A 115,343-nucleotide genomic window follows, 5' to 3' on the forward strand; every position below is an offset into this window, starting at 1 on the left:
GCGGGGCCGCTCGACACCGATCTTGCCCTGGCGGTAGAGAACCACCGCTTTGAACCGCTCAAGGCGTTGTCGTGGCGCAATGCCGATCTTCGCTTTGCCTCGATTCCAGCACTGCTCGCCAGCCTGGAGCGCCCCCCCAACCGGGCGGGACTGGTCCGGGCACGCATTGCTGACGATCATCTGGCGCTGACCGCGCTTGCCGCCACCGCCGATATCGCCAGTCTGGCCGTTTCGCCCCAGCGGGTTCGGCTGCTGTGGGAGGTTTGCCAGATCCCCGATTTCCGCAAGGTAATGGACGAGTCCCATCCTCGCTTGCTCGGCCGGATTTTCAGCCACCTCGCCGGACCGGCAGAGCGGCTGCCGACCGACTGGCTGGCGGAGAACATCGCCCGGCTTGACCGCACCGATGGCGAGATCGACACCATCGTTGCCCGCATCGCCGCGATTCGCACCTGGACGTTCGTTACCCACCGCGCCAACTGGGTCGATGATCCCAGCCACTGGCAGGGGCTGACCCGTGCGATTGAGGACCGGCTGTCCGACGCTCTGCACGACCGCCTGACCCATCGCTTCGTTGACCGCCGCACCGCCGTACTGATGCGCCGCCTGCGTCAGCCAGAGGCGATGGCTGCCGAAATCACAGGTCCGGGCGAGGTGCGGGTGGAAGGCCAGTATGTCGGTCGGCTCGTCGGCTTTGCCTTCGTTCCCGATCAGACCGAGGGAGCCGGCGCGGCCAGAACGGTTGCCGCCGCCGCCCAGCGTGCGCTGAAAACCGAAATCGTGACCCGGCTCGACCGCCTGCTCTCCGCCGATGAAGCGGCATTCTCCCTGACAGCGGAAGGGATCATGTGGGGCGATGCTCTGGTGGCGCGGCTGGAATCCGGTGCCGACCCGTTGCGGCCACAGGCCAATCCTCTGGTCTCCGACCTGATCGAACCGGCCGCGCGCGAGCGGTTGCGCCGCCGTCTGACCGATATTGTCCAGGGACTGGTCGCCCGCGACCTCGCCCCGCTGATCCAGGCTCGCGCGGCCGGTCTCGACGGCGCGGCGCGCGGTCTGGTGTACCAGCTCGCCGAAGGATTAGGGTCGCTCGCCTCGGTCACGGCCCGAGGACAGATCGCCGCGCTTGACGAGGCTGGACGAAAGGCTCTCGCCCGACTCGGCATCCGCCTGGGACGGGAAAGCGTATTCATGCCGACATTACTAAAGCCCAACGCGCAACGTGTCCGCGCCCTGCTGTGGGGGGTTGGCCAGGACCGTCCTCCCCCGCCCGTCCCAGGGCGACGGGTCGCATTGGCTTGTGACGCCAACATTCCCACCGCGTTCTACGAAGCGGTAGGCTATCCGGTGCGAGGCGGAATCGCCGTCCGGGCCGATAGCCTCGAACGCTTCGCCGCCGAAGCGCGGCGGCTCGGCCGCAATGGTTCTTTTGCGCTCGAAGCCTCCCTGACATCGGTGCTGAGACTCTCGCCTGATCTGGTTCTGAAGGTGTTGAGCGGACTCGGCTTTGAACCCGCAGGCACCGAGGGCGGGACGACATTGATGCGTCCGATCCGTCGCTCGAAACCACGGAACCAGAGGCCCCCCAGGCCCGCCCCGAATTCGCCTTTCGCGGTGCTGTTACAGCGACGGCCATGACACAGATCCCGCGATTGACCGACGCGATCCGCCCCCGAGGGAGCCAAGCCATGCTTCGCCTCCTCTGCCTTGTGTTCGCTGTCTTTCTCGGCCTCGGCCTTGCCGCCCAAGCCGCTGAACCGACCCTGACCGTCTCGGATGGCACGACGGAGCGACTCTATAGTCGCTCCGAGCTTCTGACCGATCCCAGAATACGAGAGGTGACAATCGCTCCAGACCCGATCTACAGCCGCTCCATGACCTATCGGGCGATCCCGGCGGCCCGCCTGCTGGAGGATCTGAGGCCGGGGGCCGACGACCATATACAGGTCCGTGCTACCGATGGCTTTTCGGTCAGTATTCCCGTCCGCTTACTGACCCAGGGCGGGTCCGGTGGAGCCGAAGCATTCCTGGCCATCGAGCTGCCCGAGGCACCATGGCCGGTTCTGCCCGCGAAGAACCAGACGGCTGGTGCCGGGCCGTTTTATCTGGTCTGGCTCCATGCCCCACGCGGCACGATCAGCAGCGAATACTGGTCCTATCGCGTTGCCGCCCTCACCGTCGTGGACAGCCCGACCAAGCGCTGGCCGGGTCTTGCTGTGGCGGCCAAGGTGCCGGAGAACGATCCAATCCGGCACGGCCTGGAACGCTTTGTCGCGGTTTGCATGGCCTGTCATCGCTTCAATGGCGAAGGAGAGTCCGATCTTGGTCCCGACCTCGGGCGGCCAATGAACCCGGTCCACTACTTCCAGCCCGCCGCCCTTCGCCAATTTCTGCGCGATCCGGGGACGATCCGGACTTGGTCCGAACGCAAGATGCCTGCCTTCGCCAAGGCTGACCTTTCCGATTCCGATATCGAGGCGATCATCGCCTGGCTGAGTTACAAGGCTGGGCGGCGATAAGGCGGCAGGAAAATTTGCCCGACAAAATCAACCGATATCGTGACGATCTGCCGTTACGTCATTCGGTAACGATTGGACTCTCCCCAGGCCCACCGCCGCGCCCTCCAGTCAAAAGTGAGTCGTGAACCCTGGACTGCTGATCAACATAAACCACCCGTCCATCCCCGGTGATTTCCCACAGAATATAAAGCGGCGACATTGATGCCCGGCACGGTGTCCACACGGCCTCGGCTCTAGCTCCGGCCCCGGCGGCGGCAAGGTCGAGAGCGGTCTGGGCGCTGACCGGCGGAAAGGGAGCCGTGCCCGGCAGGGTCGCGGTAACGCCCGGAGCACCGCTTTCGACTTCAATGGTGGCAACGGCGATGGCGTTACCACCGCTATTGTTGAACACGACCAGAAAATACCCGCCGTCGATCCGATCTAGACGGCGGGTACGAATCGCTTCGGCGGGAACAGCGGCTTCGACGCCCAGTTCTACGCCAGCTCGTTTGATAGCATCGGCGGCGGACAGATCGGCCATGGCTGCGATCACTCCGAATGCCACCCGCCCGACCAGAGAGCGAGACAGCGTGAAACCGGGAGGGGGGGTGGATTTGCCCCCCCTCCCGATCGTCACCCCATGATATCAGATCCCGCGCCCATCATCGTGCAGAGCGGCAAAGACCGGCCCATCGACCCGAACATAGACCTGACGGTTGCCCTGGGTCAGCATCTGGAACGGGAAGAACGGAGACAGGGATTCCCGACAAGGCTTCCACACCAGAGTCCGGTGTGGCGTCACGATTTCCGGCCGCAGCCGCAATATTCCGCCCTGATTGGGCAGCTGAATGGACAGGTTATGCGTCTGCTTGGTCAGGGCGCTCAGACTGGCTGAGGCAAGCGTCTTGCCTATGCCGGGATGGATCGATGCCTGCAAGTACTCGCCAGTGTGAGCATCGATGGCAACCACCGCTTTTCCCTGCGGGACAATGTAGTAGTAGCTATCCTGGTGGTCGAGACGCTGGACCAGAATGGGTTCCGAGGCAACCGCCCCTCCCTTGAGTTCAAAGGCATCCAACCATGCCGGATTCTTGGCAAGATTATAGTGGGCCACCCCCTCCCTTGCCTTCTGAACCGCTACCTCCGCTGAAATCAGCGGGCCGCCGGAAACGCGGAGAACATAAGGCAGTGCGGCACCCCGCCCGATCGGGGGCGGGCTGGGGTCACATATGGCGACGAACTTACCGACCCAATGCCCTCCCGGCACCCCGGTCATGTAGGTTGAACGCCAAGTGGCATAAGCGATGTGTTCATGGGCGATGCCGCGATTACCCCCGGTACCGCAATTGTCCGTGGTCGAATGAGGCGGCGGCGATCCAGGCCCGCCTGGAACCGGCGGCCACGGGTTATTCACGTAGAAGGCATTGATGGTAAATGCGTGATCCGTCGATGACGCCGGAAGAGCACTGATATCAGCACCATGGACGACGATCCAGTGCTGCCAGCCATAGACCAGCGCTGCCGGAGCCACCTTGTAGTGGTGAAGGGTCCAACAGATCATCCGTGAAATCGAGTCCTCGGTATCCAGGGCATCGAGGACGAAATACTTGCCATTCTGACGATTATTGAGAGTCCAGGTCAGACCATCAGGTCCAGTTGCCCAACCACCCTCGGCAATACTGTGACTGTGATTATCGTTGTAAAGCCCTACCTGATCCAGTAACGCCCCAGCATTTACGCTGGCCAGGATCATCTGCGCCGAAGCCGCACCGCAGAAATAGTCGGTATCCTGCTGATGGTAGGGGGTAGGAACATTGACTGTAACCATGCCGCACCTCCTTGATCTTCGCTGCGCATCGCAGAGACCATCACCTTTGACCCAGCCTATAGAGCGCAGCCCCTCGCAAAATATACACCTAGAGGCTTATATCCCTCTCGGATATATACATCAAACGGAAATATACTGGCATTCGGCATAGTTCTTTTGGATAAGACCACCCAAACAAGTCCACCAATGCTGTTGAGTTGTTGTTATCTCGACAAAATCTAATCACTCTGATCGTGGCGTTATTTTTCGGTGCAAATGGCCGGACAAGCTGGATCAAAGGGGGGCGTGCAGCGCAAAATGAAGGATTGGCCCCTTTCACTGGCAGCACCCATCTTCTTTCTTCTCGTGGCGGGCGAAGCCTTGGCGACGGCCGATGGCCCGGACCATTATCGTGTCCAGAGCATCGCCGAGGGGGAGGCATTGGAAATGCGCACCACCCCCAACCAAGACGCTCCCCGAGTAAATCGCATTCCCGCGAACGCCACGTGCCTGCGCAACCTTGGGTGCCAGGGCGGGATGAGCTTTGCCGAGTTCAGCACCCTCTCCGAAGACGAAAAACTCCGTCGGGGTGCGGAAAATCCCCGGTGGTGCAAAGTCGAATACCAAAAGACCATCGGCTGGGTCGAAGGGCGATTTCTGGCTGAAGCGGCATGCACAACAGCGGCTCCCCCTGACGAGGATCGCCGCATCGAGACGATACGGTTCACCGAGGGAACCTCATCGACGACTATCCGCAGGCGGATAAAAGGGCGAGAATATGTTGATTATTTACTGCGCGCCAAAGCCGGGCAAACACTAGAAGCATCACTAACCGCGTCGAACGGACAGAACTACTTCAACATCAATCCCCCAGGGACGGACGTTTCGATGTTCGTCGGCAGCATGTCCGGCGATCACGTCAAGCGGGTAATTCCAGATGATGGGGATTATACCGTTCGCGTTTATCTGATGCGGCCCGCCGCCCGGAGAAACGAATCGAGTGACTACACGCTGCGCCTCAGCCTAACCGGAAAGCCTTTCACGGCGCGCCCCGCCTCCAGCGATGCCCTGATTGATGGCACCCCCTTCCATGCTGCGGCAACACTCTCTTGTGCTCTGGGGGCACCCCCAAAGCGCCAGAACTGCGAGGCATTTGTGGTTCGTCGCGGTTTTGACGGAACGGCCACCGTGGAAATCCGCTGGACCGAGGGGCCGGTCGAGCGAACTCGCCGCATCCTGTTTGTCAAAGGCAAGCCGGTCAGCTCGGATGCGCCGGACCCGGTAAGCCATGTGCGGCGGGGAGATCTAACCATCACCCGAATCGGGACCGAGGAACACTTCGACATTCCCGATGCGTTTGTCGGCGGTGGCTGACACCTGCCTTTCCGTAACGAGGGAAGGGGCGCACGCCTGATCGGAACAGATCAATTATCGATAACGTCGAATTTACGACACCAAAACTCCCCCTTTGATTGACCCAATGTTTTTGCCAAGCTCGTTCAATTGCAAGTTACAAAAAATCTAATCGCCAAATCGGTAAAAAATATCATACAATCATGGCCTTAGCGTACATCAATCAAGTAAAATTCTACTTAAAAAAGAATCAATAAGGACAAAAACTACCAACCGCGACAAGAATAATAAAAAGTTTGATATAAAATAGAGTTAAATTTAATTAACTGTAAATAAATTGAAAATGTAAGCTTGCTTTTCACTCATCAGTAATTGAGGGATGTCAATGCATCTGAATGAAGACGCAGAGACCCTTGTCTTCTCGGGTGATTTGGCTCTCCCCCGAGCTGAGGAAATGCGAGACACCTTACTTGCCGCGCTCGATGGTGGGCGGTCGGTGGTAATCGACATTTCCCAAACAACCGAACTCGATCTCAGCACGATTCAACTGATCCTGGCTGCCCGCCTGAGTGCAGAGCGTCGGGGGGTATCGTTGCGGCTGAAAAGCCCGGCGGACGGTGCTCTGGCCGCAACCTTGCTGGCGGCTGGACTGACCGGAGGCCCGCTCTCCACGGACAGCCAGTTCTGGACGGAAGGCACCTAAGCGATGGCGAAGACAATCCTGTGCGTCGATGATTCTTCCAGCATGCGCCTGATGGTCAAGATGGCCTTGACCGGAGCGGGCTACGATGTGATCGAGGCCTGTGACGGCAAGGACGCCCTGGGAAAAGCCCAAGCGGGCGGCGTCAGCATGGTTCTGACCGATCTCAATATGCCAAACATGGACGGTCTCAGTCTGATCCGCGCGTTGCGGGCGCTCCCGACATACAAGGGAGTGCCGATTATCTTCCTGACCACCGAATCCGACGAATCCAAAAAGGCCGAGGCCAGGTCCGCCGGAGCCACCGCCTGGATCGTCAAACCGTTCCAGGAAAGCCAGTTGCTGGGCGTGGTTAAGAAGGTCATCGGATGATGGCCGCCGGCGCCGATCCCACCCAAGCTTTCCGCGAGGAGGCCTCGGATCTGCTGGCCGAGTTGGAAACGGCGCTGCTCTGCCTGGAAGAATCACCCGACGACCGCGACCTGCTCGACACCGCCTTTCGCGCCCTGCACACGATCAAGGGCTCGGGGGCGATGTTTGGGTTCGAGGCGGCGGCCGGCTTCACGCATCACCTGGAAAATGCGTTCGACATGGTTCGGCGGGGAGTGATCGCCCCCAATTCAGCCCTGATCGGCGTCGCCCTGGCCGCCCGCGACCACATCCGCACCCTGATCGAAGCGCCCGAGCAGGCCGATCTGGTGCTGGGCGAGCGGCTGCTGCACCAAGTCGCCGCACTGACCGGCGGAACCGATACCGCCACAACGGCCTCCCGCCGCGACGAGCCACCCCCGCCTCCCGTTACGGCGACATGGCGCTTTCGCTTCCGGCTTGCTCGGGACGCGATGGTGATGGGCACCAACCCCTTGCGCCTGCTCGACGAAATCCGCGATCTGGGCGAATGCACCATCACCGGACTGACCGAGGCGGTGCCGCCGCTGGAAGAGATCGATCCCTATGGCTGCTACCTCGCCTGGGATGTCGTCCTGACCACCGACCAGCCCGAATCCGCGATCGAGGACGTTTTCATCTTCGTCCGCGACAGTATGGAGCTGACAATCGAGCGGGTCGTCGATCTCGACCCGCGCCTGGGCGACATTCTGACTCGACGCGGCGACGTCGATGCCGAGACGATCGAGGACATCGCCGCCCGTCAACCCAAGCTGGGCGAGTTGCTGGTGCAGGACGGCGCACTGAGCGAAGAGCGGCTGCATTCGGCCTTGGCGGAACAGAAACATCTCCGCGCCGAGGGGGCGGCCAAGGCGGCCAACCCCGCCGCCGCCGCGTCGATCCGGGTCGCGGCGGAACGGCTTGACGACCTGATGGATCAGGTCGGCGAATTGGTGATCGCCCAGGCCCGGCTGAAACAGTTGATCGCCAGCAGCGACGATCTTCAGATCAAGGCGATCGCCGAGGAAATCGAACGGCTGGCCAACGGATTGCGCGAGACGACGATGGGGATCCGAATGCTGCCGATCGGGTCGCTGTTCGGGCGGTTCCGGCGGTTGGTGCGCGATCTGTCCCGCGACCTTAATAAGGACGTGATGCTCACCACTGACGGTGAGGAAACCGAACTGGACAAGACGGTAATCGAGCGCCTGAACGATCCCCTGGTCCATATCGTCCGCAACAGCCTCGATCACGGGCTGGAGACGGCCGAAGACAGAGTGCGCGCGGGCAAGTCGCCCCAGGGACGGCTTCATCTCTCGGCCCGCCATGCCGGAACCCAGGTGCGGATTTCGATCCGCGACGACGGCAAGGGTCTCGACCGCGCCCGCATCCGCGCCAAGGCGGAGGAGCAAGACCTGATCGCACCGGGCACCAAACTATCCGACGCCGACCTGTTCCAATTGATCTTCCACCCCGGTTTCTCGACGGCAAAAGCGGTGACCAGCCTGTCCGGGCGCGGCGTCGGAATGGATGTGGTCAAGCGCACCATCGATTCCCTGCGCGGCACCATCGAGATATCCAGCCCGCCCGGCCAGGGAACCGAGATCGCCCTCAGCCTGCCGCTGACGCTGGCGATTATCGACGGCCTGCTGGTCCGGGTCGGCAAGGGCCGCTTTGTCATGCCGCTCTCGGCGGTCGAGGAATGCGTCGAACTGCCCGCCGAGGACGACCGCCACACCGGCCGCAACTTCCTTAACATCCGTGATGAACTGGTGCCGTTCATCCGCCTGCGCGAGTTGTTCGGCACCCAGACCCCGCCCGATCCTTATCAGAAGGTAGTGATCATTTCGTCGGGCGAGCGGCGCATCGGGCTGGTGGTCGATCAGGTTCTGGGCGATCACCAGACCGTCATCAAATCGCTGTCGAAGCTGCACGCCGATGTCGCGAGCTTTTCAGGGGCCACCATCCTGGGCGACGGCACCGTCGCCTTGATCCTCGACACCGCGCACCTCGTCGCCAGCGGCCAGGGCCTGGACCAGCAGAGGAGCGCGTCATGACGGCGGCGGCACCCGGCACCAACAGCACCGATTTCGAAGCGCTGACCCTGGCGCTGGGCGGCGAGATCTTCGCGATCGATGCCAGCATCGTCCACGAGATCCTCGATCTGATCTCAGTCACCGAAGTGCCGGGCGCACGCGATTTCGTCGGCGGCCTGATCAATGTCCGGGGCAAGGTGGTGCCGCTGGCCGATCTGCGGCTGAAATTCGGCATGGAGCGCACGCCCCCCACCCTCGACACGCGGGTGGTCGTCGTCGAAATCAACATCGATGGCGAGACCACCGTGGTCGGGCTGCTCGCCGACAAGGTCTTCGAGGTCACCGAAATCGGTCGGGCCTCAATCGAAAACACTCCTGATATCGGCATGAAATGGCGCGCTGAGTTCATCAAGGGCATCGGCAAACGCGGCACCGATTTCATCGTCATTCCCGACATTGTCCGCCTGTTCACCACGGATTGACCGCGTCATCCGCGATGGGATCATCCAAGAGGGGTTTGGGTCATGCGAATCTCCGTCAAAGTCAAACTGGCCGCAGCATTCGGCGTGGTCATCCTGCTGTTGGTGGTCGCCGCAACTTCGGCTCTCAACGGGCTGTCCCAGTTAAACGAGACGATGGACGACCTCGTAAATGGGCCGGTGAAGCGCCTGTTGCTGGTCGAGCAGATGTCCCAAACAGGCGTTGAACTGATTCGGGCTGAAAAGAATCTACTCCTGGCTCAGAGCGAGGAAGATACGGTCGAATATTCGAACAAGATCGATGTATTAAGAGAAAATTTTCGCCGCTTAAGCGAATCATACTTAGCCTCGGCTTCTGAAGAAGGAAAACGACGTTTCATTTCGGTTCGGGAATCGATCGACAGATATTATTCGGTTCAGAACAAGATAAAGGACTTGTCCTGGACCCGCTCGAATGACAAAGCGGTCGAATATGCGAATAACGAGGCCAAGACAGCGATGGCGATGCTGATTGACTCGCTGGCTCCGCTTTATGAGCGCGCCGAGGGAACGGCCCAAGCCAGCCCCGAAGCGATTCGGATCGCTCATCAGGCGCGGCGTGTCGTCTCCGCTCTTCGTAACGCCCAGGCTGCTCTCTATCTGTCGCTGATCAATTCGAATGAACGGGAAAAAGAAGACCTCCTCTCGCGGACTCGGGAACAGAATGCCGAGGCGAAGCGGATTTTGGACGTCATGCGTCGCAGCGTCAGCGACGAGGACCGTCGTGTTCTCGATAGCGCGGTGGAACGGTTCAGCCGTTGGGACAGTATCTCGACCAAGGTCGCAGACCTCAGCGCGATCAATTCCGATGCAAAGGCCCTGGCCCTGTCCAATGGAGAGGCTCGCAAGGCAGCAATCGCCGTGGATGAGAACCTGAACGGGGTGACGAATCTGAATACCGATCAGGTGAATCTGGCGCAGAAGCAGGCTGAAACCACCTATGGATCGCTTCGAACCCAATTGCTGATTCTGGTCCTGGCCTCGGTCCTGATCGCTTTCGCGGCGGCAATTTACATCGCCGTCTCGATCTCGCGCGGCCTGACCAAAGCCGTTGGATTGGCCAATGCCGTTGCCGTCGGCGATCTTGGACAGACCATTGAGGTCAACACCAATGACGAGGTTAAGGATCTGGTCGTTGCGCTCAATCGTATGACGGCCAATCTGAGGGTCACGGCAGAGGTCGCCGACGAAATTGCCCAGGGTAATCTGGCCGTCACGATCCAGCGCCAGTCGGACAAAGACACCCTGGGGATCGCATTGAACGGCATGATCGTCAATCTGCGATCCACCGCCCAGGTCGCCGGAGAAATCGCCAAAGGTAATCTCTCGGTAGAAGCCAAGCGCCTGTCCGATAAGGATATTTTGGGCATCGCGCTGGAAACCATGCTGGAAAAGCTGCGCGCCGTCGTCTCCGATGCGATGACCGCCGCCGACAATGTTGCCGCCGGTAGCCAGGAACTGTCCTCGGCCTCGGAACAATTGTCGCAAGGCTCGACCGAGCAGGCTTCCGCCGCCGAGGAAGCCTCGGCCTCGATGGAAGAGATGGCCGCCAACATCAAACAGAACTCGGAAAACGCCACTCAGACCGAGAAGATCGCTCGCCAGTCGGCCAAGGATGCCCAGGTTTCCGGCGAAGCCGTGACCAAGACGGTTTTGGCAATGCAGACGATCGCCGAGAAGATTTCGATCGTCCAGGAAATTGCCCGCCAGACCGATCTGCTGGCGCTGAACGCGGCGGTTGAGGCGGCGCGAGCAGGCGAACACGGCAAGGGCTTTGCCGTCGTCGCCTCGGAAGTGCGCAAGCTGGCCGAGCGCAGCCAGGGGGCCGCTGCCGAAATCAGTTCGCTGTCGTCCGACTCGGTCAAGGTCGCCCGCGAGGCCGGGGACATGCTGTCGAAACTGGTCCCCGACATCAAGAAAACCGCTGAACTGGTTGAGGAAATCAGCGCCGCCTGCCGCGAGCAGGATATCGGTGCCGAGCAGATCAATCAGGCGATCCAGCAGCTTGACAAGGTGACTCAGCAAAACTCGGCGGCGTCCGAGGAAATGGCCGCCACCTCCGAGGAACTGGCCTCACAGGCCGAGCAGTTGCAGGACACCATTTCCTACTTCAGCATCGACGGGCAGGATTCGAATCGCGGGCGACAGACCCAAACCGCCCGTCAGCACGGCCAAATTCGCTCATCGGCCAAAGGGCGCACCTCCTCGACCCAGCCCAGGCCAAAATTCGCCGCACCCAATGGCGGCAAAGCGCGGGGAATAAAGCTAAATCTGGAAAGCGGCAATCCCACCGACGATCTGGATTCAGGATACGTCCAGTTCTGACGACGGCAGAGCCGGAGACACGCCCTAATATTCGGGGATGCGATATGACACAGACCGCCGTCACCCGTGCAGCGATGCAATATGTCACCATCGGCATCGAGCGTGAGATCTTCGCGGTCGAGGTCGATCAGGTGCGCGAGATCCTCGATCTGCGTCCGCTGTCGCGGGTTCCCAACGCGCCCTCTTTCCTGGCCGGAATGATCGATGTGCGTGGCCAGGGCGTCCCGGTCATCGATCTGCGCACCAAGCTTGGATTGCCCCCGGTGGACCCGACCGAACACACCCGGATTGTGGTTCTTGAAGTGTCGCTGGGGGATCGTCAGGTGACGCTTGGGATGATTTCCGACCGGGTGATCGAGGTCACCTCCCTCGCGGAACACAAACTGGAGCCGCCACCAGACGTCGGTGTGCGCTGGCGCTCCGATTATATCCGCGCCATCGGCCGTTCAGGGGGAGCTTTCGTGATTATTCTTGATCTATCGCGATTGTTCAGCAGCGAAGAGGTCGCGCTGGTTCGCGCTGAAGATCTTGATTTTTCCGACACACCCGACGACAGCCACGATTCTATTTCACGGCAAGGGTTTTGAAGCGCCAGCCCCAGGCGTTGACTTGGGCGAGACAGACCGCCGGGTTATGATGGCACATTGCGCAGTCGGGGAGGCTTTGCGGGTGCCAAGGATGGCCTTATGTCTTTAGCGCGTCTTCCTGTGGAATGGTGGAGACGCAATCGGTGGCGTATCGTCATGGGTGGTCTGGGGCTGTTAATCGGCATTCCCCTGACCCTGACGATGCTGTTCCGGGTTGTCCCGCCGCCAGTAACTCCCCTGATGCTGCTGCGTGTTGTTCAAGGGTATGGCATCGACAAGAACTGGCGGCCCCTCGACCAGATTTCGCCATACCTGCGACAGGCAGTGATCGCCTCGGAAGACGCGAAATTCTGTACCCATTGGGGCTTTGACTGGGACGCGATCGACAATGCCATCGACATGTACGAGGACGGCGGCAAGGTTCTGGGGGCCAGCACCATCTCGATGCAGACGGCAAAGAACGTCTTTCTGTGGCCCGGCCGCACGTTTGTCCGCAAAGGGATGGAAGCCTATCTGACGCTGTACCTGGAGGGGCTGTGGCCGAAGCGGCGCATCCTTGAGGTGTATCTCAACGTCGCCGAATTCGGGCCGGGCCTGTATGGAGCCGAAGCGGCGGCGATGCGATATTTCGGCAAACCCGCTGCCACCCTGTCCCCGCGTGAGGCGGCGTTGCTCGCCGCCGTCCTGCCCGCCCCGCTCAAGCGCTCGCCATCGCGGCCCTCTGCCGCCGTCAGCCGTCGCGCCGGTCTGATCGCCGCCCGCGCCGCCCAGGTCCGGTTAGGCCGCGACGGCGCATGTTAGCTGCTTCCGTGCAAACGCCGCAGCAGATCCTCGGCGAAGGTGGATAAGGTGTCGTCGCGCGCGCCCATCACGACGATGCGGTCACCGGGACGAGCCAGGGCAAGCAAAGCCTCACCGCATTCGGTCCGCTCGGGAAAGAACCGGGCCAGGCATCCCCGCGCAACGAGATCGGCGACGAGATCGCCGCTGGTAACGGCGCGCTCCGCCGTGCCGCCGAAATAGACCGGATCAGGCATCACCAGCACGTCGTCGGGGCGCAGATGGTCGGCGAAGCAAGAGACAAAGCCCTCCCGCATCAACTTCAGCGGCCCAAAGCCATGAGGCTGGAACAGGATCAGCAACCGTCCGGGAAAATCGTGCAGACTCGTCAGGGTGGCGGCGATCTTATCGGGATTGTGAGCGAAATCGTCGATGACCGTGATCCCGGCGGCACTGCCCACCACCTCCAGACGACGGCGAATCCCGGCAAAGCCCGACAGAGCCGCAACGGCCCGGTCGAGAGTAACACCACAAGCCCGCGCCGCCGCCAGCGCCGCCAGGGCGTTGGCGACATTATGCCGTCCGGGGACAAGCAGGCGAACCGGGACAGGCGAACCGCCCTGTTCGCGGATCGTAAATGCAATGCCGTCCGGGGCGGGCTGGATATCGGCAGCCAACAGATCGGCGGCGGGATCGCTGAGGGAATAGGTCAGACGCCGCGCGGGGGGAAGATCGGCGGCAAGGGCGGCGGTCTCGTCATTATCGAGATTAAGCACCGCGATCCGGGCTTTGTCGATAAAGCCCCGGAACAGACGGCGCAATTCGTCCATCGACTTGTGGTCAAGCGCGACATTGTTCAGAACCGCCACATCCGGCGTATAGCGGGCGATCGAGCCATCGCTTTCATCCACCTCGGCGACAAACAAATCGCTGTTGCCGACCAGAGAACTGGCAAAAGGCGTCTCGGGAGTGACGAAGTTACGCATCACCGCACCGTTGACGATCGTGGGGTTCAACCCCGCCTGCCGCAACAGCCAGCCGACCATGCCGGTGGTGGTCGATTTACCACTGGTTCCGGCGATACCGATCGATCGGGGGGCGGCGTTGAACAGATGGGCGAGAAGCTCGGCACGAGTCGTCAGGGTCGCACCGACGCGGCGGGCAGCCTGGACATCGGGCACGGTGTCTTCCACTGCGGCCGAGGTGACCAGAATGGTGTCGGCCCCGGTCACGCCGCTGCCGTCCTGAGGAAACAGGGCGATGCCGCGCGCGCGGAGGAAGTCGAACTTTGCGGCGCTTCGCCCCTGGTCGAGCGAACGATCCGATCCAGCGACGGCGGCGCCCTGCTGCTGGACGATCAAGGCCAGGGGAAGCATGCCGCTACCGCCAATGCCGCAGAAAAAATAGCGTCTATCTGGTTCCATCGTCGGAAGCTACAATCCGGCTACCGCTATTTGCAAGCCGTAACAAGGACATCGTCGTTGAGCGCAACCGGACGGATCAGAATCGGGATCGCCGCGCCAAGCAACCGGATTTCCCCGTCCCTGCCGGAAAATCTGGCGGCGGCGGCGGCTCGTCTCTGCCCGGATCGATTGCCTGAAATCTGGTTCCATCCGCAATGTTTCGCTTCTTGCGGTCACTTCGCAGGGACCGACGCGGATCGGGCCAAAGCGTTCCTCGACATCGCCAATGACGATCGGTTCGACGCTCTGTGGTTCGGGCGCGGCGGCTATGGCGCGTTCCGGCTGATCGAAACCGTGCTGCCGCGATTGCGGGCGGAGGCGGGGCGTAAGCTCTATCTGGGCTATAGCGATGCCGGGGCAATGCTGGGAGCTTTGTATGGGGCCGGAATCGGACGAATCGCCCACGGCCCGATGCCTGCGGATCTCAACCGCCGGGGCGGCGAAGCGGCGATCGGTCGCGCCCTCGCCTTCCTGACCGAGCAGGACAAAGCCGCACTGGACCCGTCGATGAGTCCGGGCATCCCACACGCGGCGTTCAACATCACCATTCTCTCGCACCTGATCGGCACACCGTACCTTCCCGACCTGACCGGCCATATTCTGATGTTGGAAGACGTGTCGGAACCGATGTACCGAATCGACCGGGCGTTGGGCCAGATCGTCAGCACGTCGTCAATCCGGCGGGTGGCGGGAATCAGACTCGGCCGCTGCGGCGACATCCCTGACAACGACCCGGATTTCGGCCAAAGCGAGGAGGACGTCGTGCGCTATTGGTGCGATCGCTCCGGCATCCCCTATTTAGGTCGCGCCGATATCGGTCACGACATCGAGAATAAGGTCGTGCCGTTCGGCTCATGGATTTCCGACCGAAGCTGAAATCCCTCCAATTCGCACGCGTCACGATCCGCCAGACCGGCTAGCAAAAGCAGGGAGACGCACCCCATACTGGTGAGGTCCGCCGACGGACATTCTTTCGAGGAAGAATTCGTCATCCTCCACCACGTGCGTTCATCGCATGCCCGTCATGAGCCTTTTTGGAAAAGACACGAGACGAATCTCGTGGCATTTAGACCCGAAAAGGGAAGAAATTTATTCGTCCGCTTCGGCGAGTGCGGATACCTTCCGAATTGGGCCTTGATCGCAATCACCCGAGACGGTTCGATACCATGCTGACACGCAGAGCCGTACTTTCCGGACTGATAGGCCTCGCGGCACTGCCGGCGACGGCAAAGACAAACGCTCTGCCCGCGACGGCAAAGACAAACGCCCTGGCCGATGCCGTCATCGACATCAGCTACATGACGGTCGTCAAAGATTTCACTTTGGCCCGGACGAAAAGCCACATCCGTGGCGTCATCCACAAAGCAAGCGAGGGCGGCGACTGGCGCGATCCCGCCTACGCCAAACGTCGCAAGCAGGCCGAAGCAGCGGGCTTGTTATGGGGAGCCTATCATTTCGGCACCCATCAGTTTTCAGGAAAAGACCAGGCGTTGATGTTTCTGGCCACCGCTCGTCCGGGGCCGACAACGCTCATGGCATTGGATCTTGAACTGAACGAGTTGAACCCCTCGAACAGCATGCATCTCCGCCAAGCCGAGGACTTCGTTCGCACCATCTTCGCGGCGACCGGACGTTACCCCCTGCTTTACACCAGTGCCGCCTGGGCAAGTTGCCGACCGATGGGCCGTTCCGAACGCAGCCTGGGCGGACCGATTACAACGCGATCGATTCTATCCAACTGTCCATTGTGGCTGAGTGATTACCGCATACAGCCCGAGGTTCCCAGCGCATGGAAAGGCAAAGGATGGCATCTCTGGCAATATGCTGGCGACACCAGCGACGGCGGACCACACAGCGCCAAGACGCGCGCGGTATCGGGCATTGAACGGTGCGATCGGAACCTGTTCCGTGGCAATACGGCTGAACTCGATCAATTCTGGCTGGCCCACGCCAACAGGGCGTCGAAACGAGGCTGAAGTGGAACCTCAGCCTCAGGACTGTGACGAGGCGGCTCCCTCCTTCGACTCAAACCGGCGGGCGTAGCGTCGCGCCAAAGCCGAGCAGGCCATCAGTTGGATCTGGTGGAACAGCATGATCGGCAGCACGATCATGCCGACCTGCGCCGCCGGGAACAGGACGTTGGCAATCGGCACCCCGCTTGCCAAACTCTTCTTCGAGCCACAGAACACGATCGTGATTTCATCAGCTTTGTTGAAACCGAGCCAACGGCTGAACAGCGTGGTCAGAACCAGCACCACGGCAAGCAGGACAAGATCGATCACGATCATCCCGATCAGCCCGTCCAGCGGCATCTGCTGCCACAGGCCGTGTACCACCGCTTCGCTGAAGGCGATATAGACCACCGACAGAATCGAACCTCGATCGACAAGACCGACCAGCAGCTTGTGCCGCGTCACCCAGCCGCCGATCCAGGGCCGCAAAAGCTGCCCGGCGATGAACGGGACCAGCAGTTGCAGCATGATCGCCTCGACCGAATCGAGCGAAATTCCGCCGCCATCCTGCGAGGTTATCAGCAACGCGACCAGGAACGGGGTAAGAAGTACCCCGATCAGGTTCGAGGCAGAAGCGCTGCAAATCGCTGCCGGGACATTGCCGCCCGCGATTGAGGTGAACGCAATCGAAGACTGCACTGTCGATGGCAGACAGGCGAGATACAGCACCCCGATGGCCAGCGGCTCCGGCAACAGCCAAGTGGGCGCGACCGCCTTGATTGCCAACCCTAAAACCGGAAACATCACGAACGTGCAGGCGAGAACCAGGAGGTGCAGCCTCCAGTGAGTCGCCCCGGCAAACACAGCCTCACGCGAGAGGCGGGCACCATGGAGAAAAAACAGCAGCGCGATCGCGAAATTCGAGAAATCGTGGAAATACGCGGCGAAAGTACCACGCCCAGGCAGAACCGACGCAAGAACGACGGTCCCGCACAGGATAAGGGTAAAGGAATCGAGGCGGAAGCGAGACAACACGATCGGGGGACTCCAAAATAACCCCGGAAATAAGACTCTATCGCCGCCCGGACACAACACAGACCCGTGTTGTCGGGCGGGAAAGCCCGAGCTTATACGCCCCCTCCACGAGGAGACCAGAGGGAACGCCGCATCAATTCTGCGACAATTGTTCGGTTACCCGCGCAGTCCAGGCCATTGCCATCGCCGAACCCAGGAAGATGCAATGGATCAGCACCTGTAAGGCGACATGTTGCCATTCCATTTGCGAGACGTTGATGAAGGATTTGAGCAGATGGATCGACGAAATCCCGATCAGCGCCATCGACAGCTTGATCTTCATCGTCGATGCGTTGACGTGTCCCAGCCATTCCGGGCGATCCGGGTGATTGTCCATGCCAAGGCGGGAAACAAACGTCTCATAACCACCAATGATCACCATGATCAGCAGGTTAGAGATCATCACAACGTCGATCAGACCGAGGACGATCAGCATCAACTCGGCTTCCTGAACCGTGTCGATCGTATAGACCAGATGCCACAGTTCTTTGAGAAACATATAGACGTAAAGGGCTTGGGCGACGATCAGACCGAAATAGAGTGGAGCCTGGAGCCAGCGACTGGAAAAAATCGTGATAGAAAGCAATTTTTCTGCTGGATTCAGTATCTTAATCTGCTGTTGATGAACAGGACTGTTAGGGGCGTGGCTCATGTGTCATCGATCAGTAAGAGGAGGGACTCCTCTAGTGTGACGGGGAATTGTGGCAATGTCATGTTCTTCGGCATAGCTCTGCGCCCGGACCGGCAGTTCCATTCCTGGCGCTTGACGCCCCCTCGATGGCGAGGTTGGATGGCGAACCAACATCCTCGCGACCGATCGACTTTTGCCCCCCACTCAACGGTTGCCATGTCCCATCATACCCCCCTGCCCCGAACCCAACGCCTTACGCTGACCGCCCCAGCCAGTCCGGCAATTCTGGAACGGGTCGCGGCGATCCGGGGAATAGGAACCGTCCAGCCGCTTGGCGACGGGCGGCAAGTCGCGCTGTCCTACGATCTTCAGATTGCAACGCTGGCAGAACTGGAACCACAGATGATCGCGGCCGGACTTGCTTTGTCCGACCGCGCCCTTCACCGCTGGAGCCGGGCCTGGGCCGCGTTCCAGGACGATAACATCCGTTCGCACTCGCGGCTGCGGCATCAATGCTGCTGCACGCCGCCCGATGATCGGACTTAAACCGTCCCCTCATCGGCAATCGGAGACTCATCCGGCATCTTGCGCAGATGTACGACCCGCTGGGGGAACGGGATCGAAATGCCCGCCGCCGCCAGATCGGCGGAGATCATGAAACGAATCTCCGAGGCGACCTTCGAACTATCGGCACCGCTGGCATAATCGATCCAGTAGCGCAGGATGAAATTGTTCGAATCCGGCCCAAAATTATCCAACAAAACACACGGAGACGGGTCTTCCAGCAAAGAGGGATGCTTGCGGGCTACCGACATCAGAACCTCGGCCACCTTTTCCGGCGGAGTCGAATAATCGGTTCCAACCGAAACCGAACGGCGAACCTTGGCGTTGCTATAGGTCCAGTTGGTGACGTTGCTTTCGATGAAGGTCGAGTTCGGCACCAGGATCTCGATCCCGTCCGAGGTCCGTACTGTCGAAGAACGGATGTTGATATGGGTCACCGTGCCGCTGACCGCGCCGACCTCGACGATATCGCCGACCCGGAGCGGCCGTTCGACCAGCAGAATAATCCCACTGATCAGGTTTTTCAGAATCACCTGAGTGCCGAAACCGACACTGATCGCCAACGCGCCGCCCAGGAATGCGAACACCGTCAGCGGGATGTTGGCAACGTACAGCGCGATGATGAACAGCATCGTAACGATGACGATGTGCAGCCACCGCACGATCGTGCTGGCATAGTTCTTGGGCAGACGGAACTGGCTTGATGCGATTGCGCCCAGCATGTTGAGAAGACGGCGACTGAGCACCGCCCCCAACACCACCAGCAGGATCACGCCCAGGCTTTTGCCGACGGTAACGCTGCGAACGGCGGTAATGCGGCGCCCATCGACTTCCATGCGGTCCTCGGCCGAGAACAGCTCGAAATCCCACACGGCGCGAGCGGCATAGATAATCGATGACCAGCCCTCGCGCGCGACCGAGGTCAGCGGCTTTTCCCCGTTACGGATCAGAAGGTCCTGACCCCAAGCACGGAAGGTATGCAACAGACTATCCACCAGCTTGAGCGCATCGCGCAAGATGACAGAGCGCTGGCGATAGGCATCACGCAGGGCGGCGTTGTCCTGGGCATCGGTCTTCGACTGAGCCACGACCCGCGGCGGGTTATCCTCTCCGCCAAACGGAGTGGTACGGGTGATTTCGTCGCGGAGGTAATGCTGCCAGTTTTCAAGCTTCTGTACCGTCAGGGTCAGGTTCGCCTCGGCTTCGCGTAGTTTGTCGCGGTCGTCCTTGCCGTTGAACAGATACCAGCGAAATTGCCATCCGGCCCGTTCCCAGCCACGCGCCTCGATCATCCGGCGCAGCGTGTCGTCGATCAGATCGTCGGTATCGATTTGCAAGCGGCGCAGCGACACCTCGCGTTCCAGCTTCTTCAGGCGCAAATCCATCGCGCTTCCCTTAACGGGTGTCGCGGGATTGGCTGTCTTGAATGCGCTCAACGCACGCTGGGCCTGATCGAACTGGCGGTGCGACTGTGTGCTGACGGCTTGCTGTCGGATCAACCGGATCTGCAACGGAGAGATCTGGCGGTCGAGATCGGCCAGCACCGCATTCAACTCTGCCTCGGTGAAATGCTCGTTGCGACGCATCTCGGCCAGTTGCAGTTCCTGCACCTGGGCCAGGGAACGCAGTTCGGCGATCTCGGCATGGTCGATGCTTTTAGCCGCCTTGGCCTCGCCCATGCTGGCGGCAGCGGAGCGGGAACGCAGCCGAGCCAAATCACGCAGCCAGATTTCGCGGGTCTTGTTCTGCTCCCCCTGGGCCGTTTCGATCCGCTCGCTCTGCTGGCGGACGAGAACTTCGCTGGCCTTCAGCCGCTTTTCCTCACTCGCGATCTGCTGGTCGCGGAATCCCTCGCGCTGAGTCGCCGCCTTCAACCGAGCGCGGGTATCTTCAAGCAAATCGCGCTGGTGATCCACCGCCAGGATCGACACCGGGGGCGGCGTCGGATTGGGGGTCCAGGCGCGGGTCTTTTCTTCCTGGTCCGCAACCCGACGCAGCGCCTCGGGCCGACGCGTAATGATGTCCAGATGGCGTTCCAGCACCGCCATCAGTTCGCCCAACAAATAATCGCGCTCGACCACCTCGGCAGGCAGCGCCGCCGCCGGAATAGCGGCCTTCGCGGTGCGGGCATATTCGGTTCCGGCCTCTTCCAACTCAGCCTCAAGCGACTCTGCCTCGGCTTGAGAATCGGCAACCGGATCCGGGGCCGCTGCCGCCGGAAGAGCGCTGTTTGCGCCGGTTAGCGAGGGCAGTCCCTGCGCCATCCCCTCGCCTCCGGTCAGCAACAGCAGGGTGACCAGAACGATCCGGCTCAGGTTATTCATCTTTTAGATATCCAAGTTCGCGACATTAAGTGTCTATTGGTAGCACACATACCCGAATCGTCAGCGCCGATCCAGGTTGCGCCGGGCACGAAGCGGCGTCAGTCGAGCGTCTGGCGATAGCGCCGAACCGCGATCACGCTGACCACCAGCAAGATCGCCGCCAGAGCACCGACTTCGGCCGCGATCTCGCCCGGCCCATTGCCCTTCAGCATAATGCCACGCACCACCCGCAGGAAATGGGTGAGCGGCAGGATTTCGCCCAGATACTGGGCCCAAACCGGCATGCCCCGGAATGGAAACATAAAACCCGACAGCAGAATGGAGGGCAGAAAGAAGAAAAAGCTGAGTTGCATCGCCTGAGTCTGGTTCTTCGCCACCGTCGAGAACGTGAAGCCGATGGCAAGGTTAGCGGCGATAAACACAATGCTGGTCAGGGTCAGCAACAACAGACTGCCGACAATCGGAACGGCGAAAACCAGCCGCGCCGTGACGACAATCACCGCCACCTGAATATAGCCGACCAGGACATAGGGCGCGATCTTGCCCAACATCACTTCGATCGGGCGCAGCGGCATCACCAGCAGGTTTTCCATCGTGCCGCGCTCGCGTTCACGGGTGACGGCCAGCGCCGTCATGATCACCAGCGTCATCGTCAGCACCACCCCCATCAGGCCGGGGACGACATTGTATTGGGTATCGGCTTCCTGGTTATAACGGCGGTGAATGCGCAACTCGAACGGCGGCGGCGTCGCTTTCAACCCGGTCAGAGAGCCGGTCAGATCGCGGTCGAGGGCGGTGCGGGCCAGCGTCTCAAGCGCTCCCAGCGCCCCCGAGGTCGCCGCCGGATCGGTGGCGTCGGCCTCGACCAGCAGCGCGGGGCGCTCGCCCCGAGCGACACGGCGGGAGAAATCGGCGGGAATGGTGACGACGAACTGAACCCGGCCCTCGGCCAGCAATTGTTCCGACTCGTCTTCGTTGGCGACGAAGTGGACCAGATCGAAATAGCGCGACACCTGCATCGTCGCGACCAGAGCGCGGCCGAACGGGCCGCGATCCGCATCGAGCACGGCCAACGGCAGATGGCGGGGATCGGAATTAATGGCAAAGCCGAACAGGATCAACTGAATCAGCGGAATTCCAACCATCATCGCGAAGGTCAGACGGTCGCGCCGCATCTGGATGAATTCCTTGAGGATCATCGCCCACAACCGATGAGCCGAAACACCAAACCGGCTCATCACCGCACCCCTCCGGCGAAATTATCGGTCGAGCTGCTCATCAGATGAATGAAGACATCCTCCAGGGTCGGGGCGTCCTCGCGCCAGACGAAATCGCTATCGCCCAGGAAAGGGGCGAGGCTGTGCCGCAGCAAAGCGGCATCGCCGCCGCCGACATGAAGAGCAGAACCGAACGGCGCCACCAGATCGAGGCCCGGCAATCCGGCCAGCGCTCGGGCCAGGTCGGCGATCCGCTTCATCCCGGTTCCCGATTCCTGGGCGGTGAAGGTGATCAGACCGGCATCGGCGATCACCTCGGCGACGGTTCCCCGCGCCAACAGATGGCCATAGGCGAGATAGGCAATCTCGTGGCAACGCTCGGCCTCATCCATGTAATGGGTCGAGACCAGCACCGTCAGCCCGTCGGCGGCCAGGGCGTGAATCTGCTCCCAGAAGTCGCGTCTGGCCTTGGGATCGACCCCGGCGGTCGGCTCGTCGAGCAGCAAAAGACGCGGCTCGTGCAGGATACAGGCGGCCAGGGCGAGGCGTTGCTTCCACCCGCCCGACAATTGCCCGGCCAATTGATGGCGGCGATCGGCCAGCCCCAGCCGCTCCAGCGTATCGGCGACCTTGCGCTTACGGTCGGGGAGATCGAACACGCGAGACACAAAATCGAGGTTCTCGACGATCGACAGATCTTCGTAGAACGAGAACTTCTGAGTCATATAGCCGATCTGACGCCGGATCTCGTGCGATTGGGTCAGGATATCCAGGCCAAGACAGGTTCCTCGCCCATGATCGGGGGTCAACAACCCACATAACAGTCGGATGGTCGTGGTCTTCCCCGAACCGTTGGGACCAAGAAACCCCATGATCTTGCCCGCCGGCACCGTCAGAGACAGCGCATCGACCACCATCCGCCCACCAAAGGATTTACTCAGCCCCTCGACGGCGATGGCAGGCGCGGCGGCGGTCATTTTACCGCACCGAGTGGCGGCAGGGTGATCGAGACTGGTTGCCCTGGCCGCAAACGGTCGGCCGCGGCAATTGGTCGCGCCTCGACCAGAAAGGCCAGCTTATCCTTGTTGTCACGCGAATAAAGAATCGGCGGGACATAGCTGGCCTCACGGGCAATGAAGCTGACTGCCGCGCTCTGGCCGGTCGGGCACCCCGCACAGGAGAAAGCCACTTCAGCCCCCAGGGCGATCCGCCCGACCTGATCGGGGTTGAGGTAAAATCGAACCAGGATGTTGCCGGGCGGCAGCAAGCTGACCACCGGCTGCCCTGCGGCGACGGTTTCGCCCGGACGGAACAGCACGTCTTCGACCCGCGCCGCCTGGGGGGCTTCGGCGCTACGTTGCGCCAGCCGGGATTCGGCCTGATCCAGCGCCGCCCGCGCGGCGTCAACCGCCGCTTCGGCGGCTCGAATTTCGCTGCTGCGTCCGCCCTCGCGGGCAAAGGCGAGTTGAGCCGACAATTCGACCACCCGCGCCCGGTCGCGTTCGTAAATGGCGCGGGCGTTATCCAGACTGGCCTGTGACGTTGTTTCGGAGCGGACCAGAGCCTCCTGCCGCCGCACCTGGATCTCGGCCAGACGCAGATCGGCCTCGGCTTGCGAGCGCTGCGCCTCGATTGCCCGCAATTCCAACAGACGCTTGCCGGTCAAAAGGTTGTCGCGCTGGTGCCGGGCCTGCTCCAGCTTGGCCCGCGCCTCGGCCACCGCCGCCTGTTCCGTCGTCCGGTCGAGCGAGAACAGCAAATCGCCTGCCTCGACCCAGCGGCCGCGTTCGACCGCGACATTCGCCACCTGGCCTGCTGTCGGCACCCCGACCCGCAGATAATCGCCCTCGGCATAACCCTGGACCGGAACGGTTTCCTCGCCGCAGGCCGCCAGCAGCATCAGACCGACGATCGGACCAAGCCGTTTCATCCCACGCCCTCCCGTACCCGAAGTCCGTCGAGGAGAATCCGCGCAGCCTCGTCTGCGATCAGATCGGGATCGAGCGACCGCCCCACCGCTGGGCCGATCGAGTGATTCCAGACCGCCAGCATCAGCAGTGGCGAGAACAGCACGATCACCGCCTCGACCCGGATCGGGGAAAAGTCTCCAGCGGCGACACCCCGGTCCAGAATGCCCCGCATGATGGCAAAGGCGCGCTCGACCACTTCGGTTACCCAAAACTGAGCCAGATCGGGAAAAGCGGTGGCCTCACTGATAATGATCTTTGGCATCCGCCCTATCGCGCTGGTGGTAAAGATCCGGGCAATCCGAGCCAGCAATCCGCGAAACATCTCAGCGGCCGAACCGTCGAAGCCTTTGGCCCACTCTTCCAACTCGCCAACATTGGGCAGCACGGTCTGGCGCACCATCGCCTTGAACAGCTCTTCCTTGCTGGGGAAATACAGATAGAGCGTCCCCTTCGAAATCCCGGCCCGCGCCGCGATCTCGTCTGGCCGCGCCGCGGCAAATCCCTTGGCGCTGAACACCTCCAGCGCGGCGTCGAGAATCTCGGCGGGGCGCGCATCCTTGCGGCGGCGGCGGCGCGAGACAAAACCGGGAGAAACGGGATGAGACGGGGCGGAAGCTTGGGTCATGATCCATAACTTACTGACTGGTTAGTCATTAATTTAGGTCTGTCCCCTTCCCCTGTCAAGATCACCCTCTTGCGGCTATAGTGCGCGACGCTCTCGGACCACCGGATGAGACCCCCATGTATACCGATCACGATCTTGATGCGGCCGTCGCGGCCGGAGCCATCAGCCCGGAAGCAGCGACGGATTTACGCAATTTCATCGCCCGCCGTGCCGCGGCTCCCGCTGCGGACGAAGAACATTTCCGCCTGCTGACCGGCTTCAACGATATCTTCGTCGCCATCGCCTTGCTGTTGATGCTGACGGCGGCCGGCTGGCTGGGCGGACAGGTCGGATCCAGCGGCGGCGGACTGTTCGTCGCGATCCTCAGTTGGGGGCTGGCCGAGTACTTCACCCGACGGCGACGGATGGCACTGCCCAGCATCCTTCTGCTGCTCGGTTTCGTTGGCGGCGTATTTCTCGCCGCCGCCGGACAGGTCACCTCGACCGATCTGCTGGTCGGAACCAACATGGGCTATCCGCTGGCCGGATGCGCCGCGCTGGCCGCCGGGGCCGCCTGGCTGCATTGGCGGCGTTTCATGGTGCCAATCACCGTCGCCGCTGGAGCGGGCGCGGCAATCCTGACCGTGGCCGCGCTGCTGCTGGCCCTCGTTCCACCACTGCGCCTGCATGGAGGGATGCCTCTGATGCTGGCGGGCGGATTGGTCGCCTTCGCCCTGGCGATGCGGTGGGATTCCAGCGACCGCACCCGCATGACACGGAGATCCGACGTCGCCTTCTGGCTGCATTTGGCCGCCGCGCCGCTGATCGTCCACCCCGCCTTCTCGATGCTGGGGGTAATCGACGGTGGCTCCAGCGAAGAGGTCGTCGCCATCATTGCCGTCGCGGTCTACCTCATCCTCGCCCTGGTCGCGCTGGCAGTCGATCGCCGCGCCCTGCTGGTTTCCGCGCTGGCCTATGTGTTCTATGCGATCAGCGCATTGTTCGAAGCCGCCGGAACGCCCGGCGCGACCGAGGCGCTGGCCGCTCTGGTGATCGGCTCGGCGCTGCTGCTGTTGTCGGCGTTCTGGCAACGGGCACGGCGTCCGGTGGTCAGCCTGCTACCCGAATCGGTGCAGGCGCGGCTGCCACCGCTCGCCCAGCCCGCCGCCGAAAGCGATATCCGACTCCGGCGTTGACAGCGGTGACGGGGGGAAATATGGATGAGCCTAGGGAATTGAAACACAGCCCCCGTCTCGCAACTCTACCTTTTCACCCCGCTTATTCGCGGGAGGGTCGTGCCGGGAGCTTGTAGAGGGGGATCGGTGTCCGTGCGAATACTTATCATCGCTGTCGCGTTCGTCCTCGTCGTCTTATCGACACTCGGCTTGGTGCCGGACGCCCTGCTCGCCCCCTACGGCGAGACGATTCGCGCCGTGCTGCCGAAAGCGATGTCACTCAGCGCGTCGGTTCTGTTTCTGGCGCTGCTGGCCGAGCGGGTTCGCATCGCCCCTGTCACCGTAGCATCGCGGGCCGAGCCGGAGCCTGTGCCCGAACCGGCCCAGCCGCTTCCCGCCGCGGCTCCTCTTCCCCCAGCGGCTCCGGCCATCAATGCCGAGGCCGAAGTCGTCAGCTTCCTAGCCCTGTTGCAGGACAAAGGGCGGCTGGTCGATTTCCTGATGGACGACGTTACCCCCTATAGCGATGCTCAGGTCGGTGCCGCTGCCCGTGTCCTGCACCAAGGCTGTCGCGCCGTGCTGACCGAGCATTTCAGCATCCGTCCGGTCAGGGATGAGGCCGAGGGTGCCCGCATCACCGTTCCGGCTGGGTTCGCCGCCGACGAATACCGTCTGGTCGGCCGCATCGGCGGCGAAGCGCCGTTCTCGGGGACGCTGATCCATCACGGTTGGCGGACCGAATCGGTTCGGCTGCCGCGTCTGGTCAGGGCGGACGAAGCCCGCCTGCCCGCGATTGCTCCGGCCGAAATCGAGCTTCGCTAGTTTTTCTTAACCGGCAACAGTAACGACGCGGCGGATTCAATGACCCAGCGATTTAGTTTCGGCATCGATCTCGGGACCAGCAACAGCGCGGTTGCGCGGGCCGGGGCCGAAGGCACGGACAGTGAAATCCTGGGGATCACCCAGGTTCTTGGCCCCAACCAAATCGGCGAGCGCCCGACCCTGCCATCGGCGCTGTACCTGCCCCACCCCGACGAATTCCCTGCCGGAGCCTTTCCGCTGCCCTGGCCGGATAACGAGGCCGGAACCGCCCTCGTCGGACAGTTCGCCCGAGATCACGGCGCGCTGGTCCCCGACCGGCTGGTGACCTCGGCAAAGTCCTGGCTGTCCAACCCACATATCGACCCCCGCCAGCCGGTTCTGCCCTGGCTGTCCGAAAGCGTCGGGGAAAAGCTGTCGCCATTCGAATGTTCGCGCCGTTATCTCGACCATCTGCGTCGTAGCGTCGCCCAGACCGTGCCGGAATCCGCTTTGTCCGATGGGCTGGTGGTTCTGACCGTCCCCGCCTCGTTCGACGAAGTGGCGCGGACGTTGACCGCCGAGGCTGCCGAGGCCGCCGGACTGGGCCGGGTCACCCTGCTGGAAGAACCGCTGGCTGCCTTCTACGCCTGGGCGGATCAGGCCGGGCGAGACTGGCGGGCGCAGATCGGCCCCGGCGACATCGTTCTGGTCTGCGACGTCGGTGGCGGCACCGCCGATTTCAGCCTGATCGCGGTATCGGAAACCAATGGCGAGCTTGACCTTGATCGCGTCAGCGTCGGCGAGCACATCCTGCTCGGCGGCGACAACATGGATCTGGCGCTGGCCTATACGCTCCGGGCCGGGCTGGAAGCCGAGGGCAAGCAGATCAGCGACGTGCAGTTCCTATCTCTGGTCCATTCGGCGTCCAGGGCCAAGGTGGCGATGCTGGAAGACGATTCGCTGACCGAAGTGCCGATCACGGTGCCGTCGCGCGGCTCCAGCCTGTTCGGCGGTTCGATCTCGACCCGGCTTGACCGGGCGACGCTTCAAGCGATTGTGCTGGATGGGTTCTTCGCCCGCACCGACATCGACGACATGCCGAAAGCGGCGCGGCGGGCCGGGTTGCAGGAATTCGGTCTGGCTTATGCCGCCGATCCGGTCGTCAGTAAGCATCTGGCCCGCTTCCTGGTGCGCAGCCTGGAAAACGTCCGGGCCAGCGACATGCTGTCGGCGCGGATCGGGCCGGAACGGTTGGGCGGACGTTTCCTTGCCCCGACCGCCGTACTGTTCAACGGTGGCGTGTTCAAAGCCGCACCGATCCGGGCGCGGGTGCTGGACCTGCTGCGCAGTTGGAGCGACGGCGCGACGGTGCGTGAATTGTCGGGGGCACAGCCCGACCTTGCCGTCGCCAAGGGCGCGGCGGTGTTCGGCCGCATCCGCCTGACCGGCAAGGGCATTCGGGTCAAGGCCGGGGCTGCAAGGTCTTATTATATCGGACTTGAGTCCTCGATGCCGGCGGTACCCGGCTTCTCGCCGCCACTAAAAGCGCTGTGCGTGGTGCCGCAGGGCATGGAGGAAGGCAGCGAAATCGTGATCGAAGGACGCGATCTGGCCCTGCTGACCGGACACCCGGCAGAATTCCGTTTCTTTGCCTCCGATGTCCGCAGCGGCGATACCGCCGGAACGGTTTTGCCCGATGCCGAACGCGAGTTGCAGGAGGTAAGTCTCCTCGAAATCGTCCTGCCCGAGGTCGAGGGCGTCCCTCCCGGCCAGCCCGTGCCGGTCCAGGTCAACGCACTCGTCACCGATGTCGGCACTCTTGAAGTGTGGATGAAGCACACCCGCTCCGACCGCCGCTGGAAAGTCGAGTTCCAGGTCAGAACCGAATAATCGGCGACCGTCCTTTTCCTCCAGATCGGTGTGTTCGTGTGATGGCCCAGCCTCGTTTCAGCATCGGCATCGATCTCGGTACCAGCAATTCCGCCCTGGCCTATGCGCCGTTCGACGGAGACGGCGGTACCGAGGTCTTGCCAATCCCGCAATGGGACAGCGAGACGACGCACACCGAGGCGGCGACACTGCCGTCTGCCCTTTATTGGCCGGAAGCCCCGCTTGACGGCGGCGCGGGCGGTTGGGTCGTCGGGCGGCTGGCCCGGCGCAAGGCGGGAGAGGTGCCTGGACGGGTTGTTCTGTCAGCCAAATCGTGGCTGTGCCACCACGCCGCCGACCGCTCGGCCCAATTCCTCCCCTGGGGTGGCGACGAGATGGCCGCCGCCGACAAGATTTCTCCGGTCGCGGCCTCGGCGCTGATCCTGCGCCACCTGTGGTCGGCCTGGGACGCTCGGTTCGCCGCACAGGGACCAGACTGGCACTTCGACGCCCAGGACATCACCATCACTGTTCCGGCCTCGTTCGACGCGGTGGCACAGCGTCTGACTCTCGACGCCGCCCGCGATGCCGGACTGCCCGAGCGCACCCGCCTGCTGGAAGAGCCTCAAGCGGCTTTCGCCTGGTGGCTGGAACAACGCCACGACGGCGGCGACATCTGGGCGGCGCTGCCCGATCCGCAGAACGAGCGGCACCACGTTCTGGTCGTCGATGTCGGCGGCGGCACCACCGATTTCAGCCTGTTCGAATTGCGGCGCGACGTCGGCGCCGATGCCCCGCGCATCGTCCGGGTCGCGGTCAGCGACCATATCCTGCTTGGCGGCGACAATATCGATCTCGCCCTCGCCCATCTGATGGAGCCACGCCTGACGCGGGGACTGGCTCCACTATCGGCCGCGCAATGGGAACATCTGGTCGCCTCCTGCCGCGCCCTCAAGGAACGGGTTTTGGCAGAGGACGGTGCCGCCGAGGAGGTCTTCACCGTCTCGGTACCGGGACGCGGATCGGGCCTGATCGGCGGCGCGTTGACCGCCGAACTGTCGCGCGCCGATCTCGATACCCTGCTGTTCGATGGCTTTTTCCCTGCATGCGGAGCGGACGAGCAGCCCAAGCGCGCGGCAACCGCGATCAAGGAATGGGGGCTGCCCTACGCCTTCGACGGAGCCATTACCCGCCACCTCGCCGATTTCCTGCATGACCGCCCCCGGATCGACGCGGTGCTGTTCAACGGCGGCTCGCTCCAGCCCCAACGGCTGCGCGCACAGCTGCGCGACCGTATCGCGGCGTGGCAGGACGGGATCGCGCCCCAAATTCTGGACAACGGACAACTCGACCTCGCGGTCGCACGTGGGGCCGCCTATTCCGGTTGGCTGCGCCATCGCCACACCGGAGCGATCGAAGCCGGAGCGGCCCGCGCCGTGTTCATCGAGGCCCACCGCGACGAGGACGGCGAGACCGCCCGTTCGCTGGTGTGCCTTCTGCCCCACGGTGCGACGGTCGAGCGTGATTTCGAGCCGCTGGGACTGGATCTCAGCCTCCGCCTCGATCGGATGGTCAGCTTTCGCGTCCACACCTCGACTCGCCACGATGCGGTTCGGCTGGGCGACATCGTGGCGCTCGATCCCGAACGCTTCCGTGCGCTGCCGCCGCTGGAAACAGTGCTGCGTGCCCCGGACGGAGCCACGGCCGAGGAAACCATCCCGGTCGGTCTGGTCGCTCGCGTCAATGAATTGGGACTGTTGCAGGTGTCGATCCGCAGCCGCACCCCCGGTCTCAATCAGTGCTGGCCGCTCGATTTCAACCTGCGCCAACAGGATCGGGCTGGAGCCGAAGCCGCCCCGATCCAGGCTGAGGCGAATGCACCGCAGGACCGGATCGAAGCCGCCGCTTCCCGGATCGAGGCCGCGCTGGGACGGCCGGTCGGCAAGGGCGAGAAGCTGACCGCGCCCCGGCTGCTGCAAAGTCTGGAACAGATCCTGGGGCTACCGCGCGGCGCATGGAACGCGGTGCTGCTGCGCGCCCTATGGCCCAGCCTGGAGCGCTGCCGCGACGGCCTCGGCTTGTCGGTCGAACATGAGGAAACGTGGCTGGCTGTCGCCGGGTTCCTGTTGCGTCCCGGCTTTGGCGTTGCCCAGGACGAAGCCCGGATCGATACATTGTGGCGGCTGCGCGAGGCGGGAGCGCGCTTTCCCGGCAAACGGGTCCGGGTGCAAGAGCACATCCTGTGGCGGCGACTAGCCGGGGGGCTTGATCGCGAGCGACAGGAAGTGCTGGCGAACGCCGAAATGGCGCGGATCGTTCAGACCAAATCCGCCGCGCCTGAACTGATCCGAATGGTCGGCGCGTTCGAACGACTCGGCCCCGACCTCAAGGCCGATCTGGTGCGCCGCTTCATCGACAGCGCGGCGGCGCTGGCAACAGAACACAAGCATTGCGCCCCCTATCTGGCGGCACTGGGATCGCTGTTAAACCGCACTCCGTTCCATTCCGGGCCGGAAGGAGTGATGCCGCCCGCCCTGGTCGAGCAGGCGTTCGACGCGTTACGCGGCTTCGATTGGGCCGACCCGGAATTGGTCGAGGCGCAAACTTTGTTCCTGCGCGCCGCCCGTGCCGTCGCCGACCGCACGATCGATCCTGGCGAATCGCTACGGTTCAAGATCGCCAACCGGCTGGAAAAATGCGGAGTCTCGCCTTCGCGGACGGCGCGGCTAAAGACCGTGGTGGCGGTCGAACGCGCCGATCTGATCGGCTATTTCAGCGACGACGTACCACCGGGCCTGATCCTGTCCACCTGACAGGCCTCGCCCGGCGAGAGGCAATATAACGGCGGGAGTGGGACTTTGGATGCTCCCCGTTCCTGGCTCCAGACCAGATCGACAGGCAGTCCAAAGTCCCGAACCCGTTATGATTTCCGCGACGGAGCCCGTGGCCGGGAGGCGGGACGCTCGGTCCGATCCGTCGTCCGGCTCGGGCGGGCTTCGCCCTCGGCCGGGCCGGAATCGCCCAACGGCTCGATACGAACATCGCCCCGTTCGATCCGGGTGACCGAGGCGAGGAACTTGTCCGCCGCCGCGACGTCGATCTCGAACCGGGTCTCGCGCTCGAAGATACGGATCGCACCGATCTCCTGCTTGGTGATCTTGCCCTGGCGACAGATCATCGGGATCAGCCAGCGCGGATCGGCGTTCTTCTGCCGACCGACATTCAGGCGGAACCAGACATGCTGACCCGGAGCGCTTTCGCGACGGGGACGACGAGGTTCGGACGGATCGCGCGGCGCCGGCGCACCTTCGCCCGGATCGAACACATCCTCGGCGGCGGGCAGATGCGAACGGTACATCCGCACCAGAGCCGCAGCGATGTCTTCGGGCGACCGCTCGGCCAGCAGAGCCTTGGCCATCGCCAGATCGTCCTCGCTCAGATCCTCGGTGACGAACGGGCTTTGCAGCAGCCGCTCCTGATCGAGCTTGCGGATATCCTCGGCCGAAGGCGCACCGCCCCAGATAGCGTGAACGCCCGCGGACTGAAGCAACTGTTCGGCCTTGCGGCGGCGCGACAGCAGCACCAGCAGAACGCTGATACCCTTGCGCCCGGCACGGCCGGTGCGGCCGCTACGATGCTGCATCGTCGCAGCGTTCTGCGGCAATTCGGCATGGATCACCAGCCCGATATTGGGCAGATCGATGCCGCGCGCCGCGACATCGGTGGCGACGCAGACCCTGGCTCGACCATCACGCAGCGCTTGTAGCGCCTGATTGCGCTCGTTCTGCCCCAGTTCGCCGGACAAAGCGACGGCGGCAAACCCACGTTCGAGCAGGATTGCCTGAAGGTGACGGACCGAATCGCGGGTGTTGCAAAACACCAACGTCGCCGGAGATTCGACAAAGCGCAGCAAATTGACGACCGCATGCTCGACTTCGTTGGGGGCGACGCGGACGGCACGGTATTCGATATCGGCATGGCCTTGCTGCCCGGCCGAAACGGCGATGCGCCAAGCATCGCGCTGGTATTGCTTGGCCAGGGCGACGATAGCCTTGGGCAACGTCGCCGAGAACAGCAAGGTACGGCGATCCTGCGGCGTCGCCTCAAGGATGAACTCAAGATCCTCGCGGAAGCCGAGATCAAGCATCTCGTCCGCTTCGTCGAGCACCACCGCCTTCAACCGGGTGATCCGCAGACCGCCCCGTTCCAGATGGTCGCGCAGGCGTCCCGGCGTTCCGACGACAATGTGCGCGCCCTTCGCCAGCATCCGCTGTTCGGCGCGGGGGTCCATGCCTCCGACGCAGGACACAACCCGCCCACCGGCATGCTGATACAGCCACGATAATTCGCGCTGGACCTGAAGCGCCAGTTCGCGAGTGGGAGCGACGATCAGGGCGATCGGTTCGTCCGCCGGTTCCAACGTCAGGGCATCGCCCAGCAAGGTGTCGGCGATGGCGAGACCATAGGCAACCGTCTTGCCCGATCCGGTCTGCGCCGAAACCAGCAAGTCGCGCCCCTTCGCACCGGGGTCGAGCACCGCCGTCTGGACGGCGGTCAATTCAGTGTAGTCGCGCTCGGTCAGAGCTTGGGTGAGCGGATGGCCCACAGGAAAAAAGACCATGTTTGGAGCGTTGCTTTCGTGCGTTGGGAGCATCAATGCCTGGCGCGGAACCGGCTCCACGAGGGTGCCGTGGGCCAGGAAGGAATCGGCGGCGACGAGCGATGCCGACCAAAGCGATTGGATAGCACGTTTCCCGCCGTCGTCACCCGAAATTCACTGTTCCCCGGATGGGGAGCGTCATTGTGTCAACTAAAACGCGATTACTTAGTGAACAGAACGCGTCTTTTCGGTCCAGCCGTTACGAGCGAAGCAACCTCGAACGACCTGATCACGCAGAGCGGCATTCGCATCCTCCTGCCGATAGGACGGGGGGGTAACCGTATCGTAGGTCGAGCAATTACGGCGACTCTTATCGCAATAATGCGACGTATGGGAACTGCCGGGATCGAGAACGTAGACGGGGATGACGGGAACCTTCCCAGCGCCTTCCAACATACAAGCCGCCTTGACCTGCTCCCATTCTCCAGGAGTTCCGTTGGGTTTATCCCAATACCGCTCGACGCACCCTGCAAGCAGAAGAGCAGATCCAACCGCTACAATAATGGGTTTTAACATCACCGATAACATCCCGCCCATATCCCTGGCACCAGCCTACACGACCCGATACGTCGTGAATACAGCTCACATCGCCCGTCCGTACCGGCGATACGGCGCGGCGATGGCCGTTCTTGCGGCTCAGACTGATTTCAGTAATAAGTATTTTCCCTCTGATCGGTCGTACCCATATCCGATCCAGCTCCGAGTGCCGTCGCGTTGCAGCGGCCTAGGCGGGCACCCTATTTCGAGCGGGATCGGTTCACCGAATGAATACGACGATGATCTCCACCCTATCGACCCTGGCTGGACTAGGGTCGGTCGCGGTCCTGGTCTTCCTGTTGGCGGGAGGATTGCTGAAGGCCTTCCCTCGCCTCGCCGACTCTGTGCTGGGCGGCGCGTCGGGCCGCACGGGCGAACTTGACGGATTGCGCGGCGCTCTCAGTCTGCTGGTGGTGCTCCATCACAGCCTGATCGTCCGTGATTATTGCGCCACCGGACGGTATGAACCGCCGGTCGGCAATTTCAATAATCTGGCGGGCGAAGCTGCCGTTGCTCTGTTCTTCGTCATCACCGCCTCGCTTTACTGGAAGCGATTGTTGACCGGGGCACGGATCGACTGGCCCCGGCTGCTGATCGGACGACTGCGCCGATTGGGACCGATGTATGCGGTGGCGGTGGCGGTCCTGGTCGCCATCGTAATGGCGGAAACCGGCTTCGTACTTAATGTCTCGCCTGCCGAACTGATCGTCGAAATCGGACAATGGCTCAGTTTCGATTTCCTGGCGCTGCCCGACATCAACGGCCGTCCCCAGACCTATTTTATCGAAGTGGTGGTTTGGACCCTGCGCTACGAATGGCAGTTCGTCCTGTGTCTGCCGCTGTTGGCCCTGTTCGCCCGCGGCCGTCGCCCCTGGGTTCTGTATGCCGCCGGTCTGGCCCTGGCGGCGTTCGGCTCCGCCGACAACCTGCTCTATGCCTATTTCGCAGCGGGTCTGATCGCCGCCGATCTCAACGCCCGCCAAACCCTGCCACCGCGCGTCTGGGCTGGACTCGGCATCGTGTCGCTGGCGGTTCTCCTCGCGTGCTATCACGATATCTATGGCTTGCCCCAGGTCGGCCTGATCACCCTGATCTTTCTTGGCGCTTCGTCTGGAATAGGCCCGTGGGCGATCCTGCGCGCCCGTCCGTTACGCTTCCTCGGTATGATCAGCTACAGCGTCTATCTGCTGCATCACATGGTGCTGCATCTGTTTGCCGAGCAAATTTTCGGAGTGGAACGGTTCGCCGCCCTGGACGGTTGGGCCTTTCAGGGAGCGGTACTGATGATCGGGACCACCGCGATCCTACTGTCCATCATCACCTATCTTACTGTCGAACGCCCCTGGTCTCATCCGGCACCAGCCCGCTCCTGACCACCGGATCCCGCCGCGCCCAGCGCAAAAACGATAGGCTTGCCATATTTCCGTATTCTGGCATAATGCCGCTCCCTTTCGAGGAAAAGAGCCAAAACGCCTTTTCCAAGAATGCGGGTGTAGCTCAATGGTAGAGCAGAAGCTTCCCAAGCTTACGACGAGGGTTCGATTCCCTTCACCCGCTCCAAGCACTTAGCCGAAAACGGCTCCCTTTCTTGGGACAAAATGGGACAGAGGCCGTAAGACGGCGGTGTCCCGAAAAATTGCCGAAAACCGAAATTTATCCTCCGGACGTGCCCTTCGAAGCGCGCCAGTATCCGACCTCGCCGAACGCGAGGCCCGTGAGACGACCCGTCACTGTATTCCTGGGAGGGTGGTTCCCTGGGCCAGGGATGGGGACAATGTTCATACCCCCTAAAACGGAAACAGCCACGGCACCAGCCCGACGCTGACCCCCATCACCAGGACGGTGAACGGCACCCCGACGCGGACGAAATCGCGGAAGGTATAGCGGCCCGGCCCCATCACCAGCGTGTTGACCGGCGAGGACACCGGGGTCATGAAGGCAGCCGAGGCAGCCAGGGCGACCACCATCGCGAAGGGATAGGGCGACGCCCCCAGGTCGCTTGCGGCGGCCAGGGCCACCGGGGCCATCAGAACGGCGGTCGCGGTATTGGAGATGAACAGCCCCAACCCGGCGGTCACGACGAACAGACCGGCCAGCACCGCGTGGGGGTTGGTCCGCCCGACGCTATCAAGCAACAATCCGGCGGCAAGTTCGACCCCTCCGGTCCGTTGTAACGCCAGCGCGAACGGCAACATGCCGACGATCAGCACCAGGCTTTGCCAATGGATCGAGCGATAAGCGGCATTGAAATCAATGCAGCGGAACAGCCCCAGCAGCAGACAGCCGAACAGCGCCGCCTGGACGTTGGGAACAACCCCGCCGACCATCAGAACGACGACAACCGCCAGAACCGCCAGGGCATAAGGCGTGCGCGCCGCCGCCGGCATCACCGCATCGACCTCGATCGGCAGCGGCAGCAGGAACAAATCCTGGCTTTCGCCCTGTAACCGGCGGATCGCCTTCCAGGGACCGATCAGCAGCAGGGTATCGCCCAACCCCAAATGACGGTCGAGCACACTGCCCTTATGCGGGGTCCCTCCCCGCTTCAGCCCAATGACATGCAGCCCATAGGTGGTGCGAAACCGGGCCTCGACCACGGTCTTGCCGATCAGTGTCGAGGTCTGCGGCACCATCACCTCGGCCATGCCGATGGTCTGGCGGCGATCGGCCAAGGACTGGTCGCCCAGCGGCAACCGCTCCAGGTGATATCGGCGGGCCACCGCGTCGATGTCGATCGTCGGCGCGAACAGGTCGAGATGAAGCACATCGCCGTCATTCAGAACCGTGGCGGCGGTGGCGGCAACAAACCGTTCGCCGATCCGACTCGACCGCTCGATGGCGACGATGTTGACCCCCGAGGTGGCGCGCATATCCAACCCCTCCAACCGCCGCCCGACCAGCGGTGATCCGGGTCTCACCCGCAATCGGTACTCCCGCTCGGCCAGATCGTATTGCGCGACCCAATCGGCCAGACGCGGACGCCCCGAGGGCACCGCCACCGGATGGCGCGCGGACAGCCAGCGGCGGGCGACCATCATGTAAAGGATGGCAAGCCCGAGAATCGGCAGGCCGAAGGGGGTGAAATCAAAAAAGCCGAACCCCTCGAACCCGTGGCGGATCAGTTCGGCGTGTACCACCAGATTCGGCGGCGTCGCCACCAAGGTGGTCATGCCGCTGACCAACGCCGCGACACTGAGCGGCATCATCAGCTGGCCGGGGGAGGTCCCGGCGCTCCGCGCCATCCGCAGCACCACCGGAATAAAGATCGCCACCACACCGGTCGAACTCATCACCGAGCCGATCCCGGCGACAATCACCATCAGCAACACAAGCAGCCGCGTCTCATCGCCTCTGGCGCGGCGGACCAGGGCATCCCCCAGCCGTTGGGCGACGCCGGTTCTCACCAGCCCTTCGCCGATCACGAACAAGGCGGCGATTAGGATCACGTTCGGGTCGGCAAACCCAGCCAGCGCCTCGGTCACGCTGATGATCCCGGTCAGGGGCAAGGCGACCATGATCATCACCGCCACCGCGTCCATGCGCGGGCGGTTGAGCGCGAACATCACAATCGCGGCGGCAAGAAAGGCAAGAACGATGGCAAGGTCGGTGGTCATGGCGGCGGGCGCGCTCCGGAGGGGGGGGACGGGGCTTCTCGTCTGGACGGATACCCGCCAGGATCATCCCCCCCTAATACAACAGACCGCCACCACCGCCCCCTATGACAAGAGGGATGCCCCATTGGTTAGGGCATCCCTTCCCCTCGCCCGCCGACACATCCAGCCCACACATGAACCAAGATGACTCGTCCGTTCAAAAGGGGGACCTCGGTGCGGCTGAGGAACGGGGGAATCATGGGACGATTTGGGACACTTCCTATGAAAAGCACCGCAATCCCACGCAAGCCGCGTGCGAGCACATATACCTGATATAATGCGATATTTTCATCTGGCGCAGCGAGCAAGCCACCCCAAAACAGCTTCCCAAGCTTACGACGAGGGTTCGATTCCCTTCACCCGCTCCAAGCTTTCTCGAGAATATCAGTGGTTCACCCCTCCTGGCGATCAGGCGGCATCGTCTTTTTTCGGATTCGCAGCGCTCCGATAACGCCAAAGAGGAAGAGATATCCCCCCTCTTTGGCGGTCAGATCAGTGCGTCATTCGACCCAGGAACTCGACTAGGGCTTCGATCGCCATTCCCGCGACAAAAGCAGCGGTCAGAGCAATAAACTGGTTGAGGGTTAGAACCCGCCACTTCGCCCGTTTTGGCGCGGCAACCGCAACCGAGGCCGCTTGCGACATCCGCTCGCCAGTGGTCCGGGGCCGCGCTTCGGCCAGTCCTGACGCGATGGCGGAACGGTTCAGAAGGTCAGCATGGATCGTCGCACGCCATTCGCGCAAACGCTCCAGCGCCGCGTCCCGGCTCGCCGCTTCGGGCAGATGAACCCAATGACGATTCTGCCGCACCAGCAGGGCAAGCATCTCGCGGGTCGCATCGACATAGCCCAGACCCGCAGGGCCGTCAGGGTCAAGCACGGTCACCGGCAACCCCAGTTGCGCCGCCTCGGCGACCTTGATCTGAGCGGGAATCTCGACACCCAGAACCTGATCGCCGAATTCGGCGCGGATGACACGGGTGACGTCAGCCCCGGTCGGATCGGCCTCGGTCATCGTCAGCAGGATACCGGCAACACCTAACTGATAATTGACCGTCTCACGAACGCGGCAGATCTCGTACCAAGTGTTAACCAACCCGTCATGGGCGAAAGGATCGGGATGGACCGGCATCAGCACCGCTGTCGCCGAAGCCAATGCGGTCGAGGTGGCGGCTGCCAACGAGGGGGGGCAATCGACGACAACGATATCGACGCCGGTTCCGGCCAGACGGGCTTCGAGCAATCCGCGCCGTCGTCCCGAAGGAGTCAGCAGATGGTCGTTGTCGCGTAAGCTCTGGGTCGCAGGCAACAGCCACAACCCCTCATAGACGGTATCGAGGGCGACATCGGCGACGTCAGCCCGTCCGGTAATGACTTCGAAAGCCCCTTCGGCGGGCAGAGGTGCGACACCGAAGCTGGCTGTGGCGTTGCCCTGAGTGTCGAGGTCAACCAACAGAACCCGATAGCCGAATGCGGTCAGGCTGACGGCCAGATTACAGGCGGTCGTGGTTTTCGCCACGCCACCCTTTTGATTGAAGACGGCGACCATCACCGGCGGAAGCGGTGGAGTGGAAGCAGCGGCAGGGGTGGATTCGGTCTCGTCCATCAGAAAAACAGTTCTTCGTCACAGGTTTCAGCCGGGGCGGGATTGCGCGGCCCAGGGTCGCGGCCGTCCAGAGCAGCGGCGAAGCGCCGCCGCCAGTCGGAGAGGGAAACACATTCACTCAATTGCCGACTCCAGGTTTCAAGCACGACATCAATCGGCGGCAAAGGCGGGTGGCGTTGCGTTTCTTCCACCAACTCGGCTTCGAGTCGCCGGAACGTCTCCAACACCGAGGCCACTTGCTCCAGACCCTGGCGGGAGCGATCGGCGGATTGTAGGCGCTGGATCACGGTAAAGGTCTCCGCCTGAAGCCGGTCTGGATCGGACGTGGCAACAGCATTCCTCATCTGTCCCAACACGGCGGCGGCACCATCGGTCGAATTCTCGAACTCCTCGCCGGTGGCGATCGCTTCTGCGGCAAGGAAAGAGAAAGCACGCTGCTGCAACTCGGAAAATGCCTGCCAACGAGCCAGCAGGCCGAGAAGCGCCGCCTTGTCCTCCACGGCATCCACGGATGTGTTCATCGACCGGCCCCCCTTACGCGCCGATACGCTGTCTCCACACTGTGGCCTAAGTGCGGCATTGCATCAATCATCGCCTTGAGCCCGGCATAGCCGCAAAATTTCCTCGGCGATGCGCGACAGCGGCAATTCACGCTGGGTTGCCCCAACCTCGCGGGCCGCCTTAGGCATACCATAGACGACACACGACGATTCGTCTTCGCCCAGAGTATCTGCGCCAGCCTCACGCATTGCCAGCAATCCGTCCGCCCCGTCGCGCCCCATCCCCGTCAGAATGACGCCAACCGCCTTGGCAGCGCAAGACTGCGCCACCGAATGGAATAGAGCATCGACGCTGGGCTTATGCCCAGTGACCAGAGGTCCGTCCTGCACGTGAGTCACCAGAGCCGCTCCCGAACGGCGTACCCGTAGATGGCGGTCGCCGGGAGCGATATAGACATGACCAGCCAGAATGCGTTCGGCATCGACGGCTTCCTTGACCCGAACCGCCGACAACCCGTTCAGACGCTCGGCGAAGCTGGCGGAAAAACGCGGTGGGATGTGCTGGGCGATTACCACCGGAGGCGCGTCGGCGGGCAAGGCGACGATGATATCCCGCAATGCCTCGACCCCGCCGGTCGAGGAGCCGATCGCGACCAGCCGATCGCTGGAACGGTAAATCTGGGTCACCGGCAACCGAGCCGACGACCGGGTCGAGGCATCGCGCGGCGGACGCAACTTGGCCATCGCGGCGGCCTTGATCTTCTCGATCAGTTCGGCCCGATAAGCGTTCAACCCGCCCGCCATGGCGTCGGCGGGCTTACAAAACACATCGACCGCCCCCAACTCCAGCGCCCGCAGGGTGACAGCGGCCCCCTGCCCGGTCAGCGACGATACCATCACCACCGGCATTGGCCGCAACGACATCACCCGTTCCAGAAACGCCAGCCCATCCATTCCCGGCATCTCGACATCGAGGGTCATCACGTCTGGATTCAGAGTCTTGATCTTTTCCCGTGCGACCAAAGGATCGGGCGCAGTGCCAACCACCTCAATTCCGGGATCGGACCCCAGGATCGACGACAGCATCTGTCGCATCAGGGCGGAATCATCGACGATAAGAACGCGGATACGGGCCATAGGACAATCTCACGTAAACAGTTCGACGTCACCTTCAACCGGTACGTCCTTGAGTCGCGAACGATAGGACATTTCGCGGGTAATGACCGCACGCTCGACGTCTTTTTTCAGGAACAGCCGGATAACCTTGCCAAGACGGGGGAAGAAGTGGATACGACGGGGATAGGGACCGCCGAGATCCTCGGCGGCAAGGCGCAATCCTTCCTCCCCAAGATAGCGGCGAACAAAAACGGCGTTACGGTCGCCGACCGAAGCGCCGCCGCCGACCATGCCGGGGATAACGTTCCCGGCGCCGAAGACCTTGATCTCCAGCGCTTCGCGTCGCGCCCCCCGGCGTAAAAGATCGTTGATCAATTCTTCCATCGCGTGGTTGCCATAGCGCATCGCCTTATCGATCGGAGCGTACTCTGCTCCGCTGTCGGGCAACATGAAATGGTTCATCCCGCCGATTTTCATCCGGGGATCCCAGATACAGGCCGCGACGCACGATCCGAGAACGGTCACGATCATCTCTTGCCCCGCCGTCGAGACGTAATGTTCGCCGGGCAGAACCTTGACCGCCATGATCTTGAACGTGGGATCGAACCAGCGTCGGCGTTCGGCATCTTCCGCCTGGCTGCCCCAAACCTGTTCCTTCTCTTTCATTTGCGCCTGTAAACGGTCTTGTCGGACATCTCGAAACGATCGGTCAGGCCGATCAGCGATTCGGCATGCCCAAGGTACAGCATACCACCGGGGACCAGAACATCCGCGTAACGGTTGAACAGACGATGCTGGGTCGGCTTGTCGAAATAGATCGCGACGTTGCGGCAAAAAACAACGTCGAACAAGCCTTTCATCGGCCACGGCTCATGCAAATTCAGGCGACGGAACCGAATCAGACGGCGCAGATCGTCACTCATCTGCACCCGGTCGTGATCGCCATGGACCCGGCGGACATACCGTTTGCGGTAGGTTTCGGGAATGGTGGCTCCCTCCTCCGCCGAATATTGCCCGGCGGCACCACGGGCCAACATGTTGGTGTCGATGTCGGTGGCAAGGATCAGCGCATCCCAACCTTCGATAGGGCGCAGGGTCTCGGCAACGATCATCGCGATGGTATAGGGCTCCTGCCCCGAGGAGCAGCCCGCCGACCAGATCCGCAGACGGGACCGGCGCGGCATTTCGCCCGCGCGGGGGATCAGTACGCGGGTCCGCAAATGCTCGAAATGATGCGGTTCGCGGAAGAACTGGGTGATGTTGGTGGTCAGCGCATTGACCAGATTCTCGATCTCGGCATGGCCATCCGGCCCCTCGATCAGATCGCAATACTCGGTAAAACTGCGCATCCCAAGCGCCCGCAATCGCTTTACAAGACGGCCAGAGACCATCTGACGCTTGTGGTCAGTGACGACAATTCCGGTTTCACGAGTCAGAAAGGAGGCGAGATAGCGGAATTCGCGGTCGCCTAACTCGAATTCACGTCGGGGCGCGGACGATTCACCCACGGTCATGTCCCCACCCCCGGCAAGGGTCCGGCTGCGGGGGCAACCGGACCCGGTGCGGGATCTTAGCGTCAGAACTCTGCCCAATCCTCATCCGCACCCGTCTTTGCGGACGAGGTAGCGGTGGGCTTCGGCGGTTCGGGACGAAGAGTATGAGCCTTAGCAACATGCGAAGACGCCAGTTTGCGAATCACCGGCTTGGCGGCCGCCTTAGCTGCGGACTTGACCGGAGCACGGCTGACGACGCGAGCGGAGGCGACCGCTTCGCCCGTGTTAAAGAAGCCCATCACCTCGCCCAGATGGCGCGACTGCTCTTCCAGGGAATGAGCAGCGGCAGTGCTCTCCTCGACCAGAGCCGCGTTCTGCTGGGTCATCTCGTCCATCTGAGTGACGGCCTCGTTGACCTGATCGATACCGCTGGCCTGTTCGGCGCTGGCCGCCGCGATTTCAGCAACGATATCGGCAACCCGCTTGACCGAGCCAAGGATTTCTTCCAGCGTCCGACCCGCGCCCTTGACCAGATCGGCACCGTTGCGGACCTGGGACGAGCTTTCAGCAATCAGCCCCTTGATCTCCTTCGAAGCCTGAGCCGAGCGCTGGGCGAGATTGCGAACCTCCTGGGCCACGACGGCAAAGCCCTTGCCCGCGTCACCGGCCCGAGCCGCCTCGACAGCGGCATTCAAAGCCAACAGATTGGTCTGGAACGCAATCTCGTCGATCATGCCAACGATGTCTTCGATCTTCTGCGAGCTGGATTCGATCCGGGTCATTGCCCCGATCGCATCGGTCACCACCTGACCGCCCGAGGCCGCGACTTCACGGGCACCGGCGGCGAGTTGGTTGGCCTGCTGGGCGTTGGCCGAGTTCTGGCGAACAGTCGCGGCCAGTTCTTCCATCGAGGCGGCAGTTTCTTCCAGCGCGCTGGCCTGCTGCTCCGAGCGTTCGGACAGATCCTGGCTTCCAGCGGCGACTTCCGAGGCGGCACTGGTGATCTGGACGGCAGCTTCATTGATGTTGCTGACGACCTCGAACAACTTGTCGGCGGTGCGATTGACATCAACCTTCAGTTGACCGAACACCCCGGCGTAATCGCCATTGATCCGCCGGGTCAGGTCACCGTCGGCGACGGCGGAAAGCACGCCCGCCACGTCCTTCAGCGCGGTTCCGGTCAAGGCGATCAGGTTGTTGACGCCTTCGCACAGATTGAGCAGGAAGCCATCTTTGCCCAAGAGATCGATACGGCGGTCGAGATCGCCCGAACTGGCGGCCTTGGCAACATCGGCCACCTCGACGACAATTGCGGCCTCGCGTTTGCGCTGGGCCTCTTCCTGAGCGCGCCGGGATTCCTCGGCGGCCTTTTGCTCGGCCTCCATCCGCAATTTGTCGATGGCGTTCTGCTTGAAGACCTCGACGGCTTTGGCCATCTGCCCGATTTCGTCGTGATTGTCCAACGCCGGAATCGTGACGGTATTGTCTCCGTTAGCCAGCCGGGTCATCGCGCCGGTCATTGCCTGAACCGGGACAGTGATGCCGCGTGCAATCACCCAGGCAAAGACGATACCGAGAAAAACCGCCAGACTCGACACGAGAAGAAGAAGGGTGATGGAGGTGGCGTTGGCCGCTTCGGTTTCTTGGGCGACCTTGATCAGACGCCGGTCTAGATCGGTCGATAATTCGTTGGCCAGGGCCGCGAAGTCGGCCGCAAGCTTGGGCATAGCGACATTGATAATGTTCTGGGCTCTGGTGCCATCGGCGACGGTGTCGTTGAAGGATTTCAGATATTGCGTAGTCAGATCGACGATGCCGCGGGTCTGCCGAACAACCTCAGGGTTCTTGGCCTTGGCAGAGAAGGCACTCAACATCTGAGACACTTTTTCGATCTGTCGGGTCGCGGTGTTGGCGCTCTCCGGGCTAGGATCGATCATATATTTAGCAGCGGCCAGACGAGATTGCGCCCATTCGGCACGCAGATCGGCCAGATCCGACGTCAATTCCGTTTCGTGAGCGGCGCGCAGAGTATCGATCAACCGGCCCAATTCGTCAAACCCGGCCGCGCCGTTACGACTCATCACGGCGACGTTCGCATCGCGCGTGATGGTGAATTCCTTCATCTTCTCGGTCGCGACTTGATAGTCCTGAGCCAGCCGGATCATTCGAGCCGTGGTTTCACGCCGCGTTTCGGTGACGAAAACACCCTGGGCGACCTTCAGAGCCTCGATCAGCGCGATGTTGCCATCGTGAACAGGGATGAAATCGCTCTCGTCCCCCGATTTCTCATAAGCTCGCACCAGCCGCCGTAAATTCGCGACGTCGGTCTCGATCTTCAGAATGCTCTGGGCCTGTCCGGCCAGGCGGGCATATTCGCGGCTTCGACCGACAGCTCCGTCCAAGCTCTGCCACCCGGTGACGCCCAGGACGCACAGCAGGGCCAGAACAAGGATGAAGCCTGCGAAGATACGGCTTCCGATCTTGAAGTTGGCCATCCAGGTGATCATCGCTCACTCCATTATCTGGTCGCATCGGGCGCGGCCGGTCGTGATTGGTCGGGCGGAGGATCAGGCCGCCGCGACGCCGTCGGTCAAATCCAAATCGTCGAACGCAAAAACATGGTCGAGATCGAGCAGGGCAACCATTCGCCCATCGACGGTAACCAAGCCGGTCAAAAAGCCGATATCCGAACGCTCGATCTGCGGCGGCGGCTGAATTTCATCGGCAGAGACGGCCAGGATGTCGGCAACGGCATCGACCAGGATACCCGCCACCCGGCTGCCCACCGCGACGACAATGATGACATGGCGGGGGCTGGTGGCGGTAACGCCTCGGCCAAAGCGGGCCCGCAGATCGAGAATCGGAACGATCGCGCCGCGCAGATTGATGACACCACGGATATAGGCCGGAGTGTTGGGCAATTCAGTGCTTGCCGTCCATCCCTTGATCTCGCGGATCGCCATGATATCGACGCCGTATTCCTCGTCGCCAATCGTGAACGAGATGAATTGTCTGATGCTGCTTTCCGACACGCTGCTCTCCGACACATCACCCTCCCCTTTGCGCCGTAGCGCTATTCCGCCGCCACGGTGGCGTCGTGGCTGAGACGCTCGCCCATGATTCGGAGCGCCCCAGCATCCAGGATCAGCGCCACTCGCCCATCGCCCAGGATGGTGGCGGCCGAGACACCCTCGACCGGATGAAAATTGGAATCCAGACTTTTGATGACGACCTGCTGCTGCCCGAGCAATTCGTCAACCAGCAGACCGATACGGTCGCCGCCCTCGGTCTCGACCACAACGGCCAGGGCACGGGTAGGATCGGTGATCGCGCCTTTGATCCCGAACAATTCGTACAGCCGGACCAGTCGGATATAATCGCCGCGCAACGTCAGCACATCGCCGACATTGACCAGGGTTCGGGTCTGCTGAGGCGTCGGGCGCAACGACTCGACGATGTTGGTGAGCGGCAGGACATAGCGCTCGCCGCCGACCGCGACCAACATTCCATCCATCACCGCAAGGGTCAACGGCAGAGACAGCACAAAGCGTGCGCCTAGGCCGGGGGTGTTCTGCACCACCACGCGCCCGCCGACATCCTGGATATTCTTGCGAACGACATCCATGCCGACACCACGGCCGGAAACGTCGGAAACCTGATCCGCAGTCGAGAAGCCTGGGGCAAAGATCAGCTGATCGATCTGCTCATCCGATAATTGGGCGGTGCGATCGATCAGTCCGCGCTCGACCGCCTTGTCGAACACCCGCTTGCGATTGATGCCACGCCCATCGTCTGAAATCTCGATGATAATTCGGCCCGAGCGGTGGGCGGCACCAAGATGGATCGTCCCCTCGGCCGGTTTTCCGGCGGCAAGGCGCTCTTCCGGCGGCTCCAGCCCGTGATCGAGCGAATTGCGAATCAGGTGAGTCAACGGATCGGATAATTGCTCGATCACCGTCTTATCAACTTCGGTGTTCTCGCCGCTCATCACCAGCCGGGCCTGCTTGCCCAGTTTCAGCGACAGATCGCGGACCAGACGGGGAGCGCGCGAGAACAGCGCCTTGACCGGCTGGGCGCGAATCGCCATCACGCTTTCCTGAAGCTCGCGGGTATGGTGCGATAGTTCCTGCAATCCCTGGATCAATTCGGGATGGGACTCGACGGAAAATCCCGTCGTCTGCTGGCCCAGCATCGCCTGAGTGATCACCAGTTCGCCGACCATGTTGACCAGACGGTCGATCCGGTCGAGATCGACCCGAATCGAGGCCGTGTGAATCCCGCTGCCGCCACTGCCGCCGACGCTGGCGCCGGTGGATGCATTGGTCCCGGATCGGATCGGGGCGGACAGGGGCGGATGCGGATCGGCACGGGCAACAGCCGGAGCGGGCAAAACCGGAACCGATGGAACCGCCGCGACGGGAGCAGGTGCGGGATCTGGAGCGGGTTCGGAAAGCGGCAGGAACAGCCCCCACCCCTCGCCTTCCCCATCGACATCAAGACCGATCTGCGTGATCAGCACGTCGGCGGTATCGCCGGCGACGAACTCGAACACCTCCTCGATCTCGGCCCGCTCCCGGTCGGTAATCAACGATATGGTCCAGGACAGGTATGTGTCGCGAGGATTGATCTCGGTCAAACCGGGAAGACGCGACAGGTCGGCGACAACCTCGATCTCGCCCAGTGCGGCCAGTTCGCGGAACAACAATTGCGGATCGTTGCCGGTCAGCAACAGACCCGCGGCAGGCAACAGGCGGATATTCCACAGAATAGGCGCGTTGACGACCGGAGCGGCACCAGACGGAACCGGCACGGCGGAGGGTGGTTCCGGTTCTTCGATTAGAATCCGTTCCAGTGCGGCGGTAACGTCGGCACCGTGATCGGCAGGCAAAGCCACCTCTTCCTGGGCGGCACGAACGAAATCGCCCAGCGTGTCGGTACCGCGAACAAGAAGATCGGCGACATGCGGCGTCAGGGCAACCCGGCCCGAGCGCAGCGCGTCCATCGAGGTCTCGAACACATGGGCGAAGCGGACCAGATCCTCGAAGGCGAAGGCTCCGGCACCGCCCTTGATCGAGTGGACACAGCGAAAGACGGCGTTGAGATCTTCAAGATCGCCCTCGCCCAGTTGCAGCCGCGCAATCGTCTCCTCGGCGGCGGCAAGAAGCTCGGCGCATTCCTCGAAATAGGTCGCCTTGAACCGCGACAGGTCGTAGGGCTGATCCTCGCTCACGCACGCCTCTCCCGTTCGAGCCGCTAGGGGCAGACTTTCGCCACGATCTGTAACAACTTTTCAGGACTGAACGGCTTAACGATCCACCCAGTAGCACCGGCGGAACGACCGGCATCCTTTTTCGCCTGCTCGCTTTCGGTGGTCAGGATCAAAATCGGCGTCCCGGCATGGGCAGGCAATCCGCGCAGTTTGCGGACCAGGGTGATCCCATCCATCTCGGGCATGTTGACGTCGGTGATGATGACATCAACCTTTTGCCCCTGAATGGTACGCAGAGCGGCAACACCGTTTTCGGCTTCGAGCACAGTGTAACCGGCCCCTCGCAACGTGAACGAAACCATATCGCGCATCGTCTTCGAATCATCGACTGCCAGAACGCACTTACCCATTCCGCTCTCCCAGATCTCAGATCAGTTTTTGTAATTCGTCGTCGAGACCCAGCCGCCCGAACGCTTCGACAACCGGGGCGGCTGGACTGTCCAGAATCAATCGACGGGCGGAACCAGCAAAGCCCGGCGCGGCGGCCAGGATGACCTGGATCGCAGCGGTTGACAGCCGGGCAACTCGGTCGGCCTTGATGGCAACATCGATTCCGTTGCTCTGCCCAAGCGCATCGAGAAGGGTGTCACGCAACTCTCCCGCTGCAAGCAGATCGACGATTTCTGGCAATTCGATTTCTAGCCGGCCTTGAGACTCTTTGGTTTCCATGGCGCGGTTGCCAACTTCCCAGTGGACCAAACTGTGATAATACGTCAAATTCCAGACTTAAGTAAGAGCCGAACCGCCCAGGCGCATGAATGCCCAAAATAACAACTCAGGCCGGTCCATGGAACATGACGGTGTTCGCTTTCGATCAAAGCGATCCCGAAAACCCACTTGGACAGCTCAAGGACGAAGACTTACGGAGAATCCCCTACGGAGCGGCCGAATTGAACGCCGAGGGACGTGTCGTATCTTATAACGACACAGAACCGGAAGAAAACGACGACGGCAAGATTTCGCCCATTGGGAGAAATTTCTTCGGCGAGGTGGCGCGCTGGGCCGGGAACCCGATCATCGTCGAGGAATTCCGTAAAGGCGTCAGCAGCGGCGCGCTCAACGTCGTGTTCGACTGCGCCAACGCCCGCCTCTCCTACAAAGTACGGGTGCACTTCAAGGTCAGCCCGATCCTCGGCACCTACTGGGTCTTCATCAAGCGTCTGCGCCGGGCTTAGCGGTTTCGTTCCCTCCACGGAACAAGGTGACCAACTGCCGCGCCGCCGCGCCGGGAGGGACGCGACCCGTGGCGACCGCCTGCTCCATCTCCGGCAACAGGGCCGCAACGCGGGAATCGTCGCGCAGGCTCTGCAACAGCGTTTCCGACACCTCGTTCCACATCCAGGCGCGGGCCTGCGCCTCGCGGCGGGCGGCCAGAGCACCATTGGCCCCCAGCGCGTCACGATGTTCGCGAACAGTGTTCCAAACGGAATCGATCCCGGTGCGGGTCAGTGCGGAACAGGTCAGCACCGGCACCCGCCAGCCGGTCGCGGCGGGAGCGAGCAGATGCAGGGCATTACCGTAATCGCGCGCCGCCCGCGCCGCTGCGGTGGCAAGATCGCCATCGGCTTTGTTGACGATGATCGCATCGGCCAGTTCGACGATCCCTTTTTTAATTCCCTGCAACTCGTCGCCGCCGCCCGGCACCAGCAACAGCAGGAACATATCGACCATATCGGCCACCGCCGTCTCGCTTTGACCGACACCGACGGTCTCGACGACGATCACGTCGAAGCCTGCCGCCTCGCACACCAGCATCGCTTCTCGGGTGCGCCGCGCCACACCGCCCAAAGTGCAGCCCGACGGGCTGGGGCGGATAAAGGCGCGGGGGTCACGCGACAAGTCTTCCATCCGGGTCTTGTCGCCCAGGATGGAACCGCCAGAGCGCGGACTGGACGGATCGACCGCCAACACCGCCGGACGCCCTCCCTGAGCCAGAACATGAAGGCCGAAGCTTTCGATGAAGGTGCTCTTCCCCGCACCGGGAACGCCGGTGATGCCAACCCGCACCGCGCCGCCGGTATGGGGCAGCAATTCGTGCAACAGCGCCTCGGCGCTTGCACGATGGTCGGGACGGGTGGATTCGATCAGGGTGATGGCGCGGGCCAGAGCGCGGCGCTCACCGGCACGGACGGAACGGGCCAGGGCAATGGGGTCGAGTGAAGGCAGGGTCACGGGCAGTCTATTTCCGGGTCTTGGGATCGGGCGGCGGCTCGGTCCCCTGGTTCAAGAAAGTCAGGATCGCCATTGATACCAGTTTGGCGCGATCCTCGTCGGACAGAGTGTCCAAAATCTTGCGCTTGGCGCGATGAATTTCAGCCGCCTCGCGCAGCAGCTTGGCGCGGGCGGCAGCGGCTTGGACAGCGGGTTTCGCCTTAGGAACCGAGGCCTGAGCGCGCACGGAAATCTTGGCGCGGGAAAGATTTTCGCGCGCCTTGCCGTCCAGGAACAGAGCTTGCAGCCAACCGAACATCGTCAGACACTACCCCGGAATCCCCTCCGCTGTCATCGACGAGGGATACCGTCGAACGATAACGGTGATTGAGCGGGGGGCCGAGGTTGGCTACAGTCCGGGCCAGCGGGCGGCTGGTGGAGACTTTCCGCCAGGGTGTCCGCTTTTCTTCGCTTCGGGCGCACCGATAATGGATATGAACCTGCTTCACCATCCCCAACTGATTTCCCTACGCCGCTGGTGGCTGGGTCAAGGTGGCAGCGAGGGGCTGCCTTCGGCGGCGGATCTCAGCCCCGCCATGCTGCGGCCTTGGCTCGACAATCTGGTCGTGGTCGATATCGACCCGGCGGGCGAGCCGCGCTATGCCTATTACGGTGCCAATTTAGCCGCCGCCTTTGGCACCGACATGGTCGGCCATTCGATCGATCAGCTGCCCAAAGCCCAGCGCGCCATCCTGGCCCGCGAATACGACACGGTGCGGCGCGACTCGACCACTCTGGTCCGCCGCTACACCGCTGATTTCGACGGGCAAACCCAAACCTGGGAACGCCTGCTTCTCCCCTTCTTCGACGGCGACGGCGCAGTCGAGAAGATCATTGTCGCCGTCTACCGCCTGGAATGACATGAGCCCCGTCAAAGACGACACCATGACCGCCGCCGATTTCAACTTTTGGTGCGCGGTCAACAGCAAGCCGTTCCGACTGATGCGTCACCGCTGGCCCGATGGGTCGGTTGAGTGGGACGTCGAGGTCTTCCCCGGACGGCCCGAGGCGACCGTCGCTTATGGCACCGGCCAAACCGACGAAACGCCCGCCGCCGCCGCCGCCTTTGCCTTCGCCGCCGGAGTCGAATGGGGCGAAAGCTTTGCCCGCCCGGCTGGAGCCGAAACTTGGGATGAGGACGACAGCGAGGAGCCGGGACCGGTCGTCCCGTTGCCCCTCAGCGTGCGCCCCACCCCCGCCGCCCCACCCCCGCCCATCGCCGACAGCATTGAGGCCGACGACGAACCGGACGTGGCGGACGAACACGACATAGACGTGGACGACGACGAGGACGCACCGCCACGCCGCCAGGGCTATACTCAGCCCTCGATTCAGCTCTTGCAGCCGCCGCCGCCGCGCAATCGGGTCGAAGAGGACGAGGAATCCCTGGCCGGAAACGCCCGGACGCTTGAAACCGTCCTGCGCAATTTCAAGGTGCGGGGCGAGATCATGGAGGTCCGCCAGGGACCCGTGGTAACGCTCTACGAGTTCGAGCCGCTGCCCGGCACCAAATCCTCGACGGTTATCAATCTCGCCGACGACATCGCCCGCTCGATGAGCACGATCACAACCCGCATCGCGATCGTACCGGGGCGGAGCGTGATCGGCATCGAGATGCCCAATCCGATCCGCGAGACTGTCTACCTGCGTGAAATTCTGGAAAGCCCGGCTTTCCTCCAGCACAGCGGGCGGCTGCCGCTGGCGCTCGGTAAGGATATCGCGGGCGAACCAGTCGTCGCCGATCTGGCCCGGATGCCGCATCTGCTGATCGCGGGAACCACCGGGTCGGGCAAATCGGTTGGTATCAATGCGATGATCCTGTCGCTGCTGTACCGCTTCCGCCCCGACGAATGCCGCCTGATCATGGTCGATCCCAAGATGCTGGAACTGTCGGTTTATGACGGCATCCCGCATCTACTGACCCCGGTGGTCACCGACCCGGACAAGGCGGTTCGGGTGCTGAAATGGGCCGTGCGCGAGATGGAAGCGCGCTATCGCGCCATGGCGCTGCTCGCCGTCCGCAATATCGACGGCTACAATGCCCGGTTGGGCGAGTTGGCTGTGTCGGGGCAAAAGGTCACCCATCGGGTTCAGGTCGGCTTTGACCGCGCCTCCCGCGAGCCGGTGTTCGAGGAACAGCCGATCGACCTGAAGCCGTTGCCGCACATCGTCGTGCTGGTTGACGAGATGGCCGACCTGATGATGGTGGCGGGTCGCGATCTGGAAGTGGCGATACAGCGCCTGGCTCAGATGGCTCGCGCCGCGGGCATTCACCTGATCATGGCAACCCAGCGTCCTTCGGTTGATGTCATCACCGGCACGATCAAGGCCAACTTCCCCACCCGAATTTCGTTCCAGGTCACCTCGCGAATCGACAGCCGCACCATCCTGGGCGAATCCGGGGCCGAGCAATTGGTCGGACAAGGCGACATGTTGTTCATGTCGGGAGGCGGCCGGGTGTCGCGCATCCACGGCCCGTTCGTCTCGGACACCGAGGTTGAGCAGGTGGTGGCTCATCTGAAGGCCCAGGGCGAACCGGATTACCTCGGCTCGATTACCGACGACGACGATGACGACGACCTGCGCGGCTCCGGTGACGAGGGCGGCGGCATCGGCAGCGGCGACGATCTGTACGATCAGGCGGTGGCGCTGGTAACGCGCGAGCGCAAGGTCTCGATCAGCTTCATCCAGCGTCAGCTTCAGATCGGCTACAATCGCTCTGCCCGGCTGGTCGAACGGATGGAGACCGAAGGTGTCGTGTCACCCTCCAATCATCAGGGCAAGCGCGAGGTGCTGGGGCGCAACGGAGGGAACTGATCCGGTCGCCTTCTTCTCTGGAAAACACCTGCCTCCAGATGGTGGGACGATCTCTCCACACGAGAGTGACGGCGATTCCGCATCGCCGGTCGGGGGGATCGTCCCATGCTTTGGATGCATGGGCCGGACGGGGCCGACGGGTGTACCGTGCGCATCGGACATCGGCGGTCCGGGGCCGGGGCCGTCACGGACCGGAGGGGAAAGATGAACTACGAGACGATCATCAACAATTTCCACGATTCCCTGTTCGCCCGGACGGGACGCAGCGGCGGCAGTCTGGGCTGGCGGTCGAAGGAATCGCAGCAAGCACGCTTCGACGCGGTATTGTCACAGGGAAACCTGGACGGCAAAACGGTACTGGATGTCGGCTGCGGCTTTGGCGATCTGGCCGAAGCGTTGCGGCTCAAAGCACCGACCGCCCTTTATACCGGCTATGACATCAACCCCCAATTCATCGATGTATGCCGCTCCAATGCCCCAGAGCGGGCTTTTGAGTTGCGTAATATCCTCACCCACCCGCCCGAGACGCCGTTCGACGTGATTGTTTCGGTCGGCCCGATCAATATCGAGCTTGGGCACAACGAAGAATTAGTGCGTTCAATGCTGCGGGCGATGTATAAATCATGCACTCAGCATTGCGTAATGAGTCTGGCCAGTAGCGAATACAGGGGAACAGACCGGGGCTTCCACTATTACGATCCAGTTGAAATCCTTGATTTCGCGCTATCATTGACCAAGAGCGTCGTTCTGAAGCACGATTACCTTCCTCACGATTTCAGCATATTCATGTTTCGCTAAACTGGCCCCTGCACTCCGTTCCCGTTCAGGCAACGGGGTGAGAGGACGTTTGCAACCGCGTCCGGGACCGCTATAGTCCGGCATCGTTTCGTTCGAATGGGTTTTCTCCCGAGGAGTAGTGAAGATGTTCGCCTCGCCAGCCTTCGCCCAAGCCGCCGCCAGCTCCGCTGCCACCGGCACCATGGGCATCCTGGAACAGTTCCTGCCTCTGGTTCTGATCTTCGTGGTGTTCTACCTGCTGCTGATCCGTCCGCAGCAGAAGCGGATGAAGCAGCACAAGGAAATGTTGAACCAGTTGCGCCGGGGCGACCGGGTGGTGACTGCGGGCGGCATCATCGGCACCGTCAACAAGCTGGTCAACGATTCCGAAGTCGTCGTCGAGATCGCCGATGGCGTCCGTGTCCGCGTCCTGCGCGCCACCATCACCGAGGTGCTGGGCAAGAGCGAGCCGGTCGCTGGCGAAAAGGCCGAGGCCGAAAAGCCGACCGAGAAGTGATCTTCCCGCCTCTTCACACGACAACCTTTCGAGTACGGGCCGGGACATGAGCTATTTCCCAAAATGGAAGATCGTTGTGGTGGTTCTGGTGGGGCTGCTTGGCTTCACCTTTGCCGCCCCCAATCTGTTGTCCCGCGAACATGCCGATCGGTTGCCGTCGTGGTTGCAGCCGGTCAGTCTCGGCCTCGACCTCCAGGGCGGCTCATACCTGCTGCTGGAGGTCGATACCGGCTATGTCGTCCGCGAGCAGATTTCCGGGCTGGTCGAATCGATCCGCACCACGCTGCGCAAGGAAAAGATCAAATATTCCGACCTGGGCGTTCGCGGTGACACCGTTAGCGTCCGCATCCTCGATGTCGAGGACCGCGAGCGGGCCGGAACGCTGCTGCGCAAAATCGATATCTCTGCCGATCTGGAGACCAAGGAAGACGGTCTGGTCCAACTGCGCTATTCCGAGCAGGCGATCCACAAGCGCAAGCTGTCTGCTGTCGAGCAGTCTCTTGAGATCGTGCGGCGGCGTATCGATCAACTCGGTACTCGCGAACCGTCGATCCAGCGTCAGGGCGAGGACCGCATCGTCGTCCAGCTCCCCGGCGTAAAGGACCCCGACCATATCAAGTCGCTGCTGGGCAAGACCGCCAAGCTCACCTTCCACCTGCTCGACGACAGCGTTTCCGCCGAAGAAGCGGCCCGAGGACGGGTACCGCCCGGTTCGATGGTGCTGCCCGGAGCCGAACACGACCGCGGTCAGCCCGAACAATACGTTGTGCGCAAGCGGGTCGAGGTCGGCGGCGACATGCTGACCGATTCCAGCGCGACCTATTCCGAAGGCCGCCCGGTCGTCAGCTTCCGCTTCAATGCGGCCGGGGCGAAGAAATTCGGCGATGCCACCCGCGATAATGCCGGGCATTTCCTCGCCATCGTTCTCGACGAGAAGGTCATCAGCGCGCCGAGGATCAACGAGCCGATCCTGGGCGGGTCGGGGATCATCTCGGGCAGCTTCACCCTGCAACAGGTGCAGGATCTATCGATGCTGCTGCGGGCGGGCGCGTTGCCGGCACCGTTGCAGGTGCTGGAGGAGCGGACCGTCGGTCCCGATCTCGGCGCCGATTCGATCCGCGCCGGTGCAATCGCCTGCATCATCGGCCTAATCCTCGTCGTCATCACGATGCTGGTGGTCTATGGCTCGCTCGGCATGCTGGCCGATCTGGCGATGGTGTTCAATCTGGTGCTGCTGCTGGCGGCTCTGTCAGCCTTGGGCGCGACCCTCACCCTGCCCGGTATCGCCGGTGTCGTCCTGACGATGGGCATGGCCGTTGACGCCAACGTGCTGATCTACGAGCGCATGCGCGAGGAACAGCGCAATGGCCGCACTCTGATGTCGGCATTGCAGGCAGGCTATGACCGCGCCTTCGGCACCATCTTCGATGCGCACGTTACCACCCTGGTCGCGGCGGCTCTGCTGTTCCAGTTCGGCTCCGGCCCGGTGCGCGGTTTTGCCGTCACCCTGTCGCTGGGCCTTCTGGCATCGCTGTTCACCGCCGTGTTGGTCAACCGGATGCTGGTGGTGTGGTGGGTGCGTTGGCGCAAGATGAAGACTCTGCCGCTGGCCTGAACCTTTGGTGAAACCATGGCCGCCGCAACCGGCGGCCATCAAGGCGGCGGCCCCGCATGCGGACAGAGCGCAAAGGCCGAAGGCGCCGTGAATTAGGACCGACCCATGCAACTGATCGATCGTTTCCTGCCGCACGGCACCAATTTTGACTTTATCCGCTATCGGCTTATCGCCTTTGGCATCACGGCTGTTCTGATCCTCGGCTCGATCACCGTGATCGTCGTGAAGGGCTTTAATTTCGGTATCGATTTTGCTGGCGGCATCCTGATCGAGGCCCAGGCGGTCGAGGGCAAGGCCGACCTTCACACGATGCGCACCAGCCTCGCTACGCTCAATCTCGGCGAGGTCAGCCTTCAGGAGTTCGGCACCACCGGCCGCGACGTGATGATCCGCATCCAGCGTCAGGACGGCGGAGAGAAGGCGCAGATGGATGCGCTGGGCAAGGTCAAGGACAGCCTCGGCACCGGCTATACCTATCGCCGGGTCGAAATCGTCGGACCAAAGGTCGGCGACGAACTGGTTCGCGACGGCATCCTGGCGGTCGTGTTATCGCTGGCGGCGATCGCCGTCTACGTCTGGTTCCGCTTCGAATGGCAGTTCGGGGTGGGGGCGCTGGTCTCGACCTTCCACGACGTCATCACCACATTCGGCCTGTTTGCCTTGACCGGGCTTGAGTTCAACCTCACCACGGTGGCGGCGATTCTAACTATCGCCGGTTATTCGGTAAACGACACCGTAGTCGAGTACGACCGTGTGCGCGAGAACCTGCGCAAGTACAAGACCATGCCGATCTACGACCTGCTTAACCTGTCGGTAAACGAGACGCTGGCCCGGACCATCCTGACGGTGACAACCGTGTTCGTCACTGTTCTGGCGCTGTTGTTCTTCGGCGGAGAAGTGTTGCGCGGCTTTGCCATCGCGATGTTGTGGGGGCTGATCATCGGCACCTATTCTTCGATCTATGTCGCGATGCCGATGCTGATCTACTTCAACCTGCGCAACGGCAAAGACCGCGAGAAAGACGCCGACCCGACGGCGACGCAGCGGCCCTAACCTTTATCGCCACGGCCGGGCTTATTGCCCGGCCGACTTTACCCCTGCGCCGTCTCCCGCAAGGCGGCGGCAAGAGCGGCAAGCGGCCCACTCCAATCGCCAGGCACAGTTTGACGGAACAGCCGGGCTGTCGGGTACCAAGGGCTGTCGTCGCGGTCAAGCCAACGCCAGCACCCATCGAAGCGGGACAGAATCCACACCGGCTTTCCCATCGCCCCGACCAGATGGACCACCGACGTATCGACGCTGATCACCAGATCGAGATGCGATACCAAAGCGGCGGTTTCGGCAAAATCATCGATCTCGTCCATCCAGTCGAACACGCTCAACCCGTCGGGCGGGGCCTTAGCCTGCGCTGCCGGGGCGCCCTTTTGCAGGCTGATGAGGGTAATTCCGGGGATATCCGCCAACACGCCGAACTGAGCCAGCGACAGGCTACGGCGGCGATCGACCCGGTTGGCAGCGCGGTCATCGGGGCGAGGATCACCCGCCCAGACCAGACCGACTTTCAGCCCCTTGATCCCGGCCAATCGTTCGCCCCAAGACCGCGCCGCCTCGGGATCGACGCCCAGATAAGAAATCGGTGCCGGAATGGTGGCGATCTCGGTGCCGAATCGCAACGGCGCACTCAGCAGCGGCAGGTGATAATCGGCGGTTACCGCCTCCCCCATCGGCACCACCTCTGCCACGCCGGGAACCGAGCGCATCAAGCGGAGCAGAGGACGTTGAACCGCCAACACGACCCGCGCGCCCTGAGCCGCCGCCAGATGAGCATAACGGGCGAAGTGCAGCGTATCGCCTAGTCCCTGTTCGCCATAAAGCAGCAGCGTCTTCCCATCCAGCGGCTCGCCGTGCCATTCCGGCCGGGTCGTGTTGAGATCGGGGAAGCCGAAGAGACGCCGCCTCCATTCGTACTCAGCCCAGCCCTCGGCCAACCGACCCGTGCGGAGAAGAACCGCCGCCAGATTGAAGTGAGCGATCACATCGTCGGGATTGAGCGAGAGCGCCACCCGGAAGCTGCCCTCTGCGGCCTGCAACTCACCGGAATTATAGAGTGCGATGCCGAAATGGGTGTGAAACCCTGGTCCTTTGGGATCAAGCCGAAGTGCCTCGGCGTGAAACGCAATCGATTCACCCCACCGCCCCAAATCGCAGGCGATTTCCCCCATCGCGTCATATGCGGCGGCATAATCGGGCCGCAGGCCGATGGCGAGACGGAGCGCCTCAATCGCCGCGTCGGTTCGTCCGATCTGATGAAGCGCCCGCCCAAAACCCAAATGCGCCTCGGGGAGACTTGGCACCAACGCGATAGCGGCGTGGAACGACTCGGCGGCGTCCCCCCATCGACCGAGATCGAGCAGGGTATTGCCCAGATTGACATGCGGTTCGACCGCATCGGGCTTCAGCGCAAGAGCACGGCGATAGCTCGATGCGGCCTCGTCACGCCGCCCCAAACGACGCAAGGCCGCGCCCTGGGCACCATGCGCCTCGGCGCGAGCCGGATCGACAGTTAATGCGACGCCGAGGGTTTCGAGGGCGGCTTCGGCTCGCCCGGTTTCGGTCAAGAGCTGCCCCAGCATGACAAGGGTTTCGACATGGTGGGGCTTCGATTTCAAGATCGTTCGGTATTGACGTTCGGCCTTGGCCAACTGCCCGGCCCGGTGGGAGCGGATCGCTGCGTCAAACGCCACCATGATCGACACTGCCGCCATATCAATGTCCTGTTTGCACGTCCCGGCAGGACGTGTTCATAAAAAAAGGGGCGGCCGAAGCCGCCCCCAATTCTTGGTCCGTCAGCTGGTTTAGCCGAACAGACGCATAACCGCCTGGTTGGCCTGCGAAGCCAGGGACAGCGACTGGATGCCCAGCTGCTGACGGGTTTGCAGGGCCAGCATGTTCGCGCTTTCCTCGTTCATATCGGCCAGGGTCAGATTGTCCGAGCCGGTCTTGAGGGTCGCAATCATGTTGTTGGTGAAGTCCTGACGATTCTGCACCGAGGTCAGGTTCTGACCCAGCACAGCCGAGTTCTCACGCAGGGTCGTTTGCGCGAGCGTCAGCTGGGACAACGAGGACTGGATGGTGTTCGCATCTTTCCAGTTGCCAGTCGCCGCAGTGAGCCCCAGACCCTTGGAGGTCAGATCGGTAGCCTTAACCACCAGCTTGTTAGCATTGAACGCCGCTTCGTTGAACGTCACCGTGAGCGGGTTGTTGCCGGTGCTGCTGATCAGATTGATGCCCTTATAGCTCGCATCCTGAACCTGCTGGTCGAGGAGCTTGCTGAGGTCATCAAACTGCTTGATGTAGGTCGCCGACACACCGGAACCGCTCAGGCTGGACTGGCCTGGCGCGATGCTCGGGGGCAGGGACAGCTTTCCAGCGGCATTACCACTGAAGGTGACCGTCTTACCCGAGCTGCTGGTGATGTTCAGCTGACCCGTGGTGTTATCCAGCGTGGCGGTGATGCCACTGATCTGGCCCAAGGCGCTCATCAAACCGGAAACATTCGACACCACGGTCGCGGTCTGCGCCCCCGCAGCAGTGGTGGCGATATCGTTCAGGGTGATTGCAGTGGTAACGCCATCGATCGTGACGTTCAACTGATCGCCCTTGGCGATACGAGACTGCCCAGCGGGAGCCTGAAGGCTGGTCAGAGCCGTGGTCGGCAAATTGGCCGCAACCACCTTGCCATAGCCCTGAACGATCGTCTGGCTGACGCTGGAGTTCGCATTGATGGTGGTGGTCGCGGCACCCAGGATACCACTGGCCGTACCGCTCACCGTCACGGCGGTCGAGTTATTATTGACAACCTTCAGAGCGCCGGTTGAGTCCAACGAAGCCGAGACGCCGCTGATGGTGTTGATCGCATCCAAGACGTCCTGAACGGTCGTCTTGTCGGTGATGTTGATGCTCTTGGTCGTTCCACCGCCGACCGCGATGCTGAGGTAACTCCCAGGAGCCGTATTGCCGTTGCCAGCGTTGGTCAACAACTTGCCCGCAGTGCTTTCACGCAACTGAGAAACAAGGGTCGAGCCGGTGGCAGGCGCCTGATTGGTGTAATCGAGGCTACCGACAAGAGAACCGGCCTGGACGCTGGTCTGGGCGGCCGTGGTGGTCAGGCCAAGGGCGCTGGCCAAATTGCCGGAAATCGTCAGACCGGCGGGGTTCGCGTCAACAGTTATCTTACCGGCCGTGGTCACACCGATATCGGTGACAGCCCCAAGGGTGTTCATCCAGGTGGCGAGTTCTGCCGCCGTGGTACCGCCGCCATTGCCTTTGACGGCATTGTTGGTCGCACTGGCACCAACGGTAAAGGTATAGGTGGCACCGGTGCCAACCTGAACCGTCATGGAATCGCCATTGAGGATGCCCAACGACGTGGTGGTGGTACCTGCCACCAAGGAGGTCAGGCCGTAATTCACGGCGGTGGCAGCCGTCAAAGCGACACCGGCCGAGGCAGCGGACCCCAGCGGATTATAGGCAACGATATTGGTGCCGTCGGCATTGCCGGCGGTGGTGATGGACTGGGCCGCCGAGTTGGCGATCGACTTCATCTGCTCAATGGTCTTCTGAGCGGTGGTGATGCCCTGGCTGGCGGTGGTCAGAGCCTGAATCGCTTGGCCCATGCCGTCAAGCAACGCACTAAGATCGCTCGCCCGTTGGGTCAGGGACTGAGCGGCAAAATAGTTGGTCGGATTGTCGAGAGCGCTATTGACCTTTTTACCGGTCGAGAGACGGCCCTGAATCGTCGTCATCAGCGATGCGGTACCCTGCAACGAGTACAGATTGGAACGCATTGCGGATGTAAGGGTGACGTCAGCCATGGGGTTCTCCTAATTCTAGAGACTTTATGTCATTTTCAATGACAACTGTAACCCTACGCCCCCCACCTCCTGAACGCAACCCTTTTTCGCCGACCGGACTAAGACTTTAGTCCTGGTACCGTCGGGACCGATCACCGCTGCGCTCCTGCGCCGGACGGGGGAGGCAAAAAACAAAACCCTCCCCCACCAGCGTGGGAGAGGGTTCTAAAAACTACTCAGTCAAGGCTTGCGCCCCGATCGGCAAGATCAGGCGACGTCAGACCCCGGCCCGACCAGTTCGGCTTCTTGAGCCTCGGACGATTCACCATCGCCTTCGTAGCCTTCTTCGCCTTCGTCACCAGCCTGATCCTCGGCCGGAGTCGGCAAAGCCTGACGCGGGCGGCCGTTATTCTGGTTCTGGGTGTTGATCAGCCGAAAATAGTGCTCGGCATGCTGGTAATAATTCTCGGCGGCAACGCGGTCGCCCTGGGAAGAGGCATCGCGGGCCAGCGCCAGATACTTTTCCAGCACCTGATGGGCGTTGCCGCGAATGCGGCCATCCGGGCCGTTGCTGTCGAACACGTGGTTACGACCGGGAACACCGCCGCCACCACCGCCACCGCTGCTGTGCTTCTTGCCCCCATTGGGACCACGGCCGCGAGAGCGTTGCTTGGGATTCACGGGACCTGTCTTAATATTCATCATGAGTCTGTCACATCCATTCCGCCGACGTCTCGGTCAGGCCAGTCCGCATCCGTACGAGGGGGCGGCTATGGGGGAGTTCACCACGCCCGGTCGAGGAGGGAGCCCAATGGGTTCTACGCGATCCCTCGACACCGCTGGCGCGTGTGGGCGTCACCCTAGTCGGGGAGAAACGTCTTTCCAACAACTTTTTTTAAGATTCCGGGGCGAAAGCCACGACGCAGCGCTCAATTCCCCCGAGATCGCACCGCAGCATTTCCAGACGCAGCCCGGCAGCGGTCATCAGCGCCGCCACCGCCCCGGCCTGCCCCTGCCCCACCTCCACCGCCGTCACCCCCCCCGGCACCAGCAAACGGGCGATATCCGGGATCAGACGACGATAGCATTCCAACCCGTCCGCCCCGCCTGACAGAGCCGACCGTGGCTCGAACCGGGCGACTTCGGGGGCCAGACCGTCGATTTCGGCCTCGGGAATATAAGGCGGGTTCGAGACGATCACGTCGAAGCGCCCACCGATCCCCTGCCCCCAATCGCCCAGGCGGAACTGGGCACGGGGCGCCAGACCGTTGGTTTCCGCATTCGCCGTCGCCACCGCCAACGCCGCCGGACTGGCATCAATGCCAAGTCCAATCGCGGCGGGCAATTCCGACAACAGCGCGAGCAGGATGCATCCGCTGCCCGTACCGAAATCGAGCAACCGCAGGGGCCGCTTCCGATTCGGCAACACCGCCAGCACCGCCTCGACCAGAGTTTCGGTATCAGGGCGAGGATCGAGCGTGTCGGCGGTCACCGCCAGATCAAGCGTCCAGAAGCCACGCCGCCCCAGAATATGAGACATCGGCTCGCGGCCCTCACGCCGAACCAGCAGCGCCTCGAACCTCGCCGCCGCCTCGGGTGGCAGGTCTTCACTCCCGCGCAAGGCAACCATCGGCGCGGCCAGCCCGGTCACCTCGGCCAGCAACAGACGGGCATCGAACAAAGCGGTATCGATCCCGGCCCGACTCAGCCGCAGCCGTCCCTCGCTCAAAGCTTGACCCAAACTGGGCATTACTGCATCTCGGCCAGACGCTCGGCCTGATCGGTGGCAATCAAGGCCTCGACCACCTCGTCAAGCGCATCGCCCGCCATCACGGCGTCGATCTTGTACAGCGTCAGATTAATGCGGTGGTCGGTCACCCGGCCTTGAGGGAAGTTATAGGTGCGAATCCGTTCCGAACGATCGCCCGAGCCGACCTGACTTTTACGGTTGGCGGCGCGTTCCGCGTCCAATGCCGACCGCTGGCGCTCGTACAGACGCGAGCGCAACAGGGTCATCGCGGTCGCCTTGTTCTTGTGCTGGCTTTTTTCCTGCTGACAGGCGACGGCCAACCCGGTCGGAATATGAGTGACCCGAACCGCCGAATCGGTGGTGTTGACGCTCTGACCGCCCGAACCCTGCGAGCGGTAGACATCGACGCGCAGATCTTTCTCGTCGATTTGAATATCGACCTCTTCGGCCTCGGGCAGCACCGCGACAGTAGCGGCCGAGGTGTGAATCCGCCCCGACGCCTCGGTCGCAGGAACGCGCTGGACCCGGTGGGCCCCGGATTCGAACTTCAAACGCGCAAAGACGCCACGCCCGGTAATCTTGGCGCTGGCCTCACGCACACCGCCGATCCCGGTATCGTTGGCGTCAAGCACCTCGAAGCGCCAGCCCTTCAAGCCAGAATAACGCTCGTACATCCGAAACAATTCGGCGGCAAACAAAGCCGCCTCGTCGCCGCCGGTACCGGCGCGGACTTCCAGGATTGCGTTCTTCTCGTCCGCTTCGTCCTTGGGCAGCAGCATGATCTGCACCGCCCGTTCCAGGTCGGGCAGCCGCTCTTTCAGCGCGAAGAATTCCTCTTCGGCCATCGCCCGCATGTCGGGATCGGCGCTGGCGTCCTGCATCATCACCGCGGCCTCGGCCATCTCGTCGCGGCTCTTGCGGAAGGTGACGATCGCCTCGACCACCGGATCGAGATCGGACAGTTCTTTGGACAGCCGGGGAATCTGAGCGGAATCGAGTCCCTCGCCGCTGGAAAGCTGCGCCCGCAATTCGTCGTGGCGATAAAGAACTTTATCGAGGTGGGTTTCGAGAATCATATATCGGAATCCATGTGCCCTGGGCGCATCCGGCCATCATGCCGCAAGCCGCCTACCCCTCAAGGTGGAACAGCTTTCGCAGCGTCTTTTCCATCGTCTGCCATTCGTGCCCTTCGGCGGCAATCGACTTCATCGTCTCGGTCGGCGTGTGCAGCAGCCGGTTGATCAGCAACCGGGTCGCTTCGGCGGGATCGACATCGGCGCCAATCTCGGCCAGCACCTTTTCTCGGGTCGCCTCGAACTGATCGCGCAGCGCGACAATCGCCGGAACAGCGGCACGGGCGGCACGGCCGCGCAGGAAGGCGGTTGCCTCGCTCTCGACAATGGCGCGGGCGGCACGAGCGGCCTGCTCGCGCGTGGCGCGGCCCTCCAACGCCACTTTTTCCAGATCGGCGAGGTCGTAGAGGAACGCGTTCTCGATCCGGTTGACCGCCGGTTCGATGTCGCCGGGAATACCGGCATCGACCAGGAAGATCGGCTGGCGGCGGCGGCGCTTCAGCGCCAGCGACACCGCATCGGCGGTAACAACCGGCGTCCGCCCCCCGACACAGGTCAGCACCACGTCGGCCCCGGAAATGCCGTCGCGCATGTCCTCGAACGGCAAGACATGGCAACCAAGCGTGCGGGCCAGCGTCTCGGCGCGGGTTTCCTTGGGGGCCGTGACCAACATGTCGGTCAGACCGGCAGCCAGCAGGCTTTCGCCGACCAATTCGCCCATGTCGCCAGTACCGATCAGCAGAGCACGGCAACCGCCGAGATCGCCGTGCAGATCGCGGGCAACCTGGACGGCGGCAGCGGCGATACTAACCGGCCCCTCACCGACGGCGGTCTCGGTCCGAACCCGCTTGGCGACGGCGAAGGCGGCCTGGACAAAGGCGTCAAGGTGACCGCCAACGGTTCCAGCCTCTCGCGCCAGGCGATGAGCGGCTTTGACCTGGCCTCCGACATGCGGCTCGCCAATCACCAGCGAATCCAGCGCCGAGGTCACGGTGAAGCCGTGCCGCACTGCTTCACCTCCCGACAGGGTATAAAGGTGGCTGGCCAACCCCTCGGCCGTCAAACCGGCCTTGGCCGCGAACGCTTCGCCGACCAGCGTGGTGGCGTGGTCGGCCTCGGTATCGGCACACCACACTTCGACCCGGTCGCAGGTGGACAGCACCAAAGCCTCGGCCAGACCGGCCTGCTTCAGGCCATCGAGAAAAGACGGCGCGCTGGCGTCGTCAACATAAAGAGCGTCCCGCAATCCCAGCGAAGACGACCGATGATTGGCCCCGACGATGACCACACGTTGGGCTAACGCACTCACCCGTGTGTCTCCCCTTCGACCTGGCGGAGCAGCCTCTCTTCAAGTCCGGACAGCGCGACTTCTTCCTGGGTCCCGGCGTCGAGATCGCGCACGGTGACCGCGCCCCGCGCCGCCTCGTCCTCGCCCAGGATCACCGCGAACCGGGCGTTGAGTTTGACCGCACGGGTCATCCGCTTTTTCATATTGCCGGAATAACCCAGTTCGGCGACCAGTCCGGCCCGGCGAATCCGCTCCGCCACGACCATCGCCGGGCCAAATTCGCCCATCGGCACCACCGCGATCGGGCGAACGGTGTCGGGCGGATCGCCCGCCAGCATCGCCAACCGCTCGATACCGGCGGCAAAGCCGATGCCCGGCGTCCGTTGCCCGCCCATTTGGGCGATCAGTTCGTCGTAACGGCCTCCGGCCAGCACCGTCCCCTGAGACCCCAGCGCCGTCGTCGTGAACTCGAACACGGTGTGACAGTAATAATCAAGGCCGCGCACCAGACCGTCACTGATCGTATAGGGAATCCCCAGGCTGTCCAACCCGTTGGTCAGCGTGGTGAAGAAGGTGCGGGAATACTCGTTGAGATACTCGCCCAGACGGGGGGCACCGGCAACGATGCGACGGTCGCCTTCGTCCTTCGAATCGAGCACTCGCAACGGATTGCGATCGAGACGGTTCTGGCTGTCCTCGGACAACTCGCCGCGATAGGCCGACAGATACTTGGTCAGGGCGGCGCGATAATCGGCACGGCTATCGGCATCGCCCAGACTGTTGATCTCAAGCTTGACCATCTCGGCCAGCCCCAGATCAGACAGCAGCCGCCATGCCAGCGCGATCACCTCGATATCGGCGAACGGAGTCTCGACCCCCAGCAACTCGACGCCGACTTGATGGAACTGACGCAACCGCCCCTTCTGAGGCCGCTCGTGGCGGAACATCGGACCCCGATAGAACAGCTTCAGCGGCAGAGACTGGGCCAGACCATTCGAGATGAACGCACGGGCCACCCCGGCGGTGCCTTCGGGCCGCAAGGTCAGCGAATCGCCCGAGCGGTCGGTGAAGGTATACATCTCTTTGGTCACGACGTCCGACGTCTCGCCCAGGGTGCGCGAAAACACCTCGGTGAACTCGAAGATCGGAGTCAGAATCTCGCCGAAGCCGTAGCGCCGGGCGGCAGCCAAGGCGACCTCCTCGATACGGCGGTGACGACGACATTCCTCAGGCAGCAGATCGTGTGTGCCGCGAACCGGTTGCAGGTTAGACAAAACCTCTAGACCTCCCCCTGCCCGGCCGCCTCGATTTCGGTGGCCTTGGCTTCGACCAGCGCCACGATGTGATCGATCATCGCCTGGGTCGAAATATTGTGGTTGGGATCGCCGCCGATATAGACCTTATGATTCCCGGCACCGCCGCCGGTGATCCCGATCATCGTTTCCCGCGCCTCGCCCGGACCGTTGACGACACAGCCCAACACCGACACCGTGACGGGAGCGCGGACGTGGGACAGACGCTTTTCCAAAGCTTCGACGGTGTTGATGACGTTGAAGCCCTGACGCGCACAGGACGGACAGGACACGATCCGCACGCCGCGATGGCGCAGGTCGAGGGTCCGCAGCAGTTCGAAACCGACCTTGACCTCTTCAACAACGTCAGCCGATAGCGAAACGCGCAGCGTATCGCCAATTCCTTCCCACAGCAGGGTTCCAATCCCCAGCGCCGACTTCACGGTGCCGCCGGTCAGCCCGCCCGCCTCGGTGATGCCGAGGTGAAGCGGATAGTCGCACGCCGCGGCCAGACCGCGATAGGCCGCCACCGCCATGAAGACGTCCGAGGCCTTGACGCTGATCTTGAAGTCGAGGAAATCGTTATCTTCGAGAATGCGGGCATGTTCCATCGCGCTTTCGACCAGCGCGTCGGGGCAAGGCTCGCCATATTTCTCCAGCAGATGCTTGTCGAGCGACCCGGCATTGACGCCGATTCGCATCGAGCAGCCATGATCGCGGGCTGCCTTGACCACTTCGCGCACCCGCTCGGCCGAACCGATATTGCCGGGATTGATGCGCAGACAGGCAGCACCGGCATCGGCAGCTTCGATCGCCCGCTTATAATGGAAGTGAATATCGGCGACGATCGGAACCGGCGAACCCTTGACGATCGCGCGCAGCGCCTGCGTCGAATCCTCGTCGGGACAGGAGACGCGAACGATATCCGCCCCAGCCTCGGCGGAACGACGGATCTGGTCCAGCGTTCCTTCGATGTCGGTGGTCAGAGTATTGGTCATGGTCTGCACCGAGATCGGGGCGTCGCCGCCGACCGCTACCGGGCCGACCATGATTTTCCGGGACGTGCGCCGGGTAATGTGCCGGTAGGGCCGCAGACTCATGGTTTCATTCTCACAGTGATGCTCGTGACCGTCCGGGCAACCGCCAGGACCGCCCGAAGCGTCGGGTTATAGCGCATTCCGCCGGGCACGAGGAAGGGGCCTGTGGGGGGTCACCCCCCTGCCCCCAGCCGGTCGGGATCGAGCCGGATATCGCGTCGGACCTGGCCGACCGCGCCGAGAGGAGCGATGCGGCGACCGTCAACCGTCACCTCCAGGGCGCCGGAATTTCCCGCCATCAGCGACAGGCCGGGACGGTTTGGCAGGCGCAGGCTGTCGCCCCGGCGCAACAGACGCGAGGTCAGAATCGACCCGTCCATTTCGCGCACCTGGACCCAGCAATCATCCGCTGCCGCATGCAGAGTGACGCGGGAATCCGCATGTTCCGATCCGAACACCTTCCCCGTCGGCGCGATCACATCGGGAACCTTGACCTCGGGCACGGGAACCGGGGCGGCGACTTCGACCTTGGCCGGTTCTGTCTTGACGGGTTCGACCTTGGGCGGCTCGGTCTTCAACGAATCCGGCCTTACCGCGACCGGCTCGACCGGCGCGGGAGGCAGAGCCGGAACCGTCGCCGGAGCCGCGGCAACGGGTTCAGGAGGCTTTGCCTCGGAAACGACGGACTTGGAATCGTCGTCAGACTCGACCGGAGGCACCACGTCCTCGCGGGTGTGGGTCTGATCGGAATCGGCTGCCGTAGGCGTGGAGGCAGACGCACGCGGCTCGCCGGTCAGCGCCGCCTGCCGGTTGAGCATCGTTGACAGGCGCTCCGGCAACGGCGGAACCATCTCGGCCACATCGGCTTCGCGCGACGACAGCAGATACCAGCCGCCATAAGTCAGACCGGCCAGAACAAGGCCGAGAAAGATCACGGCGCCGCCGGGAATTCGTCCCTCGGACACCGGAGACGGAAACGCCAGCTCGGTTCGGTTGGTAAAACCGCCCGCCCCTTCCTGACGGAAGCGGCGGACCAGTTCCTCGCCATCAAGTTCAAGATATTCGGCGTAGGTCCGCAGGAAGCCGGCGGCATAAGCTCCACCGGGAAGATCGCGATGACGACCATCTTCCAGCGCCTCAAGAAACGACAAGCGGATGAAAAGCTGTTGCGAGCATTCGGCCAGCGAACGGCCGGTCCGCTCGCGCGCAGCGCGCAGGGTCGGCCCAACCGCCAGATAATCGGCAATCCGGGCGGGCGGGCTGTCCACAGGGGGGATGCCGGAATCGACCGGCGGCGTCTGGTCGTCAGAAGCGGGGCTGTCCACGGCGGCGGACCCTTCTCGTCAAGCGGTTCCCTGGTTTAGCAATTCCACCGGGCCGGGGCAACCCCTGCCCGGAAATGACGGGAGCGCACAGACTGCAAGCCCGGCAAAGCCGACCGCAGTTGCGGCACCTGACGACACACCCTAAAGCCGCACGCCATGATCGATGGCAAAGCTACGCAGCTTCGGGCGCAACGAATGATCGCGCGCGTCCAACAGACTGTGCAGATACGGCACCAGAACTCCGACATCGAGGCTACGCACCATCGTCTTCACCGGACCGATCGCGGGCGCGGCCACCGACAGCGAGCGAATGCCGATCGCAATCAGAGTCATCGCATCAAGCGGGCGACCGGCCATCTCGCCGCACACCGAGAGATGGACCCCATACTCACGGCATTTATCGGCGACGTGGCGCATGAAGCAGATCATCGAGGGCGACAGCGGATCATAGCGTTCGGCAATGCGGGGATTGCCGCGATCGACCGCGAACAGAAACTGGGTCAGATCGTTAGAACCGATCGAGACGAAATCGACCAGCGGCAGCAATGCGTCAAGCTGGAACGCCAGGGCGGGGACTTCCAACATCGTCCCGACCCGAATGCGCGTCGGCGGCACCCCTCCCAACTGTTTCTCGCGAGCGATCTCGATATCGAGAATTTCCCGCGCGTGGACCAGTTCGGCGACCTCGGCAATCATCGGGAACATCACCGACAATTCGCGTCCAGCGGCGGCCCGCAGCAGCGCCCGCAATTGCTGGCGCATCACCGCCGGGCGGTCGAGGGTAATCCGGATCGAGCGCCATCCGAGCGCCGGATTGTCTTCGTCCGAGGGATTCCAGTACGGCAACACCTTATCGCCGCCCACATCCAGGGTACGGAAAACCACCGGCTTGCCTTCCGCCTGATCGAGGATCTTGCGGTACAGCATGGTCTGAGCATCGACGTTGGGCAGCGCCGAACGCGCCATGAACGGCAGTTCGGTGCGGTACAACCCGATACCATCGGCCCCGGATTCGTGCAGATGCTGAAGGTCGAGCAGCAAACCGGCATTCATCAGAATACCGATGCTGATACCGTCGCGGGTCTCCGCGGGCAGATCGCGCAACTTGGCATAGATGGCGCGGCGCTGCTGGCGCTCGCTCATCGCCTCGATAAAAGTCTCACGGATATCTTCGGGCGGGCGGATAAACACCTGTCCGTTGTCGCCGTCGCAGATGACAGGGTCCAGCGGCTCGATCATGTCGAGCACGTCCTTGACCCGCCCGACAACCGGGATATCGAGCGCACGAGCGACGATGGCGACGTGCGACGTGGTTGAGCCTTCCTCAAGCACCAACCCGCGCAGCCGCTTGGGATCGTAATCGAACAATTCCATCGGCCCGATATTGCGGGCGACCAGAATCGCCACCTCGGGCAGTTCGCCGCGCGGCCCGTCCTCATCGTCACCGGACAGGTGCTGCAACAGCCGGTTGGCCAGATCCTCGAAATCGTGCAGCCGCTCGCGCAGGTAATTATCGGTGATCAACGCCATCCGGGCGCGGGTATCGTCATGCACCTTCTGCACCGCCGCCTCGGCGGTCAGACCGGTACGCACCGCCTCGCTGATCCGGTTCAGCCAGCCCTTGTCCTCGGTGAACATCCGATAGGTTTCAAGGACGTCGCGATGCTCGCCGTCACGCATCTCGGGACGCGAGAACAGCTCCTCTAACTCGGTCTTTATTGCCGCCAGCGCCCGGTTCAGCCGGTCGATCTCGATATCGGGATCTTCGGCGACCAGACGGCGGACAGTGATGCGGGGACGGTGCAGCACCGCCACCCCCAGCCCGACCCCGGCATTCAGCCGCACGCCTTCAAGACGCAACGGCAGGACCGCGTTGCCATCGACCGGCACCAGTTCCGAGCGGTTGACCAGATCGCCCGACGCCACCAGTTCGGCAAGAACCATCGCGACGGTTTCGAGGGTCTCGACTTCTTCTTCGGTGTAGTGGCGCATGGTGCGGTTCTGCACCACCAGCACACCCAAAACGCGCGAGCCGCGAATGATCGGCACGCCCATCAGCGAATGGAAAATTTCCTCGCCGGTTTCAGGGCGATAAGCGAAGCGGGGATGAGCCTGGGCATCGGCCAAGGCCAGCGGGCGGGCATGGGCAGCGATGTCGCCGACCAGACCTTCGGCGACACGCAGCCGGGTCTGGTGCACCGATTCGCTTTTCAGCCCTTCGGTCGAAAACAGCTCCAACACCTCGCCCGCGCGCATCACGTAGCACGAGCAAACTTCGGCGACCATGTCGGCGGCGATCAGCGTCACCACCTTGTCCAGCCGTTCCTGAGCGGTACCCGCTCCGGCCATGACATCACGCAAACGGCCCAACAGCCGCCGCGATACCGATGTTGTTCCCGACGTCAGCATCCCACCTCCCCCGACGTCAGCGCCCGGATCACTGCCCGACCAAGGCCAGGGACGGCCCCTCGCGGGCATCCAAAGCATCCAGCGCCTGATCGACCAACTCTTGCAGGATCTCTGCGGTGGGCTGTTCGCGCGAAACCATTCCGACGCTCTGACCGGCCATCAGAGAACCATTCTCGGTATCGCCGTCGATTACCGCACGCCGCAACGCTCCGGCCCAGTAATGCTCGATCTGAAGCTGCGCTTCCTTCTGGCTGATCTCGCCGGAACGGCATCGAGCGATCACCTCGTGCTGGAATTCGATGAAGCGGCGGGTCGCGTTGTTGGCCAAAGCGCGCACCGGGATCACCGGGAATTGAGGATCGACCTGGATCGAAGGCACCGCATCGCGCGCAGAAGCCTTGATAAAAGATTGCTTGAAGCGCGGATGGGCGATGCATTCGGTGGCACAAACGAAACGAGTGCCAAGCTGACAGCCCGACGCCCCCATTTCAAGGAACGACAGCATCGCCTCGCCCCGACCAATGCCACCGGCGACGAACACCGGCACTTCGGGAATCTGGGGCAGAATTTCCTGAGCCAACACACTGGTCGCGACCGGGCCGATATGACCACCGGCCTCGGTTCCCTCGATCACCAGGGCGTCGATACCAGTTCGCACCAGCTTGCGGGCAAACGGCACGGTCGGCGCAAAGCACATCACGCGGGCACCAAGATCCTTGGCCCGGCGGATCGAGGCGCTGGTCGGCAATCCGCCGGCCAGGACGATATGCCCGACCGACAGACGGCCGCAGACATCAATCAGCGCCTCCAGGTCGGAATGCATCGTAATCAGATTAACGCCGAACGGGCGGGTCGTAAGCGCCTGGGTGGCGAGGATTTCCTCGGCCAGCCGATCCGGTGTCATCGTGCCGCAGGCCAGAACCCCGAACCCGCCGCCATTCGAGATCGCGGCAACAAGATTACGCTCGGATATCCAGGACATCGCGCCGCCCATGATGGCGTATTCGGTGCCGAGAAATTCACGGCCCCGGCGCCATAAGAGCTCAAGCCGCTGTCTCGCCTTAGCCTTGTTCATCAGATCCCCTGGTCCGTTCTCTCCGCCCCCCGGCACCGTGGCGGATACCACGGCCCAGGGCGACGATCTCGCCTCGACCCGGTATCAGGCCGCGTCGAGGCCGTAAGCGGTATGAAGCGCTCTGAGCGCCAGTTCCGTATATTTTTCGGCGATCAGCACGCTGATCTTGATTTCCGATGTCGAAATGACCTGGATGTTGATGCCCTCCAGGGCCAAAGTCTGGAACATCTTTTGGGCAATTCCGGCGTGCGAGCGCATGCCGACGCCAATCACCGAAACCTTCACCACGTCGGGATCGTCGGTCAGCCGTTCGAACCCTAACGTCGATTGGGCACCGTTCAGCACTTCGCGCGCCCGCTCCAGATCGGTATGCGAGACGGTGAAGGTCAGATCGGTGAACCGCCCATCTTCCGACACGTTCTGGACGATCATATCGACATTGACCGAAGCATCGGCAAGCGGCCCGAAGATCGAGGCCGCCACACCGGGCCGGTCCGGCACCCGAGTCAGGGTCACCTTGGTCTCGTCGCGGCTATAGGCGATGCCGCTCACCAGTTCCTTTTCCACGATCTCATCCTCGTCGCAAACAAGAGTACCCGGCTTGTCCTCGAAGCTCGACAACACCTGCACCCGCACCCGGTGCTTCATCGCCATCTCGACCGAACGGGTCTGCAACACCTTGGCCCCGACCGAAGCCAGTTCCAGCATCTCCTCGTAGGTGATGCGTTGCAGCTTGCGCGCCTTGGTCACGATGCGGGGATCGGTGGTATAGATCCCATCGACATCGGTATAAATGTCGCAACGATCGGCCCCCAGGGCCGCCGCCAGCGCTACCGCCGAGGTATCCGAACCACCGCGTCCCAACGTGCTGATCCGCTCGTCCGGGCCGACCGCCTGGAATCCAGCGACGACCGCAACCTGTCCGGCCGCCATCGCCGCCGACATCCGGTCGGTATTGATCGACTCGATCCGCGCCTTGCCGTGCACGCCGTTGCTGCGGATCGGAATCTGCCAGCCGCACCACGAACGCGCCTCCAGCCCCAATTCCTGCAAACCAATCGCCAGCAAACCGATCGTAACCTGTTCGCCGGTCGCCACCACGGTGTCATATTCGCGCGGATCAGGCAACTTCGCCATCTGATTGCACCAGGCAACCAGTTGATTGGTCACGCCGGACATCGCCGACAGAACCACCGCGACTTGATTACCGGCTTCGACCTCACGTTTGACGCGGTTCGCCACATTCTTGATGCGGTCGATATCGCCGACGGAGGTGCCGCCGAACTTCATTACTATGCGAGCCATTCAGGAGACCCTTTTGCCCCGGGCGCCCAGCCTGAAAACCCAGGGACGACCCGGCCTGATACTGGAAATCTTTAACATGCCCGGTTGCCGCCGGAAGGGCGCGTATACATACTCTGTCGAAGGTTCGGAAGCAAGAGCGGCCCAGCCCGAACGGGCGGGCCTCGCGTAAGGAGGTTTTTGTTCATGACTCAGCCGGGCACCGCATCGCCGGAGGAAATCGCCCGTTTCACCGCCATGGCCGACGCCTGGTGGGATCCTACCGGTAAATTCAAGCCGTTGCACAAATTCAATCCGGTGCGAATCGACTTCATGCGCCGTCAATTCGCCGAGTTGTTCGGGCGCGACCCGTCGCTGGAGCGTCCGTTCGAGGGATTGACCCTGCTTGACGTCGGCAGTGGCGGCGGCCTGTTGTCCGAGCCTCTGGCCGCGCTGGGCTTCACCGTCACTGGAATCGATGCGGGCGAGAAGAACGTCAAGGTCGCTAGCCTGCATGCCGAAAAGACCGGGGCCAACGTCACCTATCGCGTCGCGTCGCCCGAACAGCTCGACCCCGCCGAAATGTATGACGTCGTTCTCTGCATGGAAGTGGTCGAGCACGTCACCGACATCGACCTGTTCCTGCGCTCCGCCGGTGCTCATCTGAAGCCGGGCGGCGTGTTCGTCGGTGCCACCCTCAACCGCACCCCCAAAAGCTGGCTGCTGGCCGTGGTCGGCGCCGAATACATCCTGCGCTGGCTGCCACGGGGCACCCACGACTGGCATAAATTCGTCCGCCCGTCGGAGTTTTCGCGGATGCTGCGTAATGCCGGGATCGAGACCCACCGTTTCGTCGGCGTCTCCTACAATCCGATTTCCGACGAATGGCGCGAGACCGACAGTCTCGACGTTAATTATCTGGTGCTGGGCGGTAAGGCCGCCTGATCCTAAGCCTTCGGGGTGCGCTGGCGCAATGCCGCGCGCCCCAGGGTCTGGTCTGTCCGTATATATTAGAGTCTCGCCGATCCAACGGACGAATCGTCCACGATGCCCCGTCGCTACACGAAAGGATTAGTCTAGTAGATTAAGGTATTGCCCCTCTCCCCTCTCGTTCGCTAGGCTTGCCCGGCAACACAGGCGCAAGAACCCTCGCGCCGTGAACGGAGGGAACAGGTCGATCATGGTCGCCATTTTGACAATCCGCGGACGGCTGATCGCCCTGGCCCTGGTCAGTGTGATCGCCACGGGCGCCATCGTCGCCGGCTGGTGGACAGTCTTCAACGAGTTGAAGGTCGGCGGGCCGGTCTATAATCGTGTCGTCCAGGCCAAGGATCTGCTGGCCGACGTGAATCCGCCGCCGGAATATATCATCCAGGCCTATCTGACGATCTCGCGCGCCCTGAACGCCGACCCCAGAGATCTCGAAGGGCTGCAACGGATGCTGTTGCAGCAAAAGACTCAGTATTTAGAACGCCATGCCTATTGGGAAAAGGCGGGACTTGAGGGCGAGATCGCGGCAATCCTGCTCGACCGCTCATTCAAACCGGCGGTAAAGTTCTTCGAGGTCGCCGAGACTGTCTATTTCCCCGCCTTGGCCCGTGGCAGCAATTTCCGCGCCCAGATGGCCTTCGCCGAGATGGAAATGCTCTATGACGAGCATCGGGCCGCCATTGACACGTTGGTGGCGACCGCCAACACCCTGTCCACCACAACCGAAGCCGAGGCCGCGAGTCGCGAAGGGCGGCTGAAAGGCGCGGTGCTGGCGCTCACTCTGTTCGCGACTCTCTCCGCCCTGGTCGCGCCGCTCTTGGTATCGCGGTCGATCACCCGTCCGCTCGACCGTCTGATCGGTGCGGTGCGCAGCCTCGGTGCAGGCCAGACCGACGCCGAGACCCCGGAAACCAACCGCCGCGACGAATTGGCTCCGCTGGCGGTCGCGCTGGAGCAATGGCGGCAAAGCCTGATCGCGGCGGCAGAAGCGGCCCGGCGTGAACAAGCCGAACTGGCCTTGCGCGAGGAGCGTCAGCGCAAGATCGAAACGGCCACCCACCATTTCGACGGCTCGGTGAAGCTGCTGCTGGAAAAGATCAAGGCTGCTGCCAGCGATCTGCACCTTTCGTCGGACACCCTGACCGGCAATGCGGATCAGACCCAGCGGCAAAGCGCCGCCGTCTCCACCGCGACCGAACAAGCCACCGCCAATGTCGCGACGGTAGCAACGGCAGCGACCCAACTGAGCAGTTCGATTGACGAGATCTCGCGACAAGTCCGCCAATCCGCCGCGATCGCCCGCACCGCAACCACCGAGGCCGACGAAGCCAACCGAACCATCGGCGGCTTGCTGAAAGCCGCGCAGAAGATCGGCGACGTTGTGAAACTCATCAACGACATCGCCAGCCAAACCAATTTGCTGGCGCTGAACGCCACCATCGAAAGCGCACGGGCGGGCGACGCGGGCAAGGGCTTTGCCGTCGTTGCCGGCGAGGTCAAGACCCTGGCCGGTCAGACCGCTCGGGCAACCGACGACATCGCCCAACAAGTGACGGCAGTGCAGCAGGCGACCGAAGCCGCCGCCCGGACCCTGGAGGGAATCGGTCAGACGATCCGCGACCTCAACGAATTATCCTCGGCCATCGCCGACGCGATCGAGCAGCAAAGCGCCGCCACCGCCGAAATCTCCCGCAATGTCGAAGAGGCTTCCACCAACACCACCCAAACCTCGGGCAACATCGCCGGAGTCGCTCAGGCGGCGGCGGAAACCGGCCGCATGGCCCAAGGCGTGTTCCAGGCGGCCAACGGCCTGCTATCCGAAACAGAAAGCCTGGAAAACGAGGTCCAGCGTTTCCTGAACGAGGTTCGGGCGGCATAATACCGGACGGGCCGCACCCCGAGATTGCGTATAACGGGGGCGGCCAAACGGTATAAGGCTTTCACGAATATGGGTTTTCGGCTTGTTACCTGGAACGTCAACTCGCTCCGGCTCAGGATTGATCTGGTAGAACGGATTGTCTCGGAGATGGCTCCCGATGTGCTGTGCCTTCAGGAGATCAAGGTTGACGACCCCCTGTTTCCCCTGGATGCCTGCCGGGCGCTCGGCTTCGAACACGTCGCCTTTCACGGGATGAAAAGCTATAATGGCGTCGCGGTTCTGTCGCGCCACCGGATCCATTCGGTGCGCACTCCGTCCTGGTGCGGCAAGGACGACCGCCGCCACCTGATCGCCGAACTCGACGACGGGCTTCAGATTCATTGCCTTTACGTCCCGGCAGGCGGTGATATCCCCGACCCCGACCAAAACCCCAAATTTGCCCACAAGCTCGCGTTCCTACGCGAGCTGACCGCGTGGATGGCGACCGAAATCCGCCCCGAGCAGAAAGTGATTCTAGCGGGCGATTTCAACGTCGCCCCCCTGGTCAACGATGTGTGGTCACACAAGCAACTCTTATCGGTCGTCAGCCACACTCCGGTCGAGGTCGAGGCGCTGACCGCGCTTCAAAACAGCGTTCCGTTCGTCGATGCGGTGCGGCACTTCGTCCCCGATACCGAAAAGCTGTTCACGTGGTGGAGCTACCGTTCGCCGGACTGGACCCGCAACGACCGGGGCCGACGGCTCGACCATATTTGGGTTACTCCGGCACTGAAGGACAGCCTACGCGCCACCCTGGTCGCCCGCGAAGCCCGTGCCTGGCCGCAGCCGTCCGATCACGTTCCGGTGATGGTCGATTTCGATCTGTGATCGCCGAACCGCACCACCGCATCCATCCGCTCCAGCCCGGCCGGGCGGTGGGTGATCAGCAGGAGAGAACGGCCTTCCAACCCATCGATCACGGCGTCGAGCAACGCCTGCTCGGCGGCGAGGTCGAGTCCCTCGCCCGGCTCGTCGAGGATCAGCACCGGGGCCGGGCGCAGCAGGGCGCGAGCCACCGCCAATCGCCGCGCCTGACCACCGGACAGAGTCAGCCCCGCAGAGCCGATCCAGGTGTCCAGCCCCTCGGGTAAAGCGGCGACGAAATCGGCCAGCCCAACCAGGGAGAGGCTACGCCACAGAGCGGCGTCTTCAGCCTGGGGATCGGCCAGACGCAAGGTGTTGCGCAGAGTGCCGCTGAACAGACCGCAGCCCTGCGGGGCGACGGCGAAACAGCGCCGCCGCGTTTCGTCGTCAAGTGCAGCAATCGGCCGCCCCCCGAGCAGGATTGTCCCGGCATCGGGCTGAACCAAGCCGGTCAGCAGCAGCACCAGGGTCGATTTGCCACTGCCGCTAGGGCCGATCAGTGCAACCTTACCTCCCTGCGGCAGATCAAAATCAAAGCCGTCGAACAGCCGGGTCCGCCCCGGCCCCCAGCTATAGCCGATCCCGCGCAGCGACAGGTCGCACCGTTCGGGCAACGGCTGGGATTCCTGGATAGCAACGGATGGCGGCGGCACGGCATCGGCCAGAGCAAACACGCGTCGGGCCGATTCGATCACGCCCCCCAGCGCCAGGAAAGCGGCGGGCAGCGGTGCCACCGCCTCGAACAGCGCCAGGGCCAACAAGGCCAGCATCGCCAGATTTGGACCACCCAGCCGCCCATCGGCCAGCAGCGGCACCGTCAGCACCACGGCCGCCCACAGTGCCAGATGGCCGCACAACAGCCCTGCCGCCTGGGATAACGCGACCATCCGGCCCAGGCCGATCTGCTCGGCGATCAGGTCGGATGACAACGCCTCGATCCGGGCGCGATGACGGCGGTCGGCACCGAACACCAGCAATTCAGGTAGACCTTGTACCGCTTCAACCGACGCTCCCGACAAAGCGGTCAGCAACCGAACCTGCCGCACCCCCCGCCGCGCCGCGACCCGTGCCACCACGACCGGCACCGCGACACCGGCAGCCAGTAACAAGACAGCCTCGGTCAGCGCCAAGGACGGATCGAACCGCCCCATCCACGCCACCCCCAGCCCGCCCCCGGCCAAGGCCACGGCCAGCGGCGCAGCCAGCCGAAGAAATACCGTCTCCAGCCGGTCGAGATCGCCGCGCAATCGCTGGGCCAAATCGGCACCGTCATGCTCACCGCGCAAAACCAGCGGCAACAGTTCCAGCCGACGATACAGCCACACCCGCAAGCGGGCGATCAGGCGGAAGGTCGCCTCATGACCGACCAATCGCTCGCCATAGCGCCCGGCGGTGCGCACGATTGCAGCGGCGCGGATCAGCGCCGAAGGGGTGAAGTAATTGAGCGAAGTCCCCGCCACCCCGGCCAAAGCCATTGCGGCGATGAACCAGCCCGACAGCGCCATCAGCCCGGTCTGGGCCAGCAGAGTCAGGAGGGCGAGGAAGGCGGCCAGGGCCAGCCAGCCCCAGACCGGACGATAGAGCAGCAACAATCGCGCCAGAACTCTCATTCTTCGTTCCCTGTCACTCGTCCGTGATGAAGACAAACGACGCGATCGGCGGCAGCAATCGTTGCCGGGCGATGGGCAATCACCAAAACCGTTCGCCCGCGCGCCAGGGCGGGCAGCGCCAACGTCAGCGCTGCCTCGGATTCGGCGTCCAGACTGGCCGATGGCTCGTCAAGAATCAGCAGAGGAGCATCACGTAACGCGGCACGGGCCAGCGCGATCAGGCGGGCCTGACCACCCGACAGGCCGCCCCCGTCCTCGCCAAGGCGTTGGTCATAGCCATCCGGCAGAGTCGCGATAAACGAATCCGCCCCGACCGCCCGCGCCGCCGCGATCACCGCCGCCGCGTCCGCCTCAGGATGGCCCAGCCGGATATTGTCGGCGATACTGCCCTGGAACAAATGCGGCCGCTGCGGCACCCAAGCAACCCGCCGCCGCCATTCGCTGGGATCGAACACCGAGAACGGCCGTCCATCGATTAGAATCTCGCCGCCGCTGGGAACGGCAAAGCCCAGGAGAAGATTGACCGCCGAACTCTTACCCGCGCCGCTGGGACCAATCAGGGCGGTGATTCGTCCGGCTTCCAGAGTAAAGTCGGCTCCATTCAACCCGATCCGTCCACCGCCATAATCGAGGTGGACGTCGCGAAAAACGATCTCGGGTGCGGACATAGGGGGCGGTTCTGCCGCGACGGGCAACGGGGGAAGTGTCCGCGCCAGCAGATCGGCCAGCGTTCCCGCGGTCCCCAGCGCCTCCATCCGGGCATGGTATTGCGCGCCCAGGGTCCGCAACGGTCCATAAAATTCCGGTGCCAGCAACAGGATGAACAGACCGCGCTCGAACCCGATCTCGCCCGCCAAAAGCCGAAATCCGATCAGCACCGCCACCAGGGCGATCCCCAGGGTAGCGAAGAATTCCAACGCCAACGCCGACAGAAACGCCACCCGCAACACCGCCATCGTCGCCAGCCGGTATTCGTCGGCGATGCGGGCGACCGTCTCGGCCTCGCGCTTCGATGCGTTGAACAGCTTCAGAGTGGTCAAGCCTTGGACCATCTCAAGGAAGTGCGCTCCCATCCGGGCCAGCCGCGCCCATTGGCGGCGGTTCAGCCGTTCGGCTCCCGAGCCGATCAGAGCCATGAACAGCGGGATCAGCGGCGCGGTCAGCAGCAAGATCAGTCCCGACACCCCATCCAGCGGCATCACCACCGCCAGCAGCGCCAACGGCACCAGAACCGCGTTGCGCATCGCCGGCAGGAAACGGGTGTAATAGGATTCGAGCGCTTCGATCCCATCGACCAGCAAGGCCGACAGCGCCCCGGCGGACTCAGTCCCCAGCCGCACCGGCCCCAGCGCGAACACTTTTTCGGTCAGTTCGGCGCGAACCGCTTGGCGCACCCCGGCTCCGGCAGCCAGAGCCGCCGCCTCGGCCGCCCAGGTGAGCCCGGCACGCGCCAGAATGATCGGCGGCACCCACCCCAACCACGGCCACAGCGCGGCCAAATCGGCTCCACCGGATACCGCCCGGTCGATCGCTGTCGCCAACAGGGAATATTGCAAAATCATCAACGCCGCATTGGCCATCTGCGCCAGAGTGGCCAGAGCCAGCGGCCGCCGGACCGAAGCGACACGGCGGCGGAGAAACCCCGCCGCCGCTGCCGCCTCAGCGGCCGTTTTATCGACCGTCACTGCTCGTGGCTACTGCGGTCGAATGCATCTTCGGCTTCGTACCACAGGGCGTTGATCAACCCGATGGACAGCGCCGCCGTCACCCCTAAGATCCAGGTGAAGTACCACATCAGCCTTCTCCTTCACATAATATGCCTCTGCCTTAAGCGCCGCCGTGGCAAAGGCGGCCCCGGAAAGGGCCGCACTTTTTCTTAGTACGCGGAATGTCCACCGTCGCTTCTTATGGTTGCCGTTGTAACCTTGCCCCACATCCGCGTATAGCACCACGCGGTATAGGACAAGACCAGCGGCAGAAGCAGCGCCACCGCCCAGAACATCACCGTCAGAGTGAAGTGACTGGATGGCGCATCCCACACGGTCAGGCTCGAATTCGGATCGATGCTGGACGGCAGAATGAAGGGAAACATCGACAATCCGGCTGTGGCGATGATTCCGGCCATGCCGAGGGCGCTGGTGATAAAGGCCAGCCCCGGACGACGAACGGCCGAGAGCAGCACCGCAAGGAAAATACCGGCGAACCCGGCCACCGGCGCGATGATCGAGGCCGGAACGGTGTGATAGATCGACAGCCACGCGCCTCGCTCTGACACGACGCTCTTCGCCAGCGGGTTCGAAGGAGCATCGAACGGAGGCTGGCTGACCACCCGATAGCCGTCGATGCCATAGGCCACCCACAGACCGGCCCCAGCAAACGCCACAATCACCAACAAACCGAGCAGGATCGCCACTTTGCGGGCGCGGTCGGCGACGGGAGCCTCGGTGCGAATTTGCAGCCAGACCGCCCCATGCATCGTCAACATCGCCAAGCTGATGATCCCGGCCAGCAAGGCAAAGGGATTGAGCAGCGGCAACAACGCGGTCAGCAGCGAGCCCTGATAATGCGAGCGCAGGAACTCGTCGAGATGGAACGGCACCCCTTGCAGCAGATTGCCGAACGCGACACCGAAGATCAGAGCCGGAACCAGACCGCCGACGAACAGCCCCCAATCCCAGGCGTTGCGCCAGCGCGTATCGTCGATCTTCGAGCGGTAGTCAAAGCCGACCGGGCGAAAAAACAGGGCGAACAGAACCAGCAGCATCGCCATATAAAAGCCGGAGAACGCGGCGGCATAAACGGCGGGCCAGGCGGCAAAAATCGCGCCGCCCGCAGTGATCAGCCACACCTGATTGCCGTCCCAATGTGGGCCGACGGTGTTGATGATCACCCGGCGTTCGTCGTCGGTCTTACCCAGGAACGGCAGCAAAACACCGACGCCCATATCCATTCCGTCGGCGATGGCGAAGCCGATCAGCAGCACGCCGATCAGAATCCACCAGATAAATTTCAGGGTTTCATAATCGAGAATCATGATCCTCGTCCTCCCCTTCAACCGGCAGCATGTGCGGCAGCGGAATGCTCGCTTTCGCCGTGATAGCGACCGGTGCCCAGGCTAGCCGGCCCCAGGCGGATGTACTTGATCATCAGGAACAGCTCGATCACCAGCAGCACGGTATAGAAGGTGATGAAGCCGCTCAGGCTGAAGATCAGATCGCCGCTGGTCAGACTCGAGGTTGCGAGGAAAGTCGGCAACACCTCGCCGATCGCCCAGGGCTGACGACCGAACTCGGCGACAAACCAGCCGGTTTCACAGGCGATCCAGGGCAGCGGAAGACACCACACCAACGCTTTCAACAGCCAGCGCTGATGTTCGATCGTGCGCCGGATGGTGAAGTAGAGTGAGGCCGAAATCAGGAAGAACATCACCACGCCCGCCAAAACCATCATGCGGAAGGTGATGAACAGCGGCGTCACCGGCGGAATCGTATCGCGGGCCGCCAGAGAAATCTGCTCCGGCGTCGCATCGACCACTGACGCCGTGTACTTTTTAAGCAACAGGCCATAGCCCAGATCGGTCTTGTGCAGATCAAAGCGGGCCGTGATCTCGTCGCCCCGTTCTCCGGCGCGCAGACGCTGAAGTGCGTCATAGGCCTCGATACCGGAACGGATGCGTTCTTCGTGAAGGACGATCAGATCCTTGATCCCGGTGACCTCTCCGGTGGTCGAGCGGGTCGCGATCACCCCCAAGGCCCACGGCAACTTGACCGAATAGCGGTTTTCCATCGTCGCTTCGTCGGGAATTGTGAACAAAGTCAATCCGGCGGGAGCGGGATGGGTCTCGTACTCGGCTTCGATCGCGGCCAGCTTGGTTTTTTGGACGTCGCCCAGGGTATAGCCGCTCTCGTCGCCCAGCACGATCACCGACAGGACCGACGCCATCCCAAAGCCCGCCGCGATCGCGAACGAGCGTTTGGCGAAACCAAGATCGCGGCCTTTCAGAATATACCAGGCGCTGATCGCCAGGACGAACATCGCCCCGGTGACGTAACCGGCGGCAACGGTATGAACGAATTTGACCTGAGCGACCGGGTTGAACAGGACTTCGGAAAAGCTGGTCATCTCCATCCGCATCGTCTGATACGAAAAGGCCGAACCGACCGGATTTTGCATCCAGCCGTTGGCGACCAGAATCCACATCGCCGACAAATTCGATCCCAGCGCGGTAAAGAACGTCACCGCCAGATGCTGGCGCTTCGTCAGCTTATCCCAGCCCAGGAAAAAGAGGCCGATGAAGGTCGATTCAAGGAAGAAGGCCATCAGGCCCTCGATTGCCAGCGGAGCGCCGAAGACGTCGCCGACGTAATGCGAATAATAAGCCCAGTTCGTGCCGAACTCGAATTCCATGGTCAGGCCGGTGGCAACGCCAACGGCAAAATTGATCCCGAACAGCTTGCCCCAGAACCGGGTCATATCGCGGTAGACCTCTTTATTGGTCAACACGTATGCCGATTCCATCATGAACAGCATCCAGGACAGGCCCAGAGTCAGCGGAACGAACAGAAAATGATACATCGCCGTTGCCGCGAACTGCCATCGGGACAGTTCGACGAAAAGCGGATCAACCATGGGCGTACTCCCCCTATCCAGGTTGGCCGGGCAGCCACCCGAACCGGAACCTCGCGACATGATGTCAGGGAAATAGCTTAGGCTTATGAAGGATCAGCCGCCAACATTTTAATTATCATAAGGGGGGTTCCAAAATAGCCCCCCTCCTTTACAGCCCCATCCGCGCCGCAAGAATTGCAGCCTGGGTCCGGTTTTCACAGCCCAGTGAGCGCAGGATCGCGGTGACGTGCAGCTTTACCGTGATTTCGGCAAGACTGAGGTCGCGCGCAACCTCCTTGTTCGACTTACCCTGACGCAGCATCGCCAGCACGTCGCGCTGACGGGGCGTCAATAATGCGCGCAAACGCTCGGCATCGAAATCACCGGGTTTTGCCGGCACAGCCTCGGCTGCGGATACCGGCGGGGCGACGAAGATATCGCCCTCAAGTACCGAGCGGATGCCCTTCATCATTTCGGCGCTGCCCGCCGATTTCGAGATATAGCCATGCGCACCGGCGTCCAGGGCGCGGCGGACCACCTGGGGGTCCTCCGAGGCGGACACCACCACCAGATAAAGATCCGGCGCGGCACGACGAATCGCCCCGATCGCGGACAAGCCATCCATTCCAGGCATGGAGAGATCGACCAGAGCGACATCGATGTCGTTCGAGGTGCGAACCCGTGCAAGAACCTGCGGAAAGTCGCTGGCTTCGACCACCGTCAGCGGCTCCCCCGCCAAGCTCTCTAACACCATCCTGATCCCCTCGCGGAACAGGGAATGGTCATCGGCCAGCAGTAATTTCATTTTGCTTGTCCCCAATCAAGCCGCCGCGTCGCTCGGCGCGTGTCTGAACCTCCCTGCCCCGTCGCGCTTTATACAGCAACGGACGTTGTTTCGCCCGAACCGTTGCGACCACCCCAAACGGCGGAACGGTTCTTACCCCTACCCCCCGTAATACTTTAAGCATGGATCGACAAAAACGGCAACTTTTGAATGGCGAGCGGACTTCAAACCGCTGAATAATGTTGCGATTACCTTTCGGGGAATTATCGATGACCACGACGCTGATATCGCGGAACATACATCGCACACGCAGTATCGGATAGAAACCCATAGTTATTCGGTCATGTATTTTATGACGCGAACCTCGACAGTGAGTCCTCCCCCCGGCCTTTTCGGTTTATCGAAAGATAATGCCCCGACCCGCTTCCGAAGGTTCCGTTTCATCTTATCCTGGCTCATAGTGATAGACGGGATGGATCATCCTTCCCCAACATTCTACCGGAGAGTGGTCATGGCACGGCCTGGGCGTGTCCTCCTGGTTGATAATTCCCGGACCTTCTCGATGGTAATCGCGGCGGCTCTGACAGACCGCCTTGAGATTGAAGTAACAATCGCCGACAGCCTGGGCGCTGCCGCCAGAGTCCTGGATGATGAAACCGGATGCGACAATGTTGTCCTGGTCATCAGTGGGCTGGTCTTACCCGATGCCAAAGAAAGTGAGATCGTCGCATTCTTTACCGGGCGCGACCTCCCGCTCGTGGTTCTGACCGGCACCTTCGACACCGCCAGCCGAGAGCGCATCCTGTCCCACCCGGTGATCGATTACGTGCTGAAGGACAATCCCAGCAGCATCGATTATGTGGTGTGGCTGGTCCGCCGCATCTGGCGCAACCGCGACATGACCGCGCTGGTAGTCGATCACACTCCATCCGACCGCGCCATGCTATCGGGCCTGCTGCACCTTTACGGCTTCACCGTCCTCGAAGCCGAAGATGGAACCCAGGGCCTGACCATCGCAGAGACCACCCCCCGGCTTGATCTGGTCGTCACCGATTATGAGATGCCGGGGCTCGACGGAATCCAGCTCGTGCGACGGCTGCGGATTCGCCACCCGCGCGATCGTCTGGCAATCATTGGGCTGTCGTCCAGCACCGGAGCGATCTCGGCTCAATTCATCAAGAACGGCGCCAACGATTATCTCAACAAAGCGTTCCAGCCCGAGGAATTGTTCTGCCGCATCGCCCAGAACGTCGAGAATATAGAGAATATCGCCTCGCTCCACGCCCTGGCGACGACCGACCCGCTGACCGGATTGCGCAACCGTCGTTCATTTTTCGAACTGGCCCAATCACGGTTCCGCACCCTGACCCAGAGCGGACGCCCGGTCGCGGTGGCAATGATCGACGTCGATCATTTCAAACGGATCAATGACGGCTGGGGCCACGATTGCGGCGACCGGGTGCTGATCGAGCTTGCCCGCGTCCTGGCCGAGACGACGCTTGATGGCGATGTTGTTGGACGGTTGGGTGGCGAGGAATTCTGTCTTCTTGCCGCCGACCTGGACGAAACCAGCGATTTCTTCGACTCCCTGCGCCGCACCGTCGCCGCGCTATCGCCCCGCTTCGGCGATGAGACGCTTCACGTCACCATCAGCATCGGCGTCTGCGTCCGTGCGGGCGACGGCCGCGCCGACAGCCTGCGGGCGCTGCTCACCGCCGCCGACCGCGCCCTTTACAACGCCAAGAGATTGGGACGAAACCGGGTCGAATACGCCTAGGATCTTGCCCAAGGCCGCAGCCCTTCCTGGGCTGGTGTCGCTCAAGCGCCGCTCGGGCTTGTCGCGGCATCCACACGCGGAGTACCGCGCACGGTGGCGAGGAACCCGCCAACCTCGTCGTGAAGCTGCTCGGCCGGAGCGGCCAGATCCTGAGCGGCCCACATCACTCCGATGGCGGCACCGCAATAGCGGGCAGCAGATTGGGTAACAGAGACGATCCCCTCGGTGACGACCTTGGTGTCGAGGATAACATCCTCGACACACTGGCCGATGCGCGAGGTCGCCTCGGCCTGACGGCCGACAGCGGTCGAGATCTGGCGGGCGATATCGTCCATCCGACGGATCGCAACGCCGATACCGTCGATAGCGGCGACAGTATCGGCAGTAGCGGACTGGATCGCCGAGATCTGGGCGGTGATTTCGCGGGTAGAGGTAGCGGTCTGCCCCGCCAATTGCTTAACCTCGTCGGCGACAACGCCGAACCCTTTTCCGGCAGGCCCGGCGCGCTGGGCCTCGATCGCGGCGTTCAGGGCCAACATGTTGGTCCGTCCAGCGATTTCGGTGATCATCCCGACCACCCGGTCGATTCTCCCCGCCAGTTCGGCCAGACTGTGGATACGGTCGGTACTGCGGTTCAGTTCCTCGACGGCTCCGGCAACGATTTCGGTGGCGACGGCGGCACTCTGAGCGATCTCGCCGACCGAAACGTCCATCTCCTCCACCGCTTCGACAACATGCCCGACAGCGGTGCGGGCCTGCTCGGCCGCCTCGGCCACCGCCAGCGAACCAGACCCGACCGCATCGGTTCGGGCCGCCATCCGCATCGCGGTGTCGCGGATTACCAGTGACCGGTCGGAAACCAGATCGACCGTCTGCTTTACCGCGCTTTCGAACGTATCGGCCAGCCCCAACAGATGGACTCGATTGGCGGCCTCGGCCTCGGCCCGGATCGTATCCTGCTCGGTCTGAAGCCGGACCATGGCGATGGCATTTTCCTTGAACACACCAACGGCGCGGGCCATATCGCCAATCTCGTCGCTGCGATTGGCCCCCGGTACTCCAACGGTATGATCTCCGGCGGCCAGTCGCTCCATCGCCCCTTGGATCAGCCGGATCGGCTGGGTAACGCTGCGAGCCAACACCAAAGCCGCGACAATGAACAAAGCAGCGGATAACAGCCCGAACAACGCCACCATCCGGTTGGCGGCGTGGCGCTCGTCCTCCTGGGCGGCAATGGCCTGAGCCATCCCCTCGCGGGCGAAGGTCGCCACCTGGCCAATCGCGGGCTGCAACGCCTTGACTCCGTCGCGCACCCGGCCGATTTCGCTCTTCAGAGTCTGGCTGCCCTCGGCAAAGGCGGTCAGATCGGCGGCATAGACGACAAGAAGACGGCGAAACTCCTCGCGGGTCGTCGGCGGTAACGGCGAGGAGTCAATCGCCAGATCAAACTGAGTTGCGGCAGCACGGTGGCGCCCCAGCGCCGACGGCAGGCCGTACAGCATGAAATCGCGCTCGGCCAGTCGCATCCGCGTCATCAACAACGACAGGTCGCCGGCATTCGGCCATTCCGCCAGTTCGCGTTCGATCGCCTTGGTCGATTCGTTGAGGCGGACGCGCAAGCCGTCTTTCTCGCTAAGGCCCAATCGCCCGGCCTCGATCTCCAGCGCGGCAAATGCATCGGCCACCGTATCCAAACCGTTACGAGCCTCGGCCACCGCCTGAGCCATCGGCCCGGTTCCGGCCAGACCGGCCATCGCATCCAGCCGTTCGCGCAGCCGGGCAACCTCGCGGCGGAACGCCTCGGCGGCGGCAAGATCTCGGTCGCGGACGAACTGTTCCTGCATATTTTCGGCCGCCGCCGCGCCTGAGCGCATATCCGAGGCCAGATCATTGAGGCGGCGAAATCCGTCCTGAGCCAACAGCATCGTGTCGATTCGAGAACCAGCGACCTGCAACACAGTGCCAAAGGTGACCGCCGCCACCAACGCCAGCACCACCAACCCAATGAAACGAACCCGGATCGACACCGAACCGAGCAATGGAAAATCGCCGCGATGCCAGATATCGGCCAGTCGAGAGAAAAAAACCGAGCCGGGGTGCGGCCGGGCGTCAAGCGCCAAGACGTCTTCAGTCACACCAGAATTCCTTACGTTCAGGTCAGGCCGCCGAGTCGAAAAGATCGCCGAAACGGGCCAGGGCAAGCATCCGCTCAACCTGCCCCGTCGCTCCGGCCAGGACCACGGCTCCATCCCGGCCACGTAACACATCACGAGCATGCAGCAGCAGGCCAAGCCCGGCAGAATCGATAAAGACGATTCCGCTCAGATCCAACATCACCAATCCGCCCTGCGCATGCGCCGCCGTTACAGCGGACAGCATCAGACGAAAGCAATCGTTCTCGGTAAAAGTCAGCCGTCCGCGCAGGATCAAGCGCAGTCCGGTGGGTATCGTCTTGATATCGAAGTCCATGGCGCTGTCTTCCGAGGGTTATTTATCCGCCCCTCCCCCGTCCATGCGCTCCATTATCAGACCGTGGGGCCAAGACTCCAGTTGCGGTTTTATGTCACAACAGCAGCGGGATTGCGCTTCACGTCCGTGCCGCGCATCATCCGGCCCCAATCGCCACCGTTCGTCATGGAGAGACGATGACCGCTTATTTCGATGCCCTGATCCTTGGCCTGATCGAGGGGCTGACCGAATTCCTGCCGATTTCCAGTACAGCTCACCTGCTGTTGATCGGCGATTTTCTCGGCTTCGAGGGACCGCCCGGCAAGACCTTTGAAATCGTCATCCAGTTAGGCTCGATTCTGGCGATCTGCGTCGTCTATTGGGGCAAGCTGTGGTCGGTTGCGTCCAGCCTCGATCAACCGGGATCGCGCGCCTTCGTCCGCAACATCCTGATCGCCTTCCTGCCCGCCTGCATCGCCGGGGCGTTCCTGTACAAATACATCCGCCAATTGCTCGATACACCGATCGTCGCCGCCATCGCGCTGATCGTCGGCGGCTTCGTGATATTGGCCATCGAGAAGATGGTGCACACTCCACGAGTCCACACCGTCGAAGACATCTCGCCGAAGCGGGCGCTGGCAATCGGTGCCTGTCAGGTTCTGGCGATGGTTCCTGGTGTGTCACGGGCCGGGGCGACGATCATGGGATCGCTGCTGTTGGGAGTGGATCGTCGCACCGCGACCGAATTCTCGTTCTTCCTGGCCATTCCCACCATGATCGGGGCATCGGCCTATTCGATCTACAAGAATTGGTCGGCCCTGTCCTTCGATAACGCCGCATTGATCGCCGTCGGTTTCGTCGCCGCTTTCCTGGCCGCCCTGCTGGTGGTTCGCAGTCTGGTCGTCTTCGTCGGCCGCCATGGCTTCGCCCCCTTCGCGTGGTATCGCATCGCTTTTGGTGGAACGATGCTGGTGTTGCTGCTGATGCGATAAGGCACAGCCTGGAGCACCCCAAGAATCGATAAGGGCCGCCGGTTTCCCGGCGGCCCCATTCGTTTGATCGCGTTTTCGATCAGTGAGCAGCGGCACCTTCGGCACCCAGCCCGGTCTCGGACCGGATTGACTGAGCTTCGAAAGCGGCGCGCTCCTTGGCGGCACGCGGGCTGTTGTCCAGGACCGAGAACAGCCAAGTGAAGAAGAACGCCGCCGGCATCGAGAAGATGGCCGGATAGGCATAGGGGACAATCGGCTCGGCATAGCCGAAGCTCTGCACCCACACCGCCTTGCTGAGCACCACCAGCACGACCGAGGTGACCAAGCCGATGGTTCCACCGATCACGGCGCCGCGCGTGGTCAGGCCGCTCCAGAACATCGACATCACCAGAACCGGGAAATTCGCCGACGCCGCCACCGAGAAAGTGAGGGCGACGATGAACGCCACATTCTGCTTCTCAAAAACGATGCCGAGCAGCACCGCGATCACACCAAGCCCCAGGCTGGCATAGCGCGACACGGTGACTTCCTTGCCCTCGGTGGTCTTGCCGTGCATGAAGACGCTGGCATAGAGATCGTGCGAAATCGCCGAGGCTCCGGCCAGGGTCAGTCCCGAGACCACGGCAAGAATCGTGGCGAAAGCCACCGCCGAGATGAAGCCAAGGAACAAGTCGCCGCCGATGGCGTGGGCAAGATGGATCGCAGCCATATTGTTGCCGCCACGGAGATTGAGGCCGCCCTTGACGACATCCAGATAGGCCGGATTGGTCGCGACCAAGCAGATGGCGCCAAAGCCGATGATGAAGGTCAGAATATAGAAGTAGCCGATGAAGCCCGTGGCGTAGAACACCGACTTGCGGGCTTCACGCGCATCGGGAACCGTAAAGAAGCGCATCAGGATATGCGGCAGACCGGCGGTACCGAACATCAGGGCGATACCGAGTGAAACCGCATCGATTGGATTACTGACCAGCGTGCCGGGCGACATGATCGCCTCATGCTTGGGATGGACTTCGATCGCCCGAGCGAACAATTGCTCGAACGAGAAGCCGAACTGGTACATCACGCCAAAGGCAATGACGGTCGCGCCAGACAGAAGCAGACCCGCCTTGATGATCTGAACCCAAGTGGTCGCGACCATGCCGCCGAAGGTGACGTAAATCATCATCAGCGCGCCAACGATGATCACGGCGTAGATGTATTCCATCCCGAACAACAGCTTGATCAGCTGACCGGCTCCGACCATCTGGCCGATCAGATAGAAGATCACCACCACCAGGGAACCCGTCGCGGCAAAGGTGCGAACCGGAGTCCGCCCCAGACGATACGAAGCAACGTCGGCGAAGGTGTACTTGCCCAGATTGCGCAGACGTTCGGCAATCAGGAACAGGATGATCGGCCAGCCGACCAGCCAACCAACCGAAAAGATCAGCCCGTCATAGCCCGAGCCGTAGACCAGGGCCGAAATACCCAGGAACGACGCCGCCGACATGTAATCGCCAGCAATCGCCAATCCGTTCTGAAACCCGGTGATCCCACCGCCAGCGGCGTAGAAATCGGCGGCGGTCTTGGTCCGCTTTGCCGCCCAATAGGTGATCGCCAGAGTCCCGGCGACGAAAAGCAGGAACATCACGATGGCGTGCCAGTTGGTCGCCTGCTGCGCGGCCTGTCCCAAATCGGCCCCGGCGGCCATCGCCGCGGTTCCAGTGGCGAGCAACGTGCCGAAAGCGGCAAGCGCGCCCGCGAGAGCGGTCATGGTCGTCCTCATCAGCGCGATTCCTCAATGATCTGGCGGTTAAGCTCGTCGAATTCGCCATTTGCGCGATAGACGTAGATGCCGGTCAGAATGACGGCACCCAGGATCACGCCGACGCCGAGCGGAAAGCCGATGGTCGTGTTGATGCCAACACCCAGAGGAGTCGCAAGCAACGCCTTGTTGAAGGCGATAAGAGCGATAAAACCGAAATACATAACAAGGACAATCACAGACAAGGTCCAGGCGAACCTCGTTCTCTTGCTGACCAGCTCACGGAACTTGGGATTGTTCCGGATCTTCTCAGCACTTGCTAAATTTTGTGCTGTATTGCTCAATTTACCCTCCACTATTCGTCGCGCCACCGCAGCGGCTGCGATCATTGTTTGTATTTTCCGGTCTTGGCGCCGGTTTTGATCCTCGTCTCTGTCGCGCACTTGCCACGTATATGCATGGCCGTCATGCGCTCAGGGCTTATCTGAGGTGCTATTCCTAGTTAACACTCGACAATGGTGACGTCAACAGCATGCGAAGGCATTGCATTAATAAGCTCCGTCATACTTGAGCCGGACAGGTATTCGTACGAATCTCTTCAGCGCCGACATACAGTATACATACAGATAGGCATTAGTTTTTGCTTCACTCTGCAAATCGCTTTTTAGCCATCGGCACAGGAAACACCATCACAAGATCACGGAATGCGAGTACATGACGCATACTGTTCAGGCATATTCTATGCGTGATCCTGTATACGAAACTGGCCAATCTTGGGAACAAAGAAATCCGTTGAAAAATCCCGAATGGCCACTATCGTGAGCACATGGTGGAGGATCTTGCCCCTCTCGCACGGATCGACAGCTTCCCGTATCGCCATCGCATCCGCGAGGTGATGAGCAGTCCGGTTTTGACCGCGCCCGCCTCTCTTTCCCTCTCCGAAGCGATACAGCGGATGTATGCGGCGAAGGTCTCGTCGATTGTCATCGTCAATGAGACCGGGTGTACCGCAGGCATCTTCACCGAACGTGATTTGCTGCGGATTTTATCGACCTCCGGCCCGGCTGGACTTGAATCGACCCTGGGGGAGACGATGACCCGCTCGGTCGCCTCGGTCCCGGTAGACGCCTTCGTCTATGTCGCCCTGGCCAGAATGGCGCGAAGCGGGCTGCGACATCTGGTGGTGGTTGATCCAGAATCCCACCCGCTTGGAATGATCACCGGCAGTGCGCTGTTGAAGGTCAGAGCAACCGAGGCCCTCGTGCTGGGGGATTCGGTCGAATCCGCCCGCGATGCCGACGAAATGGGTGCGATCGTCGCCAACCTCCCTCGTCTGGCCTCGGGCCTGCTGGCTGAAGGGGTTCCGGCACACAATATCGCATCGGTCATTGCCTTGGTGCTGCGAGACCTCACCGCCCGTGCCGCCGAGCTAGCGGTTCTGTCGATGCAGGATGACGGGTGGGGAACCGCACCGGCCCGCTATACCGTTCTGGTGCTGGGTTCAGCCGGGCGAGGCGAAAGCTTGCTGGCCTTCGACCAGGATAACGCCCTGGTCCACGATGGCCGCCCCGCCGACGATTCCTGGTTTGCCGAATTGGGACGTCGCCTGAATGCGACCCTCGCCGCGGCCGGGATCCCGCTCTGCAACGGCAAGGTGATGGCGGGCGAACCCGGCTGGCGCAAGAGCCTTGACGAATGGCGCGAGGAGATCGGACGCTGGGTCTACTCGGTCGAGAACCAGACCGTGATGTATTGCGACATCTTCTTCGATTTCCAGCCCGTGTGGGGCGACCGCGCCCTGGCAGAGGATCTGCGAACGATGGCGATCGAGACCGCCTCCCGTTCCGGCTTCTTCATGCGCTACCTCGCCCAGAACGTCGCGGCCATGGACGGATCGATCGGGATGTTCGGCACCCTCGTTACCGTCAACGGACGCCTTAACCTCAAAAAATTCGGACTGCTCCCCCTGGTCAGCGCGGCCCGCCTCCGTGCCATCCGGGAACACCTGCCCCAGACGGGAACAGATGAGCGCTTCATCGCTCTCCATGCCGCCGGAGTCCTGCATCCGGACGATCTGCGCGACTTCATTGAAGTCCGTGAAATTTTGCTGCGGACGATGCTCGAACAGCAATTGACCGATATCGGGATCGGAATTGCTCCGTCTCCCCGTATTGAGCCAAAATGTTTCGACAAGCGCACCCGCACTCGGCTGCGCTGGGCCTTGAAACGATTACAGACACTTAAATTCGTCTGCGGTGTCGGGGGCTGAGGCCCACCCCCGACACATCCAATCCGTCATCCGTTCTTAGAAGCGATCCCATGCGCCGTCAGATGCTGCACCAACTCTCCGTTGGCCGCCATCTCGCGGATGATATCGCAGCCACCGACAAACTCACCCTTGACATAAAGCTGCGGGATGGTCGGCCAGTTGGTGAATTGCTTGATTGCTTCACGCAGGCTGGGATCGACCAGCACGTCGATTCCCTTGAACGTAACCCCCAGACCCGACAGAACCTGAACCACCGCAGCGGAGAAACCACATTGCGGGAACATCGGGGTGCCCTTCATGTACAGCACCACGTCGTTCTCGGTGATGTCCTGGCGGATACGGTCGAAGACAGGATTGTTCATGGCGGCGCACGTCCTAGGCTTTGTTTCTGGAACCTTTAAAATTTACCCCCGATAGCGAACCGGCACAACCCCCTTGCCGGCCCCTACCCTCTCCGCACCTCACATACTGGGCAACCCTGGATTTGACCCGTTAGCCGGTATCTAGCCGCCATTGCGACGGGGCGGCGAAGTTCGCGGTCAATTCATTGGCCGGTTGCTATCACACCGTGTCTCGGTGATCGGGGCGAATCGCTGAGCCCACGATGCGCCGGGCGAGAGGGCTCCACCGCCTGGACTTCGCTCGCACAAGCTCGCTGGGCCTCAATGACCCAGCCAGATCCCGCCCCCCCTAGCCGAGGATGGTATCGGGTACGTCTTCGGAATTCAGTCAATCTTCACATTGTGGTCGCGCATTGCGCGCCTCGCCCAGAAAATATCTAATACCAAAATATCCCATAAATTAAATAAGGATATTTAACCGCATAATTAATAATGAATTAGGCCACACTTCAATTTAATACAAATACGATACACACATAACCTTGATATACAGACACACCTCACCATCTGTGTTCTGAGCAGAAAAGTTGAGTGGACGCGAGGGCATCGTCTCTTGCCTCGCCCTCACAACGTTCTGGAGGTCGATCTTCTATGCATGAGGTGCCGCCATGACTTGGCTGAACCATCAGATAAGCAGCGGCTTTGCGGTCGAGCTGATTGTTGCCCTGATGTTGGTCGAAGGGCTTGCCTTGGTTTGGTGGCATGGGCGGACTGGACAAGGCCCAGCACCGACGGACTTTGCCGCCACTTTGGTGTCGGGTGTGTGCTTGATGATGGCATTACGCTCTGGCTTGGTCGGCGATGGTCCAACGTGGATCGGGGGATGGTTGATCGCAGCCCTTATCGCCCATTTGACCGATCTTGTTCGTCGCTGGCGGAGCTAGAACCTAATGCGACGGTTGCCTTCTCACCCTGATCCAAGACATCAGAACGCCTCCAGTCCTGGGGGATCTATGCCGTTATTAATGGTTCCACCCGCCCATCTGAGATGGCCTCCCAATTGCTTTAGAATCGCGGCATCGACGCCAGCAGATCAAACCTCCGAGAGAACGGAGGGTCTCCGACACAGCGTCTCGATGAGAGGAATAGGGAGTTACGAAGAAACCGACATTGAACCGATCGCGGATAACGATATCGGTTCAAACGGAACGCTGTCGAAATGCGCTTTGTTCGGTAATTTAATTCCCAAAAACACTTCGGCGCGGAGGCGGGGTCATCCCGCTCTCCGCGCCGATAATGTTTTGGTCTTCAGTTCTCTTCGTCTCGACCTAACCAAAGGCTATCAACGGAGCCAAACTGAAACGGAGCCTCGGCCCCACCCACGCCGACAGATGAAAACTCATCTGCCGGCCTGGGGTCTATTACTTCTTGATCGTCAGAGGGGTCGCCAGCTCAGGATAATCCTTCAGCTGAGAGACACCCAACAGGGGCTTGAAGACACCCTGGTGGCAAGTGGTGCAATTGACCTTCGGAGCGTCGCCCAGAGCACCCAGACGGTTCGCCGGCAGGATCGAAGCCAACGGATCGAGGTAGGTGTTATTCAGCTCACGGACATGACGGATGGCGTACCACGCCACCGCGCGCTGCGGCGAGCTCTGGTTCCACTCGGTGAAGGACCGGGTGTTATGGCAATAGGTGCAATTCACCCCGAGACCATCGGAGATGTGCGCCATGACGCCATAGGTCCATTCAGCCTGCATAATCGACTTACGCGCACCGGCATCCCGCTGGGGAAGAGCGGTCTGGGAAATGACGCGCAGATCGTTGGCTTCCTTCAGGAACGGCGTGAAGATGTCGTACGGAAGGGAGGTGTAGCCAACAACCGCCGCGGCTTTGTTCTGGCCATTGGGGGCCTGAGCATAGCCAGAAGCATGGCTGAGGTTCGGCTCGGTGAACCAGACATAGCTGGGAACCGGCTGACCACGGTGGCAGGTGTAGCAAGTCACGCCAGTGTTGGCGACGTGGGACTTGAACTTAGTGTTGATGGTACCGACCATCTCAAGCATCCGACGGGCCACCACTTTGGTGTAGACCTCGTCGGAAGCCATATCTTCCGGGTTGTGGCAGTAGTTGCAGCCTGCATCCGGCGACACCCAATTGGTGATCGCCATCATCAAGCGGTCAAACTCAGCCTTATCGAGATCGCCCAGGACCGTCAGGTTCTTGTAGCCGACCGAAGCCTTTTCGCCTTCGAGATCGACCGCAGGAATCACTTCAGGAGCCTGATTGGCAGCGGTGAGACGGGTGTAGGCGCGATCCTGGTACGACTGGATCTGGCCGGTCCCGCGATAACCGCGCTGGACGCTGTCAAGAGGCGGAGTGGTGAAAGTGGTAGCGACGAACACCGCACCGACAATGGCGGTAAGCCCGACTACAGCGGAAAATCCGAGTCTCATTGCGGCACTCCCGAGATCAGGGCCGGATCCGTGACTGGCGGGAATACCGGCGGATAGGACGGAGCAACACCGTGCTTGACGGCCCACAGATACCAGTTGTCAACGACGGTGCCGGTCAAAAGGATGCCAATGCCCGCAGTAATCACGGTCAGAACGGCGAACCAGTAGCCCCAGCGATGGAAAGACTCGATCGTCGCATTGAAACCGATCTGCCAGCGCCAGAACAGCATCGCACGCTCAACCGCGGTGCCGCGGTCAACGATCTGCTCGATCTCGCGATCGCCGCCGTAACGGCTGACAGCAAGAAGAGTGCCGGCATGCATGGCGAACAGAACCGCCGAACCATAGAGGAAGGCGATCGACAGCATGTGGAACGGATTGTAGTAGAGGTTACCGAAGCGGATCGAAATCGCCGCGGTCCAGTCGAGATGCGGGAAAATGCCGAACGGGACACCTTCGCCCCAGCTACCCATCAGGATCGGGCGGAAGAAGCCCAGAACCAGATAGAAGAAGATCGCCGCGGCGAACGCCCACGAAACGTGGGTGCCCAGGCCCAGGGCCTTAGCGCGGGTGTACATACGAGCCCACCAGAGCAGGATCGAAGCGGTCAGGAAGAAACCGGTGATGAGCCACCAGCCACCCTCGGCCAGCGGCGGGAAGGACAGGCCGTACACCGGCAGCGGCGGCTCAAGCGCCAGCCAGAAGAACTGGCGGACGAACTGAATCCAGTCCCAGTTCACCTGGGCCAGGAAGTTAAGGCCGACGACGGCTGCGGCAATACCAAAGCAAATGGCCGAGGCAAGGCCAAGGCCACCCAGATAAATCGGGCCGATCTGCGCGTTGCCGATCTTACCGGCCCAGTAGCTGAAAATGGGCTGCCCGAAACGATCATCCGTGTCCGGCGGCAACGGCACGCCCGGATAAGTCTCACCGCGAATTTGCACGCGGTTGAAGATATTCTGATATTCGGTCATTACGGTCACCTTGCGTTAGCGCCAGACGGGCAGATTGAGCCACCAGCCCCACCACTCGGGCCACCCACGCGCCCAGAAGGGCCCGCTGATCACGATGCACACCGCGCTCCAGAAGGCAGCGGAAATGGCAAGAAACAGGCCCAGGCGGTGAATGCCCAGGGCGCCGATCGAATAGCCAACCGCATCACGGAAGAAGGTGTCTTCGTGTTCGGCCGTCTTGATCTGCTCACCCTTGCCCGGATTGGTCGCGGACAGGATGATACCGCCGTGCATTGCCAGCGCCAGCGCCGTCGTAAAGAAGAAGCTGATCGCGATCATATGCGCGGGATTGTAGTGGAAGTGCAGGAACTGGTAGCCAACGTTCGACACCCAGTCGAGGTGGCTCATAATTCCATAGGGGAAACCGAAGCCCCAGGCGCCCATCAGAACAGGGCGAATCACAACCAGAGTTACATAAGCCAGAATCGCGAAACTGAACGCGAACGGGACATGAAGGCCCATCCCGAGCTTCCGAGCGATTTCCACCTGACGCAGCGCCCAAGAAACAAAGGCGCCAATCGCGCAAATGGTGATGAACTGCCAAAGGCCGCCTTCATTCAGCGGCGCGAAAGCCAGTCCATAGCTAAGATCAGGAGGGGCGATGCTGATCTGCCACAGGTTCCACGTGGGTCCCTGTGAAGCGCCTAACACGATGAGGGCGACGCCGAGCAAGGTGAAGAAAGCAGCAGTCACCCCGAACAACCCGACGTAAAACGGCCCCACCCAAAAATCGAACAGATCGCCGCCCACCAGCGTCCCCCCTCGGACGCGGTATTTCTTCTCGAAACTGAGCATCGCCATGTTGAAGTCCACCCTTTAGAGAGGGAGCGAGGATCGGTTCCTCGCCGCCTCGCCTGAACATTGCCAGCTTTGGGCTAGGGGTGAACGATGCTGTTCATTCCCTAGCCCACGCCACTGCTACTTCGCCGGCACCGGAAGGGTCTGCTGGACCACGGATCCATGCGCAACCCGAGCGCCGTCAAGCCAGTTGAACCGATCGGTGCTGAGCAACAAGAAGTGGATCAGCAGACCGAGAACGGTCAGGAACACGAACAACGCAGTGAGAGCCCTTCTCGGATCATAGAGCGTCCAAATCTTCCACATTTTACGTAGCCTCCATTAGACCAGGGTCGAGAGAACCGACTGCGCGGTGGCGGTAGCGTTATCAAGCAACGCGTAGCCCTTAGCGCTCGGCAACCAGGGGCGCCACTTCCAAGCGAGGAAGTGCGCGACGATGGCGACTACGATGAAGGAGATGAAGCTCGTCACGAAGATGCCGTGGAACTCCTGCGCTTCTGACTCAGACAGACCAGACAAGGTCCCGCCTCCTCTTTCTAATGAGTTAGCCATTTAATTGAACTCCCTAAGACAGGCCTTCCGGCCATAACCGCCTCTCCCCAGGCGGCGGGGCATGCCGTCGCGCGAACGCGGCGGCAAAACGTGTTTCGTATCGCAGCTTATGCCGCCCGTCCCGCGCCGATAGCGGCAAGCGAGGCGGACACATCGGCCGCTGTGACCCGTTCTCGTCCGGCGATCCGCACCTCGTGCTCAACGCTGTCGCGGAGCCTCTTGGTGGCGGAAATACGCAAGAGAAACGGTTCTGTCTCCACATACGCCTCAAGCAAACGACTTGCGTCGTCGTCCCAGGGCAAAGCATCCATTCGGGTCAGGCGCGACAGGGTCGATTCAACCTTATCAAGCTCCGTCCCCAGCGGCAGGATATGAAACAGCGCATCGAACAGCGCGTTACAGAACTCCTGGACCACATAAGTAGCCCCACTATAACCCATAAAAGGGGTTCCGGTCGAGCGCCTGACGATAGCTCCCGGAAAAGAAGCTGGAATATACATTGAACGCAGCCCTAACTCGGCCGCATACATCCGCTCATTATACGAACCGTACAGGACCAGAGGAGGGTGAGCCTTCATCGTATCCCGTACCGTCTGGTTATCTGGCTTCACCCCAGCCTTGCGACCGATGGCGAAAGCACAGGGCATACCCAGTTCACCTTCGAGAAAACCCCGCAATCCTTTGGCATAGGTCTCAGTGGCGACGATACCGAATGAGGCGGTCGCGAAAAAGTCCTGCGTTACGCTACGCCACAGATCCCACACCGGCTTTAGCGTGGTGTGCTTTTCCTGTTCGATGAACGGCTCTGGATCGAGACCAGTCAGTTCCCCCAACTTGGTCAGGAACGCGGTCGTCGAGAACACCCCGATCGGCGCCTGAAGATAGGGCCGCCCCAGTTCCTCACACAACTTACGACCGAACTCACGATACATCACGACATTGACGTCAGCATCGGCAAGCCGCTTGATGTCGTCAACATGAGTCCCCAGCGGGAACACCAGATTGACCTCACAGCCGATGCCTTCGACCAAACGCCGGATTTCAGCCAGATCGGACGGCATGTTGAAGGTGCCATACATCGGGCCGATGATATTGACCCGAGGCTTCTCACCGTCTGCCCGCACCCGTGGTTTGGCGCTGGCTTTCTTGGCCCCGAACTGGGTCCACAACCAGTAGATCGCACGATCAGCAGCCTGCCACTGGTCGTCATCGATCGTGCGCGGGATGAACCGCAGCAGATTCGACCCTTCGGGGGTTACTCCGCCGCCGATCATTTCGGCGATCGAGCCGGTCAATACAACCGCCGGCATCGACTGGTCCTGAGTGGCACTGGCGCGGCGCAACGCATCCTCGGTGCCGCTCATCGTCAGTTGCTCTTCCGACAGCCCCGTGACGACGATAGGCAGTTCATGCGGAGGCAACGCGTCGGTGTAGTGCAATACCGCCGTCACCGGCAGATTTTCACAGCCGACAGGTCCGTCGATCACCAGCCGCAAGCCGCGCACAGCGGCAAAGGCATAGACCGCACCCCAATAACCGCCAGCCCGGTCGAGATCAAGAACGAGCATGGTTACGCCCTCCCCTTGCCGGACAGGGGCGTATTCGGACCATAGCCAGTAGCGGCCCCGGTTCCGACTTTATCGAAGAACTCAACCATCCGGGCGAAACGCGCCTTGCCCTGAGCCTGGGCGGCGACGATACCCGCGATCGATCCAGCACCAGCCGGTCCAAACAGCGGCCGCGCTGAAACCATGTTCGTAAAGTACAGCGCCGGAATCGCCATCTCCTTCGCGTGTTGCACAAGCGGCGTGGTTCCAAGCGCAAGGTCGGGGCGCGCGTCGCGCATCGCCGCAATATCCTGTTCCAGCGAGGCGCGGAACTGGACATGAACGCCCTTTGCCGCCAGCCACTCGCGATCGGCCTCATTCCACGGCGTCCGCGGCGTTGCGGTCCCAACGTAGGGAACCTCAGCTCCAGCCTCGACCATCAACCGAGCCACCAAAAGTTCGGACCCTTCATAGCCCGACACGGTTACCCGTGCCTTGATCGGATGGGCGTCGAGTGCGGCACGAATTGCGGGCAAAGCCCGATCCTTTGCTGCGTCGATCAGTTTGTCGCTGATTCCGACCGCCTTACCAATTCCCTCCAGCCACGCCGCCGTCCCTTCCAGCCCGACCGGGCCGGACCCGACGATGGGACGACCGGCGGTCTGAAACTCACGCACCGAAGCGGTGTAGAAGGGATGGATCGCCGCCACCGCCACGCAATCGAGCGACGCGTAAAGATCGCGCCATTCCCGCGACGGCAATTGCGGCGCCACAGCCAACCCCATCGGGGCCAGTAGACCACCGATAACAACCGGATCGGCCGGGAACAATTCACCGATCAAAGAGACCGTCGGCATCCCTGCGATGCCACCGCGAGGCATTGCCACCGGGCCGGATTCGGCTTCGAGGCGGGCATAGCGCAACATCGCACCGGCCAGGACGTCCTTTGCCTCGGCGTGGGTCGGCACCCCAAAGCCGGGAACCTCGATGGTGATGATGCGAACGCCGTCGATTTGCTTAGGCAGAAGTTCGAGCGGCACGCCCGATGCCGTCGGAACACAGAGATTGATGACGATGACCGTATCGACCTGCTCCGGCCGGGCCATCTGATAGACCGCTTGCCGAACATCCTCGAACACCTGACCACGGACCAGAGTCTCGGAATCGAACGGCACATAGCCGACGGTACGCCGTGCTCCGTAGAAATGCGACGTGAAGGACAGACCGTAGACGCAACAGCCGGAACCGACCAGAATCGAAGCCGTCCGCCGCATCCGCAGGCCGACACGCAATGCGCCGAAAGCCGGACACATCGTCTGGGGCTGATCGTGCGGCCCCTTGGGATAGTCGCTCGCCAGCCGCGCCTTCACCGAGTCCGCCACCCCGCTGCCGGTGCAGCCAGCCGCAATCGGCGCGTCGCCTTTGGCCGGAGGAGGAACGAGGGTGGATGACGACATCAGAAAGCGGCTCCTAGGGGGTTTCGTAAATGATTTCGAGCGACGGCTTGTTGGCCGCCAATTCGCCACCCATATCCTCGGCGGTGGCGGGCACGAGAACCACGTCGCGGCCGACAGCGTCACCCTTGAACAGATTGAGGAGGCCTTCCTGGGACAGCGGCGTGGGTTGAATCGGCGGAGCCACATCGACTTGATCGGCCAGGGCCGCGAACAGCGGACCCCACTCGCCGTCTGGCTGCGCGACGATTTCATACGCGGCAGACAAGCGGCGGATGCCATCATTGGCCGGAATGGTCGCAAGGATCGGAATCCCGACCTGCTGGGCAAAAGCCTGCGCCTCGCCAGTGCCGTCATCCTTGTTAATGACGATCCCGGCCACGCCGACATTGCCGCCGAGGCGACGGAAATATTCAACCGCCGAACAGACATTGTTGGCGACGTAAAGGGATTGCAGGTCGTTGGCGCCGACGACGATCACTTTCTGGCACATGTCGCGCGAGATCGGCAGACCGAAACCGCCACAGACGACATCGCCCAGGAAATCGAGCAGAACGTAATCGAAATCCCAGTCGTGGAAGCCCAACTTTTCGAGAATTTCGAAACCGTGAATGATGCCGCGCCCGCCGCAGCCGCGACCAACTTCAGGCCCGCCCAGTTCCATCGCGAAAACGCCATCGCGCTTGAAACAGACATCCCCGATCTTCACTTCCTCTCCGGCCTGCTTCTTGCGGGCCGAGGTCTCGATGATTGTGGGAGTCGCACGACCGCCGAACAACAGCGACGTCGTATCGCTCTTCGGATCACAGCCGATCAGCAGAACCTTCTTACCGCGCTGAGCCATCATGTAAGAGAGGTTGGCGAGCGTGAAGCTCTTGCCGATACCACCCTTGCCATAGATCGCGATGATCTGGGTCTTCGGAGCCGCTCTGGCTCCATCGCCAGGCTGCGCCCCCGGTGTCGGCTGAGTCGAACCTCCCTTTCCGGCAGGAGGAACGCCATCAAGCGGCGCGGTCATGAGCAAGCTCCCCAATTAAGAATCATCTTCAGGCAGGAAGCATCGCCGAACGCTGTCCGATACGCCTCTGCTGCCTGAGCTGCATCAAAGCGATGTGTGATGAGCCCGTCAAGCGAGAGCTTGCCCTCACGGATCAAAGCCAGCACTGCCGGCATGTCGGGACCCCGCCATTCCGCAGCAATCCGCAACCGCGCCTCGCGCATAAAGGCCGGAGGAAAGGCGAAGCTGATCGGCTCGTGATAGAACCCGGCGAGCACAATCTCGCCCCCTGGAGCAAGGCGACCGATCAGAGTATCGAGGAGCTTGGCGTCCCCGCTGACATCATAAATCGAGCGGTAATCCTGGCGGGTGTCTTCGGACGGCGCGATCACCGTATAGCCCTCGGCTCCGCTGGCACGGTCGGGATTCCGCTCCCACACCACCGGAGATCCACCCCGCGCCACCGCGATCCGCGCCAGCAAACGACCCAAAACGCCATGCCCGATGATGAGTTCGGGCGCCCGCGCCCCATCGGCGGCCACCGCATGATATGCCGTCGCCGCGAGGGCCAGCAGAACTCCCTGCTCGCCCAGAGATTCGTCAACGGAGTGAACCCGCGCACCGGGCACCACGACCCGCGCCGCAGCGCCGCCAAACAGGCCACGCACATCGCCGAAACAGCGGGCACCGGGAACGAACACGCGCTCGCCGACCGTGCGACCGGAGGTCGGCCCCGCCTGGACGATACGACCAACCGATTCATAGCCGGGAACAAGAGGGTAACCCATGCCGGGGAATGGCGGCATCTTGCCCGTATAGAGCAGCCGCTCGGTGCCGGTGCTGATACCGCTCCATTCGATGTCAACGACGACATCCTCGTCGCCCGGAGGCGTCAAGTCGAGTCGGCTGAGCTCGAGGTGCTCAGGTTCCGTGAGCACTACGGCAATCGTGTTCATCCACTTCCCCCAGCGGATTCAAAACGGGTCGCTTCAACCCGGCGCCAGTGTATTCTGCCCGCCCAACGTGTCAATCGATTTCTACGACACCGGCCAAGGCCAAATCACCCCTCGCGGCCGCGATCTAAACACGACCTGAGCAATTAACAACTCTCTGATTTAAAGACACAATCAGACGTAAGACCGCCACACGGCAAGCAGCGAAGGCCGCCAATCAAAAAGCGATCCATCTCCATCTTGAGCACGCTTAGGTAGATTGTTTGTGACAACACAACATTGTCACAAAGGAATGCGCACCCAAGAAAAAACCCGCGAAAGTAACCAAATCGGTCACGGCTCGGAATGTCTCCCCCATTCCGAGCCGTGAATCGATCAGGCGGCGCGGCGCAGCTTCTTCGGCAGCAGGCTCGACACCTGCTGATGAATCATCGCCTGAAGAGCGGCTTGGCCCGGACAATCCGGGATGGCGGCGATGGCGGCAGCAGACAGTTCGTCGAGACGACGCACCGCACCGGCCAGACCGAGCTGCAACGCGGCGCTGGGCCGGTCGTTGGCGCGATCCTGTCCGGTCGGCTTGCCGATTTCTTCCGGCTTTGCCGCGACATCGCGAATATCGTCCAGCACCTGATAGGCCTCGCCCAGCCGTTCGCCCAGGGCGCGCCACGCCTCGGGATCGGCCCCGGCGGCGGTGGCTCCGGCCATCGTCGCGGCGGCAAAAAGCGCACCGGTCTTCTGCTGGTGATATTCGGAGAGGTTGATTTCGTCCTCGCACTCCCAGGCCTGCCCGGCAATGATCCCGGTGGGCGCACCGACCGAGCCGCCAACCATCAGCAGCAGCGGCGCAATCCGTTCGGGATGGGCCGTACCGGCCCGCGCCAGTTGCTCGAACGCCACCACAATCAGGGCATCGCCGACCAACAGGGCCAGGGGTTCACCATAAGCATGGTGAACCGAGGCACGCCCGCGACGCATCTCGGCATTGTCGAAACAGGGCATGTCGTCATGAACAAGCGAGGCGCAATGCAGCAACTCAATCGCCGCCGCCGTCGCGTCGGCCAGACCCGGCGCATCGTCACCGCAAGCAGCGGCAACTGCAAGGCACAACCGTGGACGAAGCCGAGACCCACCGGGAAACACCGCGTGCCGCACCGCTTCCGCCAGCCGGGGCGGGCATCCAGGCCCACTCATCCGCGACAGCGCCGTGGTCAGAGCCCCCTCGACCCGAGCCATGGCATCCATGTTCCCCCCCTCTGTTACAGGTTACCGAATGGTCATCCTTGGCAATATGTCAAATTCCTGAAGCGGATGGAAGCGGATCGAACCCACCATGCCTTCCCGCCATCCCCACATCGGCCAGCCGCATTTTTTTCCCGTGACAGGAGGGGCGAATTCGACGACACCTTCCTCCGGGGTCGGTCGCCTTCAGCGCTGACAAGGATGTCGTGCGCCCTGATGAGGCCACCCCACTGATGACGTCCGGGGGAGATCGACTTATGAACACCATTGGCCTTCGACCGTCCGGAAAGATGCGGCCGTCGCATCAGGCGGCAGGCGGAGACCGCTTGGCGGCCATGGACGGGTTGGATTCATACCCGTCCGACGGAAAAATCGGTGGGGGTATGATCCGCCCTTCGGAATTGGGGTCCTCCGATCCCGGCCCGCTGCCTTGCGGACGCAGCTTTGTCCAAGGATCGGGGCAGACCGGCAATGTCCCCCTGGGTGTGGCCGGAGATCGCGGCCCCAGATTCGACCGGCAGATCCCCAGATCGGGCTATTCCTGGTGGTACATCGACGCTCTCAGTGACGATGGGCAGCACGGCCTGACTCTGATCTTTTTCATCGGCAGCGTATTCTCGCCCTATTACGCCTGGGCGCGGCGGCGCGGTGGCGGCGCGGCGGAACCACTGGACCATTGCTCGGTCAATGTCTGCCTGTACGGAGCCGCTGGAAAGCGCTGGAGCATGACCGAGCGCAACCGCAATGCGGTCCACCGTAGCACCGATACCCTGGTCATCGGGCCGAGCGCGCTGCGCTGGACCGGCAACGCGCTGGAAATCCGCTTGTCCGAGCGCACGTTCCCCCTGCCCGGCCGTATCCAGGGCACGATTCGGGTCCATCCGCGGGCACTGACCGGCCATTCCGTCCGCCTGGACGGGCCGGGCGAGCATTTCTGGTCGCCGCTGGCCCCGGAATCGCGGGTCGAGGTCGAGTTGAACCACCCGGATCTGCGCTGGTCTGGCCCCGGCTATTTCGATACCAATTCCGGGATCGTGCCGCTGGAGAAATCCTTTGTGCGTTGGACGTGGTCGCGAGCGCCGCTAAAGGATGGCACCGCCATCCTTTACGACGTCACCCGGCGCGACGGCAGCGATCTTGCCGTGGCGTTGCGGATCGGCCACGACGGGAAGGTCGAGGAATCCGACTCGCCGCCGGTGGCTGATCTACCGCGCGGAGTATGGGGCGTCGATCGCGCGACCCGCGCCGACAGCGGTCACGCCGCCCAATTGGCCGAAATCCTGGAGGACACGCCGTTCTATACCCGCTCGATGGTCGAGACCCGGCTGTTTGGCGAGGAGGTCACCGGCTTTCATGAAAGCTTGTGCCTCGATCGCTTCCGCACCGGCTGGGTCCAGGCGTTGCTGCCGTTCCGGATGCCGCGCCGGTTCCGTTAAGGAACCGGAGGCTTCCGAGCTATAAGAGGGGAAGAGAGCCGCCAGGACTCTCTTCCCCTCGCTTTCTTTACGTCCGCCACGCCTTCAATCGCCGCGCCGCCTCGATCATGTCGGCATTGGACCCGGCGTAAGACAGACGCAGGCTGCGTCGTCCCCGTAGCGGATCGAAATCGGTGCCGGGGGTCGCGGCAATACCGGTCTCGGCCAGCATGCGGGCGCAAAACGCCTCGCTGTCGTCGGTCCGGTCGGACAGATCGGCGTAGAGATAGAACGCTCCATCGGCAGCGGCCAGTGCCCCAAACCCTGCCGAAGGCAATTCGTTCAAAAGCAAATCGCGGTTGGCACGATAGACCGCAACGCGGGCTTCCAATTCGTCCAAGCAATCGAACGCCGCCTCGGCGGCGACCTGCGAGACGGTCGGAGCTGAGATGAACAGGTTCTGCTGCAAGCACTCGACGGCGCGGGACAGGTCGTCGGGCACCACCAGCCAGCCCACCCGCCAGCCCGTCATCGCATAATATTTCGAGAAGCTGTTAACCACCACCGCATGGGGCGCGGCAGCCATTCCGGCAGCGGTCGCGGCAGCGCGACCATGGGTGATGCCGTGATAAATTTCGTCCGAGATCAGGCGGATATCGTGCAGCTCACACCACATCGCCAACTCGGCAACCTCGTGGGCCGACAACATGCTGCCGGTCGGATTGGCGGGACTGGCGACCACAACACCATCAAGCGGTTCGTTCAACTCTTCAAGAACACGGGCGGTCAATTGCCAGCGGCTATCGGCCCCGACCGGGACATCGACGCACGTGATTCCCACCGCCTTCAGGATATTACGATAGGCGGGATAGCCCGGTGCCGCCACCGCCACCCGGTCGCCCGGCGCAAAGGCCGCGAGAAAAGACAACAGGAATCCGGCCGACGAGCCAGTGGTGACGACGATCTGTTCGGGCCGCACCATGACGCCATAAGCCACGGCGTAATGACGGGCGATGCGGGCGCGCAACGAATCCAGCCCATTGGCCAAGGTATAGCCCAACGGCTGGTTCTCCAGGGCACGGACGGCAGCGGCACGGGCTCCGGCCGGAGCCTGCCCCGAAGGCTGACCGACCTCAAGATGCAGAACATCCTCACCCAGAGCCTCGCGCCGGGTAGCGGCGCGCATCACATCCATCACAATAAACGNGGCAATCGCCCCCCGTTCGGCAACTTTAAAAGCCATTAATCTTTCCCTACTGAAGTGGCCAAACCAAACCCGCGCGGGTCGGTCGCGGCTTCGCATTCAGGCGTCTGCAACATTCCATCGCGGCAGCGAAGCGCCTCAACCCGGCTGGGCATCGCCACGGGACCGGTCTGATGCCCACGCCGGTTCAGGGATGCGGGATCGAGGCGATAAGAGCCGGTTTCGACAAAGGCCGCGTCGGGCGTACCGAGATGGACAACACGCGGCCGCGCCACCGCCTCGGCCAACGCCTGATCCCCGGCGAGCGCGGCCAACATCGTTTCGGCCAGAGCCGCCGGTGCAGTCGCCCCACCCGACGAGGCTCCGGCGAAATGAACCCGCTTGGTATGAGGGTTGACCACCATCACCGTGGTGACGCTGGGCGGAGCGCCCGGACCCGGCGCGGCGGCCAGAACAATCCCGGTGCCGGGCGCGACCACACCCGGACCGAACACGCCACCAGTCCCGACTCCGCAGACGACGGCCGAACCGGTGCCGTCCAAAACGGCAAAACTGGTCGAAGCGTTGGCATCGGGCGGCGATGCCGACGCGCCGGAAACGGATCGGTGGCGGTCGGGGGTGTAATCGGCCATCAGCCGTTCCAGCTTTTCCGGGGCGATCAGCACGCCGGGAGCCTCGGTGGTCCAACCGTTACGCTGCATCCAGCGGGGGCGGTCGGCAAAGGCACGGGCCTGAGCCTCGGCGAGCAGATGGGGCCGCTCATCCTCCGACGCATTGCTCCAACGCGGCCAAACCATGCCGATCAACTCGGCGGTCATCGTGCTGCCGACCGAAGGGGGCGGGGCGAAATGGGCGATTTCATTCCCCACCCGAATCTTCAGGCTGTCGCGCCACGCCGGGCGAAAGTCGCGTAAATCGCTAAGATTGAGGGTTCCGCCCGCGTTTGTGACCGATTTAACCAAATCGCGCGCCATCAACCCCAGATAGAAGTCTCCGGTATTGCGGCGCAGATTGGCAATAATCGCCGCCAGTTCGGGCTGCCGGAGAATGTCGCCCTCACGCAAAATACCTCCGTCGGGGCGGAAGAAAATCGCCCGCGCCGCCGGATCGCGCGACAAGAGCGGCACGACACGGGCCAGATCGCTGGCCAGCGCCCGCGATACCGGCGTGCCGAGACGGGCCAGCCGTTCCGGTTCGGCCAGCAGGCTTTCAAACCGCATCAAACCGAATTTGGCGTGCAGCGCGTAGAATCCCCGTGGATTGGCGGGAACCGCCGTCGTCACCTGCCCGGCCTCGGTCGAGGGCAGCGCCGGAAATTCCAGGATCTCAGTCGTCTTTTTCTCTGCGTCATGTACTATACAGGACCCTCCGCCCCCCAGACTGGCGGTTGACGGCAGGGTCACCGCCAGAGTGTAGTAGAGGGCGGTCGCGGCGTCGGCGGCGTTTCCACCGGCGGACAGGACATCGCGGGCAACCACCGCCGCGCGCGGTTCGTCGGCGGCAACCAGACCGGCAAATCCGCGGACATGGCCGACTGTGCCGATCGGTGGCGTAGATTCGCTACAGGCCGCCAGGCCCAGAACGACCGCCAGGGCAGCGATTCGACGGCTCCGCCCTGCGTGCAACCTTTCGACCGGCGAGGAATGATCCTTGTTCACACGCATCTTCCTTCTGGTGACGATCCTGATCGCGTTGGTGTCGCCGTCGGCTGAAGCCCAACAGTCGAAGCGTCAATTCATTCGCGACGCGGAAGTGGAAAATACCATCCGCGACTTCGGCACGCCAATCTTTCAGGCCGCCGGGCTGGACCCGCAGGCGATCCGCATCCTGCTGATCAATGACCCAACACTCAACGCCTTTGTCGCCGGAGGCCAGAACATTTTCTTTCACACCGGGTTGATCATTCGGTCGGAAAATCCTGGTCAGTTGATTGGAGTCATGGCGCACGAAACCGGCCATATCGCTGGAGGCCACTTGATCCGCAGCACCGATGCGGTTGCCGCCGCCTCGACCGAAGCGATCCTGGCAATGCTGTTGGGAGCCGCCGCTGGCGCGGTCAGCGGCAACGGTCAGGCCGCCGCCGGGGTGATGATGGGCGGCCAGGAACTGGCGATGCGCAACCTGCTGGCCTTTTCGCGCAGCCAGGAGCAGCAGGCCGACCAGATGGCGATGCGCTTCCTTGACGACACCCATTGGTCGGCCAAGGGCTTGCTGGAATTCTTCAACATCCTGGGCGATCAGGAACTGCTGGTCGCGGCACGGCAAGATCCCTATGTGCGGACCCACCCGCTGACCCGCGACCGCATCGCGTTTGTGCGCGAGCACGTCGAAAAATCGTCATTCTCGAACCAGCCCTGGCCGGAGGATTGGGTCGAACGGCATCGCCGCATCAAGGCCAAGCTGTTCGCCTTCATCGAACCGCCGGTAAAGACGATGATGCGTTACAAGGAGAGCGACACCTCGATCGAGGCCCGCTATGCCCGCGCCGTCGCCCTGTACCGCAAGCCCGACATCGACGCCGCGTTGAGCCTGATCGACGGACTGATCGCCGAACGCCCCAAGGACCCCTATTTTTGGGAGCTGAAAGGCCAGATGCTGTTCGAAAACGGCAAGGGACGCGATGCGATCGAACCCTATCGCAAGGCTGTGGAATATCTCCCCAACAGCGCCTTGCTGCGGATCGGACTGGGGCAAGCCGAGATCGAAACCGACGATCCGGCGATGCTGGCCGATGCCGCCGCTAACCTGACCATCGCGGTACGGCTGGAACCCGAGGATTCCTTTGCCTGGCAACAATTGGCGATCGCTTTCGGCCGTGACGGCAAGGAAGGCATGGCATCCTACGCCCTGGCCGAACATTTCCTACTGGCGGGGAAACTGCCCGAAGCCAATTACCACGCCAACAAGGCCGAACAATTGCTGGGGCACCAAGGCTCGATCTGGCTGCGAATTCAGGACATCAAAGCTCAGGCGATCCAGGTCAAAGCGTCCCGCGACCGTGACAAATCCCCCTGGTAAGAGGGGCTTGCCCTGGCTTTGGAACCGGGAGAGCCCAGCCTCCCGGTTCCCTGCTTCATCCCGGCCAACGGATGAAGGACCGTTCCGCCCCTGGTTATCGTAATCCTGCCGTCGATCGGTGCAGGCGGCGATGACGCGACCCCACCCGGACCGGAGAACACGATTACGTTACGAGAGAAAGGCGGAAAGAGCATCAGATGAAGAACTACTTTGAAAGCCCCTTCCGTGGCATCACCCTCGACAAGCAGATCACGAATCCTAACATCGTCGTCGGACGATACAGCTATTATTCCGGCTATTATCACGGGCACAACTTCGACAATTGCGCCCGCTATCTGTTACCAGACGAAGGTGTTGACCGATTGCTGATCGGGAGCTTTTGCTCAATCGGTTCAGGGGCGGCTTTCATCATGGCGGGCAATCAAGGGCACCGGAACGACTGGATCAGCACCTTTCCCTTCTACTGGATGAGCGACGTGCCTGCATTCGCAGGAGCGGCGAACGGCTATGAACCGGCGGGCGACACCGTGATCGGAAACGATGTCTGGATCGGCTCCGAGGCGATCATCATGCCCGGCGTCAAAATCGGCGATGGGGCGGTGATCGGAACCCGTGCCCTGGTCACGCGCGATGTCGAACCTTACGCCATCGTTGGCGGCAATCCGGCGAAACCGATCCGCAAGCGTCTCGAGGACAGGCTGATCGCCCTTTTGCTTGAGATGAAGTGGTGGGACTGGTCCGACGATCAGTTGACTGCGGTCATGCCGCTTCTGACCAGCGGAGACGTGGAGGCGCTGCACCGTTATTTTGTTCAGAATATCCAGGCACGCTGAACATATGTGCCCGCTCCGTCTGTATGAGCGGGCGCATTAACAGCAAAGATGCCGTCGCGGCGAGAACGGCCTTTCACCGCGGCGAAGAAATCACCGTGACGATTCCGGCGCGTGGCGCAATTCCAGGATCACTTCGGCATCGACTTCGACTCGCACCGGCTGTGCCGCCCCCTCCCCCTGGGGAGGAGCGCCTTCAGCGGCCATGGCCATGGCGCGCATTCCTTTCATCATCACCGGCGGACGAGACGACTGACTGAGGGAAAGAGTCTTGTAGCCGACGATGGAAAGCCCGGTCGCCCGCGCCGCCAGCGCCGCTTCCTGGCGCAGAGCGGAAAACGCCTCGGTCACCAGCGCCTCATGAACGCTTGCCCGCGCTTCCGGGCTTAACTGATAGTCCATTCCGATCATCGCCAGCCCCTCGCCTTGCAGATCCCCGGCCAGGGCGAGCAGCGGGTCGAAGCGACGCGAGGTCAAATCGATGGTCTGCGACGCCCGCCAGATCGGCGCGGCTGAGGATTTAGCCTGCGGTTCATTCCGGCTGGCGTAGTAAGGGCCGGTGGCGATCGTCACACCTTCGACCGTCCGTGCCTTGGCCAGAGCGGCGGCAACGATCCGATTGAGTATTTTCTGAGACGTTGCGGCATCGGCCCCTTCGGCCTCGGCGCGCAGGGTAACGCGGATCATGTCGGGAGCGATCAGGGTCTCGGCCGATTCGTGCAGAGTCAGAACGGTCTGCAACGGTTCGGCTGCGACCGCGACAGGGCCGGTCCCGCCCATTAGACACAGGGCGATCCCTCCCGCCATCAGGAATGCTCGCATCTTCGTTATCCTCCGGTTCGTCAGCAGACGATTCATGCTCTTCTTTTTCCAGACCCCGGACACCATATTTTTTCTGTGGCAGAGGCCGCGTGGCCCCCACTCTTGAATTTCCGGGCATCAGGGCGCAAGGATGTATGACCGGAGGGATGAATACGTAGGAAGGGAGGGAGAGTGACGGAATCCGACATACCTCCCGACGAGCAGGAGCGGTTCGAGGACTTTGCCGCCAGGGTTGATGGCACGAACATTAGTGCCCAAACCCTTCTTGCAACCGATTACCTAAACCATTTCAACGAGATCGTTATGTTGATCGACATGATTCCGGACATGCCGGACATGGTGGAGGACTGTAAGCTGTGGGAACCCCGCACCTATAAAGAGCATTTTGCTCAATCCAGCTTCAAGGACCGCCAATTCGCGATCGAAGCTTACGATCATGTTCCAGCTAAATTTCGCCGTCCGTTCGAGGAAACCCTATCCCAACTGAACGCGGTGATTCTGGGCGGTGTCGCCCGCCTGGAAGAAGAAATCGTCGCCGGTTCCGACCCCGGCTTGGTCGCCGAACACGTCAAGGCGATCAGTCGGGCCGCTCAGGCCCTGATGGATTGCGCCAACGCCATCATTCACGGCTCGGATCGCGCCATGGCCCAGGTCGAGATCGATTCCCTGTTGGGGTAAATCACACCCCGCACAGCCGGTGCGGGCCGATATCGAGATGCAAATGATCGGCATGAACGGCATTGTAGTTCGGCGTCAGCACCACGCTGAAATGCCCACAGGCGGCGCGGGCGATCTCGTTCAGGAAGGCGGCGTTGCGGCCCCCGGCACGCCAATCGCGCTTGACCGAGACAATTGAGCCGTCGGCCAGTTCGAAGCCGCCGATATCGATCGCCTGTCCCTTCGCATGCTCCGACAGACGCCCCCCACGCACTGGCTTGCCCGCAGCGGCGGCCGCCGCCGTCGCGTCGGTGCGACGGGTCCGGCATTGATAGGTGCCCATGTGCAACAGGCGGACGACGCGCTGGCCGAAATGGCGTTGTGCCGCCGGTTGAACCTCGTCGGCCTCGAAACGATCGACCACCCGCATCGTGGCGCAGGACAGCACGCCCGGACGGCTCCAGTCCATTTGCCCGTCGGCGGTAATCTTGACCGGATTGGCAATCTGGCAGGCGGGCGAGGCCCCCACCATCGCCAGCGGCTCGAACACAACGGAGTGATCGCGCAAATCCTTAAGGCAGGCTGCATCGGGATCGAGTATTGGCGGCGGCGAAGGCGGCGGCGCGGAAGATCGCTGCGGCGATCCGGCACAAGCGCCGACCAGCAACGCGGCCGCAACCGTCAGATATCGGACAGACCGCAAGATCGTCCCCTTGTCATCCGTGGAGAACCGCACTTGTAACGGAGCAGACGTAACGAAGTCACGCCCATTCCGCCCGACGCGACAACGCATTGGATTCACGCGGCCAAATCGGCTAACACATCTCCCGGCGGCCAGGGGGGACAAACCCAGTCCGTGCCGCACACCAGGGAGAGACGGAAGATGCCCTATCAACGGATCACGCTGACCCATTTCCTGCTTCAGGAGCAGCGCCGCCTGGGCGGCACCGGCTCCTTCACCGGACTGATGACCGACATCATCTTCGCCTGCAAGATGATCTCGCGCGAGGTCAACCAAGGCGCACTGTCCGGCAATCTGGGGAAGGCGGGAACCGAGAACGTCCAGGGCGAAGAGCAGAAGACCCTCGACATCCTTTCCAACGAAATCTTCATGCACATGAACGCGATCGGCGGAGCCTATGCCGGAATGGCATCGGAAGAGATGGAGGATGTCCGCCCGGTCCACAGCGCCGTCGATGGCAAATATCTCCTGCTGTTCGATCCGCTCGACGGATCGTCCAACATTGACGTCAACATTTCGGTCGGCACGATTTTCTCGATCCTGCGCCTGCCTGAAGGTGCCTCGACCATCGCCGAAGCCGCCTTCCTGCAAAAAGGCGTGAAGCAGATCGCCGCCGGTTACGCCATCTACGGCTCATCGACGATGCTGGTTCTGACCACCGGCAACGGCGTCAACGGCTTCACCCTCGATCAGTCGATCGGGATGTTCATGTTGACCCACCCCAACATGACCATTCCCACCGATACCCAGGAATTCGCCATCAACGCCTCGCGCTCGCGGCATTGGGAACCCCCGGTGCGGCGCTATGTCGATGAGTGTCTGGCCGGAACTGAAGGCCCGCGCGGCAAGAATTTCAACATGCGCTGGGTCGCCTCGATGGTCGCCGAAGTCCATCGCATCCTGTGCCGGGGTGGCGTGTTCATGTATCCCGCCGACGCCGAAAATCAGGCCAAGGGCGGCAAGTTGCGGCTGATGTACGAAGCCAATCCGATGGCGTTCATCATTGAACAGGCTGGTGGCGCCGCCAGCACCGGACGGGGCCGCATTCTCGACATCCCGCCGACCAAGCTGCACCAGCGGGTGCCGGTGATCCTGGGATCGCGCAACGAAGTCACCCGTATTGCCGGCTATCATGCCGAATACGACGCGGGCCGGGTCTAGGGCGTTCAGCCCCTCGCGCTCTCTCCGATAGGAGGAGCGCGAGGAACCTCGCTTTAATGATCGCCGTGACAGCCGCAGGGACCAGCCGAATCGGCGGCGGCCGGAGCCAGTGCGCCATCGACGTAATTGCGAACGGCGGCAATCGGGTCGGTTTCATCGGTCAGAACGGTCACGATCCCGCGCGCGTCCATCCGCCGAATAAAGCCTTCACCGGCGCTGCCCGCCACCACCACCTGAGCCTGATCGAGCGGGTGCGGTCCATCACCGACGAAATCGTGAATTGCCAGACCCTCGGCCAAATCCAGCCGCCCGATTTCACGCACAGGCTGACCGGCGGCGGCTTCGAACAGCAGGAAACGACGGGTCTTACCCGCATGTTGGGTCACTTTGGTGAAGTTCTGACTGGCGACGGCAACGATCATGCGATGTGTCTCCCACGAAGATGAAGGGACAGCCTAAGCCTGTCCGGCCCAGGCGTCGTTGAATTCACTTAATCGCCATCGGCGATCCGCTCCAACGCCGCGATATCGCGTTCGAACAAATTGGCGGCGATTTCCCGGACCACGCCCTGGCGCTTGAACTCGGCTACGGTCTTGCTGGCGGTCTCGGTGGTGACGCCCAGCAACGCGCCGACATCCTCGCGCCCGAACAGACGGCAGCGCCGCGCCTCGACTGGAGCCAGCAGCAAGAACAGCCGTGCCACCCGTTGACGAGCATTGCCGGTGGACAGATCGCGGATACAGGCATGAGCCTTGCGCACCGATTCATGCCACTTTCGCATCAGTTGGGTGTTGAGCTTGGACGACAGCGCGCCGATCACCGCCTTAGGGATGCGGCAAACCTTCGACGGTTGCAGAGCAATAGCGGCATGTTCATAGCTTTCAGCCAGCATCGCCTCCAGCCCCAGCACGTCGCCCGGCCCAGCCAGACTGACGATCCGCTTGGTCCCGTCGGGCAGATATTGCTCCAGCTTGACCAGCCCCTCACGCAGCGTGAACAGCGCCCCTGCGGCCTGCTCGGCCCGATACAGGGTCGCGCCGGGCGGTAACCACAGATCGTCAATCGGCAGATGAATCGCACTGAAATCCTGGGCGTCCAGGTCAGCGAACAGGACCAGATCCTGGATCGGGCACCGATCGCACGAGGCGAGGCCATGCCATGCGGCTTCGATTTCGACTCCCTTCATCCGTGTCCTCTATGGGTTGGGGGGCGGCGGCGAATAAACCGCGCCGATCCGCGACGATAGCCGTAAGCGCGATCAGAGACCAGGATGGCGGCGCGGAAGGTTGCCAAGGCGCTATCGCCCGGAGTAGGTTTTCCCTCCGATAATTCACAGGTCCCTTGCTTCA

At 62.2% G+C, this 115,343-nt stretch carries 101 protein-coding genes and 1 tRNA gene (1 of these 102 running past the window's edge); 38 read left to right on the forward strand and 64 right to left on the reverse strand.

Annotated elements, in window-relative coordinates; translation table 11 throughout:
• Together PHAMO_RS05630 and PHAMO_RS05635 are read left to right on the forward strand one after the other, a co-directional pair.
• Positions 1-1,638, forward strand: the 3' portion of a protein-coding gene (locus PHAMO_RS05630) for a helicase-related protein (protein WP_002727300.1). It extends 837 nt beyond the left edge of the window; the window shows 1,638 of its 2,475 coding nt (coding positions 838-2,475); its start codon lies beyond the left edge, outside the window; it ends in the stop codon at positions 1,636-1,638.
• Positions 1,639-1,688: 50 nt separating this feature from the next.
• The gene (locus tag PHAMO_RS05635) at positions 1,689-2,519 is read left to right on the forward strand and encodes a c-type cytochrome (RefSeq protein WP_040566211.1); all 831 of its coding nucleotides are present in this window, start codon (positions 1,689-1,691) and stop codon (positions 2,517-2,519) included.
• Between the two features lie 58 nt (positions 2,520-2,577).
• Here PHAMO_RS05635 and PHAMO_RS05640 read toward each other — a convergent pair whose 3' ends face one another.
• Both PHAMO_RS05640 and PHAMO_RS05645 read right to left on the reverse strand, forming a co-directional pair.
• Positions 2,578-3,039 (reverse strand): hypothetical protein, encoded by a 462-nt coding sequence (locus tag PHAMO_RS05640; RefSeq protein ID WP_040566212.1) that lies wholly within the window; start codon positions 3,037-3,039, stop codon positions 2,578-2,580.
• Between the two features lie 105 nt (positions 3,040-3,144).
• Positions 3,145-4,326 (reverse strand): hypothetical protein, encoded by a 1,182-nt coding sequence (locus PHAMO_RS05645; protein WP_002727306.1) that lies wholly within the window; start codon positions 4,324-4,326, stop codon positions 3,145-3,147.
• Positions 4,327-4,623: 297 nt separating this feature from the next.
• Between PHAMO_RS05645 and PHAMO_RS18350 the strand changes: the two genes are divergently transcribed.
• The 8 genes from PHAMO_RS18350 (at position 4,624) to mtgA (ending at position 13,012) form a co-directional block, all read left to right on the forward strand.
• Positions 4,624-5,679: an SH3 domain-containing protein gene (locus tag PHAMO_RS18350; protein WP_002727309.1), complete on the forward strand. Its 1,056-nt coding sequence runs from the start codon at positions 4,624-4,626 to the stop codon at positions 5,677-5,679.
• Positions 5,680-6,043: 364 nt separating this feature from the next.
• Positions 6,044-6,361: an STAS domain-containing protein gene (locus PHAMO_RS05660; RefSeq protein ID WP_002727311.1), complete on the forward strand. Its 318-nt coding sequence runs from the start codon at positions 6,044-6,046 to the stop codon at positions 6,359-6,361.
• A 3-nt stretch (positions 6,362-6,364) separates the two neighbouring features.
• Positions 6,365-6,730 (forward strand): response regulator, encoded by a 366-nt coding sequence (locus tag PHAMO_RS05665; protein ID WP_002727314.1) that lies wholly within the window; start codon positions 6,365-6,367, stop codon positions 6,728-6,730.
• Complete coding sequence (locus tag PHAMO_RS05670) at positions 6,727-8,802, forward strand: chemotaxis protein CheA (protein ID WP_002727316.1); 2,076 nt, start codon at positions 6,727-6,729, stop codon at positions 8,800-8,802. The genes PHAMO_RS05665 and PHAMO_RS05670 overlap by 4 nt, the downstream gene beginning before the upstream one ends.
• Positions 8,799-9,263 (forward strand): chemotaxis protein CheW, encoded by a 465-nt coding sequence (locus tag PHAMO_RS05675; RefSeq protein ID WP_002725803.1) that lies wholly within the window; start codon positions 8,799-8,801, stop codon positions 9,261-9,263. Before PHAMO_RS05670 ends, PHAMO_RS05675 begins: the two co-directional genes overlap by 4 nt.
• 42 nt (positions 9,264-9,305) lie before the next feature.
• Positions 9,306-11,624: a HAMP domain-containing methyl-accepting chemotaxis protein gene (locus PHAMO_RS18355; RefSeq protein ID WP_002727318.1), complete on the forward strand. Its 2,319-nt coding sequence runs from the start codon at positions 9,306-9,308 to the stop codon at positions 11,622-11,624.
• Between the two features lie 44 nt (positions 11,625-11,668).
• On the forward strand, positions 11,669-12,211 hold the full coding sequence (locus tag PHAMO_RS05685) for a chemotaxis protein CheW (RefSeq protein ID WP_002727320.1): 543 nt from the start codon (positions 11,669-11,671) through the stop codon (positions 12,209-12,211).
• Positions 12,212-12,310: 99 nt separating this feature from the next.
• The gene (gene mtgA / locus PHAMO_RS05690) at positions 12,311-13,012 is read left to right on the forward strand and encodes a monofunctional biosynthetic peptidoglycan transglycosylase (RefSeq protein WP_051002372.1); all 702 of its coding nucleotides are present in this window, start codon (positions 12,311-12,313) and stop codon (positions 13,010-13,012) included.
• On the opposite strand, the gene PHAMO_RS05695 is transcribed toward mtgA, so the two are convergent.
• The gene (locus PHAMO_RS05695; protein WP_040566213.1) at positions 13,009-14,415 is read right to left on the reverse strand and encodes a UDP-N-acetylmuramate--L-alanine ligase; all 1,407 of its coding nucleotides are present in this window, start codon (positions 14,413-14,415) and stop codon (positions 13,009-13,011) included. The genes mtgA and PHAMO_RS05695 overlap by 4 nt on opposite strands.
• Before the next feature lie 57 nt (positions 14,416-14,472).
• On the opposite strand from PHAMO_RS05695, the gene PHAMO_RS05700 reads away from it, so the two are divergent.
• Positions 14,473-15,330: an LD-carboxypeptidase gene (locus tag PHAMO_RS05700; protein ID WP_002727326.1), complete on the forward strand. Its 858-nt coding sequence runs from the start codon at positions 14,473-14,475 to the stop codon at positions 15,328-15,330.
• A gap of 290 nt (positions 15,331-15,620) precedes the next feature.
• Positions 15,621-16,430: a glycoside hydrolase family 25 protein gene (locus tag PHAMO_RS05705; RefSeq protein ID WP_002727328.1), complete on the forward strand. Its 810-nt coding sequence runs from the start codon at positions 15,621-15,623 to the stop codon at positions 16,428-16,430.
• A 15-nt stretch (positions 16,431-16,445) separates the two neighbouring features.
• On the opposite strand, the gene PHAMO_RS05710 is transcribed toward PHAMO_RS05705, so the two are convergent.
• Both PHAMO_RS05710 and PHAMO_RS05715 read right to left on the reverse strand, forming a co-directional pair.
• Positions 16,446-17,441 carry a bile acid:sodium symporter family protein gene (locus PHAMO_RS05710; protein ID WP_002727330.1) on the reverse strand — a complete coding sequence of 332 codons (996 nt, stop codon included), beginning with the start codon at positions 17,439-17,441 and terminating at the stop codon, positions 16,446-16,448.
• A 133-nt stretch (positions 17,442-17,574) separates the two neighbouring features.
• Positions 17,575-18,066: a TIGR00645 family protein gene (locus PHAMO_RS05715; protein WP_235720800.1), complete on the reverse strand. Its 492-nt coding sequence runs from the start codon at positions 18,064-18,066 to the stop codon at positions 17,575-17,577.
• 261 nt (positions 18,067-18,327) lie between these two features.
• Here PHAMO_RS05715 and PHAMO_RS05720 point away from each other — a divergent pair, with 261 nt between their 5' ends.
• The gene (locus tag PHAMO_RS05720; protein WP_002727332.1) at positions 18,328-18,657 is read left to right on the forward strand and encodes a hypothetical protein; all 330 of its coding nucleotides are present in this window, start codon (positions 18,328-18,330) and stop codon (positions 18,655-18,657) included.
• Here the strand turns inward: PHAMO_RS05720 and PHAMO_RS05725 are convergent.
• The 5 genes from PHAMO_RS05725 to PHAMO_RS05745 all read right to left on the reverse strand — a co-directional run bounded on the left by PHAMO_RS05725 (position 18,654) and on the right by PHAMO_RS05745 (position 24,811).
• A complete protein-coding gene (locus tag PHAMO_RS05725) occupies positions 18,654-20,999 on the reverse strand; it encodes a mechanosensitive ion channel domain-containing protein (protein WP_002727333.1) in 2,346 nt (781 codons plus the stop codon). The two genes, PHAMO_RS05720 and PHAMO_RS05725, sit on opposite strands and share 4 nt — an antisense overlap.
• A gap of 98 nt (positions 21,000-21,097) precedes the next feature.
• Positions 21,098-22,237, reverse strand: coding sequence for an ABC transporter permease (locus PHAMO_RS05730; protein WP_002727334.1), 1,140 nt, complete (start codon positions 22,235-22,237; stop codon positions 21,098-21,100).
• Positions 22,237-23,193, reverse strand: coding sequence for an ABC transporter ATP-binding protein (locus PHAMO_RS05735; RefSeq protein ID WP_002727335.1), 957 nt, complete (start codon positions 23,191-23,193; stop codon positions 22,237-22,239). The genes PHAMO_RS05730 and PHAMO_RS05735 overlap by 1 nt, the downstream gene beginning before the upstream one ends.
• Positions 23,190-24,146 (reverse strand): HlyD family secretion protein, encoded by a 957-nt coding sequence (locus PHAMO_RS05740; RefSeq protein WP_002727336.1) that lies wholly within the window; start codon positions 24,144-24,146, stop codon positions 23,190-23,192. Before PHAMO_RS05740 ends, PHAMO_RS05735 begins: the two co-directional genes overlap by 4 nt.
• Entirely contained in the window at positions 24,143-24,811 is a 669-nt protein-coding gene (locus PHAMO_RS05745) for a TetR/AcrR family transcriptional regulator (protein ID WP_002727337.1), read from the reverse strand. The genes PHAMO_RS05740 and PHAMO_RS05745 overlap by 4 nt, the downstream gene beginning before the upstream one ends.
• A gap of 116 nt (positions 24,812-24,927) precedes the next feature.
• Between PHAMO_RS05745 and PHAMO_RS05750 the strand changes: the two genes are divergently transcribed.
• From PHAMO_RS05750 to PHAMO_RS05765, 4 genes are all read left to right on the forward strand, one after another.
• Positions 24,928-25,986, forward strand: a complete 1,059-nt coding sequence (locus PHAMO_RS05750) for a hypothetical protein (RefSeq protein ID WP_002727338.1) — start codon at positions 24,928-24,930, stop codon at positions 25,984-25,986.
• A gap of 132 nt (positions 25,987-26,118) precedes the next feature.
• Positions 26,119-26,787 carry a DUF2760 domain-containing protein gene (locus PHAMO_RS05755; protein ID WP_202801556.1) on the forward strand — a complete coding sequence of 223 codons (669 nt, stop codon included), beginning with the start codon at positions 26,119-26,121 and terminating at the stop codon, positions 26,785-26,787.
• 39 nt (positions 26,788-26,826) lie between these two features.
• A complete protein-coding gene (locus tag PHAMO_RS05760; protein WP_002727343.1) occupies positions 26,827-28,656 on the forward strand; it encodes an Hsp70 family protein in 1,830 nt (609 codons plus the stop codon).
• A 41-nt stretch (positions 28,657-28,697) separates the two neighbouring features.
• A complete protein-coding gene (locus tag PHAMO_RS05765; RefSeq protein WP_002727344.1) occupies positions 28,698-31,448 on the forward strand; it encodes a hsp70 family protein in 2,751 nt (916 codons plus the stop codon).
• Positions 31,449-31,555: 107 nt separating this feature from the next.
• Here the strand turns inward: PHAMO_RS05765 and PHAMO_RS05770 are convergent, their stop codons facing one another.
• Positions 31,556-33,256: a DEAD/DEAH box helicase gene (locus PHAMO_RS05770; RefSeq protein WP_040566214.1), complete on the reverse strand. Its 1,701-nt coding sequence runs from the start codon at positions 33,254-33,256 to the stop codon at positions 31,556-31,558.
• A gap of 204 nt (positions 33,257-33,460) precedes the next feature.
• The gene (locus tag PHAMO_RS19300; protein ID WP_002727346.1) at positions 33,461-33,691 is read right to left on the reverse strand and encodes a hypothetical protein; all 231 of its coding nucleotides are present in this window, start codon (positions 33,689-33,691) and stop codon (positions 33,461-33,463) included.
• Between the two features lie 368 nt (positions 33,692-34,059).
• Between PHAMO_RS19300 and PHAMO_RS18360 the strand changes: the two genes are divergently transcribed.
• Positions 34,060-35,205 (forward strand): acyltransferase family protein, encoded by a 1,146-nt coding sequence (locus PHAMO_RS18360; protein ID WP_002727347.1) that lies wholly within the window; start codon positions 34,060-34,062, stop codon positions 35,203-35,205.
• 113 nt (positions 35,206-35,318) lie between these two features.
• Positions 35,319-35,392, forward strand: a tRNA-Gly gene (locus PHAMO_RS05785).
• Positions 35,393-35,619: 227 nt separating this feature from the next.
• On the opposite strand, the gene PHAMO_RS05790 is transcribed toward PHAMO_RS05785, so the two are convergent.
• From PHAMO_RS05790 to PHAMO_RS05840, 11 genes are all read right to left on the reverse strand, one after another.
• Positions 35,620-37,446, reverse strand: coding sequence for an SLC13 family permease (locus tag PHAMO_RS05790; protein WP_002727348.1), 1,827 nt, complete (start codon positions 37,444-37,446; stop codon positions 35,620-35,622).
• A 531-nt stretch (positions 37,447-37,977) separates the two neighbouring features.
• Positions 37,978-39,090, reverse strand: coding sequence for a ParA family protein (locus PHAMO_RS18365; protein ID WP_002727351.1), 1,113 nt, complete (start codon positions 39,088-39,090; stop codon positions 37,978-37,980).
• Entirely contained in the window at positions 39,090-39,611 is a 522-nt protein-coding gene (locus tag PHAMO_RS05800) for a hypothetical protein (protein WP_002727353.1), read from the reverse strand. Before PHAMO_RS05800 ends, PHAMO_RS18365 begins: the two co-directional genes overlap by 1 nt.
• A gap of 63 nt (positions 39,612-39,674) precedes the next feature.
• Complete coding sequence (locus PHAMO_RS19305) at positions 39,675-40,727, reverse strand: protein-glutamate methylesterase/protein-glutamine glutaminase (protein WP_002727355.1); 1,053 nt, start codon at positions 40,725-40,727, stop codon at positions 39,675-39,677.
• Positions 40,728-40,736: 9 nt separating this feature from the next.
• A complete protein-coding gene (cheD, locus tag PHAMO_RS19310; RefSeq protein WP_002727357.1) occupies positions 40,737-41,372 on the reverse strand; it encodes a chemoreceptor glutamine deamidase CheD in 636 nt (211 codons plus the stop codon).
• On the reverse strand, positions 41,369-42,220 hold the full coding sequence (locus PHAMO_RS05815) for a CheR family methyltransferase (RefSeq protein WP_002727369.1): 852 nt from the start codon (positions 42,218-42,220) through the stop codon (positions 41,369-41,371). The genes cheD and PHAMO_RS05815 overlap by 4 nt, the downstream gene beginning before the upstream one ends.
• 62 nt (positions 42,221-42,282) lie before the next feature.
• Positions 42,283-44,706 (reverse strand): methyl-accepting chemotaxis protein, encoded by a 2,424-nt coding sequence (locus tag PHAMO_RS20285; RefSeq protein ID WP_002727370.1) that lies wholly within the window; start codon positions 44,704-44,706, stop codon positions 42,283-42,285.
• A 60-nt stretch (positions 44,707-44,766) separates the two neighbouring features.
• The gene (locus PHAMO_RS05825; RefSeq protein ID WP_002727372.1) at positions 44,767-45,246 is read right to left on the reverse strand and encodes a chemotaxis protein CheW; all 480 of its coding nucleotides are present in this window, start codon (positions 45,244-45,246) and stop codon (positions 44,767-44,769) included.
• Between the two features lie 26 nt (positions 45,247-45,272).
• Positions 45,273-47,429, reverse strand: a complete 2,157-nt coding sequence (locus PHAMO_RS05830) for a chemotaxis protein CheA (protein ID WP_002727374.1) — start codon at positions 47,427-47,429, stop codon at positions 45,273-45,275.
• Between the two features lie 23 nt (positions 47,430-47,452).
• A complete protein-coding gene (locus PHAMO_RS05835) occupies positions 47,453-47,818 on the reverse strand; it encodes a response regulator (RefSeq protein WP_002727376.1) in 366 nt (121 codons plus the stop codon).
• A 16-nt stretch (positions 47,819-47,834) separates the two neighbouring features.
• Positions 47,835-48,137 (reverse strand): STAS domain-containing protein, encoded by a 303-nt coding sequence (locus tag PHAMO_RS05840; protein ID WP_002727378.1) that lies wholly within the window; start codon positions 48,135-48,137, stop codon positions 47,835-47,837.
• A 125-nt stretch (positions 48,138-48,262) separates the two neighbouring features.
• Here PHAMO_RS05840 and PHAMO_RS05845 point away from each other — a divergent pair, with 125 nt between their 5' ends.
• The gene (locus tag PHAMO_RS05845) at positions 48,263-48,643 is read left to right on the forward strand and encodes a hypothetical protein (RefSeq protein ID WP_040566216.1); all 381 of its coding nucleotides are present in this window, start codon (positions 48,263-48,265) and stop codon (positions 48,641-48,643) included.
• On the opposite strand, the gene meaB is transcribed toward PHAMO_RS05845, so the two are convergent.
• Together meaB and PHAMO_RS05855 are read right to left on the reverse strand one after the other, a co-directional pair.
• Entirely contained in the window at positions 48,621-49,640 is a 1,020-nt protein-coding gene (meaB, locus tag PHAMO_RS05850) for a methylmalonyl Co-A mutase-associated GTPase MeaB (protein WP_002727382.1), read from the reverse strand. The two genes, PHAMO_RS05845 and meaB, sit on opposite strands and share 23 nt — an antisense overlap.
• 7 nt (positions 49,641-49,647) lie before the next feature.
• A complete protein-coding gene (locus PHAMO_RS05855) occupies positions 49,648-49,938 on the reverse strand; it encodes a hypothetical protein (protein WP_002727383.1) in 291 nt (96 codons plus the stop codon).
• A gap of 175 nt (positions 49,939-50,113) precedes the next feature.
• On the opposite strand from PHAMO_RS05855, the gene PHAMO_RS05860 reads away from it, so the two are divergent.
• The 6 genes from PHAMO_RS05860 to secF all read left to right on the forward strand — a co-directional run bounded on the left by PHAMO_RS05860 (position 50,114) and on the right by secF (position 56,458).
• A complete protein-coding gene (locus tag PHAMO_RS05860) occupies positions 50,114-50,539 on the forward strand; it encodes a PAS domain-containing protein (RefSeq protein ID WP_040566217.1) in 426 nt (141 codons plus the stop codon).
• Position 50,540: 1 nt separating this feature from the next.
• Entirely contained in the window at positions 50,541-52,496 is a 1,956-nt protein-coding gene (locus PHAMO_RS05865) for a DNA translocase FtsK (protein WP_002727387.1), read from the forward strand.
• Between the two features lie 204 nt (positions 52,497-52,700).
• Positions 52,701-53,294 (forward strand): class I SAM-dependent methyltransferase, encoded by a 594-nt coding sequence (locus PHAMO_RS18375; RefSeq protein ID WP_002727389.1) that lies wholly within the window; start codon positions 52,701-52,703, stop codon positions 53,292-53,294.
• 124 nt (positions 53,295-53,418) lie between these two features.
• Positions 53,419-53,790 carry a preprotein translocase subunit YajC gene (gene yajC / locus PHAMO_RS05875; RefSeq protein WP_002727391.1) on the forward strand — a complete coding sequence of 124 codons (372 nt, stop codon included), beginning with the start codon at positions 53,419-53,421 and terminating at the stop codon, positions 53,788-53,790.
• Positions 53,791-53,836: 46 nt separating this feature from the next.
• A complete protein-coding gene (gene secD / locus PHAMO_RS05880; RefSeq protein WP_002727392.1) occupies positions 53,837-55,405 on the forward strand; it encodes a protein translocase subunit SecD in 1,569 nt (522 codons plus the stop codon).
• A gap of 105 nt (positions 55,406-55,510) precedes the next feature.
• Entirely contained in the window at positions 55,511-56,458 is a 948-nt protein-coding gene (secF, locus tag PHAMO_RS05885; protein WP_002727393.1) for a protein translocase subunit SecF, read from the forward strand.
• A 38-nt stretch (positions 56,459-56,496) separates the two neighbouring features.
• On the opposite strand, the gene PHAMO_RS05890 is transcribed toward secF, so the two are convergent.
• From PHAMO_RS05890 to PHAMO_RS05945, 12 genes are all read right to left on the reverse strand, one after another.
• Complete coding sequence (locus PHAMO_RS05890; protein ID WP_002727394.1) at positions 56,497-58,170, reverse strand: tetratricopeptide repeat protein; 1,674 nt, start codon at positions 58,168-58,170, stop codon at positions 56,497-56,499.
• A gap of 90 nt (positions 58,171-58,260) precedes the next feature.
• The gene (locus PHAMO_RS05895) at positions 58,261-60,279 is read right to left on the reverse strand and encodes a flagellin N-terminal helical domain-containing protein (RefSeq protein WP_002727395.1); all 2,019 of its coding nucleotides are present in this window, start codon (positions 60,277-60,279) and stop codon (positions 58,261-58,263) included.
• A gap of 246 nt (positions 60,280-60,525) precedes the next feature.
• A complete protein-coding gene (locus tag PHAMO_RS05900; protein WP_002727396.1) occupies positions 60,526-60,963 on the reverse strand; it encodes a DUF4167 domain-containing protein in 438 nt (145 codons plus the stop codon).
• Positions 60,964-61,153: 190 nt separating this feature from the next.
• Positions 61,154-62,008, reverse strand: a complete 855-nt coding sequence (prmC, locus tag PHAMO_RS05905; protein ID WP_002727397.1) for a peptide chain release factor N(5)-glutamine methyltransferase — start codon at positions 62,006-62,008, stop codon at positions 61,154-61,156.
• A complete protein-coding gene (prfA, locus tag PHAMO_RS05910) occupies positions 62,008-63,084 on the reverse strand; it encodes a peptide chain release factor 1 (RefSeq protein ID WP_002727398.1) in 1,077 nt (358 codons plus the stop codon). The genes prmC and prfA overlap by 1 nt, the downstream gene beginning before the upstream one ends.
• Before the next feature lie 52 nt (positions 63,085-63,136).
• Positions 63,137-64,390: a glutamyl-tRNA reductase gene (gene hemA, locus PHAMO_RS05915; protein ID WP_002727399.1), complete on the reverse strand. Its 1,254-nt coding sequence runs from the start codon at positions 64,388-64,390 to the stop codon at positions 63,137-63,139.
• The gene (gene hisS / locus PHAMO_RS05920) at positions 64,387-65,643 is read right to left on the reverse strand and encodes a histidine--tRNA ligase (protein ID WP_002727400.1); all 1,257 of its coding nucleotides are present in this window, start codon (positions 65,641-65,643) and stop codon (positions 64,387-64,389) included. Before hisS ends, hemA begins: the two co-directional genes overlap by 4 nt.
• A 5-nt stretch (positions 65,644-65,648) precedes the next feature.
• Positions 65,649-66,761: a flavodoxin-dependent (E)-4-hydroxy-3-methylbut-2-enyl-diphosphate synthase gene (gene ispG, locus PHAMO_RS05925; protein ID WP_002727401.1), complete on the reverse strand. Its 1,113-nt coding sequence runs from the start codon at positions 66,759-66,761 to the stop codon at positions 65,649-65,651.
• Between the two features lie 110 nt (positions 66,762-66,871).
• Positions 66,872-68,023 carry a helix-turn-helix domain-containing protein gene (locus PHAMO_RS05930; RefSeq protein ID WP_002727402.1) on the reverse strand — a complete coding sequence of 384 codons (1,152 nt, stop codon included), beginning with the start codon at positions 68,021-68,023 and terminating at the stop codon, positions 66,872-66,874.
• 141 nt (positions 68,024-68,164) lie between these two features.
• Positions 68,165-70,432 (reverse strand): phosphoenolpyruvate--protein phosphotransferase, encoded by a 2,268-nt coding sequence (gene ptsP, locus PHAMO_RS05935; protein ID WP_002727403.1) that lies wholly within the window; start codon positions 70,430-70,432, stop codon positions 68,165-68,167.
• 28 nt (positions 70,433-70,460) lie between these two features.
• A complete protein-coding gene (locus PHAMO_RS05940; protein WP_002727405.1) occupies positions 70,461-71,507 on the reverse strand; it encodes an NAD(P)H-dependent flavin oxidoreductase in 1,047 nt (348 codons plus the stop codon).
• A gap of 84 nt (positions 71,508-71,591) precedes the next feature.
• Complete coding sequence (locus PHAMO_RS05945) at positions 71,592-72,812, reverse strand: aspartate kinase (protein WP_002727407.1); 1,221 nt, start codon at positions 72,810-72,812, stop codon at positions 71,592-71,594.
• 177 nt (positions 72,813-72,989) lie between these two features.
• Between PHAMO_RS05945 and ubiG the strand changes: the two genes are divergently transcribed.
• From ubiG to xth, 3 genes are all read left to right on the forward strand, one after another.
• Positions 72,990-73,733, forward strand: coding sequence for a bifunctional 2-polyprenyl-6-hydroxyphenol methylase/3-demethylubiquinol 3-O-methyltransferase UbiG (ubiG, locus tag PHAMO_RS05950; RefSeq protein ID WP_407635473.1), 744 nt, complete (start codon positions 72,990-72,992; stop codon positions 73,731-73,733).
• Between the two features lie 235 nt (positions 73,734-73,968).
• Positions 73,969-75,657 (forward strand): methyl-accepting chemotaxis protein, encoded by a 1,689-nt coding sequence (locus PHAMO_RS05955; protein ID WP_002727409.1) that lies wholly within the window; start codon positions 73,969-73,971, stop codon positions 75,655-75,657.
• 69 nt (positions 75,658-75,726) lie between these two features.
• Entirely contained in the window at positions 75,727-76,524 is a 798-nt protein-coding gene (gene xth, locus PHAMO_RS05960; protein ID WP_002727412.1) for an exodeoxyribonuclease III, read from the forward strand.
• Here the strand turns inward: xth and cydC are convergent.
• The 6 genes from cydC to PHAMO_RS05985 all read right to left on the reverse strand — a co-directional run bounded on the left by cydC (position 76,491) and on the right by PHAMO_RS05985 (position 83,583).
• A complete protein-coding gene (gene cydC / locus PHAMO_RS05965; protein ID WP_002727414.1) occupies positions 76,491-78,170 on the reverse strand; it encodes a thiol reductant ABC exporter subunit CydC in 1,680 nt (559 codons plus the stop codon). The two genes, xth and cydC, sit on opposite strands and share 34 nt — an antisense overlap.
• Positions 78,167-79,855 (reverse strand): thiol reductant ABC exporter subunit CydD, encoded by a 1,689-nt coding sequence (gene cydD / locus PHAMO_RS05970; protein ID WP_002727420.1) that lies wholly within the window; start codon positions 79,853-79,855, stop codon positions 78,167-78,169. Before cydD ends, cydC begins: the two co-directional genes overlap by 4 nt.
• The gene (gene cydX / locus PHAMO_RS18915; protein WP_081504470.1) at positions 79,852-79,965 is read right to left on the reverse strand and encodes a cytochrome bd-I oxidase subunit CydX; all 114 of its coding nucleotides are present in this window, start codon (positions 79,963-79,965) and stop codon (positions 79,852-79,854) included. The genes cydD and cydX overlap by 4 nt, the downstream gene beginning before the upstream one ends.
• Before the next feature lie 81 nt (positions 79,966-80,046).
• The gene (gene cydB, locus PHAMO_RS05975; protein ID WP_002727426.1) at positions 80,047-81,204 is read right to left on the reverse strand and encodes a cytochrome d ubiquinol oxidase subunit II; all 1,158 of its coding nucleotides are present in this window, start codon (positions 81,202-81,204) and stop codon (positions 80,047-80,049) included.
• A gap of 17 nt (positions 81,205-81,221) precedes the next feature.
• On the reverse strand, positions 81,222-82,799 hold the full coding sequence (locus tag PHAMO_RS05980; RefSeq protein ID WP_002727429.1) for a cytochrome ubiquinol oxidase subunit I: 1,578 nt from the start codon (positions 82,797-82,799) through the stop codon (positions 81,222-81,224).
• A gap of 148 nt (positions 82,800-82,947) precedes the next feature.
• Positions 82,948-83,583 (reverse strand): response regulator transcription factor, encoded by a 636-nt coding sequence (locus PHAMO_RS05985; protein WP_002727431.1) that lies wholly within the window; start codon positions 83,581-83,583, stop codon positions 82,948-82,950.
• A gap of 490 nt (positions 83,584-84,073) precedes the next feature.
• Here PHAMO_RS05985 and PHAMO_RS05990 point away from each other — a divergent pair, with 490 nt between their 5' ends.
• On the forward strand, positions 84,074-85,339 hold the full coding sequence (locus PHAMO_RS05990; RefSeq protein WP_002727435.1) for a diguanylate cyclase: 1,266 nt from the start codon (positions 84,074-84,076) through the stop codon (positions 85,337-85,339).
• 41 nt (positions 85,340-85,380) lie between these two features.
• Here the strand turns inward: PHAMO_RS05990 and PHAMO_RS05995 are convergent, their stop codons facing one another.
• The gene (locus PHAMO_RS05995; protein ID WP_002727437.1) at positions 85,381-87,474 is read right to left on the reverse strand and encodes a methyl-accepting chemotaxis protein; all 2,094 of its coding nucleotides are present in this window, start codon (positions 87,472-87,474) and stop codon (positions 85,381-85,383) included.
• Positions 87,475-87,496: 22 nt separating this feature from the next.
• Positions 87,497-87,808 carry an STAS domain-containing protein gene (locus PHAMO_RS06000; protein WP_002727439.1) on the reverse strand — a complete coding sequence of 104 codons (312 nt, stop codon included), beginning with the start codon at positions 87,806-87,808 and terminating at the stop codon, positions 87,497-87,499.
• 176 nt (positions 87,809-87,984) lie between these two features.
• Between PHAMO_RS06000 and PHAMO_RS06005 the strand changes: the two genes are divergently transcribed.
• Positions 87,985-88,779 carry an undecaprenyl-diphosphate phosphatase gene (locus PHAMO_RS06005; protein WP_002727442.1) on the forward strand — a complete coding sequence of 265 codons (795 nt, stop codon included), beginning with the start codon at positions 87,985-87,987 and terminating at the stop codon, positions 88,777-88,779.
• A gap of 79 nt (positions 88,780-88,858) precedes the next feature.
• Here the strand turns inward: PHAMO_RS06005 and PHAMO_RS06010 are convergent, their stop codons facing one another.
• Together PHAMO_RS06010 and PHAMO_RS06015 are read right to left on the reverse strand one after the other, a co-directional pair.
• Positions 88,859-90,547, reverse strand: a complete 1,689-nt coding sequence (locus PHAMO_RS06010; RefSeq protein ID WP_002727444.1) for a cation acetate symporter — start codon at positions 90,545-90,547, stop codon at positions 88,859-88,861.
• Positions 90,547-90,915 carry a DUF485 domain-containing protein gene (locus PHAMO_RS06015; protein ID WP_002727446.1) on the reverse strand — a complete coding sequence of 123 codons (369 nt, stop codon included), beginning with the start codon at positions 90,913-90,915 and terminating at the stop codon, positions 90,547-90,549. Before PHAMO_RS06015 ends, PHAMO_RS06010 begins: the two co-directional genes overlap by 1 nt.
• 437 nt (positions 90,916-91,352) lie before the next feature.
• Between PHAMO_RS06015 and PHAMO_RS06020 the strand changes: the two genes are divergently transcribed.
• Positions 91,353-92,795 carry a DUF294 nucleotidyltransferase-like domain-containing protein gene (locus PHAMO_RS06020; protein ID WP_002727450.1) on the forward strand — a complete coding sequence of 481 codons (1,443 nt, stop codon included), beginning with the start codon at positions 91,353-91,355 and terminating at the stop codon, positions 92,793-92,795.
• 26 nt (positions 92,796-92,821) lie between these two features.
• Here the strand turns inward: PHAMO_RS06020 and grxD are convergent, their stop codons facing one another.
• The gene (gene grxD / locus PHAMO_RS06025) at positions 92,822-93,157 is read right to left on the reverse strand and encodes a Grx4 family monothiol glutaredoxin (RefSeq protein WP_002727451.1); all 336 of its coding nucleotides are present in this window, start codon (positions 93,155-93,157) and stop codon (positions 92,822-92,824) included.
• A gap of 647 nt (positions 93,158-93,804) precedes the next feature.
• Here grxD and PHAMO_RS06030 point away from each other — a divergent pair.
• Positions 93,805-94,080: a hypothetical protein gene (locus PHAMO_RS06030; RefSeq protein WP_002727455.1), complete on the forward strand. Its 276-nt coding sequence runs from the start codon at positions 93,805-93,807 to the stop codon at positions 94,078-94,080.
• Positions 94,081-94,557: 477 nt separating this feature from the next.
• On the opposite strand, the gene pufC is transcribed toward PHAMO_RS06030, so the two are convergent.
• The 10 genes from pufC to PHAMO_RS06080 all read right to left on the reverse strand — a co-directional run bounded on the left by pufC (position 94,558) and on the right by PHAMO_RS06080 (position 104,148).
• Entirely contained in the window at positions 94,558-95,592 is a 1,035-nt protein-coding gene (pufC, locus tag PHAMO_RS06035; protein ID WP_002727456.1) for a photosynthetic reaction center cytochrome PufC, read from the reverse strand.
• Entirely contained in the window at positions 95,589-96,566 is a 978-nt protein-coding gene (gene pufM, locus PHAMO_RS06040; protein WP_002727457.1) for a photosynthetic reaction center subunit M, read from the reverse strand. The genes pufC and pufM overlap by 4 nt, the downstream gene beginning before the upstream one ends.
• 15 nt (positions 96,567-96,581) lie before the next feature.
• A complete protein-coding gene (gene pufL, locus PHAMO_RS06045; RefSeq protein WP_002727458.1) occupies positions 96,582-97,406 on the reverse strand; it encodes a photosynthetic reaction center subunit L in 825 nt (274 codons plus the stop codon).
• Between the two features lie 117 nt (positions 97,407-97,523).
• The gene (gene pufA, locus PHAMO_RS06050; RefSeq protein WP_002727459.1) at positions 97,524-97,709 is read right to left on the reverse strand and encodes a light-harvesting antenna LH1, alpha subunit; all 186 of its coding nucleotides are present in this window, start codon (positions 97,707-97,709) and stop codon (positions 97,524-97,526) included.
• Between the two features lie 15 nt (positions 97,710-97,724).
• On the reverse strand, positions 97,725-97,955 hold the full coding sequence (pufB, locus tag PHAMO_RS06055; RefSeq protein WP_040566219.1) for a light-harvesting antenna LH1, beta subunit: 231 nt from the start codon (positions 97,953-97,955) through the stop codon (positions 97,725-97,727).
• A 107-nt stretch (positions 97,956-98,062) separates the two neighbouring features.
• Positions 98,063-99,523, reverse strand: a complete 1,461-nt coding sequence (gene bchZ, locus PHAMO_RS06060; RefSeq protein ID WP_002727463.1) for a chlorophyllide a reductase subunit Z — start codon at positions 99,521-99,523, stop codon at positions 98,063-98,065.
• A 2-nt stretch (positions 99,524-99,525) separates the two neighbouring features.
• Positions 99,526-100,959, reverse strand: coding sequence for a chlorophyllide a reductase subunit Y (gene bchY, locus PHAMO_RS06065; protein ID WP_002727465.1), 1,434 nt, complete (start codon positions 100,957-100,959; stop codon positions 99,526-99,528).
• 13 nt (positions 100,960-100,972) lie between these two features.
• Complete coding sequence (locus PHAMO_RS06070) at positions 100,973-101,974, reverse strand: chlorophyllide a reductase iron protein subunit X (RefSeq protein WP_002727467.1); 1,002 nt, start codon at positions 101,972-101,974, stop codon at positions 100,973-100,975.
• The gene (gene bchC / locus PHAMO_RS06075) at positions 101,971-102,909 is read right to left on the reverse strand and encodes a chlorophyll synthesis pathway protein BchC (protein WP_002727469.1); all 939 of its coding nucleotides are present in this window, start codon (positions 102,907-102,909) and stop codon (positions 101,971-101,973) included. Before bchC ends, PHAMO_RS06070 begins: the two co-directional genes overlap by 4 nt.
• A 372-nt stretch (positions 102,910-103,281) precedes the next feature.
• A complete protein-coding gene (locus PHAMO_RS06080) occupies positions 103,282-104,148 on the reverse strand; it encodes a polyprenyl synthetase family protein (protein WP_002727470.1) in 867 nt (288 codons plus the stop codon).
• Between the two features lie 380 nt (positions 104,149-104,528).
• On the opposite strand from PHAMO_RS06080, the gene PHAMO_RS06085 reads away from it, so the two are divergent.
• Positions 104,529-105,581, forward strand: a complete 1,053-nt coding sequence (locus PHAMO_RS06085; protein WP_235720801.1) for a carotenoid 1,2-hydratase — start codon at positions 104,529-104,531, stop codon at positions 105,579-105,581.
• A 67-nt stretch (positions 105,582-105,648) separates the two neighbouring features.
• Here the strand turns inward: PHAMO_RS06085 and PHAMO_RS06090 are convergent, their stop codons facing one another.
• Both PHAMO_RS06090 and PHAMO_RS06095 read right to left on the reverse strand, forming a co-directional pair.
• Entirely contained in the window at positions 105,649-106,803 is a 1,155-nt protein-coding gene (locus PHAMO_RS06090; RefSeq protein WP_002727475.1) for a pyridoxal phosphate-dependent aminotransferase, read from the reverse strand.
• Complete coding sequence (locus PHAMO_RS06095) at positions 106,803-108,428, reverse strand: gamma-glutamyltransferase (protein ID WP_002727477.1); 1,626 nt, start codon at positions 108,426-108,428, stop codon at positions 106,803-106,805. The genes PHAMO_RS06090 and PHAMO_RS06095 overlap by 1 nt, the downstream gene beginning before the upstream one ends.
• Here PHAMO_RS06095 and PHAMO_RS06100 point away from each other — a divergent pair.
• Both PHAMO_RS06100 and catB read left to right on the forward strand, forming a co-directional pair.
• Entirely contained in the window at positions 108,415-109,782 is a 1,368-nt protein-coding gene (locus PHAMO_RS06100) for a M48 family metalloprotease (RefSeq protein ID WP_002727479.1), read from the forward strand. The two genes, PHAMO_RS06095 and PHAMO_RS06100, sit on opposite strands and share 14 nt — an antisense overlap.
• 197 nt (positions 109,783-109,979) lie before the next feature.
• Positions 109,980-110,615: a type B chloramphenicol O-acetyltransferase gene (catB, locus tag PHAMO_RS06105; protein ID WP_002727480.1), complete on the forward strand. Its 636-nt coding sequence runs from the start codon at positions 109,980-109,982 to the stop codon at positions 110,613-110,615.
• A 90-nt stretch (positions 110,616-110,705) separates the two neighbouring features.
• On the opposite strand, the gene PHAMO_RS06110 is transcribed toward catB, so the two are convergent.
• Positions 110,706-111,434 carry an SIMPL domain-containing protein gene (locus tag PHAMO_RS06110; RefSeq protein ID WP_002727481.1) on the reverse strand — a complete coding sequence of 243 codons (729 nt, stop codon included), beginning with the start codon at positions 111,432-111,434 and terminating at the stop codon, positions 110,706-110,708.
• Positions 111,435-111,605: 171 nt separating this feature from the next.
• Here PHAMO_RS06110 and PHAMO_RS06115 point away from each other — a divergent pair, with 171 nt between their 5' ends.
• The gene (locus PHAMO_RS06115; RefSeq protein ID WP_002727482.1) at positions 111,606-112,112 is read left to right on the forward strand and encodes a hypothetical protein; all 507 of its coding nucleotides are present in this window, start codon (positions 111,606-111,608) and stop codon (positions 112,110-112,112) included.
• Position 112,113: 1 nt separating this feature from the next.
• Here the strand turns inward: PHAMO_RS06115 and PHAMO_RS06120 are convergent, their stop codons facing one another.
• Positions 112,114-112,794 (reverse strand): extensin family protein, encoded by a 681-nt coding sequence (locus PHAMO_RS06120; protein WP_002727483.1) that lies wholly within the window; start codon positions 112,792-112,794, stop codon positions 112,114-112,116.
• A gap of 180 nt (positions 112,795-112,974) precedes the next feature.
• On the opposite strand from PHAMO_RS06120, the gene PHAMO_RS06125 reads away from it, so the two are divergent.
• The gene (locus tag PHAMO_RS06125; RefSeq protein ID WP_002727484.1) at positions 112,975-113,994 is read left to right on the forward strand and encodes a class 1 fructose-bisphosphatase; all 1,020 of its coding nucleotides are present in this window, start codon (positions 112,975-112,977) and stop codon (positions 113,992-113,994) included.
• 53 nt (positions 113,995-114,047) lie between these two features.
• On the opposite strand, the gene PHAMO_RS06130 is transcribed toward PHAMO_RS06125, so the two are convergent.
• Both PHAMO_RS06130 and PHAMO_RS06135 read right to left on the reverse strand, forming a co-directional pair.
• The gene (locus PHAMO_RS06130) at positions 114,048-114,416 is read right to left on the reverse strand and encodes a NifB/NifX family molybdenum-iron cluster-binding protein (RefSeq protein WP_002727485.1); all 369 of its coding nucleotides are present in this window, start codon (positions 114,414-114,416) and stop codon (positions 114,048-114,050) included.
• 68 nt (positions 114,417-114,484) lie between these two features.
• Positions 114,485-115,180, reverse strand: coding sequence for a Crp/Fnr family transcriptional regulator (locus PHAMO_RS06135; RefSeq protein ID WP_002727488.1), 696 nt, complete (start codon positions 115,178-115,180; stop codon positions 114,485-114,487).
• Between the last annotated feature and the right edge of the window lie 163 nt (positions 115,181-115,343).

It is taken from the genome of Magnetospirillum molischianum DSM 120, from assembly GCF_000294655.1.
Taxonomy (GTDB): Bacteria; Pseudomonadota; Alphaproteobacteria; order Rhodospirillales; family Magnetospirillaceae; genus Phaeospirillum; species Phaeospirillum molischianum.

What these genes read in the sequence shown, in the direction of transcription:
- PHAMO_RS05635 (WP_040566211.1), top strand. Translation starts at nt 1,689, where the DNA reads ATGCTTCGCCTCCTCTGCCTTGTGTTCGCTGTCTTTCTCGGCCTCGGC.
- PHAMO_RS05640 (WP_040566212.1), bottom strand. Translation starts at nt 3,039, where the DNA reads ATGGCCGATCTGTCCGCCGCCGATGCTATCAAACGAGCTGGCGTAGAA.
- PHAMO_RS05645 (WP_002727306.1), bottom strand. Translation starts at nt 4,326, where the DNA reads ATGGTTACAGTCAATGTTCCTACCCCCTACCATCAGCAGGATACCGAC.
- PHAMO_RS18350 (WP_002727309.1), top strand. Translation starts at nt 4,624, where the DNA reads ATGAAGGATTGGCCCCTTTCACTGGCAGCACCCATCTTCTTTCTTCTC.
- PHAMO_RS05660 (WP_002727311.1), top strand. Translation starts at nt 6,044, where the DNA reads ATGCATCTGAATGAAGACGCAGAGACCCTTGTCTTCTCGGGTGATTTG.
- PHAMO_RS05665 (WP_002727314.1), top strand. Translation starts at nt 6,365, where the DNA reads ATGGCGAAGACAATCCTGTGCGTCGATGATTCTTCCAGCATGCGCCTG.
- PHAMO_RS05670 (WP_002727316.1), top strand. Translation starts at nt 6,727, where the DNA reads ATGATGGCCGCCGGCGCCGATCCCACCCAAGCTTTCCGCGAGGAGGCC.
- PHAMO_RS05675 (WP_002725803.1), top strand. Translation starts at nt 8,799, where the DNA reads ATGACGGCGGCGGCACCCGGCACCAACAGCACCGATTTCGAAGCGCTG.
- PHAMO_RS18355 (WP_002727318.1), top strand. Translation starts at nt 9,306, where the DNA reads ATGCGAATCTCCGTCAAAGTCAAACTGGCCGCAGCATTCGGCGTGGTC.
- PHAMO_RS05685 (WP_002727320.1), top strand. Translation starts at nt 11,669, where the DNA reads ATGACACAGACCGCCGTCACCCGTGCAGCGATGCAATATGTCACCATC.
- mtgA (WP_051002372.1), top strand. Translation starts at nt 12,311, where the DNA reads ATGTCTTTAGCGCGTCTTCCTGTGGAATGGTGGAGACGCAATCGGTGG.
- PHAMO_RS05695 (WP_040566213.1), bottom strand. Translation starts at nt 14,415, where the DNA reads ATGGAACCAGATAGACGCTATTTTTTCTGCGGCATTGGCGGTAGCGGC.
- PHAMO_RS05705 (WP_002727328.1), top strand. Translation starts at nt 15,621, where the DNA reads ATGCTGACACGCAGAGCCGTACTTTCCGGACTGATAGGCCTCGCGGCA.
- PHAMO_RS05720 (WP_002727332.1), top strand. Translation starts at nt 18,328, where the DNA reads ATGTCCCATCATACCCCCCTGCCCCGAACCCAACGCCTTACGCTGACC.
- PHAMO_RS05725 (WP_002727333.1), bottom strand. Translation starts at nt 20,999, where the DNA reads ATGAATAACCTGAGCCGGATCGTTCTGGTCACCCTGCTGTTGCTGACC.
- PHAMO_RS05730 (WP_002727334.1), bottom strand. Translation starts at nt 22,237, where the DNA reads ATGAGCCGGTTTGGTGTTTCGGCTCATCGGTTGTGGGCGATGATCCTC.
- PHAMO_RS05735 (WP_002727335.1), bottom strand. Translation starts at nt 23,193, where the DNA reads ATGACCGCCGCCGCGCCTGCCATCGCCGTCGAGGGGCTGAGTAAATCC.
- PHAMO_RS05740 (WP_002727336.1), bottom strand. Translation starts at nt 24,146, where the DNA reads ATGAAACGGCTTGGTCCGATCGTCGGTCTGATGCTGCTGGCGGCCTGC.
- PHAMO_RS05745 (WP_002727337.1), bottom strand. Translation starts at nt 24,811, where the DNA reads ATGACCCAAGCTTCCGCCCCGTCTCATCCCGTTTCTCCCGGTTTTGTC.
- PHAMO_RS05750 (WP_002727338.1), top strand. Translation starts at nt 24,928, where the DNA reads ATGTATACCGATCACGATCTTGATGCGGCCGTCGCGGCCGGAGCCATC.
- PHAMO_RS05760 (WP_002727343.1), top strand. Translation starts at nt 26,827, where the DNA reads ATGACCCAGCGATTTAGTTTCGGCATCGATCTCGGGACCAGCAACAGC.
- PHAMO_RS05765 (WP_002727344.1), top strand. Translation starts at nt 28,698, where the DNA reads ATGGCCCAGCCTCGTTTCAGCATCGGCATCGATCTCGGTACCAGCAAT.
- PHAMO_RS05770 (WP_040566214.1), bottom strand. Translation starts at nt 33,256, where the DNA reads ATGGTCTTTTTTCCTGTGGGCCATCCGCTCACCCAAGCTCTGACCGAG.
- PHAMO_RS19300 (WP_002727346.1), bottom strand. Translation starts at nt 33,691, where the DNA reads ATGTTGGAAGGCGCTGGGAAGGTTCCCGTCATCCCCGTCTACGTTCTC.
- PHAMO_RS18360 (WP_002727347.1), top strand. Translation starts at nt 34,060, where the DNA reads ATGAATACGACGATGATCTCCACCCTATCGACCCTGGCTGGACTAGGG.
- PHAMO_RS05790 (WP_002727348.1), bottom strand. Translation starts at nt 37,446, where the DNA reads ATGACCACCGACCTTGCCATCGTTCTTGCCTTTCTTGCCGCCGCGATT.
- PHAMO_RS18365 (WP_002727351.1), bottom strand. Translation starts at nt 39,090, where the DNA reads ATGGACGAGACCGAATCCACCCCTGCCGCTGCTTCCACTCCACCGCTT.
- PHAMO_RS05800 (WP_002727353.1), bottom strand. Translation starts at nt 39,611, where the DNA reads ATGAACACATCCGTGGATGCCGTGGAGGACAAGGCGGCGCTTCTCGGC.
- PHAMO_RS19305 (WP_002727355.1), bottom strand. Translation starts at nt 40,727, where the DNA reads ATGGCCCGTATCCGCGTTCTTATCGTCGATGATTCCGCCCTGATGCGA.
- cheD (WP_002727357.1), bottom strand. Translation starts at nt 41,372, where the DNA reads ATGAAAGAGAAGGAACAGGTTTGGGGCAGCCAGGCGGAAGATGCCGAA.
- PHAMO_RS05815 (WP_002727369.1), bottom strand. Translation starts at nt 42,220, where the DNA reads ATGACCGTGGGTGAATCGTCCGCGCCCCGACGTGAATTCGAGTTAGGC.
- PHAMO_RS20285 (WP_002727370.1), bottom strand. Translation starts at nt 44,706, where the DNA reads ATGATCACCTGGATGGCCAACTTCAAGATCGGAAGCCGTATCTTCGCA.
- PHAMO_RS05835 (WP_002727376.1), bottom strand. Translation starts at nt 47,818, where the DNA reads ATGGGTAAGTGCGTTCTGGCAGTCGATGATTCGAAGACGATGCGCGAT.
- PHAMO_RS05840 (WP_002727378.1), bottom strand. Translation starts at nt 48,137, where the DNA reads ATGGAAACCAAAGAGTCTCAAGGCCGGCTAGAAATCGAATTGCCAGAA.
- PHAMO_RS05845 (WP_040566216.1), top strand. Translation starts at nt 48,263, where the DNA reads ATGACGGTGTTCGCTTTCGATCAAAGCGATCCCGAAAACCCACTTGGA.
- PHAMO_RS05855 (WP_002727383.1), bottom strand. Translation starts at nt 49,938, where the DNA reads ATGTTCGGTTGGCTGCAAGCTCTGTTCCTGGACGGCAAGGCGCGCGAA.
- PHAMO_RS05860 (WP_040566217.1), top strand. Translation starts at nt 50,114, where the DNA reads ATGAACCTGCTTCACCATCCCCAACTGATTTCCCTACGCCGCTGGTGG.
- PHAMO_RS05865 (WP_002727387.1), top strand. Translation starts at nt 50,541, where the DNA reads ATGAGCCCCGTCAAAGACGACACCATGACCGCCGCCGATTTCAACTTT.
- PHAMO_RS18375 (WP_002727389.1), top strand. Translation starts at nt 52,701, where the DNA reads ATGAACTACGAGACGATCATCAACAATTTCCACGATTCCCTGTTCGCC.
- yajC (WP_002727391.1), top strand. Translation starts at nt 53,419, where the DNA reads ATGTTCGCCTCGCCAGCCTTCGCCCAAGCCGCCGCCAGCTCCGCTGCC.
- secD (WP_002727392.1), top strand. Translation starts at nt 53,837, where the DNA reads ATGAGCTATTTCCCAAAATGGAAGATCGTTGTGGTGGTTCTGGTGGGG.
- secF (WP_002727393.1), top strand. Translation starts at nt 55,511, where the DNA reads ATGCAACTGATCGATCGTTTCCTGCCGCACGGCACCAATTTTGACTTT.
- PHAMO_RS05890 (WP_002727394.1), bottom strand. Translation starts at nt 58,170, where the DNA reads ATGGCGGCAGTGTCGATCATGGTGGCGTTTGACGCAGCGATCCGCTCC.
- PHAMO_RS05895 (WP_002727395.1), bottom strand. Translation starts at nt 60,279, where the DNA reads ATGGCTGACGTCACCCTTACATCCGCAATGCGTTCCAATCTGTACTCG.
- PHAMO_RS05900 (WP_002727396.1), bottom strand. Translation starts at nt 60,963, where the DNA reads ATGATGAATATTAAGACAGGTCCCGTGAATCCCAAGCAACGCTCTCGC.
- prmC (WP_002727397.1), bottom strand. Translation starts at nt 62,008, where the DNA reads ATGCCCAGTTTGGGTCAAGCTTTGAGCGAGGGACGGCTGCGGCTGAGT.
- prfA (WP_002727398.1), bottom strand. Translation starts at nt 63,084, where the DNA reads ATGATTCTCGAAACCCACCTCGATAAAGTTCTTTATCGCCACGACGAA.
- ispG (WP_002727401.1), bottom strand. Translation starts at nt 66,761, where the DNA reads ATGAGTCTGCGGCCCTACCGGCACATTACCCGGCGCACGTCCCGGAAA.
- ptsP (WP_002727403.1), bottom strand. Translation starts at nt 70,432, where the DNA reads ATGCTGACGTCGGGAACAACATCGGTATCGCGGCGGCTGTTGGGCCGT.
- PHAMO_RS05940 (WP_002727405.1), bottom strand. Translation starts at nt 71,507, where the DNA reads ATGAACAAGGCTAAGGCGAGACAGCGGCTTGAGCTCTTATGGCGCCGG.
- PHAMO_RS05945 (WP_002727407.1), bottom strand. Translation starts at nt 72,812, where the DNA reads ATGGCTCGCATAGTAATGAAGTTCGGCGGCACCTCCGTCGGCGATATC.
- PHAMO_RS05955 (WP_002727409.1), top strand. Translation starts at nt 73,969, where the DNA reads ATGGTCGCCATTTTGACAATCCGCGGACGGCTGATCGCCCTGGCCCTG.
- xth (WP_002727412.1), top strand. Translation starts at nt 75,727, where the DNA reads ATGGGTTTTCGGCTTGTTACCTGGAACGTCAACTCGCTCCGGCTCAGG.
- cydC (WP_002727414.1), bottom strand. Translation starts at nt 78,170, where the DNA reads ATGAGAGTTCTGGCGCGATTGTTGCTGCTCTATCGTCCGGTCTGGGGC.
- cydX (WP_081504470.1), bottom strand. Translation starts at nt 79,965, where the DNA reads ATGTGGTACTTCACCTGGATCTTAGGGGTGACGGCGGCGCTGTCCATC.
- cydB (WP_002727426.1), bottom strand. Translation starts at nt 81,204, where the DNA reads ATGATTCTCGATTATGAAACCCTGAAATTTATCTGGTGGATTCTGATC.
- PHAMO_RS05980 (WP_002727429.1), bottom strand. Translation starts at nt 82,799, where the DNA reads ATGGTTGATCCGCTTTTCGTCGAACTGTCCCGATGGCAGTTCGCGGCA.
- PHAMO_RS05985 (WP_002727431.1), bottom strand. Translation starts at nt 83,583, where the DNA reads ATGAAATTACTGCTGGCCGATGACCATTCCCTGTTCCGCGAGGGGATC.
- PHAMO_RS05990 (WP_002727435.1), top strand. Translation starts at nt 84,074, where the DNA reads ATGGCACGGCCTGGGCGTGTCCTCCTGGTTGATAATTCCCGGACCTTC.
- PHAMO_RS06000 (WP_002727439.1), bottom strand. Translation starts at nt 87,808, where the DNA reads ATGGACTTCGATATCAAGACGATACCCACCGGACTGCGCTTGATCCTG.
- PHAMO_RS06005 (WP_002727442.1), top strand. Translation starts at nt 87,985, where the DNA reads ATGACCGCTTATTTCGATGCCCTGATCCTTGGCCTGATCGAGGGGCTG.
- PHAMO_RS06010 (WP_002727444.1), bottom strand. Translation starts at nt 90,547, where the DNA reads ATGAGGACGACCATGACCGCTCTCGCGGGCGCGCTTGCCGCTTTCGGC.
- PHAMO_RS06015 (WP_002727446.1), bottom strand. Translation starts at nt 90,915, where the DNA reads ATGATCGCAGCCGCTGCGGTGGCGCGACGAATAGTGGAGGGTAAATTG.
- PHAMO_RS06020 (WP_002727450.1), top strand. Translation starts at nt 91,353, where the DNA reads ATGGTGGAGGATCTTGCCCCTCTCGCACGGATCGACAGCTTCCCGTAT.
- grxD (WP_002727451.1), bottom strand. Translation starts at nt 93,157, where the DNA reads ATGAACAATCCTGTCTTCGACCGTATCCGCCAGGACATCACCGAGAAC.
- PHAMO_RS06030 (WP_002727455.1), top strand. Translation starts at nt 93,805, where the DNA reads ATGACTTGGCTGAACCATCAGATAAGCAGCGGCTTTGCGGTCGAGCTG.
- pufC (WP_002727456.1), bottom strand. Translation starts at nt 95,592, where the DNA reads ATGAGACTCGGATTTTCCGCTGTAGTCGGGCTTACCGCCATTGTCGGT.
- pufM (WP_002727457.1), bottom strand. Translation starts at nt 96,566, where the DNA reads ATGACCGAATATCAGAATATCTTCAACCGCGTGCAAATTCGCGGTGAG.
- pufL (WP_002727458.1), bottom strand. Translation starts at nt 97,406, where the DNA reads ATGGCGATGCTCAGTTTCGAGAAGAAATACCGCGTCCGAGGGGGGACG.
- pufA (WP_002727459.1), bottom strand. Translation starts at nt 97,709, where the DNA reads ATGTGGAAGATTTGGACGCTCTATGATCCGAGAAGGGCTCTCACTGCG.
- pufB (WP_040566219.1), bottom strand. Translation starts at nt 97,955, where the DNA reads ATGGCTAACTCATTAGAAAGAGGAGGCGGGACCTTGTCTGGTCTGTCT.
- bchZ (WP_002727463.1), bottom strand. Translation starts at nt 99,523, where the DNA reads ATGCTCGTTCTTGATCTCGACCGGGCTGGCGGTTATTGGGGTGCGGTC.
- bchY (WP_002727465.1), bottom strand. Translation starts at nt 100,959, where the DNA reads ATGTCGTCATCCACCCTCGTTCCTCCTCCGGCCAAAGGCGACGCGCCG.
- PHAMO_RS06070 (WP_002727467.1), bottom strand. Translation starts at nt 101,974, where the DNA reads ATGACCGCGCCGCTTGATGGCGTTCCTCCTGCCGGAAAGGGAGGTTCG.
- bchC (WP_002727469.1), bottom strand. Translation starts at nt 102,909, where the DNA reads ATGAACACGATTGCCGTAGTGCTCACGGAACCTGAGCACCTCGAGCTC.
- PHAMO_RS06080 (WP_002727470.1), bottom strand. Translation starts at nt 104,148, where the DNA reads ATGGATGCCATGGCTCGGGTCGAGGGGGCTCTGACCACGGCGCTGTCG.
- PHAMO_RS06085 (WP_235720801.1), top strand. Translation starts at nt 104,529, where the DNA reads ATGATCCGCCCTTCGGAATTGGGGTCCTCCGATCCCGGCCCGCTGCCT.
- PHAMO_RS06095 (WP_002727477.1), bottom strand. Translation starts at nt 108,428, where the DNA reads ATGCGTGTGAACAAGGATCATTCCTCGCCGGTCGAAAGGTTGCACGCA.
- catB (WP_002727480.1), top strand. Translation starts at nt 109,980, where the DNA reads ATGAAGAACTACTTTGAAAGCCCCTTCCGTGGCATCACCCTCGACAAG.
- PHAMO_RS06110 (WP_002727481.1), bottom strand. Translation starts at nt 111,434, where the DNA reads ATGCGAGCATTCCTGATGGCGGGAGGGATCGCCCTGTGTCTAATGGGC.
- PHAMO_RS06125 (WP_002727484.1), top strand. Translation starts at nt 112,975, where the DNA reads ATGCCCTATCAACGGATCACGCTGACCCATTTCCTGCTTCAGGAGCAG.
- PHAMO_RS06130 (WP_002727485.1), bottom strand. Translation starts at nt 114,416, where the DNA reads ATGATCGTTGCCGTCGCCAGTCAGAACTTCACCAAAGTGACCCAACAT.
- PHAMO_RS06135 (WP_002727488.1), bottom strand. Translation starts at nt 115,180, where the DNA reads ATGAAGGGAGTCGAAATCGAAGCCGCATGGCATGGCCTCGCCTCGTGC.